General features: G+C 62.9%; 110 protein-coding genes and 6 tRNA genes (2 of these 116 running past the window's edge). 87 read left to right on the forward strand and 29 right to left on the reverse strand.

All coding sequences use genetic code 11. From position 1 onward, the window contains the following. From GL4_RS09765 to GL4_RS09780, 4 genes are all read left to right on the forward strand, one after another. Positions 1–1,201: the 3' portion of a homoserine dehydrogenase gene (locus tag GL4_RS09765; RefSeq protein ID WP_045367016.1), read on the forward strand. It extends 131 nt beyond the left edge of the window; 1,201 of the gene's 1,332 nt are visible here — the last part of the coding sequence; its start codon lies beyond the left edge, outside the window; it ends in the stop codon at positions 1,199–1,201. Positions 1,202–1,254: 53 nt separating this feature from the next. After that, positions 1,255–2,244 carry a class II fructose-bisphosphatase gene (glpX, locus tag GL4_RS09770; protein WP_045367018.1) on the forward strand — a complete coding sequence of 330 codons (990 nt, stop codon included), beginning with the start codon at positions 1,255–1,257 and terminating at the stop codon, positions 2,242–2,244. A gap of 73 nt (positions 2,245–2,317) precedes the next feature. Beyond that, a complete protein-coding gene (recJ, locus tag GL4_RS09775) occupies positions 2,318–4,159 on the forward strand; it encodes a single-stranded-DNA-specific exonuclease RecJ (RefSeq protein WP_342016308.1) in 1,842 nt (613 codons plus the stop codon). A gap of 89 nt (positions 4,160–4,248) precedes the next feature. Continuing rightward, positions 4,249–4,323, forward strand: a tRNA-Glu gene (locus tag GL4_RS09780). Between the two features lie 43 nt (positions 4,324–4,366). On the opposite strand, the gene GL4_RS09785 is transcribed toward GL4_RS09780, so the two are convergent. Beyond that, on the reverse strand, positions 4,367–4,786 hold the full coding sequence (locus GL4_RS09785) for a VOC family protein (protein ID WP_045367019.1): 420 nt from the start codon (positions 4,784–4,786) through the stop codon (positions 4,367–4,369). A 470-nt stretch (positions 4,787–5,256) separates the two neighbouring features. Here GL4_RS09785 and GL4_RS09790 point away from each other — a divergent pair, with 470 nt between their 5' ends. The 5 genes from GL4_RS09790 to GL4_RS09810 all read left to right on the forward strand — a co-directional run bounded on the left by GL4_RS09790 (position 5,257) and on the right by GL4_RS09810 (position 7,967). Further along, the gene (locus GL4_RS09790) at positions 5,257–5,844 is read left to right on the forward strand and encodes a cold-shock protein (RefSeq protein ID WP_082025603.1); all 588 of its coding nucleotides are present in this window, start codon (positions 5,257–5,259) and stop codon (positions 5,842–5,844) included. Positions 5,845–5,945: 101 nt separating this feature from the next. Then, the gene (locus GL4_RS09795) at positions 5,946–6,344 is read left to right on the forward strand and encodes a DUF192 domain-containing protein (RefSeq protein ID WP_244462601.1); all 399 of its coding nucleotides are present in this window, start codon (positions 5,946–5,948) and stop codon (positions 6,342–6,344) included. A 132-nt stretch (positions 6,345–6,476) separates the two neighbouring features. Further along, a tRNA-Pro gene (locus GL4_RS09800) sits at positions 6,477–6,553 on the forward strand. Positions 6,554–6,675: 122 nt separating this feature from the next. Next, a complete protein-coding gene (locus tag GL4_RS16765; RefSeq protein WP_052464343.1) occupies positions 6,676–7,524 on the forward strand; it encodes a hypothetical protein in 849 nt (282 codons plus the stop codon). Between the two features lie 20 nt (positions 7,525–7,544). Further along, positions 7,545–7,967 carry a ProQ/FINO family protein gene (locus GL4_RS09810; protein WP_172653332.1) on the forward strand — a complete coding sequence of 141 codons (423 nt, stop codon included), beginning with the start codon at positions 7,545–7,547 and terminating at the stop codon, positions 7,965–7,967. On the opposite strand, the gene GL4_RS09815 is transcribed toward GL4_RS09810, so the two are convergent. Continuing rightward, on the reverse strand, positions 7,957–9,030 hold the full coding sequence (locus GL4_RS09815; RefSeq protein ID WP_197539036.1) for a hypothetical protein: 1,074 nt from the start codon (positions 9,028–9,030) through the stop codon (positions 7,957–7,959). The two genes, GL4_RS09810 and GL4_RS09815, sit on opposite strands and share 11 nt — an antisense overlap. Positions 9,031–9,109: 79 nt before the next feature. On the opposite strand from GL4_RS09815, the gene GL4_RS17525 reads away from it, so the two are divergent. The 12 genes from GL4_RS17525 (at position 9,110) to GL4_RS09875 (ending at position 17,996) form a co-directional block, all read left to right on the forward strand. Beyond that, positions 9,110–9,277 (forward strand): hypothetical protein, encoded by a 168-nt coding sequence (locus GL4_RS17525; RefSeq protein ID WP_156137507.1) that lies wholly within the window; start codon positions 9,110–9,112, stop codon positions 9,275–9,277. Between the two features lie 8 nt (positions 9,278–9,285). Then, positions 9,286–9,720, forward strand: coding sequence for a hypothetical protein (locus tag GL4_RS09825; protein ID WP_045369903.1), 435 nt, complete (start codon positions 9,286–9,288; stop codon positions 9,718–9,720). A gap of 38 nt (positions 9,721–9,758) precedes the next feature. Beyond that, a complete protein-coding gene (locus tag GL4_RS09830; protein WP_172653333.1) occupies positions 9,759–9,977 on the forward strand; it encodes a hypothetical protein in 219 nt (72 codons plus the stop codon). Then, positions 9,958–11,745: a phage terminase large subunit family protein gene (locus tag GL4_RS09835; RefSeq protein WP_045367027.1), complete on the forward strand. Its 1,788-nt coding sequence runs from the start codon at positions 9,958–9,960 to the stop codon at positions 11,743–11,745. The genes GL4_RS09830 and GL4_RS09835 overlap by 20 nt, the downstream gene beginning before the upstream one ends. 114 nt (positions 11,746–11,859) lie before the next feature. After that, positions 11,860–12,519 carry a hypothetical protein gene (locus tag GL4_RS09840; protein ID WP_045367028.1) on the forward strand — a complete coding sequence of 220 codons (660 nt, stop codon included), beginning with the start codon at positions 11,860–11,862 and terminating at the stop codon, positions 12,517–12,519. Further along, a complete protein-coding gene (locus tag GL4_RS09845; protein WP_045367029.1) occupies positions 12,516–12,776 on the forward strand; it encodes a hypothetical protein in 261 nt (86 codons plus the stop codon). Before GL4_RS09840 ends, GL4_RS09845 begins: the two co-directional genes overlap by 4 nt. Then, positions 12,773–14,140 (forward strand): phage portal protein, encoded by a 1,368-nt coding sequence (locus tag GL4_RS09850; protein WP_052464346.1) that lies wholly within the window; start codon positions 12,773–12,775, stop codon positions 14,138–14,140. The genes GL4_RS09845 and GL4_RS09850 overlap by 4 nt, the downstream gene beginning before the upstream one ends. Before the next feature lie 2 nt (positions 14,141–14,142). Continuing rightward, positions 14,143–15,906, forward strand: a complete 1,764-nt coding sequence (locus tag GL4_RS09855; RefSeq protein WP_045367031.1) for a prohead protease/major capsid protein fusion protein — start codon at positions 14,143–14,145, stop codon at positions 15,904–15,906. Between the two features lie 3 nt (positions 15,907–15,909). Then, positions 15,910–16,158: a phage head-tail joining protein gene (locus GL4_RS09860; RefSeq protein ID WP_045367035.1), complete on the forward strand. Its 249-nt coding sequence runs from the start codon at positions 15,910–15,912 to the stop codon at positions 16,156–16,158. A 1-nt stretch (position 16,159) separates the two neighbouring features. Beyond that, positions 16,160–16,504 carry a DUF2190 family protein gene (locus GL4_RS09865; RefSeq protein WP_045367038.1) on the forward strand — a complete coding sequence of 115 codons (345 nt, stop codon included), beginning with the start codon at positions 16,160–16,162 and terminating at the stop codon, positions 16,502–16,504. Positions 16,505–16,773: 269 nt separating this feature from the next. Then, on the forward strand, positions 16,774–17,010 hold the full coding sequence (locus GL4_RS18230) for a hypothetical protein (RefSeq protein WP_425283194.1): 237 nt from the start codon (positions 16,774–16,776) through the stop codon (positions 17,008–17,010). Beyond that, entirely contained in the window at positions 16,896–17,996 is a 1,101-nt protein-coding gene (locus GL4_RS09875; protein ID WP_045367044.1) for a tyrosine-type recombinase/integrase, read from the forward strand. Before GL4_RS18230 ends, GL4_RS09875 begins: the two co-directional genes overlap by 115 nt. A gap of 287 nt (positions 17,997–18,283) precedes the next feature. Here GL4_RS09875 and cysD read toward each other — a convergent pair whose 3' ends face one another. The 3 genes from cysD to GL4_RS09890 are packed head-to-tail and all read right to left on the reverse strand — an operon-like array spanning position 18,284 to position 23,372. After that, positions 18,284–19,186 (reverse strand): sulfate adenylyltransferase subunit CysD, encoded by a 903-nt coding sequence (cysD, locus tag GL4_RS09880; protein WP_045367046.1) that lies wholly within the window; start codon positions 19,184–19,186, stop codon positions 18,284–18,286. Next, positions 19,183–21,738, reverse strand: coding sequence for a YbcC family protein (locus GL4_RS09885; protein ID WP_052464348.1), 2,556 nt, complete (start codon positions 21,736–21,738; stop codon positions 19,183–19,185). Before GL4_RS09885 ends, cysD begins: the two co-directional genes overlap by 4 nt. Continuing rightward, complete coding sequence (locus GL4_RS09890; protein WP_045367048.1) at positions 21,735–23,372, reverse strand: NADH-quinone oxidoreductase subunit L; 1,638 nt, start codon at positions 23,370–23,372, stop codon at positions 21,735–21,737. Before GL4_RS09890 ends, GL4_RS09885 begins: the two co-directional genes overlap by 4 nt. 104 nt (positions 23,373–23,476) lie before the next feature. Between GL4_RS09890 and GL4_RS09895 the strand changes: the two genes are divergently transcribed. From GL4_RS09895 to GL4_RS09915, 5 genes are all read left to right on the forward strand, one after another. After that, positions 23,477–24,355, forward strand: a complete 879-nt coding sequence (locus GL4_RS09895; RefSeq protein ID WP_045367051.1) for a LysR family transcriptional regulator — start codon at positions 23,477–23,479, stop codon at positions 24,353–24,355. A 298-nt stretch (positions 24,356–24,653) separates the two neighbouring features. After that, positions 24,654–24,959 carry an ETC complex I subunit gene (locus tag GL4_RS09900; RefSeq protein ID WP_045367054.1) on the forward strand — a complete coding sequence of 102 codons (306 nt, stop codon included), beginning with the start codon at positions 24,654–24,656 and terminating at the stop codon, positions 24,957–24,959. Between the two features lie 37 nt (positions 24,960–24,996). Continuing rightward, a tRNA-Arg gene (locus GL4_RS09905) sits at positions 24,997–25,073 on the forward strand. Positions 25,074–25,182: 109 nt separating this feature from the next. Continuing rightward, on the forward strand, positions 25,183–25,677 hold the full coding sequence (locus GL4_RS09910) for a hypothetical protein (RefSeq protein ID WP_045367056.1): 495 nt from the start codon (positions 25,183–25,185) through the stop codon (positions 25,675–25,677). 99 nt (positions 25,678–25,776) lie between these two features. Further along, positions 25,777–26,028, forward strand: a complete 252-nt coding sequence (locus GL4_RS09915; RefSeq protein WP_208430882.1) for a hypothetical protein — start codon at positions 25,777–25,779, stop codon at positions 26,026–26,028. Positions 26,029–26,056: 28 nt separating this feature from the next. Here GL4_RS09915 and GL4_RS09920 read toward each other — a convergent pair whose 3' ends face one another. Next, complete coding sequence (locus GL4_RS09920; RefSeq protein ID WP_045369906.1) at positions 26,057–27,400, reverse strand: NAD(P)/FAD-dependent oxidoreductase; 1,344 nt, start codon at positions 27,398–27,400, stop codon at positions 26,057–26,059. Between the two features lie 226 nt (positions 27,401–27,626). Then, entirely contained in the window at positions 27,627–28,187 is a 561-nt protein-coding gene (locus tag GL4_RS09925) for a helix-turn-helix domain-containing protein (RefSeq protein ID WP_244462602.1), read from the reverse strand. A gap of 410 nt (positions 28,188–28,597) precedes the next feature. Here GL4_RS09925 and GL4_RS09930 point away from each other — a divergent pair, with 410 nt between their 5' ends. The 6 genes from GL4_RS09930 to GL4_RS09955 all read left to right on the forward strand — a co-directional run bounded on the left by GL4_RS09930 (position 28,598) and on the right by GL4_RS09955 (position 34,045). After that, entirely contained in the window at positions 28,598–30,346 is a 1,749-nt protein-coding gene (locus GL4_RS09930) for a trimethylamine N-oxide permease (RefSeq protein WP_045369907.1), read from the forward strand. A 95-nt stretch (positions 30,347–30,441) separates the two neighbouring features. Further along, positions 30,442–30,855 (forward strand): universal stress protein, encoded by a 414-nt coding sequence (locus GL4_RS09935; protein ID WP_045369908.1) that lies wholly within the window; start codon positions 30,442–30,444, stop codon positions 30,853–30,855. A gap of 50 nt (positions 30,856–30,905) precedes the next feature. After that, positions 30,906–31,289 (forward strand): Rid family hydrolase, encoded by a 384-nt coding sequence (locus GL4_RS09940; protein ID WP_045367064.1) that lies wholly within the window; start codon positions 30,906–30,908, stop codon positions 31,287–31,289. A 118-nt stretch (positions 31,290–31,407) separates the two neighbouring features. Beyond that, positions 31,408–32,394 carry an SMP-30/gluconolactonase/LRE family protein gene (locus tag GL4_RS09945; RefSeq protein ID WP_156137513.1) on the forward strand — a complete coding sequence of 329 codons (987 nt, stop codon included), beginning with the start codon at positions 31,408–31,410 and terminating at the stop codon, positions 32,392–32,394. 120 nt (positions 32,395–32,514) lie between these two features. After that, positions 32,515–33,573: a sodium:calcium antiporter gene (locus GL4_RS09950; protein WP_052464356.1), complete on the forward strand. Its 1,059-nt coding sequence runs from the start codon at positions 32,515–32,517 to the stop codon at positions 33,571–33,573. 130 nt (positions 33,574–33,703) lie between these two features. Continuing rightward, on the forward strand, positions 33,704–34,045 hold the full coding sequence (locus GL4_RS09955) for an acyl-CoA thioesterase (protein ID WP_425283195.1): 342 nt from the start codon (positions 33,704–33,706) through the stop codon (positions 34,043–34,045). A gap of 24 nt (positions 34,046–34,069) precedes the next feature. Here GL4_RS09955 and GL4_RS09960 read toward each other — a convergent pair whose 3' ends face one another. Genes GL4_RS09960 through GL4_RS09975 form a run of 4 tightly spaced genes read right to left on the reverse strand, consistent with a single transcriptional unit; the run spans position 34,070 to position 38,007 of the window. Further along, a complete protein-coding gene (locus tag GL4_RS09960; protein ID WP_425283196.1) occupies positions 34,070–34,855 on the reverse strand; it encodes an SDR family NAD(P)-dependent oxidoreductase in 786 nt (261 codons plus the stop codon). A gap of 38 nt (positions 34,856–34,893) precedes the next feature. After that, positions 34,894–36,066: a cystathionine beta-lyase gene (metC, locus tag GL4_RS09965; protein ID WP_045367073.1), complete on the reverse strand. Its 1,173-nt coding sequence runs from the start codon at positions 36,064–36,066 to the stop codon at positions 34,894–34,896. Positions 36,067–36,099: 33 nt separating this feature from the next. After that, the gene (sseA, locus tag GL4_RS09970) at positions 36,100–36,948 is read right to left on the reverse strand and encodes a 3-mercaptopyruvate sulfurtransferase (RefSeq protein WP_045367075.1); all 849 of its coding nucleotides are present in this window, start codon (positions 36,946–36,948) and stop codon (positions 36,100–36,102) included. Between the two features lie 24 nt (positions 36,949–36,972). Next, entirely contained in the window at positions 36,973–38,007 is a 1,035-nt protein-coding gene (locus tag GL4_RS09975) for a cysteine synthase A (protein WP_045367076.1), read from the reverse strand. Between the two features lie 274 nt (positions 38,008–38,281). On the opposite strand from GL4_RS09975, the gene GL4_RS09980 reads away from it, so the two are divergent. The 44 genes from GL4_RS09980 (at position 38,282) to GL4_RS10195 (ending at position 85,540) form a co-directional block, all read left to right on the forward strand. Further along, positions 38,282–38,366 (forward strand) — tRNA-Leu (locus tag GL4_RS09980). An 88-nt stretch (positions 38,367–38,454) separates the two neighbouring features. After that, positions 38,455–39,861, forward strand: coding sequence for a trigger factor (gene tig, locus GL4_RS09985; RefSeq protein ID WP_045369914.1), 1,407 nt, complete (start codon positions 38,455–38,457; stop codon positions 39,859–39,861). A 151-nt stretch (positions 39,862–40,012) separates the two neighbouring features. Then, a complete protein-coding gene (gene clpP, locus GL4_RS09990; protein WP_045367077.1) occupies positions 40,013–40,663 on the forward strand; it encodes an ATP-dependent Clp endopeptidase proteolytic subunit ClpP in 651 nt (216 codons plus the stop codon). Between the two features lie 318 nt (positions 40,664–40,981). Then, the gene (clpX, locus tag GL4_RS09995; RefSeq protein WP_045367080.1) at positions 40,982–42,247 is read left to right on the forward strand and encodes an ATP-dependent Clp protease ATP-binding subunit ClpX; all 1,266 of its coding nucleotides are present in this window, start codon (positions 40,982–40,984) and stop codon (positions 42,245–42,247) included. A 287-nt stretch (positions 42,248–42,534) separates the two neighbouring features. Beyond that, entirely contained in the window at positions 42,535–44,964 is a 2,430-nt protein-coding gene (lon, locus tag GL4_RS10000; protein ID WP_045369916.1) for an endopeptidase La, read from the forward strand. A 205-nt stretch (positions 44,965–45,169) separates the two neighbouring features. Further along, positions 45,170–45,445 carry an HU family DNA-binding protein gene (locus tag GL4_RS10005; protein WP_045367083.1) on the forward strand — a complete coding sequence of 92 codons (276 nt, stop codon included), beginning with the start codon at positions 45,170–45,172 and terminating at the stop codon, positions 45,443–45,445. Between the two features lie 200 nt (positions 45,446–45,645). Next, a tRNA-Val gene (locus tag GL4_RS10010) sits at positions 45,646–45,721 on the forward strand. Positions 45,722–45,921: 200 nt separating this feature from the next. Continuing rightward, positions 45,922–45,998, forward strand: a tRNA-Asp gene (locus GL4_RS10015). A gap of 51 nt (positions 45,999–46,049) precedes the next feature. Then, positions 46,050–46,415 carry an NADH-quinone oxidoreductase subunit A gene (locus GL4_RS10020; RefSeq protein ID WP_045367085.1) on the forward strand — a complete coding sequence of 122 codons (366 nt, stop codon included), beginning with the start codon at positions 46,050–46,052 and terminating at the stop codon, positions 46,413–46,415. Beyond that, on the forward strand, positions 46,406–46,963 hold the full coding sequence (locus tag GL4_RS10025) for a NuoB/complex I 20 kDa subunit family protein (RefSeq protein ID WP_425283172.1): 558 nt from the start codon (positions 46,406–46,408) through the stop codon (positions 46,961–46,963). The genes GL4_RS10020 and GL4_RS10025 overlap by 10 nt, the downstream gene beginning before the upstream one ends. Positions 46,964–46,987: 24 nt before the next feature. Next, a complete protein-coding gene (locus tag GL4_RS10030) occupies positions 46,988–47,614 on the forward strand; it encodes an NADH-quinone oxidoreductase subunit C (RefSeq protein WP_045367088.1) in 627 nt (208 codons plus the stop codon). Continuing rightward, complete coding sequence (locus GL4_RS10035; RefSeq protein WP_045367091.1) at positions 47,611–48,060, forward strand: thioesterase family protein; 450 nt, start codon at positions 47,611–47,613, stop codon at positions 48,058–48,060. Before GL4_RS10030 ends, GL4_RS10035 begins: the two co-directional genes overlap by 4 nt. Next, the gene (locus GL4_RS10040; protein WP_082025606.1) at positions 48,060–49,328 is read left to right on the forward strand and encodes an NADH-quinone oxidoreductase subunit D; all 1,269 of its coding nucleotides are present in this window, start codon (positions 48,060–48,062) and stop codon (positions 49,326–49,328) included. The genes GL4_RS10035 and GL4_RS10040 overlap by 1 nt, the downstream gene beginning before the upstream one ends. Before the next feature lie 118 nt (positions 49,329–49,446). Then, positions 49,447–50,127, forward strand: a complete 681-nt coding sequence (nuoE, locus tag GL4_RS10045; protein WP_045367096.1) for an NADH-quinone oxidoreductase subunit NuoE — start codon at positions 49,447–49,449, stop codon at positions 50,125–50,127. Then, complete coding sequence (gene nuoF, locus GL4_RS10050; RefSeq protein WP_045367098.1) at positions 50,127–51,425, forward strand: NADH-quinone oxidoreductase subunit NuoF; 1,299 nt, start codon at positions 50,127–50,129, stop codon at positions 51,423–51,425. The genes nuoE and nuoF overlap by 1 nt, the downstream gene beginning before the upstream one ends. A gap of 7 nt (positions 51,426–51,432) precedes the next feature. Further along, complete coding sequence (gene nuoG / locus GL4_RS10055) at positions 51,433–53,538, forward strand: NADH-quinone oxidoreductase subunit NuoG (RefSeq protein WP_045367100.1); 2,106 nt, start codon at positions 51,433–51,435, stop codon at positions 53,536–53,538. Continuing rightward, positions 53,531–54,553: an NADH-quinone oxidoreductase subunit NuoH gene (gene nuoH / locus GL4_RS10060; protein WP_045367103.1), complete on the forward strand. Its 1,023-nt coding sequence runs from the start codon at positions 53,531–53,533 to the stop codon at positions 54,551–54,553. Before nuoG ends, nuoH begins: the two co-directional genes overlap by 8 nt. A gap of 12 nt (positions 54,554–54,565) precedes the next feature. Next, positions 54,566–55,057, forward strand: a complete 492-nt coding sequence (gene nuoI / locus GL4_RS10065; RefSeq protein WP_045367106.1) for an NADH-quinone oxidoreductase subunit NuoI — start codon at positions 54,566–54,568, stop codon at positions 55,055–55,057. A 133-nt stretch (positions 55,058–55,190) separates the two neighbouring features. Further along, entirely contained in the window at positions 55,191–55,799 is a 609-nt protein-coding gene (locus tag GL4_RS10070) for an NADH-quinone oxidoreductase subunit J (protein ID WP_045367109.1), read from the forward strand. Next, positions 55,796–56,104, forward strand: coding sequence for an NADH-quinone oxidoreductase subunit NuoK (gene nuoK / locus GL4_RS10075; protein ID WP_045367113.1), 309 nt, complete (start codon positions 55,796–55,798; stop codon positions 56,102–56,104). Before GL4_RS10070 ends, nuoK begins: the two co-directional genes overlap by 4 nt. 11 nt (positions 56,105–56,115) lie before the next feature. Continuing rightward, the gene (nuoL, locus tag GL4_RS10080; protein ID WP_045367115.1) at positions 56,116–58,041 is read left to right on the forward strand and encodes an NADH-quinone oxidoreductase subunit L; all 1,926 of its coding nucleotides are present in this window, start codon (positions 56,116–56,118) and stop codon (positions 58,039–58,041) included. Beyond that, complete coding sequence (locus GL4_RS10085) at positions 58,038–59,552, forward strand: NADH-quinone oxidoreductase subunit M (protein WP_045367118.1); 1,515 nt, start codon at positions 58,038–58,040, stop codon at positions 59,550–59,552. The genes nuoL and GL4_RS10085 overlap by 4 nt, the downstream gene beginning before the upstream one ends. Positions 59,553–59,563: 11 nt before the next feature. Continuing rightward, a complete protein-coding gene (nuoN, locus tag GL4_RS10090) occupies positions 59,564–60,997 on the forward strand; it encodes an NADH-quinone oxidoreductase subunit NuoN (RefSeq protein WP_045367121.1) in 1,434 nt (477 codons plus the stop codon). 74 nt (positions 60,998–61,071) lie between these two features. Beyond that, a complete protein-coding gene (locus tag GL4_RS10095; RefSeq protein ID WP_045367124.1) occupies positions 61,072–61,845 on the forward strand; it encodes a biotin--[acetyl-CoA-carboxylase] ligase in 774 nt (257 codons plus the stop codon). 4 nt (positions 61,846–61,849) lie between these two features. Then, a complete protein-coding gene (locus GL4_RS10100; protein ID WP_045367127.1) occupies positions 61,850–63,538 on the forward strand; it encodes a ribonuclease J in 1,689 nt (562 codons plus the stop codon). An 83-nt stretch (positions 63,539–63,621) separates the two neighbouring features. Continuing rightward, on the forward strand, positions 63,622–64,026 hold the full coding sequence (mce, locus tag GL4_RS10105) for a methylmalonyl-CoA epimerase (protein ID WP_045367130.1): 405 nt from the start codon (positions 63,622–63,624) through the stop codon (positions 64,024–64,026). A gap of 3 nt (positions 64,027–64,029) precedes the next feature. Further along, positions 64,030–64,326, forward strand: a complete 297-nt coding sequence (locus tag GL4_RS10110; protein WP_045367133.1) for a DUF1467 family protein — start codon at positions 64,030–64,032, stop codon at positions 64,324–64,326. Between the two features lie 724 nt (positions 64,327–65,050). Next, positions 65,051–66,400: a proline--tRNA ligase gene (proS, locus tag GL4_RS10115; RefSeq protein ID WP_045367136.1), complete on the forward strand. Its 1,350-nt coding sequence runs from the start codon at positions 65,051–65,053 to the stop codon at positions 66,398–66,400. After that, positions 66,397–67,698 carry a lipoprotein-releasing ABC transporter permease subunit gene (locus GL4_RS10120; RefSeq protein ID WP_045367139.1) on the forward strand — a complete coding sequence of 434 codons (1,302 nt, stop codon included), beginning with the start codon at positions 66,397–66,399 and terminating at the stop codon, positions 67,696–67,698. The genes proS and GL4_RS10120 overlap by 4 nt, the downstream gene beginning before the upstream one ends. 17 nt (positions 67,699–67,715) lie before the next feature. Further along, positions 67,716–68,426 (forward strand): ABC transporter ATP-binding protein, encoded by a 711-nt coding sequence (locus GL4_RS10125; RefSeq protein ID WP_045369922.1) that lies wholly within the window; start codon positions 67,716–67,718, stop codon positions 68,424–68,426. A gap of 81 nt (positions 68,427–68,507) precedes the next feature. Further along, entirely contained in the window at positions 68,508–71,969 is a 3,462-nt protein-coding gene (gene dnaE, locus GL4_RS10130) for a DNA polymerase III subunit alpha (protein ID WP_045367142.1), read from the forward strand. Between the two features lie 211 nt (positions 71,970–72,180). Next, positions 72,181–72,996, forward strand: coding sequence for a 30S ribosomal protein S2 (gene rpsB, locus GL4_RS10135; protein ID WP_045367144.1), 816 nt, complete (start codon positions 72,181–72,183; stop codon positions 72,994–72,996). 46 nt (positions 72,997–73,042) lie between these two features. Further along, complete coding sequence (gene tsf, locus GL4_RS10140; RefSeq protein WP_045367147.1) at positions 73,043–73,969, forward strand: translation elongation factor Ts; 927 nt, start codon at positions 73,043–73,045, stop codon at positions 73,967–73,969. Positions 73,970–74,088: 119 nt separating this feature from the next. Continuing rightward, the gene (gene pyrH, locus GL4_RS10145) at positions 74,089–74,823 is read left to right on the forward strand and encodes a UMP kinase (protein WP_045367150.1); all 735 of its coding nucleotides are present in this window, start codon (positions 74,089–74,091) and stop codon (positions 74,821–74,823) included. An 84-nt stretch (positions 74,824–74,907) separates the two neighbouring features. Further along, positions 74,908–75,465 (forward strand): ribosome recycling factor, encoded by a 558-nt coding sequence (gene frr / locus GL4_RS10150; protein ID WP_045367153.1) that lies wholly within the window; start codon positions 74,908–74,910, stop codon positions 75,463–75,465. A gap of 118 nt (positions 75,466–75,583) precedes the next feature. Continuing rightward, the gene (locus GL4_RS10155; RefSeq protein ID WP_082025790.1) at positions 75,584–76,270 is read left to right on the forward strand and encodes an isoprenyl transferase; all 687 of its coding nucleotides are present in this window, start codon (positions 75,584–75,586) and stop codon (positions 76,268–76,270) included. Next, positions 76,267–77,136: a phosphatidate cytidylyltransferase gene (locus tag GL4_RS10160; protein WP_052464358.1), complete on the forward strand. Its 870-nt coding sequence runs from the start codon at positions 76,267–76,269 to the stop codon at positions 77,134–77,136. The genes GL4_RS10155 and GL4_RS10160 overlap by 4 nt, the downstream gene beginning before the upstream one ends. A 79-nt stretch (positions 77,137–77,215) precedes the next feature. Beyond that, entirely contained in the window at positions 77,216–78,382 is a 1,167-nt protein-coding gene (gene dxr / locus GL4_RS10165; RefSeq protein WP_342016309.1) for a 1-deoxy-D-xylulose-5-phosphate reductoisomerase, read from the forward strand. A gap of 105 nt (positions 78,383–78,487) precedes the next feature. After that, positions 78,488–79,630 carry an RIP metalloprotease RseP gene (gene rseP, locus GL4_RS10170; protein WP_045367161.1) on the forward strand — a complete coding sequence of 381 codons (1,143 nt, stop codon included), beginning with the start codon at positions 78,488–78,490 and terminating at the stop codon, positions 79,628–79,630. Positions 79,631–79,814: 184 nt separating this feature from the next. Next, entirely contained in the window at positions 79,815–82,196 is a 2,382-nt protein-coding gene (gene bamA, locus GL4_RS10175) for an outer membrane protein assembly factor BamA (protein WP_045369925.1), read from the forward strand. A gap of 68 nt (positions 82,197–82,264) precedes the next feature. Further along, a complete protein-coding gene (gene lpxD, locus GL4_RS10180) occupies positions 82,265–83,338 on the forward strand; it encodes a UDP-3-O-(3-hydroxymyristoyl)glucosamine N-acyltransferase (protein ID WP_045367164.1) in 1,074 nt (357 codons plus the stop codon). A 28-nt stretch (positions 83,339–83,366) separates the two neighbouring features. After that, a complete protein-coding gene (fabZ, locus tag GL4_RS10185) occupies positions 83,367–83,846 on the forward strand; it encodes a 3-hydroxyacyl-ACP dehydratase FabZ (RefSeq protein WP_045369927.1) in 480 nt (159 codons plus the stop codon). Positions 83,847–83,853: 7 nt separating this feature from the next. Further along, positions 83,854–84,660: an acyl-ACP--UDP-N-acetylglucosamine O-acyltransferase gene (gene lpxA / locus GL4_RS10190; RefSeq protein WP_045367168.1), complete on the forward strand. Its 807-nt coding sequence runs from the start codon at positions 83,854–83,856 to the stop codon at positions 84,658–84,660. Beyond that, entirely contained in the window at positions 84,638–85,540 is a 903-nt protein-coding gene (locus tag GL4_RS10195; RefSeq protein ID WP_045367171.1) for an LpxI family protein, read from the forward strand. The genes lpxA and GL4_RS10195 overlap by 23 nt, the downstream gene beginning before the upstream one ends. Before the next feature lie 3 nt (positions 85,541–85,543). Here the strand turns inward: GL4_RS10195 and gltA are convergent, their stop codons facing one another. Both gltA and gltX read right to left on the reverse strand, forming a co-directional pair. Then, on the reverse strand, positions 85,544–86,860 hold the full coding sequence (gene gltA / locus GL4_RS10200; RefSeq protein WP_045367174.1) for a citrate synthase: 1,317 nt from the start codon (positions 86,858–86,860) through the stop codon (positions 85,544–85,546). Positions 86,861–87,012: 152 nt separating this feature from the next. After that, on the reverse strand, positions 87,013–88,449 hold the full coding sequence (gene gltX / locus GL4_RS10205; RefSeq protein ID WP_045367177.1) for a glutamate--tRNA ligase: 1,437 nt from the start codon (positions 88,447–88,449) through the stop codon (positions 87,013–87,015). A gap of 107 nt (positions 88,450–88,556) precedes the next feature. On the opposite strand from gltX, the gene GL4_RS10210 reads away from it, so the two are divergent. Then, a complete protein-coding gene (locus GL4_RS10210; protein ID WP_052464360.1) occupies positions 88,557–90,755 on the forward strand; it encodes a ComEC/Rec2 family competence protein in 2,199 nt (732 codons plus the stop codon). A 33-nt stretch (positions 90,756–90,788) separates the two neighbouring features. Here GL4_RS10210 and lexA read toward each other — a convergent pair whose 3' ends face one another. The 9 genes from lexA to GL4_RS10255 form a co-directional block, all read right to left on the reverse strand. Then, on the reverse strand, positions 90,789–91,493 hold the full coding sequence (lexA, locus tag GL4_RS10215) for a transcriptional repressor LexA (protein ID WP_045367185.1): 705 nt from the start codon (positions 91,491–91,493) through the stop codon (positions 90,789–90,791). Positions 91,494–91,698: 205 nt separating this feature from the next. Beyond that, positions 91,699–92,898: a molybdopterin molybdotransferase MoeA gene (locus GL4_RS10220; protein ID WP_045367187.1), complete on the reverse strand. Its 1,200-nt coding sequence runs from the start codon at positions 92,896–92,898 to the stop codon at positions 91,699–91,701. 3 nt (positions 92,899–92,901) lie between these two features. Continuing rightward, the gene (gene moaC, locus GL4_RS10225) at positions 92,902–93,393 is read right to left on the reverse strand and encodes a cyclic pyranopterin monophosphate synthase MoaC (RefSeq protein ID WP_045367189.1); all 492 of its coding nucleotides are present in this window, start codon (positions 93,391–93,393) and stop codon (positions 92,902–92,904) included. Beyond that, positions 93,390–94,208: an indole-3-glycerol phosphate synthase TrpC gene (trpC, locus tag GL4_RS10230; RefSeq protein WP_045367192.1), complete on the reverse strand. Its 819-nt coding sequence runs from the start codon at positions 94,206–94,208 to the stop codon at positions 93,390–93,392. The genes moaC and trpC overlap by 4 nt, the downstream gene beginning before the upstream one ends. A gap of 9 nt (positions 94,209–94,217) precedes the next feature. Next, positions 94,218–95,216: an anthranilate phosphoribosyltransferase gene (gene trpD / locus GL4_RS10235; RefSeq protein WP_045369929.1), complete on the reverse strand. Its 999-nt coding sequence runs from the start codon at positions 95,214–95,216 to the stop codon at positions 94,218–94,220. Between the two features lie 52 nt (positions 95,217–95,268). Next, a complete protein-coding gene (locus GL4_RS10240) occupies positions 95,269–95,889 on the reverse strand; it encodes an anthranilate synthase component II (protein ID WP_045367194.1) in 621 nt (206 codons plus the stop codon). Positions 95,890–95,937: 48 nt separating this feature from the next. After that, positions 95,938–96,468 carry a SixA phosphatase family protein gene (locus GL4_RS10245; RefSeq protein WP_045367196.1) on the reverse strand — a complete coding sequence of 177 codons (531 nt, stop codon included), beginning with the start codon at positions 96,466–96,468 and terminating at the stop codon, positions 95,938–95,940. Between the two features lie 22 nt (positions 96,469–96,490). Then, positions 96,491–98,056 carry an anthranilate synthase component I gene (gene trpE, locus GL4_RS10250; protein ID WP_082025609.1) on the reverse strand — a complete coding sequence of 522 codons (1,566 nt, stop codon included), beginning with the start codon at positions 98,054–98,056 and terminating at the stop codon, positions 96,491–96,493. Further along, positions 98,053–99,954, reverse strand: coding sequence for a SurA N-terminal domain-containing protein (locus tag GL4_RS10255; RefSeq protein ID WP_082025610.1), 1,902 nt, complete (start codon positions 99,952–99,954; stop codon positions 98,053–98,055). The genes trpE and GL4_RS10255 overlap by 4 nt, the downstream gene beginning before the upstream one ends. Positions 99,955–100,162: 208 nt before the next feature. Here GL4_RS10255 and tpiA point away from each other — a divergent pair, with 208 nt between their 5' ends. The 6 genes from tpiA to kdsA all read left to right on the forward strand — a co-directional run bounded on the left by tpiA (position 100,163) and on the right by kdsA (position 105,092). Further along, positions 100,163–100,894 carry a triose-phosphate isomerase gene (gene tpiA, locus GL4_RS10260; RefSeq protein WP_045369930.1) on the forward strand — a complete coding sequence of 244 codons (732 nt, stop codon included), beginning with the start codon at positions 100,163–100,165 and terminating at the stop codon, positions 100,892–100,894. A 120-nt stretch (positions 100,895–101,014) separates the two neighbouring features. After that, positions 101,015–101,581 carry a hypothetical protein gene (locus GL4_RS10265; RefSeq protein ID WP_156137515.1) on the forward strand — a complete coding sequence of 189 codons (567 nt, stop codon included), beginning with the start codon at positions 101,015–101,017 and terminating at the stop codon, positions 101,579–101,581. Positions 101,582–101,624: 43 nt separating this feature from the next. Next, positions 101,625–101,999 carry a preprotein translocase subunit SecG gene (gene secG, locus GL4_RS10270; RefSeq protein WP_045367206.1) on the forward strand — a complete coding sequence of 125 codons (375 nt, stop codon included), beginning with the start codon at positions 101,625–101,627 and terminating at the stop codon, positions 101,997–101,999. A gap of 99 nt (positions 102,000–102,098) precedes the next feature. Beyond that, entirely contained in the window at positions 102,099–103,727 is a 1,629-nt protein-coding gene (locus GL4_RS10275; protein ID WP_045367209.1) for a CTP synthase, read from the forward strand. 15 nt (positions 103,728–103,742) lie between these two features. Then, a complete protein-coding gene (locus GL4_RS10280; RefSeq protein ID WP_045367212.1) occupies positions 103,743–104,168 on the forward strand; it encodes a GFA family protein in 426 nt (141 codons plus the stop codon). A 72-nt stretch (positions 104,169–104,240) separates the two neighbouring features. Continuing rightward, a complete protein-coding gene (kdsA, locus tag GL4_RS10285) occupies positions 104,241–105,092 on the forward strand; it encodes a 3-deoxy-8-phosphooctulonate synthase (RefSeq protein WP_045369932.1) in 852 nt (283 codons plus the stop codon). Between the two features lie 24 nt (positions 105,093–105,116). On the opposite strand, the gene GL4_RS10290 is transcribed toward kdsA, so the two are convergent. The 6 genes from GL4_RS10290 to GL4_RS10315 form a co-directional block, all read right to left on the reverse strand. Beyond that, the gene (locus tag GL4_RS10290) at positions 105,117–106,097 is read right to left on the reverse strand and encodes a DUF1835 domain-containing protein (protein WP_045367214.1); all 981 of its coding nucleotides are present in this window, start codon (positions 106,095–106,097) and stop codon (positions 105,117–105,119) included. 22 nt (positions 106,098–106,119) lie between these two features. Further along, positions 106,120–106,602, reverse strand: coding sequence for a preQ(1) synthase (queF, locus tag GL4_RS10295; RefSeq protein ID WP_045369933.1), 483 nt, complete (start codon positions 106,600–106,602; stop codon positions 106,120–106,122). Positions 106,603–106,653: 51 nt separating this feature from the next. Then, positions 106,654–107,034, reverse strand: coding sequence for a 6-pyruvoyl trahydropterin synthase family protein (locus GL4_RS10300; protein WP_045367216.1), 381 nt, complete (start codon positions 107,032–107,034; stop codon positions 106,654–106,656). Positions 107,035–107,103: 69 nt separating this feature from the next. Beyond that, positions 107,104–107,739: a 7-carboxy-7-deazaguanine synthase gene (gene queE, locus GL4_RS10305; protein WP_045367218.1), complete on the reverse strand. Its 636-nt coding sequence runs from the start codon at positions 107,737–107,739 to the stop codon at positions 107,104–107,106. 148 nt (positions 107,740–107,887) lie between these two features. Continuing rightward, positions 107,888–108,805, reverse strand: coding sequence for a hypothetical protein (locus GL4_RS16770; RefSeq protein ID WP_052464362.1), 918 nt, complete (start codon positions 108,803–108,805; stop codon positions 107,888–107,890). Between the two features lie 127 nt (positions 108,806–108,932). Continuing rightward, positions 108,933–109,835, reverse strand: coding sequence for an AraC family transcriptional regulator (locus GL4_RS10315; protein WP_045367220.1), 903 nt, complete (start codon positions 109,833–109,835; stop codon positions 108,933–108,935). A gap of 221 nt (positions 109,836–110,056) precedes the next feature. Here GL4_RS10315 and GL4_RS10320 point away from each other — a divergent pair, with 221 nt between their 5' ends. Then, positions 110,057–110,791, forward strand: a complete 735-nt coding sequence (locus tag GL4_RS10320; protein ID WP_045367223.1) for an SDR family oxidoreductase — start codon at positions 110,057–110,059, stop codon at positions 110,789–110,791. Between the two features lie 17 nt (positions 110,792–110,808). Here GL4_RS10320 and queC read toward each other — a convergent pair whose 3' ends face one another. Next, positions 110,809–111,537: a 7-cyano-7-deazaguanine synthase QueC gene (queC, locus tag GL4_RS10325; RefSeq protein ID WP_045367226.1), complete on the reverse strand. Its 729-nt coding sequence runs from the start codon at positions 111,535–111,537 to the stop codon at positions 110,809–110,811. Between the two features lie 129 nt (positions 111,538–111,666). On the opposite strand from queC, the gene eno reads away from it, so the two are divergent. From eno to pdhA, 3 genes are all read left to right on the forward strand, one after another. Beyond that, positions 111,667–112,941 carry a phosphopyruvate hydratase gene (gene eno / locus GL4_RS10330; protein WP_045367229.1) on the forward strand — a complete coding sequence of 425 codons (1,275 nt, stop codon included), beginning with the start codon at positions 111,667–111,669 and terminating at the stop codon, positions 112,939–112,941. A 73-nt stretch (positions 112,942–113,014) separates the two neighbouring features. Further along, the gene (locus GL4_RS10335) at positions 113,015–113,338 is read left to right on the forward strand and encodes an FtsB family cell division protein (RefSeq protein ID WP_045367232.1); all 324 of its coding nucleotides are present in this window, start codon (positions 113,015–113,017) and stop codon (positions 113,336–113,338) included. A 122-nt stretch (positions 113,339–113,460) separates the two neighbouring features. Further along, positions 113,461–114,051, forward strand: partial view of a pyruvate dehydrogenase (acetyl-transferring) E1 component subunit alpha gene (gene pdhA / locus GL4_RS10340; protein WP_425283197.1) — the 5' portion only. Its footprint extends 459 nt past the window's final position; 591 of the gene's 1,050 nt are visible here — the first part of the coding sequence; the start codon lies at positions 113,461–113,463; the stop codon falls past the right edge of the window.

Here is a 114,051-nt window from a genome sequence, read left to right on the forward strand (position 1 = left end):
GGCGCGGAACAAGCGCAAGAAGCGCGGGGCCGACGTGTCCAAGATGCGCTTCGTCTCCGATCCTGTCGCTCTGGCAAATGACCCCGAGATCGATGTCTTCGTCGAGCTGATCGGCGGCGAAGACGGACCTGCCAAAGCGGCTGTCGAGGCCGCGTTACAGGCAGGCAAGCATGTGGTCACCGCCAACAAGGCACTGCTGGCCCATCATGGACCGGCGCTTGCCGCGCTCGCGGAGAAGAACGGTGTCGCCCTGAACTTCGAAGGCGCCGTGGCCGGCGGCATCCCCGTCGTCAAGGCGATACGCGAGGGCCTGCAAGGCAACGACATTACCCGGGTGTTCGGCATCCTCAACGGCACCTGCAACTACATCCTCACAAAGATGGAGCGGGAAGGCCGCGACTTCGCCGATGTCCTGAAAGAGGCGCAGGAACAGGGTTACGCGGAAGCCGATCCCACCTTCGACGTCGGCGGCTTCGACACCGCCCATAAACTCTCTCTGCTCACGAGCCTCGCGTTCGGCACGAAGACCCGGTTCGACGCTGTTTACGTGGAGGGCATCGAAACGATCACCCCGACCGACATCGAGGCGGCGACCGACCTTGGCTATCGCATCAAGTTGCTGGGCGTTGCGCTCAGAACCGATAGCGGCATCGAGCAGCGCGTGCATCCGACCATGGTGCCCAAGGACACGGCCATCGCGAATGTCGACGGTGTATCCAATTGCGTTGCGATCGATGGCGACTTCGTCGGCGACGTGATGCTGATCGGGCCCGGCGCCGGCGGCGGCCCGACGGCATCGGCGGTCATGAGCGACATCATCGATATCGCCCGCGGTATCGTTCTGCGGCCCTTTGGCGTCAAGGCCACGAACCTCAAGGCCTACAAGAAGGCGGCCATGCGCGCGCATGAGGGCGGCTATTACATTCGCCTCTCGGTCTACGACCGGACGGGCGCCTTCGCCGCCATCGCCCAACGCATGGCGATGCAGGACATTTCCCTCGAGAGCATCGTTCAGCGCCGTCCGAGCAGCGAACGCCCCGGCGAGGGGCGGACGCCCCGGAAGAAGGGCGAGCCGCAGGCCAGTATCGTCATGGTCACCCATGAGACAACGGAGGCCGCCGTTCGAAAGGCGCTCGCTGCCATCCAAAAGGACGGCCATGTCGATTCGAAGCCACAAATGATCCGAATCGAGAAGCTTTGACGGCGATGGCGCCGGCGTAAGATGGCGCGCGTTGAAGCGAGGGAGGTTTTGACGTGTCAAAGGCTGTTGAGAAGGCAGAACTCGACCGCGCCTTGGCGCTCGATATCGTTCGGGTGACCGAAGCGACCGCCGTCGCTGCGGCGCAATGGCTCGGGCGCGGGGACGAGGCATCCGCTGACGAAGCGGCCGCGGCCACCATGCATCGCGAGCTCGCCCGATTGCCCTTCAACGGCGTCGTCGTCGTCGGTGAGGGCGAAGAAGGCGATTGCCCGGTGTTGTACATGGGGGAGCGGATCGGCGAAGGCTCGCCCTCGGGAGCCACTCTGGACGTAGCCGTCGATCCGATCGAGGGATCGACCCTCTGCGCCAAGGCGCTCCCCAACGCCATGTCGGTACTGGTGGTGGCCGAGCGCGGCAGCCTGCTCAAGGTTCCGCCCATCTACATGGAGAAGGTCGCGATAGGACCGGGCTATCCGGAGGGGATCGTCAGCGTCACCGCGACGCCGTCGGAGAATCTCAATGCATTGGCTGAGGCAAAGGGCGTGCGGGTCCAGGATCTGACCGTGTGCGTGCTTGACCGGCCGCGACACGGCACTCTCATCGAAGACATCCGCTCGGCCGGCGCGGCGCTTAGGCTCATCGGTGACGGCGATATCGCCGGCGTGATCCATGTCACCGATCCCTTGCAGACGGGCATCGACATGTATCTCGGAATCGGCGGTGCGCCCGAGGGTGTGCTGGCCGCCGCCGCGTTGACTTGCCTTGGCGGGCAGATGGAAGGGCGCCTTGTGGCACTCAACAAGGAGCATCGCGCCTGGGCCAAGCTGGCCGGCATCACCAACCTGTCCAAGACCTACGCCTTGAAGGACATGGTCTCGGGCGACCTCAGCTTCGCCGCGACGGGCATCACGGACGGGTCGATGATGGCGGGCGTTCACCGTTCCCGGACGGCGATCGCCACGGAGAGCTTGGTCATGCGCGCCTCCACGCGCACGAGGCGCTGGATCAGAACCGAACACGCCGACCCGAAGAAATTCGCCTGATCCGGGCGCCGGGTGCGAATCGGCTACTCTGCGGGCCGAACCAAATCCGAACCAGCTACTCGCAGACCCGACCGTGACCGCAGCCTTGAAACGCCAAGACGACACAGCCGCCACCCCGCAGACGTCGGCCATGCTGGGCGTGGAGCGGTCGGCGCGGGGCCAGCGTTGGGTGGAACGGCTCGACCCGGCCCGCGCATCCACCGCGACGGCCATCTCACAGTCGCACGCTCTCCCCGACCTGCTCGGGAGAGTGCTCGCCGCGCGCGGCGCCGACGTCCAAACAGCCGAACGCTTCCTCGATCCGTCCCTCAAGACCCTGATGCCGGACCCGGCCGGCCTCCAGGACATGACAAAGGCCGCCGAGCGCATGGCCGAGGCGATCTCCCATGGCGAGACCGTCGGCATCTTCGGCGACTACGACGTGGACGGCGCCTCCTGTGTGGCGCTGATCGAACGCTTCCTGAGGGCGCACGGGCAGAGCTGCCTCACCTACATCCCGGATCGACTCACAGAAGGCTATGGCCCATCGCCTGAGGCTCTTTGCGGGCTCGTGGAAGAGGGCGCCCGGCTGATCCTTACCGTGGATTGCGGGACGGCAGGGGACGCGGCCATCGCCGCCGCCAACGCGGCCGGTGCCGAGGTCATCGTGCTGGACCATCACCAGGCCGGAGAGGCGCTGCCGGATGCCTTCGCCGTTGTGAATCCGAACCGGCAGGACGATCTATCGGGGCAGGGGCATCTGGCGGCCGCGGGCGTCGTGTTCCTGTTCCTTGTCGCAACGATGGGCGCTCTGCGCCGCGTGGGGGCTTATGAGAAGTGCCTGGCGCCCGACCTGCTCGGGCTGCTCGACCTCGTGGCGCTGGCCACGGTCTGCGATGTGGTGCCGTTCAAGGACGCCAACCGCGCCTTCATCGCAAAGGGGCTGCAGGTTTTGAGGTTACGGCACAATGCCGGACTGCGGGCGCTTGCCGACGAGGCCCGGCTCACCGAAGCGCCTTCCACCTACAGCCTTGGCTTTGTACTCGGTCCACGGATCAATGCCGGTGGCCGTGTGGGCGCCTCTGGTCTTGGCGCGCGCCTTCTCGCCACCGAAGACGAGAGTGAGGCCGGCGCGATCGCGGCACGGCTGGAGACTCTCAACGCCCAGCGCAAGGCAATCGAACAGGGCATGCTGGAAGGGGCCATCGCCATGGCCGAGCAGTCCCTGGACAAGTGCCCGGACGCACCGCTCCTGTTTCTCGGTGATGCCGATTGGCACAAGGGCCTCGTCGGTCTCGTCGCCGGACGCCTCACCGAACGCTTCATGCGCCCGTCCTTTGTCATGACTCTCGACGGCAACGGCATCGCGACCGGCTCCGCCCGCTCGATCCCGTCCGTCGATCTCGGCGAAGTGGTGCGCGACGCGGTAGAGGAGGGGCTCTTCCTCAAAGGCGGCGGGCACACGATGGCTGCCGGCTTTACGCTCGATTGGAAGAAGCGGGAGAAGGCGGCGGCGTTTCTCACGGAGCGCCTCTCGGCCTCCGTCGCGCGCTCGTCGGCAAGCCGCACGCTCGGGCTCGATGGTGCACTCTCGGCCGGCGGCGTCACACCGGAGCTGCTCGATCTTCTCGAGCGTGCCGGACCTTACGGACCAGGTCATCCCAGGCCGCGCTTCGCGTTCCCGGCACACCGGGTTACATGGTTGCGTAGCTTGAACGGGGGGCATGTCCGCTGCACGCTGCAGGCCGCCGATGGCGGGCGCATAGACGCCGTCGCGTTCCGGGTCGAAGGCTCGCCGCTGGGCGACATGCTGGGCGGTTCGGAAGGCCGACAACTCCACGTAGCGGGCCACCTGCGCCGGTCGGTCTGGCAGGGGCGGGAACGCATCGAGCTGATGATCGAAGATGCCGCGGAAACGCAAGATTCTCGGCCATAGGGGCTTGCCCAGGCAGGGTACGGCGTCTTAAACAAGCGGACTTGCGAGACGCCGCGAAGCTATCTATATCAGCGGGCTCGGCCCGGTACGCTCCCTTCGTCTAATGGTTAGGACGCCAGGTTTTCAACCTGGAAACAGGGGTTCAATTCCCCTAGGGAGTGCCACTCTCGCCCCTTGCCGCGGCGGCCGGCAGGGCGCCTCTCTCCGCTACCACTTTCCCGTATTCGGCATCGATGCCCAGGGCTCCTGCTCGGGCAAACGTTCGCCCTTCTGCAGGAGCTCGATCGAGATATTGTCGGGCGAGCGGATGAAGGCCATCCAGCCATCGCGCGGCGGACGGTTGATCGTCACGCCTGCTTTCATGAGCCGGTCGCAGGTCTCGTAGATGTTGTCCACCTCGTAGGCGAGGTGGCCGAAATTGCGTCCTTCGCCGTACTCTTCAGGGTCCCAATTGTAGGTGAGCTCGAGCTCGTTATCTTCGTCGCCCGGCGCGGCGAGGTAAATGAGCGTGAAGCGGCCTTGTTCGCTTTCCATGCGCCGAGTCTCTTTGAGCCCGAGCTTGTTGCAGTAGAAGTCGAGCGACTCGTCGACATCGGCGACACGAACCATGGTGTGGAGATACTTCATCGGCTACGTCCTCCCGAGGGTTCCAACAGTCGTTGGGCTGGCTTTGGGGGCGACCCTAAAGCGCCGAACGGCATGATGGCAAGATGACGAATCTCCCTTCAAACATGGGCTGAATGAAATTTTTATTTCAGATGTTGCAGCGGGCCCACAGCTGCCGGTCCCATATGACAGAACGCCGAATTTCATCGGTGCCAGAAATGTTTGAGTGGACTTCATCGAGATTTCGCGTCGTCGGCGGCCATGGAGCGTCCTGCGCGCGACGGCCAACGGATTCGCTTACCGATCAGATGCTTGCCGATGCACGTGTCTCACAATGGTGCGTTCGCACCCGCACTGTGGAGAAGCACGCAGGAGAAGCAAAAATAATCTGGCTGTTGAAACAGCCGATGTTATCCTCGGAGACACGCACAGTTTGATTCGTATTTTGCGGCATCGAGTCGACACTACTTAGTACAGCGGGGGAATGCGGCATGGCGGCGAAGGCATCGCCACTTCAGGAGGAGCTTATCCATCGTACCGAAGAGGCCGCCATCGACGACGCCACCGTCGATGTGTTCGAGGTCTCCGGATCGATCAAGTGGTTCGATGCATCGAAAGGGTACGGCTTCATCGTCCCCGACGACGACCTTCCCGATGTTTTGCTGCACGTCACCTGCCTGCGCCGCGACGGCCACCAGACCGCCTATGAGGGCGCGCGGGTCGTCTGCGAAGTCCTCCGCCGTCCGAAGGGTCTGCAAGCTTTCCGCATCCTCGAGATGGACGACACGACCGCCGTCCACCCGTCCCAGTTGCCCCAGCGCACACACGTCGTGGTTGTTCCGGAAAGCGACTGGGAACGGGTTATGGTTAAGTGGTTCAATCGTATCCGCGGCTTTGGCTTCCTGACACGGGGGCCCTCGACGCTGGACATTTTCGTGCACATGGAGACCCTGCGGCGGTGCGGCTTTACAGAACTTCGTCCTGGACAATCGCTTCTCGTCCGCTTCGGCAGGGGTCCCAAGGGTCTCATGGCAGCCGAGATCAAACCGGACGGCGCCAACGGGCCGGCCTCGCACTAATCCCCAATCCTAGTCCGCTGCGGCTCCTGTCAGCTTGGCTCGCCGCCGCGCTCGTCCTTGCGCCGTTTACGCCGGCAACGGCCGAAGACACCGCTTCGCTGGTGCTGAAGACGGACAGCGGCGATCACACCTATAGCGTCGAGGTAGCCGACAGCCCCGGCGAGAAGGCGCGCGGGCTGATGTTTCGGCGCTCGCTCCCGCAGGACCACGGCATGATCTTCCTCTACGATCCGCCGCGGCGCGCAACCATGTGGATGCAGAATACGTACATTCCACTCGATATGATCTTCATCACCGAGCAGGGGACGGTCCTGCGGATCGAGGCCAATACGGAGCCGTTCTCGACGGACGTCATCGACGCGGGCGGCGATGCCGAGGCGGTCCTGGAGCTCAATGCCGGCGAGGCCGCCCGGATCGGGCTCAAGCCGGGCGACCAGGTGATCTTCCCGGGGCTCGGTTCGGAACCGGCCCGGGAGATGGAAAAGTCAGGCACCTGGTGAGAGGGTCTTAACGTCGCGGGACTAGCCTCCCGCAGCGGTTCTCAGTATGAAAGAGCCGTCTGAACGTTCGTTGTGTTGAGACGTCTTGCCTGCGCCGGATTTGGCTGTCATGTCCGTGCCGCGTGGTCGTATCGGGGCATAGCGCAGTCTGGTAGCGCACCTGCTTTGGGAGCAGGGGGTCGCAGGTTCAAATCCTGCTGCCCCGACCACTCTACCCCTTAAAAATAAGGCATTTCCGACGGTCGCCGATTTCCCTTCCGCAGTGAAAAGCGGAACGAAACGGCACCATCCGGCACGATGCGGGACAAAAGTCCCCGGAAAAGTCCCCGGAGTGATTGGTCCGCGTTCCCCGCGCGTTCCCGTCTGCGAAGACCCGCGCGCCGCCGATCCCGCAAGCAAGGCGAGGCACGCCGAGGTCGCGCGCCGCTATGCGTGGGACCGCCGCGACAAGGCCCGCGACCGCGAGCCGTGGTCGCCCGCAAAACAGCTTTCCGCTGATCTCGCGACCGTCTACAGCGACCATTGGGGCGAGCTGGACAACGACCGCGAGGGACGCGGCCTGTTCGCGATCCTACTGCACACACTGGCACAGCGGCCCGCGTTCGAGCGGTTGGCAGCGGACGCACGCGACACGTTCGCGCCGTGGCTTTCCGATGACGACTTCGAGCGCATGTCCGCCGAAGCAATACGGCTCAAGCGCAGATGGAAGCCGGACACGCTGGCACAGCGCATTGGCCTCACCTATGCCGACCAGCAACGGCTAGGCGTTCACCGCTACATCGGCGCCGTGGACGTTCCGAAAGCAGAGCGCGACCGGCTTAGAGCGGAGCGCCGGAACGCGAACCGACTGGATCGGCGGCGGGCCGCTGGCGTGAAACCGCGTGCCGAGTACGAGGCGAACAGCCTGAGCCGAGCGGAGCCGTGGAAGGCCGAAGGCATCAGCAAGGCGACTTGGTATCGCCGCCGCAAAGCCGAGCGAGACAAGTCTGGCACCATTACAAAGAAGAACACTCCTATCGGTGCCAGACCTGTCTCACCGCCGAAGCAAGCCGCTCGTCCGCTTGCGATCCGCGCCGGAATGAGGCTTGGACCTCCGCCCGTCACAGCCGCCGGTCCGCCATTCTGCCTCACCCCCTTGCATGCGTTCCGCGATCAGATTGCGGCCATTCCTTCCCGATGAACACGACAGGAGCCCACACGATGAACCAGCACGACTTTCGATCCGAAATGCTCGACAAGCTGCGCACAATCACCGGCAGTGATGACGTGCCGCGCGTGTTCACGATCTCGGAGCATCCCCGCGCGCTCAAGGTCGGCGTGCGGCACGAGCTGATCGCGCTCTATCCGCATGCGAAGGCGTGGCGGCTGAACAGATGGCTTTGCGCATGGTGCGGTCGCACCGCGTATCACCGGGCCGTCGCCATTGGTGGCATTCGCTTCGATCTGGACGGCAAGCCTGCTGGCCGGATCACCGAAGCCGAGCGCATCTATGCGCGCGAGATCATGGCACGTCGGCGCAAGCCAAATGCGAAGACGGTCGGCAAGAATGGTCGGCCAATCCTGCACCTTGCAAGCCGAATGGCGCAAAAGCGACGAAGAAGCACTCCAGGGGCTATTTGCTGAACAGGTCCGGTGCTTCAGGCATTGGGGCGAGAACCATGTCCGTCTGCGTTGAGCCTTTCAACGTCTGAAGGCCGACTTGAGTATCATTCGTTGCTAGTAGCTCTGGCTGGCTAAAAACGCCTATGGCTTCGACTACTTCGAGCACGGGGAATTCTCGCCGCTCAGCAAGTATTTTGGCTACCTCTCTATCCACGGGCCGTGGGAGCATTATTTCCTTGGGAACCTTGGCGTCCGCATCAATGAAAGCCTGCACGATGCGCCATGCTTCATAGAATACCTGCATAAAGTCTTCGTCGTGGTGCAGCGGACAGACAACGAGATTTTTGTTCTCATCGAGCTTCACCTTGTCACTACGCCCCTGTCTCGTAGGGACAATTCCAATGCGAAGTCCTGCCGCACCTTCCAATTGGGCCGGATTGATTTTCACGGTGGTGGCGGCCCACCGATCCGTGTCGGAAAAGCCAAGGAACAAATCTGCCTTCCAAAGGCCTCGTATCGAGTAGGGGAGTGCAGGTCGTGTATTTCGATTGCGAAAGGCTCCAGCGATACCATTGAGGTGTTTTCTCAGTTTCAGCGGCTGGCCTTTTGTGCCGTAAAGCAGGCGAGAGTCGTCCGTGAGCAATTCTTCGGCGGTATCTATCAATTGCTGCGTTCCGGTTTTCTCCAAGCCGAACAGAATGGAGTGAAGATCCGTGCCAGGAACCTTGCACAGCTTCGCCGCGTCGCTGATGCGCTCTAAGACCCTGGCGTCACCATTGCGGATCGCATCGTGCACGGCATATTCGAAACAGATCCCGCAATCGCCGTCACCAGCTCTATAAAGGCGGGCTAGTAGCTCCAAAGTCACCTTGTCGTAACCGCCCACCGTTTGAACGAGATCGCGTCTCAGAGCATAGAGGACGCCGGTCAATATCGGGCGAGCTACGGCGGTCAGCGCGGCAACCTCATCGGCAACCGGGTTAAGCTGTCGCTCCTGTTGTACTCTCATGGCCGGATCGATCCTCGTTGTGACGTTGAAGGCGACTATTGCTTTTATGAGGGTCCTTAGCGCGATGTCCAGCAAGCGGCGCCGCAGCGGCGCAAAAAGTCTCGTTTTTCAGATTGTCAGAGATGGGGTTAAGGTGCCTGTGGGGAGAAGCACTATGTTCAGCCAGCACAGCGCGTGGGCGACCGGCATCTATGTCGTGGGCATGGTCGGTGGCCTACTTATGCTTTTCAAGGGCGACCCAACATTGAGCCTTGGTGCGCTGTGCGCCGCGCTGACGTTTGGCGATCTTCGGATTGATTGGAAACGGGCGCGAACGCACTAGAATTGACCATGACCGAGATCACGACAGGCAACCTTGCCAAGCTATTCGGCACGACTTCGAAGACCATCGCGGACCTAGCGAAGCGCGGTATTCTCGTGAGCGCTGGCAAGCGCGGTCGCTGGCAGCTAGAGCCGTCCGTTGGCGGCTATGTGCGGCACCTGCGCGAAACGGCGGCTGGCCGTGGATCAGATGCCGGTGCCGATGCGCGTGCCCGTCTTGGCGCGGCACAGGCGCAGCTTGCGGAGGCGAAGGCGAAGCAGCTATCGGGCGAGCTGGTCGAGGCCGCCGAGGTCGAGGCGAAGTGGTCGGCGACTTGTCGGGCGATCCGGTCGCGCGTCCTGGCCGTCGCGGAACGGATGCGCGATCTACCGGCACGGCAGCACGTCAAGCTAACGCGCGAGCTGCGCGACGCGCTAACGGACTTGAGCGAACGGAGAGGGTGACGGATGTGAGCAAGCCAAGCGAAGCGCAATCTGAGGCAATGCGCGGACTGATCGACTGGTGCCAGGAAAGCCGCGATACGATGAAGCGTTTGCTTCAGCAGATGAAGGACGGCCAAATAAAATTTGGCGAGGTTCGCGACGGCCGCCGCGTTGACACGACCCCAGAAGACATTGCGGACTTGGAGCGGAAGATTGCAACGCTCGATGAGAGCCTGCCAAAATGGCGCACCCAGCTCGATGGCCGCAAAGCTCGATAAAGCCCTTGCCGTCGCGGTTGAGTATTTGAGACCGCCGCCGCTCGTTCCTCTTTCGACATGGCTCGAAGACAACGTGCGGCTTCCGTATGGCCTATCGGCGGAAGGCGGGCCGCTGTGCTTGTGGCCGACGCAACGGGGCATTGCGGACGCGCTGACCGATCCGGCACTCGAACGCGTTACGCTTATCAAGGCGGCGCGGTGCGGCTTCACGAGCCTTCTGACGGGCCTGATCGGGCACCATTGCCGCAACGATCCCGCCGCCGTGCTTTGCGTGCTGCCGACCGAAAGCGATTGCCGCGACTATATCGCGGCGGACATCGAGCCGATCTTCGAGGCGTCGCCGTCATTGCGTGGCGTCCTAGGCGAGCCGGGCAAAGGCGAAGCCGGTCGCAATCTCATAACGCATCGCATGTTCGAGGGCGGCTCGCTCAAGATCGTCGCGGCGAAGGCACCCCGCAACCTTCGGCGCCATACGGCGCGCATCTTGCTCGTGGACGAGGCCGACGCGTGCGAGATCGGCGCGGAAGGCAACCCGATTGCGCTCGCCGAGAAGCGCACCCTGTCATTCGCTAACCGCAAGATCATCGTGGGCAGCACCCCGTTGGACGCGGACACGAGCCACGTCTTGCGGCTGTGGGCGCAATCCGATCAGCGCGTCTTCGAGCTGCCGTGTCCCCACTGTGGCGATCCCTTCGAGCTACTGTGGAACCATATCGAGTGGCCGGACGGGAAACCCGCCGAGGCGTGCGCCGTCTGCCCCTCGTGCGGCGGCGTCATTGAGGAAGGACAGAAGCGCGACATGGTTGAGGCCGGAGCGTGGCGGATCACCCGGCCCGACGTGAAGGGACATGCGGGCTTCCGCCTCAATGCGCTTGTGTCGCTACTGCCCAACGCATCATGGGCGAAGCTCGCCGCCGAATACTTGACCGCGAAAGACGATGCGGAGGAGCTGCGCGTCTTCGTGAACACCGTGCTTGCGGAGCCGTGGCGCGAGGCCGTGGACGACGTTGACGACGCGGACCTTGCAAGCTGCGCGGTGCCGATCAGCCTCGAAGCGATCCCCGAAGACGTGCTCGCGATCACATGCGGCGTGGACGTGCAAGATGATCGGCTAGAGGTCTCGACCTTCGGCTGGTCGAAAGACGGCGTTCCCTTCGTGCTCGACCACCGTGCGCTCTACGGTGCGCCCGACAGCAACGAAGCATGGCTCGATCTTGACGAGCACCTAAAGGATCGCTGGCGTCACCCGCGCGGCGGATGGCTCAAGATCGACGCGACTTGCGTGGACGCGGGCAGCGGCTCGCATTACGACGTGGTGACGCGCTTCTGTCAGGCCCGCACGTCGCGACGTGTCTTCGCGATCAAGGGTGCATCCGGCTTCGGTCGGCCAGCGATCAGCCGGAGCCGCGCAAAGCGGGGCCTTCTGTTCATCATCGGCGTGGACGGCATCAAGACCAATATTCTCGGCAGGCTCGCCAAGCCCGGCGCGATCCGCTTCTCCGATCAGCTAGAGCCGATCTACTTCGAGCAGCTTTGCAGCGAGCGCCGCGTGACGCGCATGTCGCGGGGCAAGCCCGTGGTCCGGCTCGAAGCAATCCCTGGGCGTGAGAACCACACCCTCGACAGTGCCGTCTACGCATTCGCCGCCAAGGCCGCGTTGACGATCAACCTCGACGCTCGCGAGGCTGAGCTATCAACGACAATCCCGCCGTCGCCCAAGCGGCCCGCCGTGCATCGGTCAGCCTTCATGGAACGCGGACGCGTCTAGCCGTCGGACTTATCCACAGCTTTTTGCGGCTTCCTGCCGTTAGGTGGAAAATATTTTCCACCTAACCAAATGCATTGATTTGCCTTTTTCACTGTTGCTCTACAGTATCGAAATATGAGCAAGGTCACGAACAGAACATGGCGCGCCCTGGATGCCTGCGAGGTGGCGGGCGTGGAGCTAGGCACCTTCAGCGCATGGCGGATGCGCCTTGGCTTCCTGAATGGAGACAGGCGCGGCAAGGCGTCCCGTTTTTCGATGCTCGACGTGGCCGTGACTGTGCTGATGGCCACGCTCACGCGGCGCGGCTACAACGCGCGGGACGCCGCTGGAATGGCCGAGCATCACCGGCCCACGCTACAGAAGGCACTCACCGATCTTGTCGAGCTTGGACGCATCCGGCATCGGCCCCGCCTGACGCTCGAACAAGACGCGAAGGGCGGGCTGGAACACATTGCTCCCGTGACGTTCGATCTTGCGGCTTTGGCGGAATGGGTAGTCGCGAAGCTGGCCGTGCCGATCTCCACCAAGAGGCCAACGAAGGCCGAGGCCAAGGCGATGCTCGCCTACATCGCAAGCAACGACTTCGCGGAGAAGCTCGCCGCGCTCAAGGTCGAAATCGACAAGCGCACCCCGCGCACATGGACCTGGGCGGACGTGGAGGACGCGACGGGCTTGCCGGAATGGTTCGCCCTATGGGCGCTCGATAGTCCGCGCACGGACGCGTTTCGCATGATCGAACGCGTGCGCGATGACATGCCGGAGGTCCACGCATGAACACGCCGACCCTCGATGCTTGCCCGCTTACGCCGCAACAGATGCTCGATGCGCTCGCCGAGGCCGTCGAGACCATTGCCGACGACGGCAGCGCCGACGCGCTCGCCGAGGCGATCCGCAACAAGGCACCCGGCTCGACGCTATTCGTTGACTGCGCCGAACAGCTTGGCGTCCCCCGTGACGCCCTGATCGGAGTGTTTTGCGCCGTGGTTTTCGAGCGGCATGGCGTCCGCTTCGAAGAAAGGGTTGTGCATTGAGACTGCCCCGCTTCGACCGCTTCCTGCGCCGCCTTGGCATTGGCGCCCGCTCTTTCGAGAGTGCCGGCGGCGGCTCGCGCTGGCCGCTCACGGCATCAATGCCAGCACCGGCCCGTGCTGCGCTTTCCGCTGTGCCGCTGACCCGGTCGCGTGCGAATTATCTGCAAGCAAACACCGGCATCGGCGAGAACATCGTCGCGACATGGGCAAACAGTCTGATCGGCGACGGCCCGACGGTGCGCAGCGGACACCCCAGCGCGGCTATGCGCGATGCGCTCGAAGACGAATGGCTTCAAGCCTACGACGAAATCGGCCTTGCTGGCGACGACCTCACGAGCGTTTTGTCCCTTGCCGCTCGTTCTCTTGTCGGCGCTGGCGAGGCCGTGCTTCGTTTCGTGACGACCGAGGCGGGCGAGGTCCGCGTTCAGGTGCTACAGCCCGAACAGCTAGACGCATCGGTCAACCGTGATCTCGACGGCGGCGGCTCGATTGTCGCGGGCGTGGAATTTGATCGCACCGGGCGGATCGTCGCCTATCACATTCGTCCGAGCCCCGACCATGCGTTGACGGTCCCCGGAGCGCAGCGCATCCCCGCCGATGATATTTGCCACCTATTCGAACGCCGCTGGCCGGGACAGGTGCGCGGGATTTCATGGCTCGCGCCCGTGGCAACCCGCATTGTGGAGCTAGACGCGCTCGAAGACGCGGGGCTTGTGAAGGCCAAAACGTCCGCGCTCATGTGCGGCTTTATCCGTTCGCTCGACGGCACGGGCACCGTCGCCGCCGATCTTGCCGCCGTTCAGCCGATGGAACCCGGCGCGCTGACCGAGCTGCCGGTCGGAACGGACGTGAGCTTTACGCCGACCAGCGACATGCAGGGCCTCGACGCGTTCACGAAGCACATGGTTCGCAGTATCGCGGCGGGCGTGGGCTTGCCCTATGCGCTTTTGAGCGGAGACTACAGCGACAGCAATTACTCGTCTTCGCGGCTCGCAATGCAATCCTACATTCGCCGCGTGAAGGCGGTCCGCGCTTCGATCCTCGTGTCCGGCTTCCTTCGTCCGCTGTGGCAGCGCGTTGTCACGCTCGCGATCCTATCGGGCCGCATCAATGCGTCGGGCTTCGTGCGCGAACCGCGCCCGTTGCTGTCTTCCGAATTTCTGTTTCCCGATTTCCCGCACATCGCCCCGCTGGACGAGACGAAAGCCGACGCGCTCGCCGTTCAGATGGGCTTCCGCTCGCGGCAAGAGATCATCGCAGCACGCGGTCGCGATCCGGTCGAGGTAGACGCCGAGATCGCCGCCGATAGCTTCACGCCAAGCAACGCCACCAACATCGTTCCCCTAAGCAATGAGGCAGCTTGACCATGAATGAACACCCCCGACTTTTGATCCGCGAGCACGCAGCGCAGCTTGTCCGCCGTGACGCGACGCCACGGCCTTCGACGTGGAACCCCGAGGCGCGCACGATCACATGCGTTGTGGCGACGCCGACGCCCGTTCGCCGACAGGACCAGCGCGGCGCCTTCGATGAAATCCTCGACGTTCGCGGTGCGGACATCGCGGCCTTCGAAGGCGCGCACGTCCTGAACGGTCACGCCCAGGGCGGCGTGGAAGGCGTGATCGGCACCGTCGAGCGTGCATGGATCGAAGGCGATCAGCTACTCGCCGAGGTCCGTTTCAGCGCGCGGCCCGAGGTCGAGGGCATTGTCGGCGACATTGCGCAAGGCATCATTCGCGGCGTGTCCGTTGGCTATGAGGTCGAGACCTGGGCCGACGGCGAACGCGACGGCACGCGGACGCGGACGGCAACCAAGTGGAAACCCCGCGAGCTTTCCTTCGTGACCGTGCCCGCCGATCCCAACGCGCGCACCCGATCCCATGAAAGCGGACGCGCAAACATCAACCGTTCGATCCGTGAGCTTGGCACCCGGTGCGGCGTATCCCGCGAGACCGTGGACGCGCTGATCGACCGCGAGGCCACTATCGAAGAAGCGAGAACCGAAATGCTCAATCACATGACGGCGCGAAGCCGCGTCGAGATCAGGACCGGACAGCACACGCTGGACGATCCGCAAGTCCGAACCCGCGCAATGGGCGAAGCGCTCTATGTGCGCAGCAACCCGCGCGCGACACCATCCGGTCCGGCGCGTGAATACGTCGGCATGAGCGTTGCCGACATGGCCCGCGAGACCCTTCGCCGCTCCGGCATCGCTGTGATGGGCCTTGGCGCCCCGGCGCTGATCGAACGCGCGCTGCACAGCACCAGCGACTTTTCGCTGATCCTCGGCGACACCGTCGGACGGTCGCTGAGGGATGGCTACGAGGCCGCAGAGGGCGGCATCCGCACCGTGGCCCGCGAGACCACGGCAAGCGACTTCCGCGCTAAGAGCCGCCTTGTGCTCGATGGCGCGGGCATCGGGCTCGACAAGGTCAACGAGGCTGGCGAATTCAAGTCCGGCACGATGGCCGAGGCAGCGGAAAGCTACGCTCTAAGCACCTATGGGCGCATCTTCGGCCTTTCGCGACAGGCCCTCGTCAACGATGACGTGGGAGCCTTCACAGATCTTCCGCGCCGTCTTGGACAGGCCGCTGCTGCCTTCGAGGCGGACCAGCTCGTCGCCTTGCTGGAACAGAACAGCGGCCTTGGCCCGACCATGTCGGACACCAATCCGCTATTCGATGCGGCGCACGGCAACGTGCAGACCACGGGCGCAGCACCGGGCGAAACCACCTTGTCGGCCGGACGCCTTGCGATGCGGGCGCAGACGGGGCCGGGAGGCGCACTGATCGCCGTAACGCCGCGCTACCTGATCGTGCCCGCCGCGCTCGAAACGGCATCGGAGAAGCTTCTGGCGACGATCACGCCGACCAAGACTGATGACGTGGCCCCGTTCAGCAATCTGACACTGATCGTGGAGCCGCGGCTATCGTCCGCGACCGGCTGGTATTTGGTCGCCGATCCGGCACAGGTGGACGGCCTCGAATACGCCTATCTGGCGTCCGAACCCGGCCCGCAAATCTCGACGCAGACCGGCTTCCGCGTGGATGGCGTCGAGGTCAAAGTCCGGCTCGATTACGGATGCGGCTTCGTGGATTGGCGCGGCTGGTACTTCAACGACGGAGCCTAACCGATGACCGCGCCGTCGCTCACCGATCTTGGCCTCGACCCTCAGGCGATGCTCAAAGCGCTCTACAAGGCGCGGGCGAGCGGTGCGCTTGAGGTCGAGTATCAGGACGCGGGAGTGCAGCGGCGCGTCCGCTACCGCAGCGACAGTGATCTCGCCGCTGCCATTGCGGCGCTCGAAGGCAAGCTCGCGGCGGACGCGGGCGGATCGAGCGTCAACATTGTGAATATCCGATCTTCGAAAGGATGGACGTGAAATGAAGAATTACCTGCAACCCGGTGACACGATCACCGCAACGTCGCCGACCGGAGGGCTTTCTTCTGGCGAGGGCGCCGTGGTCGGCGCGATCTTCGGCGTGGCCGCATTCGACGCCGCGCAGGGCGATGAGGTCGAGCTGGCAACGCGCGGCGTCTTCGAGCTGCCCAAGAGTGCGGGCGTCATCGCCGAGGGTGCGCGAGTATGGTGGGACGACAGCGGCAAGACCGTCGAGAACGCGTCCGACACGGGTCTATTCCCGATCGGCACTTGCGTCGGCGGCGCGGCGGACGCGGCGGCGACGTGCAAGGTGCGCTTGGATGGCGTTGCGACGGTAGCGGCGTAGGCAAAGAAAAAGCCGCCCCTCAGATGCACGGAAGGCGGCTTTCATAGAAACCGGAGATAGGGCCAAGGGGCCCTTCGAACATGAAACAGTCTAAAGAACACACCCCCCGAACACAAGGCCCGCGCGGACATCACGAGCTTGTCGCGCTGCCGCTTATCGTCGGGCCGAAGCGCGACGCGAAGCCGCGCAGCAAAGGGCCAGACGATCTTCGAACCTTCGACGAAGCCCGCGCACGTCTTGGCATGTCGCCGAAGACGCTCCGCGCTCACATGCGCGACGGCTCGATCCGCTACATCACGATAGGGCAAGGCACGAAGCGACAGACCTACCGCTTCGCCCCCGCCGATCTCGCCGACTTCATCGAAAAGCAAGCGCAACAGGAGGCAGCACCATGTCCGTCTACAAAGACCCGCGCACGCCGTACTACGTCTACGAATTTCAATTCAAAGGTGATCGCTATCGCGGATCGACTGAGAAGCGGAGCAAGCGCGAAGCGCAAGCCGTAGAGCGCGCCGTCAAGGAACGCGCTCGCGCCGAACACCGGGCGGGCAACATGCGCGCCTCAGACCTCACGCTCGCCGATGCGTGCGCGCGCTACATCTTAGAGGTCGGCGCAGAGGACCAAGAGGTCGAGCGCCAGCTTGCGCGCGTGCTGGCCTTCCTAGGGTCCGGCAAACGCATCCTCGACGTGACCGACGACGATATGGCGAAGCTGGTCGCATGGCGGCGCGGGCATCGCCGTTGGGATCGTGACGACATGCCGCTCGTGAGCGCGGCCACGGTCAACCGCACAACGGTCGAGCTGCTGCGCCGCGTCTTCGGGAGGGCGCGCGAGCATTGGGGCGTCCGCTTCCCGAACGAGCCCAAGTGGGGCAAACACAAGCTGCAAGAGCCGCCAGAGCGCGCAAGGGAGCTTCACGCGAGCGAACGCGAAGCAATGGAGCTTGCCGTCCGTTCCGATGGCTATGGCGACGCCGTGGCCTTCGCCTTGGCGACCGGCTTCCGGCTCAATGAGGTCGCGACCCTCAAATGGTCCGAGGTCAATTGGCACTCGCGCAAGATCACGAAACGAGGGAAGGGCGGTAAGACGATCACGACAGCGATCACAGCGGAGGTCGAAGCGATCCTGGCCCCGCTGGTCGGGCATCACCCCGAGGCCGTATTCACCTATAAGGCCAAGAGAACCCGCGAGGGCCGCGTCCGAGGCCAGCGCTACCCGCTCACGCGCGAGGGCCTAAAGACGGCGTGGCGCCGGGCAAGGTCGCGTGCGGGCGTGTCCGATCTCCGCTTCCACGATCTCCGGCACGATCTCGGAACGCGGGTGCAGCGTGCATCGGGCAACCTCAAGATCACGCAGCGGGTGCTCAATCATTCCGACATCCGCTCGACGCTCCGCTACATCAACGTCCGCGACGACGAAGTGACCGAAGCGCTTGAAGCTGCACAAAGTCCCCGGACAAGTCCCCGGAAACCTATGAAAAGCGCGAGCTAACCCATTGGAAACCGCCGCAATGCGAGCTATAGATCACGAGCTTTGGGAGCAGGGGGTCGCAAGTTCGAATCTTGCTGCCCCGACCACTTTACCGATGAAACCAACGAATTTCGCGAAGGGCCTGCCGGGCGTGGGACGCGACCGTCGGCGGTGACATTCCTGGCCGAAGCGGTGGCGACGGAGCGGCCAAGCAGGGCGCATGTGACGTCTCCTTGGAAGAGGCGAAGCCGCGGCGGTCTTGCCCGGAGAAAGACGACCTCCGACCTACGCACCACCTGCCACAACGATCAGAAGTAGCCTTCGCGCTTCTTCTCCTCGAGCGACTGACCCGCATCGCCATCGCCGAGACGGCCCTGTCTTTCGGAAACCTTTGCAGATCGCGTCTCGGCCAGAACACTGGCGATGTCGGACGCATCGGATTCAATGGCGCCGGTCACCGGCCAACATCCCAAGGTTCGGAATCGCACGGTCTTCTCGACCACCTCGTCGTCCGGCTCAAACCGCATCCGCCGATGCTCGTCCACGACGATATACGTGCCTTTGCGCGCAATGACCGGGCGCGGCGCCGCGAAATAGAGCGGGGCGAGGGGAATGTCGCGGGCGAGCGCATAGGCGAGCACGTCGCTCTCGGTCCAGTTGGACAACGGAAACACCCGCGCTGTCTGGCCTTGGGCGCAGCGCGCATTGTAGAGCTGCCAAAGCTCGGCGCGCTGTTGGCGGGGATCCCAGGCGTGTTGCGAGCTCCGGAAGGACACGACACGTTCTTTCGCCCGCGACCGGTCCTCGTCGCGACGCGCACCGCCGAAGATGATGTCGAAGCGACCCTCGTCGAGGGCGGCCTTGAGGGGCTCGGTCCGCATCGTCGCGGTGTAGTAGTCGCCGTGCTCGAAGGGATTGATCCCGTCCGCCCGGCCGCGCTCGTTGGCGTGCACGATGAGGCGAAACCCGTTGTCGTTCGCAAACGCATCCCGAAAGGCGATCAGGTCCCGAAATTCCCATGTGGAATCGATGTGAAGCAGCGGGAAGGGCGGCTTGCTCGGATAGAAGGCGCGGAGTGCGATATGCGCTAGCACGGTCGAGTCCTTCCCAGCAGAGAAGAGCATCACGGGACTGCGCGCCTGGGCCGTTGCCTCGCGTACGATATGGACCGCTTCGGCTTCCAATTGGGCGAGATGGCCGGTCAAACTCATTCGAGCCTCTCCCAGGTCAACTCGCCCGCATAACGGTGCGAAACGCGGCCCTTGTCATCGAGTGCAAACAGGTGGAGCCATCGGTTGTCGGTCAGGAGCCGGACACCGTCATGCTTGGCGATGACGGCATTCATTGCCTCGATCGGCGCCTCGATGAAGACGTTCAGGCGCCGTGGCTCGTGGACGAAGCGCGAACCGTCGTGAACCGATTGCCACGGCAGGCCCGTCTTCAGATCGCCCGCGTTCCCTTCGAGTACCCCGAGCGTTCCCACCACGTTGTGGATGACCTTGTTCCCGCTGCCGAAGGCCTCGTTGTTCACGGTGGACCCGTAATACTGAAGGTTGATCCAACTCGCGACCACCATGGGCGCGGTCATGATGAGTTCCAGGGTCTTGAAGTCGTCGTCCTTGTGCCAATCGTAGCTATGCAGGAACGCCCGCCCGCCGAGGTCGATGCCATGCGTGCGCCCACGGGGAGCCACGATGAAGGCTGCATTGCCCGCAAGGCCCCATTCGGGTCGGACTTGCGACCAATCACGGCTGAGACCCAACACCGCGGCGTCGACATTCTGCGCGTCCTGAACGCCAAGCATGGCCGCCCGTTCACGCCGCGCGATCGATGACGCCATGGCGAGTCGGGTCTTCAGGACGGCGATCCCTTCGTGATGGGACTCCGGCGCCTTGTCGTCGTCGAACAGCGTGACGTCGTCGGTCGTGGTGTTGTGCAGTGCGCCGATGAACCACGTGTCGTCGGGGATGGAGATTCCACGCTCGCGCAACGCGTCCCGCACGTCTGGATCGTTGAGAATAGCCGCCGCCACGCGGGCGTTGGCCTCACCGGTGTGCCCGCCGCAGGCGCCGCAATCGAGGCTCGTCGCATGCGGGTTGTTCACCGTTGTGCTGCCATGGCCGGCAAGCAGCACGATCCGAGCAAAATTATCGGTGAGCGACATGGCGCGCAGCACGGCTTCAGCCATGTCGACACGCTGCTCGGCGTCGAAACCGGTTTGCCGACCGCCAACGACGCGGGGTTCCAGCCGCGGCCGCAAGCGCTCCACAACGGCCTTGTCCAGCCCGTCGAGATTGGGATGCGGCACAGGCCGCGTCAGCCGTGCGCTGTCGCCGAAGATCTTGGCGGCGAACAGGAGGCCTGCTGTCTCGACATAGGTAAAGGAGGACACGGCCGAAACCTTGAAGGCCTTCCATGCCTTGGCAGCCCGGCGGCGCATGAGCCGCAAACCGAGGATCTCGGTCTCTTCCTCCTCTGTGGCGCCCGACACCTCCTCGCAAACCACGAAGGCCGGCTTCAGCAGCACGGGGCAATGCGCGGCACCTTTGGACTGGCCGATCTGCACGTATTCGATCGGGAAGCCGAAGAAGCCTGCGAAACCGATCGTGTCGGCCCCGGGGACCGCAATCTCGAGCGCACGGCGATAGACTTCCGAACGCACATCGATGCAGAAGGCCGCCTGCAGCGGTTTGCGGCCCGCCTCCGTCGCGCTGCCGTGCGCCGCCGCTTTAGCCTCAAAGTCCATGCGCAGTGCACGCTGAAACGCGATCTCATATGCATCCTGCATGATGAGGTCGACGGTCAGCCCAGCATCGTCCCCGAGCCGTTCGTCGCGGGGGCTTTCCGCTGCCTCCGCCATGGCCATAGCCCAGGCGTCCCGGAAAGGCTTGTCCGTGCGCTCCAGGTAGATGGCGTAGCCCCACACCACGCGCACTGCGAGGAGTTCGAGAAGCGTATTGTCTTCCTCACCGTACAGCGCCTTGTCCCAAGCCAGATAGCGCGCATAAGCGGCCCAGCCGCGGATGTCGAACAGCGCCCGGAAGAGGTAGTCCTCGACCGCGCGGTTGGGGACGCCGAGCTCCGCGATGACGAGGGCGATCGCCTCGACGGGGTCTTCTGGTAGCGAGGCGATATTCTTCCGGAAATCCCGAATGCCCATCATCTCCGGATTGAGGTCGTAGCGCACGGAGGCGCGCCAAGCCTTGTAGAGATTGCCGTTCCTGCTTGGCAGCTGCCAGTTCGCTTGACCTTCGTCGAAATACGCCGCGCACCACTTCGAGATCTCGTCGACCATGAAGGCGGTGCGCGAGGCTTGCCGGTCGCCGGCGGCGAGTTCGTCGAGGATCTCGGCCAACGTCGCGACAGGTGCGCGCGGCGCGGCATCGTCGGATTTTTTCTCAACGATCTCCTTCAGCGCTTCGACGCCTTCCGGCACCTTCCAGGCACTCGGCGCCGTCGACAGCGCCTCGGCAAGGTCCCTGTCGGTGATCCGGCCTTCGGCGAGCGCCTGGCGATAGAAGCCCCGCGGCATCAGCATATCGGTGCGGGCAACGCGGCGGAGACGGGCGCAGGTCAGCGCGAAAGGTTCGTCGCAGAAGCCCATGAAGGGGTTGACCGCGACGAAGCTCTTGAGCGGCCACAGCGGTGCAATCCGCGAGCAGGCGCGCTCGATTTTCTCGCGAAGAGCACCGTCTGTGTCTAAGGCCTCGTCATCAACGATGGGCGCATCGAGATGGGTCTCGCTGACGGTTTGCACGCTCATGATGCACCTCCGGTGTCGAAGTTGGTTTGCGCGTAAGAGGGCCGGCCCACCTTTGGTGCCGGGGAGGGCCAGAAGCGGATGACAAGCCGGTTCGCCAGCGTGTTGACGTAGAGGCCGTTGGCGAGGTGCGTGTAGAGCGCCTGCCAACGGGGCTCCCTCAACCGGTTCGGCATGAGTGTCTGCAAAATCATCACCGCCCCGAAGGAGAGTATGACCAGCGCCACGATCAACAGATCGAGCGGACCGCGCAGAGACTCGGTAGGGGGCAAGGAGCCGGCCATGAGATGCGCCGTGGTCCATTGCAGCCCGAAATAGGCAAGCCCCACCAGCACGGCGACCGCGAGCGTACGGCCGACAACGTAAAGATTGATCGGCTCGTCCAAGGCGTTCGAAACAAGGTGCGTCAAACCGAGGAGCACCACGGCGCCCGTCGCGAACACTCCCGGCTGCTCCAGAAGCCCGGCGCCGAATATTGCGCTGACGGCGAGGGCGATTGCGAGCAGCATGGTTATGGCGATGGCCAAACGCGCGGGATGAGGATGGGCAACTGGGCCGGGGATCCACGACGCGCGCGCCAATTCGACGACGCTGCCCGAGGTCAGGAAGGCGTGGGCCTTATAGAGCGAGTGGCCAATCAGGTGTAGCAGGGCAGCCGAGAAGGCGCCAAGACCGCACTGAAGCATCATGAAGCCCATCTGGCCGATGGTGGAATACGCAAGGGAGACCTTGATCGAGGTCTGCGTCAGCATCACCGCCGAGCCGAACAACGCCGTGAAGCCGCCGACGATCGCCATGGTTTCGAGAGCCGGCGTCGACAAGGAAATGATGTCCGAGAATCGGAGAATGAGGAAGCCGCCGGCGTTGATGATGCCGGCGTGCAGAAGCGCCGACACGGGCGTCGGCGTTTCCATCACCTCGAGGAGCCAGCCGTGCAGCGGAAACTGCGCGGATTTGAGCAGAGCGGCGACCACGAGCAGCAGCGAAATCGCATGAACCGCCCCAGGGACCTGTCCGCCCTCGGTCAAGGTCTCCGTGCCGTTGAACAGCGCCTTGTATTCGAGGCTGCCGAACAAGCCGTAGAGCAGAACCATCGCAACGATCAGGCAGATGTCGCCGATGCGGCTGGCGATGAACTTCTTACGCGCAGCCAAGATCGCTGCCGGACGCTCACTGTAGAAGACGAGGAGACGGTGCAGACTGACACTGGTCAAAACCCAGGACAGTGCGAAAAGCAGCATGTTGCCGGAGATGATCACCGTCAGGATCGACGCAAGGGTCAGACAGAGCCAGCGAAGGAAGCGCGCGTGCCCGGGATCGCCCGCCAGATAGTTCCGGCTGTAAATCACCACCACCAGGCCGATGAATGCGACCAGGCAGAAGAGCGATGTGCTCAACGCATCGACGTAGAGGCTGAAACCGATGCCGCCGGCGCCGATCAGGGGGGTGCTTATAGAGCCCTTAACGATGACCGCGATGGTTGTCAGGCCCGCGGCGGCGACCGTAACCGCCCCTGCACCCACAGCCCATCGGCCAACGGCGCCGGGGCGCAGATCGGCCGCGTTCCGTGCCCAGATACCGACGAGCGCCAGGGCGGCGGGGCCGAGCGCGGCGAGCCAAAACAGCGATGAAGTCATGGGTCGATCCCTCCATTCGTCCGACCCGATCCAATTAGTGCGCCGCTACAGATATTAAAAATAGAAAGATTGCATGATTTCATTCGCCAAAATAGAATAAGGCTATGCGGTCCCTGAACCTTCACCATCTGCGTTACTTCTGGGCCATCGCGCACGAAGGAAGCCTGACGCGCGCGGCCGCCAAGTTGCACTTGTCGCAATCGGCCTTATCGACCCAGCTCAAAAAACTGGAGGAACAGGTCGGTCATCCGCTGTTCGAGCGACTGGGAAAGCGCCTGATACTGACCGAAGCGGGGCGGATTGCCCTCGACTACGCCGATACGATCTTTCAAGCCGGCGAAGAGCTGTTGAGCACGCTCCAGGGCCGTCCGAGCGACAGCCAACAAGTGCTGCGCGTGGGCGCGATCACGACCTTGTCCCGCAACTTCCAGATCGAATTTCTCGGTCCGCTTGTTGGCCGCACCGATGTTGAGTTGATCATTCGCTCCGGCACGATGCGGGAACTCCTCAGCGAGCTCGAGTCGCTCACCATCGATGTGGTGTTGACGAATTCCGACCGGCAGCTCGACGCGAGCACGACCCTGGTCAGCCGGCTCTTGAGGACACAGCCCGTCAGCCTTGTGGGGGGCCCGCGTCTCAAGAAAAAGCGCTTCCGCTACCCCGACGATTTGCGGACCGTGCCGATTCTCCTACCCAGCGTCGAAAGCGAAATCCGTGTTGCGTTCGACCGCGAACTCACGCGGCACGGCATCGAGCCCATCGTGCTTGCGGAAGTGGACGACATGGCAATGCTCCGCCTCCTGGCCAGGGAGAGCGATGGCGTGACCCTCGTGCCGCCAATCGTCGTCAAAGACGAACTGGCGGCAGGCATCCTGGTCGAACATTGTCGCATCCCGAATGCGAGCGAGCACTTCTATGCCATCACGCAGCGCAGACGCTTCCCGAATCCATTGCTTCTCGAAGTTCTGTCTCTGGAGACATGAGCTTACAGCGACCCTCGCGCGCCGTGGCGCGGTGACCGGTGTCGGGCCTCAAGCCGTCTTCCGGTTCGACCCGACCTATCAGGGCCAATCGCTGCTCGAGCTCTAATCACACGAAACGTTGGAAGGCCGGCCGATCGGTTCACCTTGGACCAAGTTGGCCTAGGCCATTGGAAATTGTTGCGATGCAAGATATAGAAAACGAGCTTCGGGAGCAGGGGATCGCCCGTTCGAATCCCGCTGCTCCGGCCACTTGCTGGTCTGGTGCATTGGACCTAAGTCCGCTCGAGGGGAACACTTGATGACGGCCCGAATTTACAAACCCGCTCAGAACGTCATGCAGCAGGGCAGGGCGGCGACCAGAGACTGGGTCCTGGAATACCTGCCGGACGAGCCGCGTGTCATCGAACCCTTGATGGGCTGGACGAGCTCGTCGGACACGAAGCGGCAGATCAGGCTGACCTTCTCGACCAAGGAAGAAGCAATCGCCTATGCGAAGGAAAACGGCATCGCCTACCGCCTGGAAGAGCCGCCGGCCACGAAGATCAGGCCGAAATCCTACGCCGAGAACTTCAAATACGGCCGCCCGGACAGCTGGACACACTAAAATCGCAGGCGAGTCGCGCTATACTTCGCGCGCGTGTGGTCCCGTAGCTCAACCGGATAGAGCACCTGCCTTCTAAGCAGGGGGTTGCAGGTTCGAGTCCTGCCGGGATCACCATCCTTACCAAATCGCTCTCGATGGTTTTCGTCAGACCTGGTCAGTATGGGGCATAGGCGGCATACTTCCGCTGGAAGCTTCAGAGCGTAGGCATGGAGGGAGCGCGCGGATGATCCGGTCGATGGTAGTGGCGGCATGCCTCATGCTCCTCGCGGCACCGCCAAGTCAGGCGCAAACCCAGCCTGGCATGACCGCCGACGGTTTTCATCTCAAACTGCATGAGACACTAACCGCCTCGGACATGGCCGTCCTCCATAGTCACTGCGATGATGAGGACAACGTCGCAAAATGCTGGTTCACCTTTATCATCGCCGACGAGTCCCTGCAGGGCATCGCGGCAGCGCCCGACTACCAGCGGCCCGTGCATACCGTCAGGCTGGCTCTGGCCAACAAAGAAGATGCTGGGAATTTTGCGCGCGGCGCACTGATGCTGATGCAAGTTCTCGAACCGGACCTAACGCGAGACGAACGAGTTGACCTCATCGCCACTCTGCTGTCGCGCTACTCGAAGGACGTGACTCCGAACACAGTGTCTAGCTCCGGCTTCGACTATGAGATGGTGACGGTCGGCGATGTGGACGTGTTTGAGGCCCGCCGGAAATAGGGCATAGGAGGGCGCAGACTGCGCATCTTGATCTTCATAGCGGTGATGCTTCTGGCGCCAGACGCTGATGCGGCCTGTTCAATCGTGCCGAGCAAAATCGTGAACTGCGACAGCTACTCCCGTGATGTGCGGTACGAGCGCGACGAGCGCCTCTACAACCAAGCGGACCTCTGCAGAGCCACGAGAGAGAAAATGGGATTTTGGCGCGGATCGGAGATTCACGTTGTCCATCGTGACGTGAAGGCGCTGTTTTTCGAGGTCTTGGACAATGACGAAATTGTCGTTGCAAGGGGAACCTACAACATCGAAAAGAACGAACTCACCGGCTGGCTTCCCGTCGCCACGGAGTAGGCCACACGCAACATTTTCTCCTCGCCGGCTATTTCTCCATGGCGTCGCGGAAGCGGTACCAACGCTCGACAAAGGGCACGGCCAGTTGCGCCACATCGCGTACGGGGAAGGCGGGGAACGCGAGATCATCGAACGCGGTCTTGCCGTCCGGATCGTCCGTCATCTGCAATGCGATCTTGTGCCCGAAATAGGTCGCCCGGGACACGCCGGTACCGCAATACCCGGCCGCGAAATGGATCCCTTCGCGGCTGCGCCCGAGGTGGGGAAGCTCGTCGTAGGTGTAGCCGATCGTGCCGTCCCAAACATGGGATACGCCCACGTGTCCGAGGTCCGGAAACACGGTGAGCAGATCCTCCGCCAGGTGACTGTAAGCCTTGAGGCCGCCGAACCGCGCGGCGCGCCCGCCCCAAACGAGCCGGTCCTGATCGGGCGCCGCCCGGAAGTAGTAGAACACCCGGTTGGTGTTGCCGTAGACGCGGCCGCCCGGCATGAGTTGCTCGATCTTGCCCGGTTGCAGTTGCTCCGTCGCGATCAGACCGGACCGGATGCTGACGATGCGGCGCCGCAGGTGCCCGAACAGGCTGTCGGTGTAGCCGTTTGTGGCGACGAGGACCTGGCTGCAATCGATCATGCCCACTTCGGTGGCAACCCGAAATCCAGCACCCTCTCGGTTGATGGCCTTGGCGCCGGCCAGGCCCACAATGGCGCCGCCGCGCATCGCGACGCGCGCCATCAGCCCCGCGTGATAGAGGCCCGGATGCAAGGACGCATCCTGGGGCAGCACAGACCCGCCAAAGAATCGGTCCGTCCGAATTTCGGTATACTGCTCCGATCGCGGCACCATGAAACTCTCGACGCCCGCGACACGTTTGAGGTCTTCCATGTCGCGCGCCATGGCTTCGTAGTGGGCGGGGCGCATGGCGCCGCGGAAGCGGCCGCAGCGCCGGAAGTGGCAATCGATCTTCTCGCGCGCGATCAACTCCTCGATATAGTCGAGCATGTGCGTCCCCTCGCGGAGCAGCGCGACCGCTTTGGCCTCGCCCCGGAGAGCAATCAGAGTCTTCACGCGGAATTTCTGATTGCCGCTGCCGATCTGGCCGCCGTTGCGCGTGCTCGCGCCGAAGCCCGGCACGCCCTTATCGAGGACAACGACGCTGCGCCCCTTGTCGAGCAGGGTCAGCGCCGCCGACAGGCCCGTGAAGCCGGATCCAATGATCACCACGTCGGCTTTACTGGGCAGGGCGGGGCGGTCGGTCTTCTGGCGCGGCGCAGCGGCCCACCAATAGGGCTCGTGAACAGGCGGCGCGCCGGTGCCGAGACGTCCGGCCGCGAGATCGGCAAGAGTGAGAGTGTGCGGTGCTGTTTCCGTCATCGTTTCGCAGGCAACCCTGTTGGACATACGGGGCCCTTGTTCGCGCCCCCCGACATTTACCCATATGAATATATTTTGCATCTAATGCAAGCCCGCAGCGGGTGATGAACCTGCGACATGTCTATTGTCGTCATCCCAAAGCAACGATGCCGTCGCTTGGTGGAGGTACTCGCCCATAGGCCTTCATCGGCAGCGGGCCCAGTCGCTGCCGGCCTGGAACTGCCAGCTATTCGTCGTAAACGATGACGGCGATGAACTTCACATAGTCGGCCAGCATCCGTTCGGGGCCGTGCACGACGTTTCCCGCAAATGTCAGCGTGTCGCCGGGCTCCAGAAGATAGATCTTGTCGCCAAAACGGTACTCCAGCTTGCCCTCCAGCATGAAGATGAACTCAGTCCCCGGATGCGAGAAGCGCGGCCATGCCTCGCTCTGCTTGTTCATCTCCACGAGAAACGGCTCGAAGGTCTTCCGAGGCCCCCGGTTGTAGGACAGAAGCGCGTACCTGTAGCCGTACTGGGTTCCGACTCTGACGACTTCCATCTGTTCGTCGGTCTTGAGCAGCTGCGCTTCGCCGGTCTTCTGGTCCACCTCCTGGAAGAGATTGGCCATGCCTATGCCGAGCGCGGAGCAAATCCGTTCCAGTGAATCGAGGCTGGCGGACGCCATGCCGTTCTCGATACGGCTCAACATTGCACTGGAGATTCCACACCCCTGGCCCAACGACGCGAGCGTGACATTGGCCGCCATGCGCTGCTGCCGGATTACCTCGCCAATGCGTGTCTCCAACGGGGCAGTGGCCGTATCGGTTCTCGCTTTAGGAACCTCATGCGTCGCGGCGCGCGCTTTCCGGGAAGGTTTTCTGCCAGCTGATCTTTTAGCAGACGTACCAGTCGCTGTGCTGGCCGATTTGGATTTGGCCGTCTTCTTCGAGGCCGCCTTGCGCCGTTTCGTTGCTGCCATGTCTTCCAATCCGAAGAGGTCACCCATGCGATGCGCTTACAGGTGGCAGACTAGCACGCTTTCGCCCGGAGGCGTTGTTCACGGCGCATGCAGTCTGATCGATTTTTTGCGTTTTGCATATAGTGCAAAAGTACTACATTTGCTGCAATGCAAGTATTTTGCATGCGGTGCAATTTATGGCACTCTTTGCGCATCGGCCCCAGTAGAGGGTCATGTTCCTGGGGAGGAATGCAAAGATGTCATCAATCGACTGTGCGGAGGCGGCAGATGCCAAATCCGATGAAACTGGCGGACTTCAGCGCGCCATCGACTGGAAGGGCGCTTTTTGGATTGCAAGCGGGGTCCCCGCACTTGTTCTCATTTCGATCGGGGGAATTGGCGCGACGGCGGGCAAACTCGCGTTTCTCGTTTGGACCATTTCCGTCCTGATCGGCTTTTCTCAATCCTATAGCTACGCCGAAATTGCCGGCCTGTTCAAAAACAAGTCGGGGGGCGCCGCGGTCTATGGTGCCGCTGCTTGGCTGCGGTACAGCAAGCTGATCGCGCCGCTTTCGGTTTGGTGCAACTGGTACGCCTGGACACCGGTGCTGTCGCTCGGCTGTGCCGTCGCCGCCGGATACATTCTGAACGCGATCGCGCCAATTCCCGTCTTTACCGCCGAGTCGCCTCAGGTCGCCGTCTGGTTGAGCGATGTCGCGAACGCCGCTGCCATTGCCGGTCAGTCTGCGGATCAAGCCACTGCGACGGCCATTGCCGCACTCACGGAGGCGGGCACGCCGGCATTGCGTACGATGACGCTCGCGAGCTTCTCATTCTTAGGGCTGGCCCAGATCGAAATCGGGCCAACGTTCTTCATTGGCGCGATTCTCATGCTGGCAGCGTTTGCGATCCAGCACCGCGGCATTCTTGGAACTGCCCGCGTGCAAATGTGGATCGGGCTCCTAGTCGTTATCCCCATGCTTATCGTGGGCATCGTGCCGTTCCTCAATGGGGGTGTCGACTACGCCAATTACACGCCGCTGACGCCGCCGAATGGTGAGTGGAACATCGGCGGCTGGACACTGTTCCTCGGGGCGCTGTTCATTGCCGGCTGGTCGACCTACGCCTTCGAGACGGCTGTCTGCTACACGCGCGAGTTCAAGAATCCCGCCACCGATACGAAGAAGGCCATCGTCTACGCGGGTCTCCTTTGCGTCGTCATCTACACGCTCGTTGCGGCAACCTTCCAAGGCTATCTCGGTGTCGAAGGCATGACGGAACCGGGGATCGTGGAGGGCACCGGCGTCGCGGCGGCCATGGGCGACATGGTCGGTTCGGGATCGAAGTTCGTCACGCATCTTCTCGAGATGATGATGATCCTGGCTCTCATGCTCGCCATCATGATGGCGATGGCAGGATCGTCACGGACCCTCTATCAGGGCGGCGTTGACGGCTGGCTCCCGAAGTATCTGTCTCACACCAACGAACACGGCGCACCGACCCGCGCCATGTGGACGGATCTCATTTTCAATCTGGGGCTTCTGACATTCGCGGCCTCCGATGCAACGGCCTACTACCTCATCCTGTCGATCTCGAATGTCGGCTACATGCTCTTCATCTTTCTGAACCTGCAGGCGACCTGGATTCACCGCATCGACAGCCCCAATGCGCCGCGGCCGTACCGGGCACCGAATTGGCTCATCGCCGTCAATGCCGGCCTTGGCTTTTTCAATCTCTTCCTGATGGGCGTGGGGGCGAAGGTGTGGGGCAATCCGAACGCCCTTTGGTACGGGCTGCTGTTCGGGGCGCTCATTATCCCCGTGTTCCTGTACCGGCACTACGTCCAGGACAAGGGACGTTTCCCGGACCACATGCTGATCGATCTCGATCTCAAGAGTCAGGATCTCGGTGAGCGGAAGGCGGGCTTCTTGCCCTATCTCGCTCTCCTTGCCGGAGCACTCATCGTTCTCTTCGGCAACTACTACTTCCAGCTCCCTCCCTCCTAGGGGCTGCTGCCCGCTTGCGCCGATTGTCGGCGTGAGCGGGCCTTTTTCTTCCGAGGGAAATTGCTGAATCGAGATCATCCACAAGAGGCATGACAATGACGAACAAGATTCTTTGCGCGGTCGACGGATCGGAACATTCCATGCGTGCCGTCACCAAAGCCGCCGAACTGTCACAAACCAGCGATGCGGAGATCATTCTGATCCTGGTCGATCAGGTTTTCTTCGAACCGCGGATGGCTCCGGTCCATGCGCTTGGCGAAGAAAAAGCTGAGAGCATCCTCAATGCCGCCGCCGAGGCGGCGCGCAAGGCAGGAGCCGTGACTGTATCGACGGTCGTGGTCACAAGCCGCGATGTCGGGCGCGCGATTCTGAACTACGCCGAAGAGCACCACATCGACCACATCGTGGTCGGAACCGGCGAGAAGAGTGCGGGGACGCGTCTGGTCCTGGGGTCAGTGTCCCACGATCTCGTCGCGCGGGCTCACTGCACCGTCACTGTCGCGCGCTAGAACGCGCATCGCAGCTCCGACGTCACGTCCATAAAGGAAGCAAAAGTCAGATGAGCAAGAGCAAACGCCTCAACGTATCCTCCGGCGGCGCGTATGAATCCGTTTTCGGCTATAGCCGCGCCGTACGGCTGGCTGACGACATCCATGTGTCGGGGACCTGTGCTCCCGCCGATTACGAACACAGTGATGCCTATACGCAGGCGAAAGCCGTGTTCGATATCATCGAGAGGGCTCTCAAAGAGGCTGGTGCTACTACAGAGGATGTTGTCCGTACCGTCGTGTATCTTCGGGATATCGACGATGCGGAGGGAGTCGCAAAGGCTCACCTCGAGCGGTTCGACAAGGTGCGCCCGGCAAGCACCCTCATTCAGGTGACGTCGATGCTGCGCCCCTGGCAACGGGTCGAGATTGAGGCGTACGCCAAGCTGACCTGAAAACTTGCCGCCAAGTGTTGGGCTTGGGCACTCACCGCCTGTTCATTTGCCTGCGGATTCCCACTGCCGTAGTGTTTGCGGCGATCTGCTAGCAGTCGCGGTATGGGAGTCTTGTTTGATGTCCACCAGGGAACCGAGAAAACGCGCGGCCGGGCTCATGTTCTGGCGACAGAAGGTTACGGAGCCCAACAAGCGCAGCCGGACGGCGAGGGCAGCCCGGTCGCTCCTCCACGCCGTTGCGTGTCTCTCGATGCTGCTGGCATGCGTGCAAACGGCGGTCGCCGAAGCCCCGACGCTCGCTTGGGAAGCCAAGGGCCTGGCACAACCGGAATCGGTCCTCCACGATCCTGTGACGGATGTCCTGTTCGTGACCAACATCAACGGTCCCGTCATGGCCAAGGACGGCAACGGCTTCATTTCCCGCATCAAGCCGGACGGCACGATCCTCGAGCGGGACTGGGCCAAAGGCTTCAACTCGCCCACCGGCATGGGCCTGCATGACCGGACGCTGTACGTGGCCGACGTCGACACGCTGGTAGCGGTCGGCGCTGCTTCGGGAAGCATCAAGCAGACGTACAAGGCCGACGGTGCGATCTTCCTCAATGACGTGGTCGTCGCAGACGACGGGACCGTCTATGTCTCCGACACGCCGATGAACACGATCTGGCGGCTCAAGGACGGGGTGTTCGAGCCCTGGCTGACGGACGACGCGCTCAACGGGCCCAACGGCCTCCTGCTGGAAGACGGCAAGCTGATCATCGCTTCGCTAGGACGGCTCAAGAGCGTGGGCCAGAAACAGGAAACCGCCGGCCTCTACGCAATCGACATCGAGGACAAGTCCGTCACCCCGCTCGGAAAATCCATCGGAAACCTCGACGGCATCGACGAACTCAAGGCCGGAACCTACCTCGTCAGCGATTGGGCGGATGGCGCGCTCTATAAGGTCGATGTCAAGGGGAAGACGGCCAAGGCCGATCAGCTTCTCGATCTCAACCAGGGCAGCGCCGATCTTATCTTTTTGGCGGATAAGCAGCTCATTCTCATTCCGATGATGTTGGACAACACTTTGGCTGCCTATAAGCTCGGCGGCGCAAAGCCAAACTAGGCCTCACGGACCCAAGAGCCAGACCACAGCAATCGGAATTCAACGCCGACCAGATGAGCCGGGGCAGGGGTCCGTGAGCCGGTCCCGGCCGGATATCCAAGCAACGCCGAGAACAACCGCTTGATCCTCGCCCTTGCGCAGCTGCCGATACCCCTCACGTTCGCGGTCTTCATCGCCGCGGCGATCGGTGTCTGGCTCGCGGGCACGCGATTGGCCATCTACGCCGATGCCATCGCCGCCCGCAAAAGGATCGGCCAGGCCTTCATGGGCCTCATCTTCGTCGCGGCCGCCACGTCGCTTCCCGAACTCGTAACGACACTGTACGGCGCCTATGCGGGAGAAGCCCAACTCGTTCTCGGCAACATGTTCGGCGGCATCACCATGCAGACGGCGATCCTCGCCGTGGTGGATTTGCTGTTCGTTACCTATGCCCTGACGTCTTACCCGAGCGGCCCGACATCGGCCCTCGAGGCGACGCTCCTGATCGCGCTTCTGGCAATGCTCCTCGGTCTGCACGCGGTCGGTGAGTTGGCGCTGCCGTTCGGCGTTGGCCTCGGGACGGTTCTGCTCGGGCTCGCCTATGTGGGGATCGTAATGATGCTGCGCCACTATGACGGCGTACAGTCCTGGATCCCCGTCGAGAGTATCGACGCCGCGCTGCCGCACATCGCTCAAGAACAGAACGGCACCGACGCATTCGAAGGGAAGGGCACGGCCGGCCTGATTGTCGGCTTCGCCTTGATGGGGGCGGCGATCCTCATGTGCGGTCTCGCACTCATCGCTACGTCCGCCGCCATCGCCGAGCAGACCGGTCTCGGATCGAGCTTCATCGGCATGACGCTGCTTGCCACGGCGACGTCGCTCCCGGAGGTAAGTACGACGATCTCGGCGGTGCGGATCGGCGCCTACAGCATGGCGATCTCGAATATCTTCGGCAGCAATCTTCTGATGGTGGCCATGGTCCTGCCGGCCGACCTCGTCTATCGCGGGGCGCCCATTCTCGGCGCCATCGACAAGGGCACGGCGTTCGCGATCATCTCGGGCATTCTCGTCACATCGATCTACCTCGCTGGCCTGATCATCCGATCACGGCGCACGTTCCTAAAGATGGGCATCGACTCGGCCTTGGTACTGTTGATCTACGTGATTACCTTGGCCGTGTTCTATCACTTCAGCTGACGCCCCATGCCGGGCGTTCCAACCGGACCGATGAAACGCCTGGATAGAAGGGCCTATGAGCGATCCGAAGACCGGCACAACACAGCACGAAGCGCCACCGACGCGAGTTCCGGCGGTGCGGACAATCGCCATGCCTGCCGACACCAATCCGGCGGGCGATATATTTGGTGGCTGGCTGATGGCTCAGATGGATCTCGCGGCGGGGAACGTTGCGGCGCGGCGGGCGCGCGGCCGGTGTGCGACCGTCGCGGTCGATGCGGTCACCTTTGTCTCGCCCGTCCAAGTCGGCGACGAAGTGAGTCTCTATGCCGAGCTCGTCCACACCGGTCGCAGCTCGATGAAGATCAGGGTCGAGGCCTGGCGGCGACCCCGCCATAGCGAGGAGAACCAAAAGGTCACGGAGGCGATCTTCACCTTCGTTGCGCTCGGCGAGGACGGGAAGTCACGGCCGTTGCCGGAACCCGCCGGATAGCGCCGCGATTCTCGATCACTCGAGCTAGACGATGCTCCGCACGACGCCACCGTCGGCCCTGAGGGACGCGCCGGTCACAGCGGAGGCCCCTTCGCCGCAGAGAAACACCACGAGATTGGCGACCTCCTCCGATTCAGCGAAGCGGCCGATCAGCGAGGAGGGACGCATGGTCTTCACGAAGTCGCGCTCGAACGCCTCCTTGTCCACCTGCTGATCCTCGGCCAGCTTCTCGACGAACTCCACCACGCCCTCCGAGCGCGTCGGGCCGGGAAGCACGGCATTCGACGTGACGCCGGTGCCCGCAACGCTCTCGGCGATGCCGCGGGACAGCGCAAGCTGCGCCGTTTTGGTGAGACCGTAGTGCACCATCTCCGCGGGGATCTGGACGCCGGACTCGCTGGAGATGAATATGATCCGGCCCCATCCGCGCTCGACCATGCCGGGCACGAGAGCGCGGCTGAGCCGGACACCGCTCATGACGTTGACGTCGAAGATTTCCTGCCAAGCCGCGTCGGAGATATCCACGAAGGGAACCGGTTCGAAGATGCCGACATTGTTGACGAGAATGTCGACATCGCCGGCCTCGCTGATGAGCTCGTCCGCGCCGGCCGCCGTACCGAGATCGGCGGCGATGCCGATGGCGGACCCGCCGGTCTCCTTCGCGATGGCCTCGGCAGCCTCGCGCACGCGGTCCTTGTTGCGCCCGTTGACGATCACCGTGGCGCCTTCGCGCGCAAGGCCCTTGGCGATGGCGTAGCCGATGCCCGCGGTCGACCCCGTCACGAGCGCGCGCTTGCCCTCGAGTTTCAAATCCATGATTGCCTCGACCGTAGTTGTCTGTTGCGCCGTTAGGCGGATGCGAGCCGGGCAAAGCCTGCGTCGAGATCCGCTTTGAGATCTTCGATGTCCTCAAGACCCACATGGAGACGCAAAGCCGGGCCTTCCACCTGCCATGTGGTCGCAGTGCGGTAGGCGGTGGGGTCGAAGGGAAGGATCAGGCTTTCGTATCCGCCCCAGGAATATCCCATGCCGAAGAGATCGAGCCCGTCGACCATCGCGGCAAGAGCTTTGTGCGAGACTGGCTTGAGCGCGATGGCGAAGAGACCCGACGATCCGAGAAAATCCCGTTTCCACAGCGCGTGACCGGGATGGTCGGGCCGGGCAGGGTGGATCACCCTCTCGACCTCGGGGCGTTGCGCGAGCCAATCCGCAAGCGCGAGAGCCGACTCCTGATGGCGCTGAAGACGCACCTGCATGGTCCGCAACCCACGCAAGCCCAGATACACATCCTCAGGCCCCGGGCACAGACCCAAAATGTCGTGCGTCTTTGCCACGGGCCCAGCCGCGGACTCAGCTGTCGTGATCACGCCCAGCATCGCATCGGCGTGGCCGACGATATATTTCGTGGCGGCGTGCACGACCACGTCCACCCCGTGATCGAACGGCCGAAAGAAGAGCGGCGTCGCCCAGGTGTTATCCATGATCACCTCGGCGCCCGCCGCGTGGGCGGCCTCGGCGATCGCGGGAATGTCCTGCACTTCGAAGGTTTGCGAGCCGGGAGACTCCGTAAAGACAAGTTGCGTCCGCTCGGTCAGGAGCTCCGCGATCCCCCCGCCGATCACCGGATCGTAATACGTCGTGGTGACGCCAAGCCGCTTCAGGACTGTGTCGCAGAAGCGGCGCGTCGGCCGGTAGACGCTGTCCGACACAAGAATGTGGTCGCCGCTGGACACGAAACTCTGAATGGCCGTCGCGATCGCCGACAAACCCGACGGGGTCAGGAGCGTCGCGTGTCCGCCCTCCAGTTCAGCAAGTGCGTCTTGAAGCGCACGCACCGTGGGCGTGCCCAGCCGACCGTAGCTGTATTCCTGATCGTCGGCGAGGAGCGTGTCGAGCGTGGGATACAGGACCGTCGAGCCGCGATAGATCGGCGTGTTGACGAATCCGTGGAACCGAGCCGGATCACGGCCCGCATGCGACAACCGCGTCGCATGCTTGCCGGGCTTCTTCGTCTTGCTCATGCAGACCTCTTAGCGCGACGAGCCGAAGGCCATTTAGCCTGTCTCGATCGGCAGACGGTCGTCGGCGCCCCATTCGGCCCAAGAACCGTCATAGACCGACGTCCGCAGGTACCCGGCTTCTCCGAGCGCCAAGGCAAGCACGCACGCGGTGATGCCCGAACCGCACGTCGTCACCACGGGCTTGTGGTGGTCCAGACCCGCCGATGCAAAGACCTCCTTCAACTCCGGAACGGACTTGAAGGTGCCGTCGTCGTTCAGCACCTGCTTGTAGGGAACGTTGATCGCGCCCGGCATGTGGCCCGCCCGTAAACCAAGGCGAGGCTCCGGGGCGTTGCCGGCGAAGCGTTCCGCCGAACGGGCATCCACGATGGCGGACGACTTTTCATGGACCGCCTTCTTCATGTCATCCACGTCGCGCACCAGATCGAGATTGCGGCGGGCAGTGAAGTGGCGGGGCGTCCGCGGCGTCGGCTCGCCCATCATGAGCGGGCGGCCCTCGGCCTTCCATTTCAGGAGGCCACCGTTCAGCACACTGACATCCTGCGCGCCCATGACCCTGAACATCCACCAGACACGCGGCGCGCTGAATGTGCCTTGCCGGTCATACACGACCACACGCTGCCCGTCGCCAATGCCCATCTTGCGCATCCGGGACGAGAACTTCTCCGGCGGCGGCAGCATGTGCCCCGTCTTCGCCTTGTCGTCCGCAATGTCGTCGATGTCGAAAAACACCGCGCCGGGAATATGTTCGGCGAGGTAGTCCTCGCGCGCGTTGTTGGCTTCGGCCGGCAAATACCAGGTCGCGTCGATGACGACGATATCCGGCGCCTCCAATTCGCGCTCAAGCTCGTCGGTCTCAATCAGCCATGTCTTCGGCGTCATAAAGTTCCGGTCTCCAATCCTCGTCTAGACAAACACGCTCGGTGCCGACGGTCCCGGCTCGGCGAGCCAGGCGGGCACCGGAAGTTCCTTTTCGCGCAGGAAGTCCGGGTTGAACAACCTGCTTTGATACCGGGTGCCGTAATCGCAGAGCACCGTGACGATGGTGTGGCCCGGACCAAGCTCCTTGGCAAGGCGAATAGCGCCGGCAACATTGATGCCGCTGGATCCGCCGAGGCAAAGGCCTTCCTCGCTCAGAAGTCCAAACACCACGTCGAGGGCCTCCGAGTCCGGAATCTGGAACGCTTCATCGATCGTCGCGCCTTCCAGGTTGGCCGTGATGCGCCCCTGGCCGATTCCCTCGGTGATTGAGCTGCCTTCCGCCTTGAGCTCTCCGTGCTTGTAGTAATTGTAAAGCGCAGCGCCCATCGGATCGGCGATCCCTATCGTGATGTCGGGGTTGTGCGCCTTCAGTCCCATGGAAACCCCGGCGAGGGTCCCGCCGGTGCCGACCGCGCAGATGAAGCCGTCGACGTTTCCGTCCGTGTCGCGCCAAATCTCTTGCGCGGTCGTTTCGATATGGCCCTGCCGGTTCGCTACGTTGTCGAACTGGTTTGCCCAGATCGCGCCGTTGGGCTCGGTCTTGGCGAGCGCCTCAGCGAGCCGGCCGGAGTATTTCACGTAGTTGTTGTCGTTCCGGTAGGGGACCGCAGGCACCTCGATCAGCTGAGCGCCTGCCAGACGCAGCATGTCCTTCTTCTCGTCCGACTGGGTCTCCGGGATGACGATGACGGTTTTGAGCCCGAGCGCATTGCCCACAAGCGTGAGGCCGATGCCCGTATTACCGGCCGTCCCTTCGACCACCGTTCCGCCGGGCTTGAGCTTTCCGGCATTCAACGCGTCGCGAATGATGAAAAGCGCCGCGCGGTCCTTGACCGATTGGCCCGGATTCATGAACTCGGCCTTGCCGAGAATGGTGCAGCCCGTTTCTTCGGACGCGCGTTTGAGCTTGATGAGCGGCGTGTTGCCGATCGCCTCGAGAATGCCGTTGCGGTAGGTCACGGAAGAGCCTTTGGGGGAATTCAGTCTATTCCGCAACCTAATGAGCGCCGGTGCCTGCCGCAAGTCGCGGAAATCCCATGAATCCGGAGCCGTCTGGCATCCCGTTCCATGTGATCGCCGCACGGGAGCATGGACGGACCACGCAGGGCCCCACGACCGGCTGCGGACTCGCTTGACTAGGGCCACTTTGGGGCCTAGCAGCCGGGGAGGGCCCTGTGTATATAGGGCCGCGAATGGGACTCGCGCGCGTTTATCCGCCGCAACTGTCCCTTTAGCGGGCGTGGTGGAATTGGTAGACACGCCAGATTTAGGTTCTGGTGGCTTTGGCCGTGGGGGTTCAAGTCCCTCCGCCCGCACCAACCAACGCGTTGCCTCAACAACTTCGTTGGACAGCATGACACGAAAGATGGCGCTGCCTTGGCGCCGCAGGAATGGTGGATTGACGGTATGAACGTCACGGAGACGAATGCAGAGGGCCTGCGCCGCGAACTGAAAGTCGTGGTCGGAGCCGACGAACTCGAGGAGAAGCTCTCCTCGCGCCTTGAGGAACTGAAGTCCAAGGCTCGTATCAAGGGCTTCCGCCCCGGCCATGTGCCGAAAGAGCACTTGCGGAAGGTCTATGGCCGCTCGGTCATGGCCGAAGTCGTACAGCAGGCCGTTCAGGAGACGAGCCAGAAGGCGATTTCGGAGCGGGAAGAGCGCCCGGCGTTCCAGCCGCAGGTCAAGCTCCCCGAGGACGAGGCGGAGATCAATCAGATATTCGACGGCAAGGGCGACCTGGCCTATACGATGACGTTCGAGGTCCTGCCGACGGTCGAGATCATGGATCTCGGCACGATTGCGCTCGAGCGGCCCACCGCGCCGGTCTCGGACAAGGAGATCGACGAGGCGATCGACCGCATCATTGCGACCAACCCGACTTTCACGCCGAAGGACGGCCCGGCCAAGAAGGGCGATCGCGTCACGATCGACTTCGTGGGCAAGCTCAACGGCGAGGCGTTCGACGGCGGCACGGCGACAGACGCCCCGATCACGCTCGGCGCCGGCGGCTTCATCCCCGGCTTCGAGGAGGGCCTGGAAGGCGTTTCGACGGGCGAAGAGAAAGTCGTCGAAGCGACGTTCCCGGAAGCGTATGGCGAGCCAAAGCTTGCCGGAAAGACCGTGCAGTTCGAAGTGAAGGTCAAGGAAGTGGCCGCCCCGCAGGCGCCGACCCTCGACGATGAGTTCGCCAAGAGCCTCGGCGCGGAGTCCGTCTCGCAGATGCGCGAGACCGTGAAAGGGCGTCTGGAGTTCGACCGCAACATGGCCTCCCGCCTCAAGGTGAAGCGGGCGCTGCTGGACGCACTCAACGAGGGGCACAGCTTCGAGTTGCCGCCGACCCTGGTCGAGAACGAGTTCAAGGCCATTTGGGATCAGGTGCTCCACGATCAGGAGCATTCCAAGAAGACCTTCGAGGACGAGGGCACCACCGAGGAGAAGGCCAAGGAAGAATATCAGGACATCGCCGCGCGGCGCGTCCGGCTCGGCCTCCTGCTGTCGGAGATCGGATCGCGCAACGAGATCACCGTTTCGGACGACGAGGTCAACAAGGCGCTCATCGAGCGCATTCGTCAGTTCCCCGGACAGGAGCGGCAAGTCTATGATTTCTACCGCAATACGCCGGAGGCTCTGGCCGAACTGCGGGCCCCGATCTTCGAAGACAAGGTCGTGGACTACATTCTGGAGCTGGCCAAGGTGACCGACAAGAACGTGAGCCTAGAGGAACTCTACAAGGACCTCGACGATGGTCAGGGCCACGATCATGACCATGACCACAATCATGATCACGACCACCATCACGACCATGACCACTAGCCGACCCGGATAGCCTAATTTCGGCCTTAAGGAAGAGGCGCCCAGCCTCTTCCGTTTCGGCCTCCGAGCACATATTTTGGGATTCTCTGTAAAGGACGAATCAGGGACCGTGACCTATTCCGTCCGATAGCCCCCGACAAACAGGACATTCATGCAAAATCCGGTCGATACATACATGAGCACGCTCGTCCCCATGGTGGTCGAGCAGACCAATCGCGGCGAGCGCGCCTACGACATCTACTCGCGCCTGCTCAAAGAGCGGATCATCTTCGTCACGGGCGTGATCGAGGACCACATGGCCTCGCTCATTACGGCGCAGCTTCTCTTCTTGGAGGCCGAAAACCCCAAGAAGGAGATTTCGATGTACATCAACTCGCCGGGCGGCGTGGTGACGTCGGGGATGGCGATTTACGACACGATGCAGTTCATCCGTCCGCCGGTCTCGACGCTGTGCATCGGTCAGGCCGCGTCCATGGGATCGCTGCTGCTCTGCGCCGGCGAGAAGGGCATGCGCTATGCCGTACCGAACGCACGCGTCATGCTGCATCAGCCCTCAGGTGGCTTCCAGGGCCAAGCGAGCGATATCGAACGGCATGCCGAGGACATCATCAAGCTCAAGCGCCGGCTGAACGAGATCTATGTCCACCACACCGGCCAGGACTACGCCACGATCGAACAAACGCTCGATCGCGATTTCTTCTTTACGGCTGAGGAAGCCAAGAAGTTCGGGCTCATCGACGAGGTCGTCAGCAAGCGTCAAGGCGACGCACCATCTGACGAAGAGCCGGCACCGGCATCCTAGATTTGGGCGAGAAAAGACCTTGAGCCTACTGTGGCCAATGGGCGGCTTTGCCGCCCTAAGCCTTGGCTGTGCGGTATAGTTCGTGGCACCATTGCGATTCTAGGCACGCCAATTGAGTGTCTAGAACGTAGGCCACAGCGACGACTTGCGGATTAATCAATCCTTGATCAGTGCCACCCCAACATGGTCAGATTGTGTAACTTCGACGTCGTCTTTCGAGAGGTCATCGAGGCTTTGCGGGGGCAGGCAACGGCTATTTCGGTGCGTTCGGAGCGCCGCACGCACGCAACAGCAACGAAGAAAATTGGATATTAAGGAATGAGCAAGGTGAGCGGAACGGATTCCAAAAATACCCTCTACTGCTCTTTCTGCGGTAAGAGCCAGCATGAGGTCCGCAAGCTGATCGCGGGGCCGACCGTGTTCATCTGCGATGAATGCGTCGAGCTTTGCATGGACATTATTCGCGAGGAGAACAAGAGCTCCCTCGTGAAGTCTCGCGACGGCGTTCCGACGCCCCAGGAAATCTGTCAGGTCCTCGACGATTACGTCATCGGTCAGGATTACGCTAAACGCGTGCTCTCCGTTGCCGTCCACAACCACTACAAGCGGTTGAATCATTCCGGAAAGAACTCCGACGTTGAACTGGCAAAGTCGAACATCCTACTGATCGGCCCAACCGGCTGCGGCAAGACGCTGCTGGCCCAGACGCTCGCGCGCATTCTCGACGTGCCCTTCACCATGGCTGACGCGACCACGCTCACTGAAGCGGGCTATGTCGGTGAGGATGTCGAGAACATCATTCTGAAGCTGCTCCAGGCGGCTGACTACAACGTCGAACGAGCCCAGCGCGGCATCGTCTATATCGACGAGGTCGACAAGATCAGCCGGAAGTCCGACAACCCGTCGATCACGCGGGACGTGTCGGGCGAGGGCGTACAGCAGGCCCTTCTGAAGATCATGGAAGGCACGGTCGCATCCGTTCCGCCACAAGGCGGCCGGAAGCATCCGCAGCAGGAATTCCTCCAGGTCGACACGACGAACATCCTGTTCGTCTGCGGCGGCGCGTTCGCAGGTTTGGAGAAGATCATTTCCGCGCGCGGTCGGTCCACGTCGATCGGCTTCGGCGCCAAGGTCGAGATGGTCGACGAGCGGCGCACCGGAGACATCCTGCGCGGCATCGAGCCGGAAGATCTGTTGCGGTTCGGGCTCATTCCGGAGTTCATCGGCCGTGTGCCCGTGATCGCGACGCTCGACGATCTCGATGAGAACGCTCTGATCCGGATCCTGACGGAACCGAAGAACGCGCTCGTGCGCCAGTATCAGCGGTTGTTCGAGATGGAGGACGTCCAGCTTTCGTTCGCCGACGAAGCCTTGCTGGCGATCGCCAAGAAGGCCATCGAACGGAAGACCGGCGCCCGCGGACTCCGGTCGATCATGGAAGGCATTCTTCTCGACACCATGTTTGAACTGCCCAGCATGCGCGGGGTGGAGGAAGTGGTGATCAGCGCCGAGGTGGTTGACGGCAAGGCCAGGCCGCTGCGGATCTATTCCGAGCGGCAAGACGAGGTCGGAACCAGCGCCTGATCTTTTTCCACATGATTGTCGGCTTGAAGGCCTCAGCGAATCCCACTCTGATTGTGGCAGATTGCACGCCGTCTCGGTGCCGGTACGGCCCTTGACGGCAGGTCCGCCGACAGCCACTTTCCGGAGTAGGCGAGCTAAAATGACGCAGTGCTCCCTTGGCAGTCGCAGGGCGCATATACTTAAGGAAGCGGCTTGAACCGAATTGGGGGGTGACGGGACCGGTTTCGCGACGTGTTTTTGGGCCAGAGAAGCTGGCCGGCCATAGCAAGGAAGGCGACGGAAATAATATGACTGACACAAACCCGTCCGTAAGCATGGAAGGCGGCCCGGAGCTTTATCCGGTGCTCCCACTTCGCGACATTGTGGTCTTCCCCTACATGATCGTGCCGCTCTTCGTCGGCCGCGAGAAATCCATCGCCGCGCTTGAAGAAGTGATGCGGACCGACAAGCAGATCCTGCTGGTCGCCCAGAAGAATGCGTCCGATGACGAGCCCACGGCAGACGGTATCTACGAGATGGGTACGCTCGCCTCGGTGCTGCAGCTCCTGAAGCTGCCCGACGGCACCGTGAAGGTGCTGGTCGAAGGCTCGCGCCGCGCCATCATCAAGAACTACACCGACAACGAGAACTATTTCGAAGCCGAGATCGAGCCTGTCGAGGAGCAGACCGGCGAGGACAACGAGATCGAGGCGCTCGCACGCTCGGTCGTGTCTCAGTTCGAAAGCTATGTGAAGCTCAACAAGAAGATCTCGCCCGAAGTGCTCGGCACGACGAGCCACATCGAGGACTACTCGAAGCTCTCAGATACGATCGCCTCGCACCTCGCCATCAAGATCGGCGAGAAGCAGCAGATCCTCGAGATCACCTCCGTCTCCGAGCGGCTGGAGCGTGTGTTCACGCTGATGGAAAGCGAGATTTCCGTCCTCCAGGTCGAGCGGAAGATCAGGAGCCGCGTGAAGCGTCAGATGGAGAAGACGCAGCGCGAGTACTACCTGAACGAACAGATGAAGGCGATCCAGAAGGAGCTCGGCGACAGCGAAGAGGGCCGGGACGATCTGGCCGAGCTCGAGCAGAAGATCGAGAAGACCAAGCTGACCCGCGAAGCCCGCGAAAAGGCCATGGGCGAGCTGAAGAAGCTGCGCCAGATGAGCCCGATGTCCGCCGAGGCCACGGTCGTCCGCAACTATCTCGACTGGCTTCTTTCGATCCCGTGGGGCTCGAAGGGCAAGGTCAAGCGCGACCTGGACGATGCGCAGAAAGTCCTGGACCACGACCATTACGGTCTTGAGAAAGTCAAGGACCGCATAGTCGAGTATCTGGCCGTGCAGAACCGGACCAACATGCTCAAAGGACCGATCCTGTGCCTCGTCGGGCCGCCCGGCGTCGGCAAGACCTCGCTCGGCAAGTCGATCGCCAAGTCGACGGGCCGCGAGTTCGTGCGCATGAGCCTTGGCGGCGTGCGGGACGAGGCGGAGATCCGCGGTCACCGCCGGACCTATATCGGCTCGATGCCCGGCAAGGTCATCCAGTCCATGCGGAAGGCCAAGAAGGTCAATCCGCTGTTCCTCTTGGACGAGATCGATAAGATGGGCGCCGACTTCCGCGGCGACCCGGCCTCGGCGCTGCTCGAAGTGCTGGATCCCGAGCAGAACAACACGTTCAACGACCACTATCTCGAGGTGGACTACGACCTGTCGAACGTCATGTTCGTCACGACCGCGAATACGCTGAACATCCCGCCGGCCCTGATGGACCGCATGGAGATCATCCGTATCGCCGGTTACACCGAGGACGAGAAGGTCGAGATCGCACGGCGCCACCTGATCCCCGAGCAGATCAAGAACCACGGTCTCGAGACCGAGGAGTTCAAGCTCGCGGACGACGCCTTGCAGGAACTCATCCGCCGCTACACGCGCGAAGCCGGCGTCCGCAGCCTTGAGCGCGAGCTAGCGAAACTGGCTCGGAAGGCGGTGAAGGAGCTTCTGACCACCGACCACAAGACTGTGACGGTGACGAAGGACAACCTCGCCGACTATCTCGGCGTGCCGAAATACCGCTACGGCGAGGCCGAACTGGAAGACCAGGTCGGCGTCGTCACGGGCCTCGCCTGGACCGAGGTCGGCGGCGAGATCCTGACGGTCGAAGGCGTCATGATGCCGGGCAAGGGCAAGATGACGGTCACCGGCAATTTGCGCGATGTCATGAAAGAATCGATTCAGGCGGCGAACGCCTATGTGCGCTCCCGGGCTGTCGATTTCGGTATCGAGCCACCGCTGTTCGAACGGCGGGATATCCACGTGCACGTTCCGGAAGGCGCGACCCCCAAGGACGGGCCGTCCGCGGGCGTGGCCATGGCCACCGCGATCATCTCGCTGATGACCGGGATTCCGGTCCGGCGTGACGTGGCGATGACCGGCGAAATCACCCTGCGCGGCCGGGTGTTGCCCATTGGCGGCCTCAAGGAGAAGATGCTCGCCGCCTTGCGCGCCGGGATTAAGACCGTGATTATCCCTGAGGAAAACGTCAAGGATCTCGCGGAGATACCGGATAAGCTTAAGAATCAACTTGAGATTATGCCGGTCTCGCGCGTCGATGAGGTCTTGAAAATCGCCTTCACCCGAACGCCTCAGCCCATCGTCTGGGAAGAGGAAGGCGAGGGGACTTCGCAGGTCGTTCCCAACAAGGACGACACCGGCACGGGCCTCACCGCGCACTGATCCCAACAGCGCCTCAATCCCATCGCCGTTAAAACGCCCCATTCGTCTGGTTCGGCGTTATGCACCGATTCGGCTAAGAATGTTGATTTTCCGCGCTTTTTGCGCGACTCATACACGACTTGTTTGTGAATCGACGCGTACCCCTAGAGGGCCCAAGGGTTCATAACAAGCGCCCCACAACGGGGCCGAGCGAAAGGATAACATCGTGAACAAAGCAGAGCTTGTCGCCCAAGTGGCGAAGGAATCCGATTTGTCGAAGGATGCTGCCGAGAAGGCCGTCGACGCGACGTTCAAGAATATCGAGAAGGCTTTGAGCGGTGGCGACACGGTGCGCATTGTCGGCTTTGGTAATTTCCAGGTCGCGCAGCGCAAGGCCTCGGTTGGCCGCAACCCACGCACAGGCGCTGAAGTTCAGATCCCGGCCTCCCGTGTTCCGAAGTTCCGTGCCGGTAAGGCTCTGAAGGAAGCGGTCAACGGCTAAGCAGCCGGCTGACCCTTCAGCGACTTCTAGGCGAAGCCTCGCGAAAGCGGGGCTTCGTCTTTTCTGTTTTGGGTTCCGTTGCCGTGCGGACGGGGCGGGCGAACCGGAAGCCATCCTGGCAGGAGAACTCTGGGGAGGAGAGCTCTTGGCAGGACTGACGACTTGGTCTAACGCTTCGAACCGGAGGCACCCGGCCTGGCGGGCGGTTAGCTCAGTTGGTAGAGCGCCACGTTTACACCGTGGATGTCGGCAGTTCGAGCCTGTCACCGCCCACCATTCATGCACGCGATCCGGGTGCGTCGTGACCGGAGGCAACGGCCGAAAGACGCCCTGTCTCCGAACTTTTATCCGGCGGGGATAAACGAGCGGCATCTCGCCGCAATTCGTCCTCCGCTCTTTACCCAGCTTGCCTTGACACCCAAAATCCAAGGCCGTACATGCTGGGGATCGCCTCCGGCCGTGGTTACGGCCCGGTAGGGGGTGTAGCTCAGTTGGTTAGAGCGCCGGCCTGTCACGCCGGAGGCCGCGGGTTCGAGTCCCGTCACTCCCGCCACTTTGGCCCGTCGACGCGCAGTAGACGTTGGAAAAAGGCTTAGAACGAGCCATGGGCCAGTTGCTTCTCGATTATCTTCCACTCGTCATCTTCATCGCGATCGCGTTTGTCATCTGCACTGTGCTGCTGGTGATTCCGAACGTCATAGCGGTTCGCAATCCCGACCCCGAGAAGAACTCGGCTTACGAGTGCGGTTTCGACGCCTTCGACGATTCGCGCATGAAGTTCGACGTGCGCTTCTATCTCGTGTCGCTGCTCTTCATCATCTTCGATCTCGAAGTGGCCTTCCTGTTCCCGTGGGCCGTCGCCTTCGACGGACTCCCGGCCTTGGGCTTCTGGGCCATGATCGTCTTCCTCGGCGTGCTCACCGTCGGGTTTGTCTATGAGTGGCGGAAAGGCGCGCTCGAATGGAATTGATGCCGAAAGTCACGTTCGAAACCGAAGGGAAGGGCGGCGGCCTCATCACCGCCGGCGCGACGTCGTTCGGCACCTTCTCCGACGAACTCGCCGACAAGGGCTTTCTTCTCACGACCGCAGACGATCTCATCAACTGGTCCCGCACCGGTTCGCTGATGTGGATGACCTTCGGGCTCGCCTGCTGCGCGGTCGAAATGATGCAGGCCTCCATGCCGCGGTACGACCTCGAGCGCTTCGGCTTCGCCCCGCGCGGCAGCCCGCGTCAGTCCGACGTCATGATCGTCGCCGGCACGCTCTGCAACAAGATGGCGCCCGCTCTACGCAAGGTCTACGACCAGATGCCCGAGCCCCGCTACGTCATCTCCATGGGCTCCTGCGCCAATGGCGGGGGCTACTACCATTATTCCTATTCCGTTGTCCGCGGCTGCGATCGCATCGTGCCCGTGGACATCTACGTTCCCGGTTGCCCGCCGACGGCCGAAGCCTTGGTCTACGGCGTGCTCCTCCTTCAAAAGAAAATACGGCGGACAGGGACGATCACCCGCTAAACCGCCCAGGTCCTCGGGGGCTTGATGGACGACGAACTGAACAAACTGGGCAGCGACCTCTCGGGGAAGCTAGGGCCGATGCTTGTCGGGTTCACCGTGGCCCACGGCGAGTTGACGCTGGAAGTGGCGCGCGACTGCGTTCGCGATGTCATGACGCTGCTACGCGATGACCAGGCCTACCGTTTCGGCTCTCTGATCGACGTTTGCGGGGTCGACTATCCCGAGCGCGACGAGCGTTTCGACATCGTCTACCACCTCCTCAGCCCCTGGCAGAATTTGCGCATCCGCGTGAAGGTCAGGACCGATGCGGAGACGCCGGTCCCGAGCATCGTAGGTATCTTTCCGGCAGCCAACTGGTTCGAGCGCGAGGCGTTCGATCTTTACGGAGTCGTCTTTGAAGGGCACCCGGACCTGCGCCGCATTCTCACGGACTACGGCTTCGAGGGTCACCCGCTGCGGAAAGACTTTCCGCTCACCGGGTTCGTGGAGCTGCGCTACGACGACGAGAAGAAGCGCGTCGTGTACGAACCCGTGCAGCTCATGCAGGACTATCGCGACTTCGACTATCTCAGCCCCTGGGAGGCCATGGAGACGGCGATCCCCGGCGACGAAAAAGCCAGCGTCGTCGAGGAAGGGGAGGACAAGTCGTGAAAGACACGCTGACCCCCGGCCTGAAGCACAGATTCTCCTACACAGTGCCCGCGACGAAGACGGTCCCGCATCTCTACGAGGAATCGCCGGAGCTCCAGGCCATGCCTGAAGTCTTCGCGACGGCCTTCATGGTCGGCCTGATGGAATGGACCTGCGTACAGCTTCTCGCGCCGCACATGGACGAAGGCGAGGGCAGCGTCGGTGTCCATGTTGATGTGTCTCATGTATCCGCGACGCCACCGGGACTAACCGTGACCGTCGAGGCCGAATGCATTGAAGTCAAAGGTCCGCGCGCAAAGTTCCGCGTGGCCGCACATGACGGGGTCGACGAGATCGGCGCAGGCATTCACGACCGCTTCATCGTGGCCTGGAACCGCTTCGAACGGGGGCTCGCACCGAAGCGTGCCATGGTCGCCGACCAGCCACTTGAGGAGACGCCCGCGTAATGGCCGAAAGCGACGCCGATACCCACACGGAAATCGTCCCCGATTTCGATCACAAGCCCGTCGGCGGCAATCCGGACGCCGGCATCCCGCAGGACGGCGACCGGACCTTCACGATCAATTTCGGCCCGCAGCATCCGGCGGCCCATGGCGTACTGCGCCTTGTTCTCGAACTGGACGGCGAGGTGGTGGAGCGCGTGGATCCGCATATCGGCCTGCTCCATCGCGGTACCGAGAAGCTGATCGAACACAAGACCTACCTGCAGGCGCTGCCGTATTTCGACCGGCTCGACTACGTCGCCCCGATGAATCAGGAGCATGCCTTTTCGCTCGCCGTCGAGAAGCTGCTCGGCCTGACCGTACCCAAGCGGGGTCAACTTATCCGCGTGCTCTATTCAGAGATCGGCAGGCTCTTGTCGCATCTGCTCAACATCACCACGCAAGCGCTTGACGTGGGCGCGCTCACTCCGCCGCTTTGGGGCTTCGAGGAGCGCGAAAAGCTGATGGTGTTTTATGAGCGCGCCAGCGGCAGCCGCATGCATGCGGCCTATGTGCGTCCCGGCGGTGTGCACCAAGACCTGCCGCCGGAACTCGTAGATGACATCTACGCGTTCTGCGATCCGTTCCTCAAAGTCTGCGACGACATCGAGGGGCTGCTGACGGACAACCGTATCTTCAAGCAGCGCAACGTCGACATCGGCGCCATCAGCCAGGAGGACGCCTGGGCTTGGGGCATGAGCGGCGTGATGATCCGCAGCACCGGCGCGGCCTGGGACCTGCGCAAGAGCCAGCCCTACGAGTGCTACGACGAGCTGGAGTTCGACATTCCCATCGGAAAGAACGGCGACTGCTACGACCGCTATCTCATCCGCATGGAGGAAATGCGCCAAGCCACCCACCTGATGAAGCAGTGCTGCGAGCTTCTGACGGAAACGCCGGGCCCGGTGACGGTGGACAATCACAAGATGGTCCCGCCCACACGCGCGCAGATGAAGGGGTCGATGGAGGCCCTGATCCATCACTTCAAGCTCTACACCGAGGGCTATCACGTGCCGCCCGGCGAGGCCTATGCCGCCGTTGAGGCGCCGAAAGGCGAATTCGGAGTCTATCTCGTCTCCGACGGCACCAACAAACCGTATCGCTGCAAGATCAGAGCGCCCAGTTTCGTGCATTTGTCGGCGCTCGAGTTCCTGACGCGGGGACATATGCTGGCCGATGTCTCGGCCGTTCTGGGGTCGATCGATGTTGTCTTTGGAGAGTGCGACCGATGACACATTGTGCAGTTGCGAAATGCGCCTAGATCGGCAAGACTCTGGGGGCTGGGGGAAGTCAACTCGAGGCGGAGTCTGCTGGTTCGGCAAGGCACCGCATCCAACCAAGTAAGCTGAGATGAGCGTCCGACGCCTTGCTGTGGAACAGCCCGAAGGCTTTGTCTTCACGCCCGAAAATCTCGAATGGGCACAGGCTGTTATCAAAAAATATCCGGAGGGGCGTCAGGCTTCAGCGGTGATTTCGCTTCTCTGGCGCGCCCAGGAGCAGAATGGCGGCTGGGTGTCGGAGCCGGCCCTGCGCTACATCGCCGAGATGCTGGATATGGCCTATATCCGCGTCTACGAAGTCGTCACCTTCTACACGATGTTCAATCTGCAGCCCGTGGGCCGCTACTACCTGCAGGTCTGCGGCACGACCCCATGCATGCTGAGTGGTGCGCAGGACCTCACGGAGGCCTGCCGCAAGCATATCGGCCCCAAGGACACGGTCAGCGATGACGGCATGTTCTCCTGGACCGAGGTGGAGTGCCTCGGCGCCTGCGTGAACGCGCCGATGGTGCAGATCAACAAGTACTACTACGAGGACCTGACGCCGGAATCGCTCGGCGACATCATCGAGCGGCTCCGCAAGGGCGAGGACGTCCCGCCCGGGCCTCAGGACGGCCGCCAAGGCTGCGCACCCAAGAGCGGTCCCAATACGCTCATCGACGCCGCGATCTATGGCTCCGACGACTCCGGTCCGGAGCCGGGCTATGCGGGCACGTCCGATCCCAAGTCGAAGATGCCGGGGCCGTACTAATGCTTCAGGACAAGGACCGCATCTTCAAGAACCTCTACGGGCTGCATAGCTGGCAGCTGCCGGCGGCCCGTGCGCGCGGCGCCTGGGACGGCACCAAGGACATGATCGCCCGTGGCCATGACGCAGTGATCGAAGAGGTCAAGGCGTCGGGCCTGCGCGGACGCGGCGGGGCGGGTTTCCCTACGGGCCTCAAATGGTCCTTCATGCCGAAGGACGATCCGCGCCCGAGCTATCTCGCCGTCAACGCCGACGAGTCCGAGCCCGGCACCTGCAAGGACCGTGAGATCATGCGGCACGATCCGCATCTTCTCATCGAAGGGGCCATGATCGCGTCGTTCGCCATGCGTGCGCACGTTGCCTATATCTACATTCGCGGAGAGTTCATCGCCGAGCGTGAGATTCTCGAAGCCGCCATTGCCGAAGCCTACGAGGCCAAGCTCGTCGGGAAGAACAACGTCAACGGCTGGGATTTCGACATCTATGTCCATCACGGGGCAGGGGCCTATATCTGCGGCGAGGAAACAGCGCTGCTGGAGAGCCTCGAAGGCAAGAAGGGCCAGCCGCGCCTCAAGCCGCCGTTCCCGGCTAATTGCGGCCTCTACGGCGCACCCACAACCGTCAACAATGTCGAGACCATCGCCTCGGTGCCGGACATCATGCGGCGCGGCGCGACCTGGTTCGCCGCACTCGGCAAGCCCAACAACACCGGCACGAAGCTGTACTGCATCTCCGGTCACGTCAACGAACCCTGCACCGTCGAAGAAGAGATGGGCATTTCGTTGCGTGAGCTCATCGAGAAATATGCAGGCGGCGTGCGCGGCGGCTGGGACAACCTTCTTGCCATCATCCCGGGTGGCTCCTCCGTACCCTGCCTAACGGCGGAGGAGTCCAGCGACGTCACCATGGACTTCGATGCCCTGAAGGCACTTGGCTCGGGCCTCGGCACCGCTGGCATCATCGTCATGGACAAGTCCACGGACATCATCCGCGCGATCGCCCGGCTGTCGTATTTCTACAAGCACGAATCCTGCGGGCAGTGCACGCCCTGCCGCGAAGGCACGGGCTGGATGTGGCGCGTGCTGGAGCGCATGGCCGAGGGCAATGCGCAGAAGCGCGAGATCGACATGCTGTTCGAAGTCACGAAGCAGGTCGAGGGCCACACGATCTGCGCGCTCGGCGATGCCGCAGCATGGCCGATCCAGGGTCTCATCAAGAATTTCCGCCACGTTATCGAAGAACGCATCGATGCACGGGCGACCGAGCCGTTGTCACCGTCCGTACCGGAAGCGGCGGAGTAGGAACGTCATGCCGAAACTCATCATCGACGGTATCGAGCACGACGTCCCGGACGGCATCACGCTGATCCAGGCCTGCGGTCTCGTCGGCGTCGAGATTCCGCGCTTCTGTTTCCACGAGCGCCTGTCGATCGCCGGCAATTGCCGCATGTGTCTCGTTGAGGTCGTGGGCATGCCGAAGCCCGTGGCCTCCTGCGCCATGTCGGTCAACGATCTGCGCCCCGGCCGCGACGGCACGCCGCCGACGATCAACACGAAGTCGGAAGTCACGCGCCGTGCTCAGGAAGGCACGATGGAGTTTCTGCTGGTCAACCATCCGCTGGACTGCCCGATCTGCGATCAGGGCGGGGAGTGCGATCTGCAGGATCAGGCCATGGCGTATGGCTTCGACGAAGGCCGCTTCAAGGACAACAAGCGCGCCGTCGACGACAAATATCTCGGCCCGCTCATCAAGACCTCGATGACCCGCTGCATCCACTGCACGCGCTGCGTCCGTTTCATGACGGAAGTTGCCGGCGTTCCGGAGCTCGGGCTGATCGGCCGTGGCGAAGACGCGGAGATTACGACCTATCTCGAGCACGGCCTGCACTCGAACCTGTCTGCGAATGTCGTGGATCTGTGCCCGGTCGGCGCATTGACCTCGAAGCCCTATGCGTTTCAGGCGCGGCCCTGGGAACTCACCAAGACGCCCTCCATCGACGTGATGGACGCGGTGGGGTCCTCGATCCGCGTCGACTCGCGCGGCAAGGAGGTCCTGCGTATCCTGCCGCGGATCAACGATGCGGTGAACGAGGAGTGGATCTCCGACAAGGCGCGACATGTTTGGGATGGGCTGCGCACGCAGAGACTGGATCGGCCTTACCTGCGCAAAGACGGCAAGCTCGCACCGTGCACCTGGGACGAGGCGTTCGCCGCGATCGCCGACCGCATCAAGTCCTCCAGCGGCGCAAGGTTCGGCGCGGTAGCGGGCAACCTAGCCGCGGCGGAAGAGATGTTCGCCCTCAAGACATTGGCCGACCAGATCGGCTCGCCCAATATCGACTGCCGCCAGGCCGGCGCGAAATTTAATCCCGCGCTCGGACGCGCGACCTACCTGTTCAATACCACCATCGAAGGCATCGAGGACGCGGACGCTATCCTACTTGTCGGCTGCGATCCGCGCGTGGAAGCGCCAGTACTCAACGCGCGCATCCGCAAGCGCTGGAAGCAGCTGGAAGGCAAGCTGCCCGTCGGCCTCATCGGCACGGATGTCGACCTGACCTATCCGTATCAGCGCCTCGGCGCCGGTCCCGATACGCTGATGGATATCGCGGACGGCAAGCACGAGTTCGCGCAAGTCCTCAAGGACGCCGAAAAGCCCATGGTGATCTTGGGAGAGGCGGCCTTCGCACGGCCCGATGGCTACGAGATTCTCGCAATGGGCGCGAAGATCGTGACCGAGTCGGGCGCCATCGCCGAGGGTTGGAACGGCTTCAACGTCCTGCACACGGCAGCAGCCCGGGTTGCGGGGCTCGATCTCGGCTTCGTGCCCGGGGACAAGGGGCTCGGCACCGCCGGTATTATCGCGGCCGCCGGCAAGGGGGACCTGGACGTTCTCTACTTGCTGGGCGCCGACGAAATCGACATGTCGGCTCTCGGCAACACCTTCGTGATCTATCAGGGCAGCCACGGCGACAAGGGCGCCCACCGCGCCGACGTGATTCTGCCGGGCGCCGCCTATACGGAGAAAGAGGGCACCTACGCCAACACGGAAGGGCGCGTGCAGATGACGGCCCGCGCGATCTTCCCGCCAGGCGATGCGCGCGAGGACTGGACAATTCTCAAGGCCTTGTCCACCGCACTCGGCAAGCCGCTTCCGTTCGAAACGCTGCAGGAGCTCCGCAGCAAGATGTACGCGGCCGCGCCCCAGCTGGCGCAGCTGGACGTGCTCGAAAAGGCCGACTCCGGTCCCATCGTCAAATTTGCCAGCCATTCGGCCAAGCCAAACAGCGAGCCGTTCGGTCTCTCGATGGAGGACTACTACCTGTCCAATCCAATTGCCCGGGCCTCCGCCATCATGGCGAGCCTCAGCGCGATGCGTGCGGACGCCGAGAAAGCGACGGGCACCGATGGCTGAGCTCTGGACCAGCTACGGGTGGCCCACCACCCTGATCGTCCTGCACAGCGTCGCCATGATGGTCGTGCTGCTGGTGTTCATCGCCTTCGTGCTGTTGGCCGACCGGAAGATCTGGGCCGCGGTGCAGATGCGGCGCGGGCCCAATGTCGTGGGTCCGTTCGGCCTGTGGCAATCCTTTGCCGACCTCCTGAAGTTCTGTTTCAAGGAGTTCATCGTCCCTGCAGGCTCGAACAAGGGACTGTTTATCGTCGCGCCCATCATCACGGCGGGGCTGGCGATTTCCGCCTGGGCCGTGATCCCGGTGGCCGAGGGCTGGGCCGTGGCCGACATCAATGTCGGCATCCTCTACGTCTTCGCGATTTCGAGCCTGGAAGTGTACGGCGTCATCATCGCCGGCTGGGCCTCCAACTCGAAATACGCGTTTCTGTCGGCGCTCCGCTCCGCCGCGCAGATGGTCTCCTACGAGGTCTCCATCGGCTTCGTGATCATCACCGTGCTTCTGTGCGCGGGCTCGCTGAACCTGACCGACATCGTTCTCGCGCAGGATCGCGGCCTTGGCCTGTTCGGCTGGTACTGGCTGCCGCTGTTCCCGATGTTCGTGATCTTCTTCATCTCGCTGTTGGCCGAGACGAACCGCCCGCCCTTCGACCTGCTCGAGGCGGAATCCGAACTCGTGGCGGGCTACATGGTCGAGTACGGATCGACCCCGTATATGCTGTTCATGCTCGGCGAGTACGTCGCCATCATTCTGCTGTGCAGCCTCGGCACCGTCCTCTTTCTCGGCGGATGGCTGCCGCCGGTCGCCATTCCGCCGTTCACCTGGATCCCGGGCGTCATCTGGTTTGTCCTGAAAGTCTGCGCCCTGTTCTTCCTGGTCTCCATGGTGAAGGCCTTCGTACCGCGCTACCGCTACGATCAGCTGATGCGGCTGGGCTGGAAGGTCTTCCTTCCGATCTCGCTCGCCGCCGTCGTTATCGTTGCGGTGGTCTTGCGGGTCTGGCAGCACGGTATCTAAGGGAGAAGACGCGTGACACGGTTCGCTCAAGCTGCCAAATCGCTCCTGCTCCTGGAGTTCGTTTCGGCCTTTTGGCTCGCGATGAAGTACTTCGTCGCGCCGAAGGCGACGCTGAACTACCCCTACGAGAAGGGCCCGCTGAGCCCGCGTTTCCGCGGCCAGCACGCCTTGCGCCGCTATCCCAACGGGGAAGAGCGCTGCATCGCCTGCAAACTCTGCGAGGCGATTTGCCCGGCACAGGCCATCACGATTGAAGCCGGGCCACGCCGCAACGACGGCACGCGACGCACCACGCGCTACGACATCGACATGGTGAAATGCATCTATTGCGGCTTCTGCCAAGAAGCCTGCCCGGTGGAGGCCATCGTCGAAGGTCCGAATTTCGAATTCGCGACGGAAACGCGCGAAGAATTGTACTACGACAAGGCGCGCCTGCTCTCCAACGGCGACCGTTGGGAGCGCGAGATCGCCAAGAACATCGAACTCGACTCGGCCTATCGCTAGGCGAGTCGCAGGAACAGGCTGGCCGCAAGGCCAGACATTGGGGTTACGTTTTGGGGGCTGAGTTTTTGAATAGGAACGTCGAACGCGCGGGATCGCTTTCGGACAGTTTCTCCATCATGGGAGAGACCGTACGATGCTAAGCGCGCTGTTCTTCTATCTTTTCGCATTCGTTCTCATCGCCTCGGCCCTCATGGTCGTGTCGACGAAGAATCCCGTGCACGCCGTGCTGTTCCTAATCCTCGCCTTCTTCAACGCGGCCGGGCTGTTCATCCTGCTCGGGGCCGAGTTCCTCGCGATGATCCTCGTGGTCGTCTACGTCGGCGCAGTCATGGTGCTGTTCCTGTTCGTGGTGATGATGCTCGACGTCAGCTTCGCCGAGCTGCGGTCGGGCTTCCTGAAGGTTATGCCCATCGGCCTGCTCGTCGGTTTCATCTTCCTGTTCGAGCTGATCTTCGTCGTTGGTGCTTGGGTCACGGCGCCGGCGCTCGTGAGCGAAGCCCCCATGCCGCCGCCGTCCGAAGTGACCAACACGCGGGCGCTGGGCGAGTTGCTCTACACCGACTACGTCTACCTGTTCCAAGCTGCCGGTCTCATCCTGCTCGTCGCCATGATCGGCGCGATCGCCCTGACGCTGCACCACCGGCGCGACGTCAAGCGTCAGAATGTTGCCGACCAGGTCGCGCGCAACCCGAAGACGGCGATTGAAGTCGTCAAAGTAGAATCGGGGAGGGGCCTGCAATGACCGTCGGTCTGTCGCACTATCTCACCCTGGCCGCCGTGCTCTTCACCATCGGCGTGTTCGGCATCTTTTTGAACCGCAAGAACGTCATCGTCATTCTGATGTCGATCGAACTCATTCTGCTTTCGGTGAACGTCAATCTCGTCTCGTTTTCCTCGTTCCACGGCGATCTCGTCGGCCAGGTCTTCGCCCTGATCGTCTTGACCGTCGCGGCTGCGGAAGCGGCCATCGGGCTCGCCATCGTCGTCGTGTATTTCCGTAATCGCGGCACGATCGACGTGGCCGACATCGATAACCTGAAAGGCTGAGGGCGGCAGGCATGTATCACGCAATCCTCTTCCTTCCCCTGATCGGCGCGCTGTTTGCCGGGCTGTTCGGCCGCCTTGTCGGGTACCGAGCCTGCGAGATCGTCACGATCTCGCTGATGTTTGTGGCGGCGTTCCTGTCTTGGATCGCTTTCTACCAGGTCGCCATCCAGGGCGAAGACGTGCGCATCGCGCTGATCGGGTTCATGCACTCCGGCGCCTTCGAGACCTATTGGTCGATCCGGGTCGACACGCTCACGGCCGTGATGCTGGTCGTGGTCAACACCGTGTCATCGGTCGTGCACCTCTATTCCGTTGGCTACATGGACGAGGACCCGCACAAGGAGCGCTTCTTCGCCTACCTGTCCTTGTTCACCTTTGCCATGCTGGCGCTCGTGACTTCGGACGATCTCGTTCAGCTCTTCTTTGGCTGGGAAGGCGTCGGCCTCGCGTCCTACCTCCTGATCGGCTTCTGGTACAAGAAGCCCTCCGCTAATGCCGCCGCCATCAAGGCCTTCGTCGTCAACCGCGTCGGCGATTTCGGCTTCCTGCTCGGCATCTTCGCGATCTTCTATGTGTTCGGCGCCGTCCAATACGACACGATCTTCGCGGCGGCGCCCGACCAGGTCGGCAAGACCATCACCTTCCTGTCGTGGGAGGTCCCGGCACTCGAGTTGATGTGCTTCCTGCTCTTCATGGGCGCCATGGGCAAGTCGGCCCAGTTCCTGCTCCACACCTGGTTGCCGGACGCCATGGAGGGCCCGACACCGGTCTCTGCGCTGATTCATGCCGCGACGATGGTGACGGCGGGCGTGTTCATGGTGGCGCGCATGTCGCCGCTGTTCGATCTCGCCCCGTACGCGCTCGCCTTCGTGGCGTTCATCGGCGCGACGAGCGCCTTCTTCGCCGCGACCGCCGCCGTGGTGCAGACCGACATCAAGCGCGTGATCGCCTACTCCACCTGTTCGCAGCTCGGTTACATGTTCGCCGCCGAAGGGGTCGGGGCGTATGGCGCGGGCATCTTCCACCTCTTCACCCACGCCTGCTTCAAGGCGCTGCTATTCCTGTGCGCCGGCGCCGTCATCCATACTCTGGCCGACAATCAAGACATGCGCCGCATGGGCGGCTTGCGGAAGATCATCCCCTTCACCTGGGCGATGATGCTGATCGGATCGCTGGCGCTGACTGCGTTCCCGCTGACGTCCGGCTTCGTCTCGAAGGACTTCATCATCGAGACGACCTGGTTCGATCATACGGCCGTCGGCCAATACACCTATTGGATGGTGCTGATCGCCGCCTTCCTGACCTCGCTCTACACCTGGCGGCTGATGTTCATGACCTTCGAGGGCAATTTCCGCGGTCCGAAGGACGTCAAGGCACACGCACACGAACCGCCCTGGACCATGGGCGTACCGCTGATGGTGCTGGCGGCCGGCGCGCTATTCGCCGGGCTCGGCTTCCGCCACCTCTTCATCGGCGCAGACCAGGCGAGCTTCTGGCGCGACAGCATCGTGCTGCCTCATGGCGGTCATCACGACGTGCCGTTCTGGCTGGTTCTGTCGCCGACGATCGCCATGACGCTCGGCTTCCTAATCGCTTGGTACTGCTACATGTGGCGGCCGCTGGTCCCCTTCGGCCTGCTCAAGCGCTTCCCGGCAACGAACCAGTTCTTCTTCCATGCCTGGTACTTCGACGCGCTCTATGACCGCATCTTCGTCCGCCCGGCCAAATGGCTCGGCAATTTCCTTTGGAAGGTGGGCGACGGCAAGATCATCGACGGGATCGGGCCGAACGGCGTTGCCGCTCGCGTGCTGGACATCACGAGAGGCGTCGTGAAGCTCCAGACCGGATACATCTACCACTACGCGTTCATTATGCTGATCGGCGTCGCGCTTCTGATCACCTATTTCATCGTGATGGGAGGCGCGCTGAAGCCATGAGCTATGGATGGCCCATTCTCTCAACGGTGACGTTCCTGCCGCTGGTCGGTGCGCTGCTGATTTTCGCGCTGCGCGGCAATGACGACAGCACCGCCCGCAACGCGCGCTACATCGCGTTGTGGACGACGCTGATCACCTTCGCCATCTCGCTGCTGCTGTGGGTCGACTTCGATCCGACCACGGCCAAGTTCCAATTTGTCGAGGAACGCGCCTGGCTCGGACCGATCCGGTTCCACATGGGTATCGACGGCATTTCGATGCTGTTCGTGATCCTCACGACGTTCCTGATGCCGCTCACGGTCCTGTCGACCTACGGCGCCATCAAGACGCGGGTGCGCGAATTCATGATCGCGTTCCTGATCCTCGAGACGCTGATGCTCGGCGTCTTCTGCTCCCTCGATCTGGTGATGTTCTACCTGTTCTTCGAGGGCGGGCTCATTCCGATGTTCCTCATCATCGGCATCTGGGGCGGATCGAACCGCGTCTATGCGAGCTTCAAGTTCTTCCTCTACACCCTGGCGGGCTCGCTGCTGATGCTGATCGCGATCCTCGCCATGTATTGGCAGGCGGGGACCACGAATATCCCGGAGCTCCTCCAGCACGATTTCCCGCCGCAGATGCAGACTTGGTTGTGGCTCGCGTTCTTCGCATCGTTCGCGGTAAAGCTGCCCATGTGGCCGGTGCATACCTGGCTGCCGGACGCGCACGTGCAGGCGCCGACCGCGGGCTCCGTCGTGCTGGCGGGCATCCTCTTGAAGCTCGGCGGATACGGGTTCCTGCGCTTCTCCATTCCGATGTTCCCGCTCGCATCGGCCGACTTCGCGCCGCTCATCTATGCGCTGTCGGTGATCGCGGTGATTTACACCTCGCTCGTCGCGCTGGCGCAGGAGGACATGAAGAAGCTCATCGCCTATTCGTCCATCGCCCATATGGCCTTCGTGACGATCGGCATTTTCACGCTCACCATGCAGGGCCTGCAGGGCGGCATCTTTCTCATGCTGTCCCACGGGCTAGTCTCGGCCGGCCTATTCCTCTGCGTCGGCGTCGTCTACGACCGCATGCACACCCATGAGATTTCCGTGTTCGGCGGCCTCGTGAACCGCATGCCGCTCTATGCTGTGGTGTTCATGATCTTCACCATGGCCAATGTGGGGCTCCCGGGCACGTCCGGCTTTGTGGGCGAATTCCTGACTCTTCTGGGCGCCTTCCAGGTCAACACCTGGGTTACGGCGCTCGCGGCAACGGGTGTCATCCTGTCTGCCTGTTATGCGCTTTGGCTCTATCGACGGGTTATCTTCGGCGAGATCACCAATCCGGCATTGAAGCTGATCCAGGATCTGTCCTGGCGCGAAGTCGCCGTCATGGCGCCGCTGATTCTTCTCACCATCTATTTCGGGTTTCATCCCAATCCCGTTCTCGACGTTACGGCGACGTCCGTCGAGGCCCTGATGGCCGACTTCAAAGCGAACCTGGCCGCCGCCGAGCAGGCGCGGCTGGCGCTGGTGCCGTGAGGGAGGGTGCCATGACCGAACAGATCAATCTTCTCCCGCTCCTTCCCGAACTCACCCTCGCGATCGGCGCCATGGCGCTGCTCATGGTCGGCGTCGGTGGCCGCGACCACGAACGCGGCGAACTTGTTCTGTGGCTCTCGGTGGCGGTGCTGTTCCTCGCCGGCATCTTCGTCGCCATGGGCGAAGGCACAGTCACCGTTTTCGGAAACAGCTTCATCGTCGATCCGTTCGCGCGCATGCTCAAGCTGCTCGCCCTGATTGGCGCGGGCGTCGCGCTGATCATGTCGCGGGATTTCTGGCGAGACGAAGGTGGCCTGAAGTTCGAGTACCCGGTCCTGTTGCTGCTCGCGACGACCGGCATGCTGATGATGATCTCCGCGAACGATCTCATCGCGCTCTATGTGGGTCTCGAATTGCAGAGCCTCGCGCTCTACGTGGTCGCCGCCTTCAAGCGGGATTCGACCCGCTCGTCCGAAGCCGGCATGAAGTACTTCGTCCTCGGGGCGTTGTCCTCGGGCATGCTGCTCTACGGCGCCTCGCTGATCTACGGCTTTACCGGCTCCACGGTCTTTTCCGACATCGCGAGCGCGGCCCAACCCTCCGGCGCCAATCTCGGCCTTATCTTCGGCCTGGTGTTTCTGCTGACCGGCTTCGCCTTCAAGATCTCTGCGGTGCCATTCCACATGTGGACGCCCGACGTTTACGAAGGCGCACCGACACCCGTTACGGCCTTCTTCGCCGCCGCCCCGAAGATCGCCGCCATGGCCTTGTTCATTCGGGTTGTGGTTTCGGCTTTCCCGGCCATTACCGATCAATGGCAGCAGATCGTGATTTTCCTGTCGCTCGCCTCGATGGGGCTCGGCGCGTTCGCCGCGATCGGCCAGCACAACATCAAGCGCCTGATGGCCTACAGCTCCATCGGACATATGGGCTTCGCGCTCGTCGGACTTGCGGCCGGCACGGAGCAGGGCGTCCAGGGCGTGATCATCTATATGGCGATCTATCTCGTCATGACGCTCGGCACCTTCGCCGTCATCCTGTCGCTGCGCCGCGACGGCGAGATGGTCGAGGAGATCGATCAGCTCGCAGGTCTCTCCCGTACAAGCCCGCTCATGGCGCTTGCGCTCGCGGTCCTGTTGTTCTCACTGGCCGGCATTCCGCCGCTCGCCGGCTTCTTCGCCAAGTTCTACGTGTTCCTCGCGGCCGTCGAGGCGGGCCTCTACGCCCTTGCCATCATCGGCGTCCTGCTCAGTGTCGTGGGCGCTTTCTATTACTTGCGCATCGTGAAGCTCATGTATTTCGACGAGCCCGTGAAGGGTTTCGAGCCAATGCCGCGTCCCTTGGCTATCGTGCTGGGCGTCGCGGGTGTTTTGATCATGCTCTTCTTCGCTTTTCCGTCGCCGCTTGTCGCGGCGGCCGGAACTGCTGCAAAATCTCTTTTTTGAATTCAGCAGTGCTCTGACGAAACGGGGCGCGCTCGTCCCGCCACTATTTGTTGAACCCCTAGCCGCATTACCGAATGAACCAATTCGCGCGCACAACACCCAAGCTTCCCGCAGGCTACCGCCTGGTCCAGCTCGACACGGTCGATTCGACCAACGACGAAGCCAAGCGCCGCGCGGACATGGGGGAGCCGGGGCCCTTGTGGATCTGGTCGGCGCGCCAATCCATGGGGCGAGGACGGGCAGGGCGGCAATGGACCTCGCAAGTCGGCAACCTCTTCGCCAGCCTGCTGGTGCGCCTCAACTGTCCGCTCCAGACCGCAAGCCAGCTTGCCCTCGTGGCCGGTATCATCACTTACGAGACAATCTCGAAACTGATCGCCTATGAAGGCCGCTCCAAGCTGCTCATCAAATGGCCCAACGACGTGCTGCTGGACGAAGAAAAGATCGCCGGCATGCTGCTCGAGAATCTGGGCACGCCGGGCGACCGGCGCTCGGCGGTCGTGATCGGCACCGGCATCAATCTGGCGAGCCATCCCGAGGGACTGCCGCAGCCCGCCGTGAGCCTCGATGCCTACGGTATGAGCGTCGCACCGGCCAAGGCGCTGGAGGTGCTCGCGGCGACGACCCACGAATGGCTGCAACGGTGGGATGAGGGGGCTACCTTCCCGTCGATTCGCCGCGCCTGGCTGGACCGCGCGGGTCCCACGGGACGAAAGCTCGTCGTGCAGATCGGCAGTGAGCGGATCGAAGGCACTTATGACGGCCTCGATTTGGAAGGCGCCCTCAAGCTCAAGACCGAAGGCGGCAAGCGCACCATCGCGGCCGGCGACGTCTTCTTCACGTCCTGACGCCATGGCTGCAAAGGACTCAAGAAACAAGAACCGCCTCGTCTTCGTCCCGCTCGGCGGCGTGGGCGAGATCGGCATGAACCTGTACCTTTACGGGTACGGTCAGAAAAACGCCTATACCTGGCTCATCGTCGACATGGGCGTGACATTCGGCGGCGAATACGAGCCGGGCATCGACGTCATCCTGCCGGACATTCGCTTCCTTGAAGAGGAACGGCACAATATCGCAGGGCTGGTGCTGACCCATGCCCACGAGGACCATTACGGCGCCATCCCCGATCTTTGGCCCTTGATCGGGCGGGTTCCGATCTATGCCACGCCCTTCACGGCCGCAATGCTGCGCGGAAAGCTCGGCGAGGCGCGTATGGACGACGACGACCTGCCGCTCGAGATTGTGCCCTTGGGCGCACGGCGCCAGATCGGTCCGTTCGATGTCGAACTCATCTCGATGTCCCATTCGATTCCGGAACCCACGGCGCTGGCGATCCGCACGCCGCTCGGAACGGCGCTCCACACGGGTGACTGGAAGCTCGACGAGACGCCGCTGACCAGTGCGCCGACGGACGAAAACCGTCTGCGCGAGATCGGCCGCGACGGAGTCGATGCGCTGATCTGCGATTCCACCAACGCCATACGTGAAGGCATCTCGCCTTCGGAGGCGGAGGTCGCCGAAAACCTGATCACGCTGATCAAGAAGGCGCCGGCTTGCGTCGCCGTCACGACCTTCGCCTCCAATGTCGCCCGGCTCGGCTCGGTGGCGAAGGCCGCTCAGGCCGCGGGCCGCGAACTCGTCGTCGTGGGCCGCGCCATGTACCGGGTGATCGAAGCGGCCCAAGCGACCGGCTATCTCGACCCGGAATTGCGCTTTCATCAAGAAACTGCCTTCCGACAATTCCCGGCCGACAAGGTCGTGGCCCTATGCACGGGAAGCCAAGGCGAGCCGCGCGCGGCGCTGGCGCGCATCGCGGCAGGCGAACACCCGCATGTCTCGCTCAAGAAGGGCGACTGGGTGATCTTCTCCTCGCGGACAATTCCCGGAAACGAGAAATCCGTCGGACGCATCCAGAATGCTCTGTCCGACAACGCCATCGAGATTCTCACCGACCAGGATGCGCTGGTGCACGTGTCCGGCCATCCGCGCCGCGGGGAATTGGAGCAGCTGTATTCTTGGCTGAAGCCGCACATCGCCGTGCCGATGCACGGTGAGGGACGGCATCTGGAAGCGCACGCAGAACTGGCAGAGGACCTCGGTGTCCCGGAGGTCGTCCGGGCCCGCAATGGCACGTTGGTACAGCTTCTGCCGAAGCCTGCTGGGATCGTCGACGACGTGCCCGTGGGGCGGCTCTATCGCGACGGCGCTATCTTGACGTCGTCCGATGAGGGCCAGGTCCGGGACCGCCGCAAGCTCAGCTATGCCGGTATCGCCGCCGTATCCCTTGTCTTGACCACGAAAGGCGGACTGGTCGCCGACCCCGAGGTGACGCTGACGGGGCTGCCCGAGGAGGACAATTACGGCGTTCCGCTCGAGGAAATCGCGCGCGACGCCGCAATCGGAACGGTCGAGAGCATTCCGCGCCCGCGCCGCAAAGACCCGCAACTTGTCTCCGAAGCGGTGCGCCGCGCCGTGCGGGCGGCCCTGGGGCAAGCCTGGGGCAAGAAGCCTATCTGTACCGTGTTGACGACCGTGCTCTAACCGCCGCAAAAAGAGGCCTTGAGCGCCTCAATAGCCGTTTAGACTGAGGTCGAGATCCCTTTTCGAAGCTGGAGCAGAGATACATGATTGGCCGTTTGAACCATGTCGCCATTGTCGTTCCGGACCTGACAGCCGCGACCGCCGTCTATCGCGACACGCTCGGTGCGACGGTCTCTCCGGAGGAAGATCAGCCGGAGCATGGTGTGCGAACGGTTTTCATCGAGTTGCCGAACACCAAGGTCGAGCTCCTGGGCGTCCTTGGCGACAACTCGCCGATCGCGGCCTTTCTGGAGCGCAACCCGAGCGGCGGCATCCATCACATCTGCTACGAGGTGCCGGATATCATGGAAGCGCGCGACCAGCTCACCAAGGAGGGCGCACGCGTCCTGGGCGACGGCGAACCGAAGATCGGCGCTCACGGCAAGCCCGTTCTGTTCCTGCATCCCAAGGATTTCTGCGGGACCTTGGTCGAACTCGAAGAGGCCTAGGCCATGAGTCTCGCCTTCGGCGTCGCCATCTACTTCGTGATCTGGTGGGTTCTGCTCTTCGCTGTTCTGCCTTGGGGCGTGCGCACGTCGGAAGAAGCGGGCGAAGCAAGCAATCCGGGTTTCGCCGACAGCGCACCGCACAGGCCGAGGCTGCTGCTGAAAATCGTCGCGACGACGATCGTTTCCGGCATCGTCTTCGCGTTCATCTACGCGATCATGGTGCATCACATCATCAGGCTCGACGACATCCCGTTCTTCCCCCGCTACGAGCGGGTTCAGGAAGCGCCTCACGCCAATTGAGCTGTGAATGAAAGTCCGGCACGCGGATCGCGCATAAAAAAAAGCAAGGCCCCTAAGGACCTTGCTCTTTTAGTGTTTACTCCTTTTCTCCACCGCCGGGACAGCTCTCGAAGAGCGGGGCGGCGAAGCGGCTGCGCTTGTCCATCGGGTAGACGCGCGCCAGGAGTCTTTCCTCCCAAGACTTGGACCCTGATAGTCTTCGACACTAAGTGGTCTTTGACACTGTCCAATCTCTAAACGCTTCACGTCACAACCTACGGGGGCCGAGCGCTCTTGCGTTGTGGGCGGACCCTAGCTTGGCCGCGCCAAATTGTCACCATCATTGTGACTGGTCGCCGCAGATTTAGCCAAAAAAGTCGATCACCCTATTTGCTAACCTGAATGAATTCGACTTTGTGACTGCTCAAATCGGAAAAACTGCCTGATTGAGTGGCAGACGCCGACACTGACTAAAATCAGGGCGCGCTTTCCGCGTCGTTTCGACGATCTTCGCCGAGTTCAACCCCCGGCCACCGCGGGTTGAAAAGTCATTCGAAGAATCGCCGGGGCAATCCGATAAACGTTGCGCGGCTCGATTGCCTCCTCGATTGCCTCTTTGGGCGAACTTGGCTATTAGCCGCATCCAGGGTGCGTCATGGTGCCATCGCCGCCGCTTGCAGCCCCGAGATCATACGCGGCCGGCCATCCATGGGCTCGGCCACACCAACGCCTTCAGAGCTTCACGATGCGCCTCAGCCGTTTCTTTCTGCCCATCCTACGTGACGACCCCAAAGAGGCGGAGATCGTCTCGCATCGGCTCATGCTCCGTGCGGGCATGATCCGCCAGTCGAGCGCCGGCATCTATACCTGGCTGCCTCTGGGATACCGGGTGCTGAGCAAGATCGAGCAGATCGTGCGCGAGGAGCAGGACCGGGCAGGGGCGCTCGAACTCCTGATGCCGACGATCCAATCCGCCGATCTGTGGCGCGAGAGCGGACGCTACGACGACTACGGCAAGGAGATGCTGCGCATCCAGGACCGGCACGAGCGCGACATGCTCTACGGTCCCACCAACGAGGAGCTGATCACGGCGATCTTCCGCGACGGCGTGAAGTCCTACAAGGACCTGCCGCGCATCCTCTATCACATCCAATGGAAGTTCCGGGATGAGATCAGACCGCGGTTCGGCGTTATGCGCGGTCGCGAATTCCTGATGAAGGATTCCTACTCCTTCGATCTCACCCAGGACGACGCCCGCAAATCCTATAACAGGATGTTCGTCTCGTACCTGCGGACCTTCGCCCGCATGGGATTGAAGTCTATCCCCATGGCTGCGGAGACGGGCCCGATCGGCGGCGATCTCTCGCACGAATTCATCATTCTCGCCGAGACCGGCGAAAGCGAAGTCTATTGCCACAAGGACTATCTCGCGATGGAGCCGCCTGGCGACGACCTCGACTACGAAGGTGACCTCGCGCCGCTCGTACGTGATTGGACGGGCCGATACGCGGCCACGTCGGAGATGCATGACGCCGCACGCTTCGAGGCTGACGTCGCCGAAGCCGATCGCGTCACCGCACGCGGCATCGAAGTCGGCCACATCTTCTTTTTCGGGACGAAATACTCCGAAGCGATGGGTGCGAAGGTGCAGGGCCCCGAAGGAGACCTCATCACCGTCGAAATGGGCTCTTACGGCATCGGCGTGTCGCGCCTCGTCGGCGCGATCATCGAAGCTTCCCATGACGAGGCCGGAATCATCTGGCCGCAATCCGTGGCGCCATTCGACATCGGGCTGATCAATCTGAAGGCCGGTGATGCAGACACGGATTTAGCCTGCGAAGACTTCTACACACGGCTGCAAAATGCCGGCTTCGACGTGCTATACGACGACCGCGATGACCGCGCCGGCGCGAAATTCGCCGCCATGGACCTGATCGGTCTGCCCTGGCAGTTGATCGTCGGGCCAAAGAGCCTGAAGGCCGGCGAAGTCGAGTTGAAGGAACGCGCGACCGGCACCCGCCATAGTCTCACCTTCGACTCGGCGTTGACTATGCTGAGCGACGCAATAGCAGGCCGCACCAAGGAAGGCGCATGAGCGCGAGCGAAACCGTAGCCGGACACGTCGAAAGCCCCGCGGCACCGACCACGCGCCCCTTCGCCCCGTTCGAATGGCTGGTGGCGCTGCGCTACCTCCGGGCGCGCCGCAAGGAAGGCTTCATCTCCGTCATCGCCGGCTTCTCCTTCATAGGCATCATGCTCGGCGTGGCGACGCTGATTATCGTCATGGCGGTCATGAACGGCTTCCGGCAGGAGTTGTTCGACAAGATGCTTGGGCTGAACGGCCATGTGGTCGTGCACAGCGTCGGGCAGTTCAAGGACTATGACGCGGTCTCGGAGCGCATTGCGAACGTGCCCGACGTGAAGCACGCGCTTCCGCTCGTCGAAGGTCAAGTGCTCGCCTCGACGCCGCTCGGCTCCACAGGCGCGCTGGTGCGGGGCTTGCGCGAGAAAGATCTCAAGAGCCTCAAGGCGATTTCTAAAAACGTTCATTTCGGCACGCTCGACGGCTTCGACAAGAATCCAGGCATCGCTATCGGCAGCCGCATGGCGAACACGCTCAACGTAAAGGTCGGGGACAGCGTCTCGATACTGACACCGCGCGGCGCCTCCACGCCGCTCGGCACGGCGCCACGCATCAAACGCTATCCCGTCGTGGCGATCTTCGAGATCGGCATGTCCGAATACGATGCGAGCATCATGTTCATGCCGCTGAACGAGGCGCAGATCTATTTCAATCAGCCTGACTCTGTGACGGTTCTCGAAGTGGTGCTGAAGTCCCCGGACGAAGTGGCTGAACTCGCGCCGAAGATCCTCGAGGCCGGCGGACCGTCGATCTATGTCACCGACTGGCGCCAGCGCAACGCGACGTTCTTTTCCGCGCTGCAGGTCGAACGCAATGTGATGTTCTTGATCCTGACACTGATCGTTCTGGTGGCGGCGCTGAACATCATTTCGGGCCTGAAGATGCTCGTGAAGGACAAGGCGCGCGACATCGCGATCCTTCGGACCATGGGCGCCACGCGAGGCTCCGTGATGCGCATCTTTCTGATTGCCGGCGCCACGATCGGCGTCACCGGGACGCTGGCCGGACTTGCTCTCGGCGTGCTCGTGTGCGTGAACATCGACCACATCCGCTGGTTCGTTTCCTGGCTCACGGACACCGAACTGTTCCCCGCCGAACTCTATTACCTGTCGGAACTGCCGGCGGAGATGGATTCGGGAGAAACGGCTTCCGTCGTGATCATGGCGCTGACACTGTCCGTTCTGGCTTCCGTCTATCCGGCTTGGCGCGCCTCCCGGCTCGATCCGGTCGAAGCGCTGCGCTACGAGTAGGGGGCCCCGTGGACGCAATCGAAAGAACACCCGCGCTACAGCTCGTCGATCTAGAGCGGGGCTTCACGCAAGGCGACCGCCGCATCGATGTCCTGAAGCTGGCGAACGCGAGCTTCTATCCGGGTGAGACTGTGGCGCTGCTCGGCCCCTCGGGCGCCGGCAAATCGACCCTGCTGCATATCGCGGGCCTGCTCGAAAAGCCGGACGCAGGCAGCGTGATCATCAACGGCCGCGACTGCGTCACGTTGGGAGACAACGAGCGCACGCGTATCCGGCGGATGGAGGTGGGCTTCATCTACCAGTTCCATCATCTGTTGCCCGAGTTCTCGGCGCTGGAGAATGTGATGCTGCCGCAGCTCGTCCTCGGCCGCTCCAAGCACGACGCCGAGGCCCGGGCCAAGGCGCTTTTGGACCCGCTCGGCCTCAAGGACCGATGGACCCACAGGCCGGCAGAGCTCTCCGGCGGAGAGCAGCAGCGCGTCGCCATCGCGCGCGCCGTGGCAAACCAGCCCAAGGTCCTTCTGGCCGACGAGCCGACAGGCAATCTCGATCCGCACACCGCCGACAGGGTCTTCGACCAGATGATGCACCTGGTTCGGGACGAGGGTGTCGCGGCCGTAATCGCCACCCACAATCTCGAGCTGGCGGCCCGCATGGATCGGGTCCTGCGCCTGACCGACGGATTGCTTGTGGAGGAAGAGGTCGCCGTCGTGGAAGCGGTCGGGTAGGCGCCTTGCCATCCGGGCCCAAGGGTCCACAATTCCGTCTGGAAGCCGTTGAGTCTCTGACCACCCCAAAGACGGAACATCATGAGCGACCAGCAACCCTTCGTGCACCTGCACGTGCATTCCGCCTATTCCTTGCTGGAAGGCGCGCTCAAGATTCCGAAGCTCGTCGAACTGGCCAAGGCCGACGCGGCGCCGGCCCTGGCGCTCACCGATTCCAACAATTTGTTCGGCGCACTCGAATTCTCCGAAGCGGTCTCGGGCGCCGGCATTCAGCCCATTATCGGCTGCACGCTGAACCTCACCTTCGAGAAGCCCGGCAAGAAGGGAGGGGCCCCGGAGCTGGTCAACCAGACCCCCGACGGCCGCATCGCGCTCCTGGCCAAGGACGAGACCGGCTACGCCAACCTGATGGAGCTGACGAGCCGCGCCTACTTCACGGCAGCCGAGACAGGGGACGCCTTCGTCACCATCGATGAACTGGCGGGGCATTCACGCGGTTTGATCGCGCTCAGCGGCGGCCCGGAGGGCCTCATCGACACGGCCTTCGCGGATGGGAACGCGGAGCTTGCCCGTGCCCGCGTCGAGGCGCTCCATTCGATCTTTGGAGACTGCTTCTACATCGAGCTCCAACGCCATGGTCTGGCTCAGGAAAGGGCCGTCGAGCCCCACCTGGTGCAACTGGCCTATGAACGCTCGATCCCGCTTGTGGCGACCAATGAGCCGTTCTTTGCCACCTCGGACGATTTCGAGGCCCATGACGCGCTGATCTGTATAGCGCAAGGAAGCTACGTGGCCGTGGACGACCGCCGCCGCCTCAGCCCCGAACACTACTTCAAGTCCGCGGACGAAATGCGGGCCCTGTTCGCGGACCTGCCCGAGGCCATTGAAAACACGGTCGAGATCGCCCGGCGTTGCGCCTATCGCCCGCAGAAACGCAGCCCGATCCTGCCGGCGTTTCTTTCCGGCGGCGAGGCAAGCGCGGCCCTTGCGGAGACCGAAGCCGAGGAGCTGAAAAGGCAGGCGGAAGACGGCCTTGCCGCGCGCATCGCACAGCACGGAACAGCCCCGGGCGCGGACGAAGCGGCCTATCGCGAGCGGCTCGCCTTCGAACTCGAGATCATCACCCGCATGAACTATCAGGGCTACTTCCTGATCGTTTCGGACTTCATCAAATGGACCAAGGGGCAGGGCATCCCGGTAGGCCCGGGGCGCGGGTCCGGCGCGGGTTCGCTCGTCGCATATGCGCTGACAATCACCGATCTCGACCCCATCCGCTTCGGGCTCCTGTTCGAGCGCTTCCTGAACCCGGAACGCGTGTCCATGCCCGACTTCGATATCGACTTCTGCCAGGACCGCCGCGACGAGGTCATCGCCTATGTGCGCGACCGCTACGGGGCCGACCGGGTCGCGCAGATCATCACCTTCGGTAAGCTCCAGGCCCGCGCCGTGCTGCGCGATGTGGGCCGCGTGCTGCAGATGCCGTACGGGCAGGTCGACCGGCTCTGCAAGCTCGTCCCTATGAACCCGGCGAACCCGGTCACGTTGCCTCAAGCCATCGCCGGCGAACCGCGCTTGCAGGAGGAGCGCGACAAGGAGCCGATCGTCGCCAAACTGCTCGACATCGGCCAGCGGCTCGAGGGCCTCTACCGGCACGCTTCGACCCACGCGGCGGGCGTCGTGATCGCGGATCGGAACCTGACCGAACTCGTGCCGCTCTATCGTGACGCGCGCGCCCAACTCCCGGCCACCCAGTTCAACATGAAATGGGCCGAAGCAGCCGGGCTGGTGAAGTTCGACTTCCTCGGGCTCAAGACGCTGACCGTCATCGACATGACGCGGCGGCTGATTGGCCGCGACGGGCCCGATATCGATCCGGCGGAGATCCCACTCGACGACACCAGGACCTACGAGTTGATCCAGCGGGCGGAGACGGTGGGCGTGTTCCAGCTGGAAAGCCAGGGCATGCGCGACGCCTTGCGCAAGCTGAAGCCCGACCGGTTCGAAGACATCATCGCCATGGTCGCGCTCTACCGGCCAGGCCCGATGGACAATATCGAGACCTTCGTGAACCGGAAGCACGGCAAGGAGGAGATCGAGACACTCCATCCCATGATCGAGCCCATCCTGGCGGAGACCTACGGCGTCATCATCTACCAGGAGCAGGTGATGCAGATCGCACAGGTTCTGTCCGGCTACTCCCTCGGAGAGGCCGATCTGCTGCGCCGGGCCATGGGCAAGAAGATCAAGGCCGAGATGGACAAGCAGCGGAAGCGCTTTGTCGACGGCGCGGTCGCGAACGGCGTGGAGAAGGGCCGGGCGGAATACATATTTGAACTGGTGGCGAAGTTCGCCGGCTACGGCTTCAACAAGTCACACGCGGCGGCCTATGCGCTGATCGCCTACCAGACCGCCTATCTCAAGGCGAACTACCCGACCGAATTCGTTGCGGCATCCATGACGCTGGACATGGGCAACGCCGACAAGCTCAACAGCTTCGCGCAAGAGGCGCGGCGGCTCGGCATCAAGCTCGAGCAGCCGTCGGTGAACCACTCCGAAGTCGGCTTCATCCCCAATGGCAAGGCGATCCGCTACTCCCTTGCGGCGCTTAAGAATGTCGGCCAACCTGCTGTCGAGTCCATCGTGGCGGAGCGGAACGCCAACGGCCTGTTCGGCGACATCTCCGACTTCGCACGCCGCTTGAACCCGCGCCACGTAAACAAGCGCGCCTTGGAGACACTCGCGACTGCCGGCGCTTTCGACGAGCTCGGTATCGACCGGGCCACGGCGCTCGAGAACGTGGACCGGATGATCCTCGCCGGGAACAGCGCCCAGGAAGCTCGTACCGGCGGCCAGAACGATCTGTTCTTCTCCGGCGGCAATCAGACCCCGCCGCCGATCGAGCTGCGCAAGGCGGATCCCTGGCTCCCGACGGACCGGCTTGCCAAAGAGTTCGAGGCCGTGGGCTTCTTCCTGACCGGGCACCCGCTCGACGAATACAGCGAAGTTCTCAAGTCTCTTGGCGTGGAGACCTGGACCGAATTTGCGGCAAAGGCGCAGACGAAGCGGGTCGTGGGCAGGCTCGCCGGGACGGTTCTCTCCTCGCGCGAACGCAAAGGCAAGACCGGTAACCCCTATGCGTTCGTTGCTTTTTCCGACGCCACCGGGCAGTTCGAGGCCGTGATCTTCTCAGAAGCGTTGATTGCCGGCCGTCCGCTCCTCGAGGCAGGATCGGTGGTTCTCCTCGACGTGGAAGCCGAAGCGGACGGAGAAAACGTGCGCGTCCGGGTTCAGGGGCTGTCGTCCCTGGACAACACCGCCGAAGAGCGCTCCTCGGGCATGGAAGTCACTGTCGACGATCCCCGAGCCCTCTCGCTGCTTGCTGCGCAGATAGGCGCCGAGGGCGGGCAAGGGCGGCTTCGCCTCCGGCTCCTCATCGACGGCAAGGAGGTCGAGTTCGATCTGCCGCAAGGGATCGATTCCACCCCCCGCCAGCGCAGCGCGCTCAAGCTCTTGGAGGGGGTCCTGGACGTCAGCGCGATCTAGGGACGGCCGAAGCTCGACGAGCCCTTGATTTGGAGCCGTTTCCAGGCTTGCAAAGCATCGGCGTGACCCCTATAAGGCGCACCATCTCACACGCGGGGACAAAGCGTCACATTGGTTTTCTATAACCAGTGCGCTCGCTCCGGTGACCGGTTTTCGATCGGTCTCTCAACGCCCCGCGGCGGAAAAACCGGAAAAAGGAGTCTGCAGTCCCATGGCACTGCCCGATCTATCTATGCGCCAGCTCTTGGAAGCTGGGGTTCACTTCGGCCACCAGACACATCGCTGGAACCCGAAAATGGCGCCGTTCATCTACGGCTCCCGCAACAATATCCACATTATCGACCTGACCCAGACGGTGCCGCTGCTGCACCAGGCTCTGGTCGCCGTCTCCGACGTGGTCGCCAAGGGCGGACGCGTGCTCTTCGTGGGCACCAAGCGCCAGGCCGCCGAGGCGATTGCGGAAGGTGCGCGCTCGTCGGCACAGTACTTCATCAATCACCGTTGGCTCGGCGGTACGCTGACGAACTGGCGCACCATCTCGCACTCCATCAAGCGCCTGAAGGCCCTGGAAGAGCTGCTCGAGGGTGAGCACCGCGGCCTCACCAAGAAAGAGCTTTTGCAGCTGACCCGCGAGCGCGACAAGCTTGAGATCTCGCTGGGCGGCATCAAAGACATGGGTGCGCCGCCGGACCTCATTTTCGTGATCGACACCAACAAGGAGTCCATCGCGATCGCCGAGGCCCGCAAGCTGAACATCCCGGTCGTCGCGATCGTCGATTCCAACTGCGACCCGGACGGCATCAACTATCCCATTCCCGGCAACGACGACGCCGGGCGCGCGATCACGCTGTATTGCGACCTGATTGCCCGTGCCGCCATTGACGGTATCGAGCGCGGCCAAGGGTCGGTCGGCGTTGATCTGGGCGAAGCCGAGGAGCCAATGGCCGAACCGGCCATCGAGGATGCCCCGGCAACGGAAGCAGCACCGGCCGAAGCCGGCGAAGCTGAATCCACGGCGAACGCGTAATCGAAAAGCCGGGCCCTTTCGGCCCGGAACAAGTGAAGAGGAACTGATGGCGACGATCACTGCGGCCATGGTCAAGGAGCTCCGCGAGAAGACCGGCGCGGGAATGATGGATTGTAAGTCGGCCCTGAACGAGAACGACGGCGACATGGAAGCCGCCGTCGATTGGCTTCGTGCGAAAGGCCTCGCCAAGGCGGCGAAGAAGGCCGGTCGTGTCGCCGCGGAAGGCCTGATCGGTATCGCGGAGACCGACACCGAGGCAGCCCTCGTGGAAGTCAATTCCGAGACCGACTTCGTGGCCCGGAACCCGACCTTCCAGGACATGGTCACCGCCATCTCCAACGCCGCCATCAACGCCAAGGGCGACATCGAGAAGCTCGGCGCGGAAGCCTACAAGGGCGGCAGCTCTGTTGCCGAAACGCTGAAAGAGATGGTCGGCTCCATCGGCGAGAACATGACCCTCCGCCGGACGGCTTATCTCGACGCGGGCAAGGGCGTGGTCGCGAGCTACATGCACAACCAGGCCGCTCCTGGGCTCGGCAAGATCGGCGTGATCGTTGCGCTGGAATCCACCGGCGATGTGGATGCCGTGAAGGGCTTCGGCAAGCAGGTCGCCATGCACATCGCGGCGACGAACCCGCAGGCCATCGACACGGACAGCCTGGACCAGGAGCTGGTCGAGCGCGAGCGTACCGTCCTGACCGAGCAGGCCAAGGAGTCCGGTAAGCCGGACAACGTCATCGAGAAGATGGTCGAGGGTCGCTTGCGGAAGTTCTATGAGGAAGTGGTCCTGCTCAAGCAGCCCTTCGTGCATGACCCGGACAACACGGTCGCCAAGGCCATGGAGGCCGCCGGCAAGGATGCAGGCGCCCCCATCAAGATCGTCGGGTTCTACCGGTATGCCTTGGGCGAGGGCATCGAAAAGGAAGAAGGCGACTTCGCCGCCGAGGTTGCCGCCGCTGCCTCGGGCGCATAGGGTTCAGGCGGCGGCTCGGTATCGAGTCGCCGCCGATCCAAGCCTGGGTGGGCCGGGGCCTTTTCACCCGGCCCGTTTTTGGGATAATCCCGCCATATTGCCGCCGGAGCCATGCGTTGATGGACACACCGTCTGCCGCGAAGTCGCGCTACAGGCGCGTACTCGTCAAACTCTCCGGGGAAGCGCTCGCCGGCGATAAGGGCTTCGGCATCGACCTCGATGTCATCGATCCGATCGCGAAAGACATCGCCGCGGCAGCGGCGATCGGCGTCGAGATCTGCGTCGTCGTGGGTGGCGGCAATATCTTCCGCGGCATGATGGCGGCCGAGGGCGGCATCGATCGCGCTCGGGCCGACTACATGGGCATGCTGGCGACGGTGATGAACGCGCTCGCCCTTCAGACCGCCATCGAACGGGCAGGGCAGACGGCCCGCGTCCTTTCCGCGATCCCGATGCCGACAGTCTGCGAGCCCTATATCCGGGACAAGGCGCTCGATCATCTGAGCAAGGGGCGCGTCCTGGTCTTCGCGGGCGGGACCGGCAATCCGTTCTTCACGACCGATACGGCGGCCGCTTTGCGCGCCGCGGAGATGGAATGCGAAGCTCTTTACAAGGCCACGCAGGTCGACGGCGTCTACAGCGCCGACCCCAAGAAGGTGCCTGATGCAAAGCGTTATGAACGCCTGAGCTACGCCGAAGTCCTCAAGCAGGATCTGAGGATCATGGACGGGGCCGCAATCGCCCTTGCCCGAGACAACCGGATTCCGATAATTGTGTTCTCGATCAAGAACCAAGGCAGCTTGGCTCTTGAACTCCAAGGGCAAGGGGCCTCGACGATCATCGACGGCGGTTAGGCCGTCCAACAAATTCGGAAACGCCAACACAACGCGCCAGGGCCGGCTCGGAATGCCGGAACGATGGCTGCTAGGGATGACAAGATGTCTGACTTTGACTTGGATGAAATCGAACGGCGGATGCGCGGCGCGCTGAGCTCTCTAAAGCACGAGTTCAGCGGACTGCGCACGGGCCGCGCCAGCGCCAGCCTATTGGATCCCGTCATGGTGTCGGCCTACGGAAACCCGATGCCGCTGAACCAGGTGGCAACCGTCAACGTTCCCGAAGCACGGATGATTACCGTGCAGGTCTGGGACAAGGGGCAGGTGCCGGCGGTTGAAAAAGCGATCCGCGAGTCCGATTTGGGGCTGAACCCGGTCGTCGAAGGCCAGCTCCTGCGGCTGCCGATCCCCGAGCTCAACGAAGAGCGCCGCCAGGAACTGGCGAAGGTCGCTCACAAATATGCGGAGCAGGGCCGGATCGCCGTGCGCAATGTGCGCCGCGACGGCATGGAGCATCTGAAGAAGGCCGAGAAGGACGGTGACATGGGCAAGGACGAGCACCATGCGCTGGCCAACAAGGTTCAGGACTTGACCGACAAGGTCATCAAGGAAATCGACGAGGCGCTCGCCACGAAGGAAGCGGAGATCATGCAGGTCTGATTAGGACCCGTATGCGGAAGCTCGGTGGCCGGTTTCGGAGAAGCACGCTGTGACGCTCGTAGTGGACAACAAATGGGGCAGTGAGACCCAGCCGGGCCCGCGCCATGTCGCCATCATCATGGACGGCAATGGCCGCTGGGCCGCCGAGCGGCGCCTGCCGCGCGTCGAAGGCCACCGGCGCGGCGTCGAGGCCGTGCGCCGGGCGGTCGAGGCAGCGGGCGATCTCGGCATCACGCATCTCACCCTGTTCAGCTTCTCCTCGGAGAATTGGTCGCGGCCCGCCGAGGAGATCAAAGACCTCTTCGGGCTCTTGCGGCGCTTCATCCGCCGCGACCTCGCCGACCTCCACAAGAATGGCGTGCGCATCCGCATCATCGGATCACGTACCAATCTCGACGCCGATATTCAGCGCATGCTGGATGACGCGGTGGAACTGACGAAAGAGAACACGGCGCTCAATCTCACGATCGCGTTCAACTACGGCTCGCGCAATGAGATCACGCGGGCGGCAACCCGCTTCGCCGAAGACGTCAAGGCGGGCGTGCTGGCACCCGGGGACATGACCGAGCAGCTCTTCGGGTCCTATCTCGATACCGATGGTCTGCCCGATCCGGACCTTCTCATTCGCACATCCGGAGAACTGCGCCTTTCGAACTTCCTGCTCTGGCAATTGGCCTATGCGGAGTTCGTGTTCGTCGACACCTATTGGCCCGACTTCAACAAGACCCATTTCGAAGACGCGATCGCCGAGTTTCAGCGGCGGAACCGCCGCTTCGGCGGCCGCACCGTGAGATCGACGGCGTGACGTCTCCGCCGCCTTCCCAAGGCAACTCCTCGCAGTCTCAGAGCAAAGCCTTGCCGGAACTGTGGCGCAGGATCGGGTCCGCCGTGTTCTTGGCTGCGCTGACGCTCGCCGCGCTCGTCCTCAGCCCCTGGACCTTTCTCGTTCTGGTCATCGCATCGGCCATGGTCCTGACCTGGGAGTGGGGCTCGGCAACGCGGGCCACGGGCGGCGACGCCACCTCGATCATCCATATCGCTTGCGCAACCGCCGTCGTCATTTTTGTCGCGGTCCATAGGTACGAGTATGCAGCGATCATCTTTGCCGCCGCGATGTTGACGCTCCTCATTTCCGGCTACCAGAAGAAGACGCCGAAGGAAGCAAAACTCGACGCGGGCGGCTTGGCCTATGTCGTGCTGCCCGCCGCCGCCCTTATTTGGCTGCGCAGCGACCCGAACCACGGGCTGGCGGCCGTTCTGTTCGTCCTCGTCGTCAGTTGGACCACGGACACGGCCTCGTATGTCGGCGGCCGCGCATTCGGCGGTCCGAAATTCGCGCCGACGATCTCGCCGAAAAAGACCTGGAGCGGCTTCATTATTGGCACCGCAACGCCCATGCTGATCGGCGTGCTCTTCGCGTACTATCTCGGCAACACCTCTCCGGTGGCCCTGGCGCTGGTGGCATTAGTGCTTGCCTTCGCCTGCCAGATGGGTGACTTGCTTGAGAGTGCCGTGAAACGGAGCCTGGGCATCAAGGATATGAGCCAGCTTATTCCGGGCCATGGCGGCTTCTTCGACCGGATCGACAGCCTACTGATGGCGGCGGTCGTGGCAGCGTTGATTGGCCTGCGGAATCCTGAATTTCCGGCTGCCGGGCTCTTGATATGGTGAGGGGCGTACCCTGTTTCCCGTAAGAGAAAACGCTGACTCCGAGCCCCGTTCGAGCGCCAAACAGCCCAAACGGATCAGCGTGCTCGGCGCCACCGGATCGATCGGCGAAAGCACGCTCGATCTCGTCGGGCGCAATCCCGACGACTATGATGTCATTGCGCTGACCGGCAACAAGAACGTCGCTCGGCTGGCCGAGCTTGCCGTGCAGCACGGCGCGAAGCTGGCCGTGACGGCGGATGCGGGAAGCTACAAGGACCTCTTGCTGGCTTTGGCGGGCACGGACATCGAAGTGGCCGCAGGCCCGAAGGCGCTGCTCGATGCCGCATCACGTCCCGCGGATTGGATCATGGCCGCCATCGTCGGCGTCGCGGGGCTTCGGCCGACCTTGCGTGCCGTGAAGCAGGGAACGGCCGTCGCGCTCGCCAACAAGGAGTGTCTCGTCTCCGGCGGCGAGATCTTCATGCGCGAGGTTGCCCGGCACGGCGCGACGCTCTTGCCCGTGGACTCCGAGCACTCCGCGGCGCGCCAAGCCATGACCGGCACCGAACCCGACAAGATCGAATCCGTCTGCCTCACCGCCTCGGGCGGTCCCTTCCGGACCTGGAGCGTCGAGCAGATGGCGGAGGCCGGCCCCGAACAGGCCCTGAAACATCCGAACTGGTCGATGGGCGCAAAAGTCACGATCGATTCCGCGTCCCTCATGAACAAGGGGCTGGAACTCATCGAAGCGCATCATCTTTTCGCGCTGCCGCCCGAAAAGCTGTGCATCCTCGTGCATCCCCAGTCCATCGTGCACTGCCTCGTGCAAATGACCGATGGCGCGGTGCTGGCTCAACTGAGCTGCCCGGATATGCGCACACCGATCGCCTATAGCCTGGCCTGGCCCGAGCGCATGCACGTACCCAACGAGCGCATCGACTTGGCGACGCTCGGCTCCCTCACGTTTGAAGCCCCGGACCCCGAACGATTCCCGGCCTTGCGCCTGGCCAAGGAGGTTCTGGAAACCGGCGGCAGCGCGGGCGCCGTGCTGAACGCGGCCAATGAAGTCGCCGTTGCGGCCTTCCTCGAGAAGCGGTTAGGGTTCCTCGGAATCGCCGGGCTGGTGGAGACCACGCTGGTCGACTGCGCCGACCTGATCGCGCTCGCTCCGGAAACCGCCGAGGACGTGTACGAGATCGACGAAGAGGCGCGCCGCCGGGCGAGGGACCGGCTGCCCCGTTGGGCGGGTGCAGACGCGGGGGACTGAAGGACGCAGCGGAGCAGGCCGCGCCCGGCACGACGGACGTGCCGGAATAGGCATGCACGTACTGAACTGACTAAGAAGGGCCCAATTCTCTAGGTAACCGGACTTATGGATATTTTCACATCGCTCGCCGGCTTCGGCGGGAGCTTTCTCAGCTATCTCATTCCGTTCCTGTTCATTCTGACCGTGGTGGTCTTTGTCCACGAGATGGGGCACTTCCTCGTGGCTCGCTGGTGCGGCGTGGGAATCAAGGCGTTTTCCATCGGTTTCGGCCCCGAGATCTTCGGGTTCAACGACAAACACGGGACCCGCTGGCGCGTCGCCTGGATCCCCCTCGGGGGCTACGTGAAATTCATCGACGACGAGAACGCCGCAAGCGCCGGCCAGAAGTCCCTCGAGTCGGTGCCGGAGGCAGACCGGGAAAAGACCTTTCAGGGAAAAACTCTGGGTCAGCGCGCCGCCATCGTCGCCGCGGGCCCGATTGCGAATTTCATCTTCGCGATTCTGATTTTCACGGCCGTTTTCAGCATCTTCGGCGAACGGATCACCGCGCCGAAGGTTGACGCGGTCGCCCCGGACAGTGCCGCGGAGCGGGCCGGTTTCCAGCCGGGCGACGTCATCACGAGCATCGACGGCAGCAAAATCGCGAACTTTACCGATATGCAGCGGATCGTGGCCACCAGCCCTGACCGGGAACTGCATTTCGCTGTCGAACGGGACGGCAAAACCGTCGATTTGACGGCGATTCCGGAACGGAAGGAAATCACCGACCGCTTTGGAAACACGTTCAAAATCGGCCTTTTGGGTATTCAGCGCAGCGCCTCGCCGGACGACTGGACGTGGCAGCGCCATGACCCGGCCACAGCGTTCGTGATGGGCGTCAAAGAATGCTACTTTGTCGTGTCCCGGTCCCTCGGGTACCTCTATGACGTGATCAAAGGCCGTGAAGACGCGGATCAGCTCGGCGGTCCGCTGAGAATTGCTCAAGTATCTGGGCAGGTTGCCACCGCAGGCTTTCTTGCGCTCCTCAACCTCGCTGCCATCATCTCGGTTAGTATTGGCCTCATCAATCTATTCCCAATACCTATGCTCGATGGTGGCCATCTGCTGTTTTACGGAATCGAAGCTGTGAGGGGGAAGCCGTTAAGCGAAACCACTCAAGAAATCGGTTTTCGCATTGGCCTTGCGTTCGTCCTCATGCTAATGATTTTTGCGACCTGGAACGATCTGATTCATTTGAAGTTTCTGTGATGGTGGAATTGGCGGGCAGGGGATAAAAAGAACCGCTCGATTTCACCTGAAAAGAGACGGATCGTATCTAAAATCGGCCACAAACAGATGGCCAGCTTGGTCCATAGGCCCAAAGCCTATGGGGGGTTTGGGTTAACGGGGGATTACACCAGAAATGGTGCGGTGGACGTTGGAAAGAGGACTCATGGCAGTCCTCCTAGTGTTGTGTAGCGTCCCGCTCTCGCTGGGTATCAGCGCGAGCTTTGGCGACCTCACAGCCGCTGCCCAAAACGCCACCATCAGCTCCGTCGTCGTTCAAGGCAATCAGCGCGTCGAAGCCGAGACGATCCGCTCTTACCTCACGTTTTCCGCCGGCGACCCCTACGACCCCGGCGAGATCAACCAATCCCTTAAGACCCTATTCGCCACCGGCCTTTTCAAGGACGTTCGCATTAAGCGGCAGTACTCCACGGTCGTCGTTGTCGTCGTCGAAAATCCCGTCGTCGCGCGCGTGCGCTTCGAAGGCAACAAGGACGTCGAGAGCGACGTGCTGAGTTCGGAAGTTCAGGTGAAGCCGCGGTCGGTCTATACGCAAGCCCGCGTTCAGGCCGACGAGCAGCGAATCCGCGATGTCCTCGCACGTCAGGGCCATTACGACGCTCAAGTCAGCGCCCAGGTCATTCCGCTCGGTGGCAACCGTGTAGAAGTGGTCTACCAGATCGGCGAAGGCGTTAAGACCAAGGTCAAGGCCATCAAGTTCGTCGGCAACGAGGCCTTCAGCGCCTCTCAGCTCCGGTTTGTGGTGACCACGAAACGGACGAGCTGGCTCAGCTTCCTCAAGAACGACAACATCTACGATCCGGACCGGCTTGCGCTCGATCGCGAACTGCTGCGCCAATTCTATTTGAAGAACGGCTATGCGGATGTCCGCATCCTTTCCTCGAATGCCGATATCCTGCCGGGTGAGGGTGGCGGCGGTTGGCTGAACCGGAACGAGGGCGGCTTCGTCATCACGTTCGAGATCTATGAAGGCCCGCGCTACGACTTCGGCTATATCGATATCGAGAGCGCCTTGCCGTCGTTGGACGTCAACGCCCTTAGCGGCGCGCTCCTGACGAAGCCCGGCAAACGCTACAACGTCGAAAAGGTCGAGAAGACCGTCGAAGCCTTGACCGTCAAGGTGTCCGAACAGGGCTATGCCTTCGGTCAGGTCCGGCCGCGTTTCGATCGCGATCCGACCACGCAGACGATCAACATCACTTACGTGATCGACGAAGGTCCGCGGGTCTACATCGAACGGATCAACATCGTCGGCAACTACCGCACCGAGGATCAGGTTATCCGGCGGCAGTTCCGTCTGGCAGAAGGCGATGCTTATAACCGTCTGCTGATCGAGGCCGCGCGCAAACGTTTGCGCTCGCTCGGGTTCTTCAAGACGGTCGATATTCAGACGTCTCCGGGCAGCGCGCCGGATCGCGTCGTCATCGATGTTGTCGTCGTCGAACAGCCGACGGGTGAGTTCTCGTTCGGTGTCGGTTACTCCACGACGGAAGGCGTCATCGGCGACGTGAGCGTCACCGAGCGCAACCTGATGGGCCGCGGTCAGTATGTCCGCTTGGGTCTCTCGGGCAGCCTTGAGCGCTTCCAGGTGGACTTCAGCTTCACCGAGCCGGCCTTCCTCGGCCGGAACATCGCGGCCGGTTTCGACCTGTTCCACAAGGAAGTCGACCTGACCAACGTGGCCTCGTTCAAGCAGCGCGATACCGGTGGCAACCTGCGTATCGGCTTCCCCGTTGCCAACAACACCCAGCTCGGCTTGCGCTACCGGCTCCAGCGCGAGGAAATCTACGACGCCACACGAGATGCCTCGCTTGCGATCAAGCAGGCCGCGGAAGAGGGCGCGGTTATCGTCTCGAGCCTGGGCTATACGCTGGCTTACGACACTCGGAACCTGCCGCAATCGCCGACCAGCGGTATCTTCGCGTCGATTTCGCAGGATTTCGCGGGCGTCGGCGGCGACGTCCAGTACAACCGCTTCATCCTGGACACCCGCGGCTATTACCCGATCACCAACAAGATTACGCTTGTGGGCCGGGTCCAGGGTGGCGTCATCGAGCCTTGGGGTGGCGAGGATCTGCGTCTGACCGACCTGTTCTTCAAGGGCGGCGAGACGATCCGCGGCTTCGACCGCGCCGGTTACGGCCCGCGTGACGCCTGCCGCAACCCGACGACCGGAAAGCGCGTCCCGGACTGCAGCCAGGACTCCTTGGGTGGCAAGTATTTCTGGGCTACGACGGCCGAGGTACGCTTCCCGCTGCCGCTCATTCCTGAGAACCTCGGCATGCAGGGCGCCGTCTTCGTCGACGCGGGCTCTCTCTGGGGTCCGGGGGAGGCGGCCATCCAAGCGGTCGATATCGACGAAGGCAGCTACATCGAGGACACCGCGGATATTCGCCTCTCGACCGGTGTCAGCCTGATCTGGCAGTCTCCGCTTGGTCCGCTCCGCGCCGACCTCGCCGAGGCCCTGTTGAAGGCCGACTTCGACAGAACCGAGCTCTTCCGCTTCGGTGCCTCGACCGCTTTCTAAAGATTGCCGCTATCCGATGCGGAGTGCTGTTGTCGCGACCGCTTGAGCGCGGCCCGCTAGGAGACCCAATGGAACATCCGGGATTTTTCAAACGCGCCGGTCCGTTCGCTTTGGGGCGCGTTGCGGAGACCGTCGGGGCAGAACTCGGCCCGGACACGGACCCCGACCTTGAGATCGTCGACGTCTTGCCGCTCGACGATGCGGGCGAGGGGCACCTGTCCTTCGTAGACAATCCCAAATATCTGCCGGCGCTGGAGACGACGAAAGCAACCGCATGCATCGTCGCCCCGAAATTCGTCCGCAAAGTGCCGTCCGGCACCGCTGCGCTGACGATGCGCGAACCCTATCGCGGTTTCGCTAAAGCGATCGCCTTGTTCTACCCGGAATCGCTCCGCCCGAAGACGGCGGGACCCGCCATGGACGGCGTGGCGGCCCTCGGTGTTCATCCGTCTGTGGTGATGGAGCCCGATGTGACGATCGAACCCGGCGCCGTCATAGGGCCCGAAGCCCATATCGGACGGGGCACGACGATCGCCGCCGGCGCCGTCATCGGCTACCGGGTCCATATCGGCCGGAACAGCTATATCGGGCCCAACGCCTCGGTGACCCACGCCCTGATCGGAAACAACGTCGTCATCCATTCAGGCGTCGCAATCGGCCAGGACGGATTCGGCTTTGCGATGGGACGGGAGGGCCATATGAAGGTGCCTCAGATCGGCCGCGTCGTGATTCAGGACGATGTGGAGATCGGGGCCAATTCGACCGTCGATCGCGGGGCCCTGCGGGATACGATTATCGGAGAAGGCACGAAAATTGATAATCTCGTCCAAATCGGGCACAACGTCATCGTCGGTAGGCATTGCATTATTGTGTCGCAAACGGGTATTTCGGGCAGTTCCGAGCTTGGCGATTTCGTGGCTCTGGGCGGGCAGGTCGGCGTCGTTGGCCATCTGAAGATTGGCGCCGGAGCACAGATCGCTGGGAGCAGCAACGTACGGGGCGATGTTCCTGCCGGAGCACGCTGGGGCGGCACACCGGCCAAACCGGTCCGGCTATGGTTCCGGGAGCTGACTCTTTTGCGGCAGCTTGCCGAACGTAAGGATGTAAAGATTGACCAAGGAGAAGGCGGGGACGGCGCGTAGCCAGCCCGCATCGAAGGAGCCGGTCCGAATGAACGAGAGCGGAGAAATTCAGAGGCCCGATCGGGTTGAAGCTGCCGATATCATGAAGCTTCTGCCCCATCGCTACCCCTTCCTGCTTGTCGACCGCATTGTCGACATGGATGGGGATCGCTCTGCGACCGGCATCAAGAACGTGACGGCGAATGAGCCCTATTTCCAAGGGCATTTTCCCGGCAACCCGGTTATGCCCGGGGTTCTCTTGATCGAAGGCATGGCCCAAACGGCAGGCGCGCTGTGCATGCGGTTCCTCGACGAATTCGAGGAGCCGCCGCTCGTGTACTTCATGGCCATCGACAAGGCGCGTTTCCGCCGCCCGGTGATCCCTGGGGACACCGTCCATTACCATGTGGAGAAGATGCGCAGCCGCGGCAAAGTCTGGCGCTTCAAGGCGCGTGCCCTAGTAGATGGCAATCTGGTGGCCGAGGCGGAAGTCAGCGCAGTGATCGTCGATACGATCGAGGCAGAGTAAACGTTCCATGTCCAATATTCATGCGACCGCGCAGGTCGATCCGGGTGCGAAGCTTGGGTCGAATGTCGAGATCGGGCCGTTTTGCGTGGTCGGTCCCCATGTCGAGATCGGCGACGATGCAGTCATCCGCTCCCACGTCGTGATCGACGGACGCACTAGGATCGGAGCAGGCTGCAAGATCTTCCCGTTCGTATCGGTCGGACTTGAGCCGCAGGACGTCAAATACAAGGACGATCCGAGTACGGTTACGATCGGCGAGAACACGGTGCTGCGCGAGCATGTGACCGTACACAGAGGAACATCGACGGGGCATATGGCGACCCGTGTCGGGTCGAACTGCTTCTTGATGATCGGCGCGCATGTCGCTCATGACTGCCAGATCGGAGACAATGTCACCTTGGTGAACAGCGTCGCGCTCGGCGGCCATGTGTCCGTCGGAGACGGCGCGATCATCGGCGGGCTTTCGGCCGTGCACCAGTTCGTGCGGATCGGCGCCTATTCGTTCGTCGGCGGCATGTCGGGCGTGGCCGCGGATTTGATTCCCTACGGCATGGCGCTGGGCAACCGGGCCAACCTCAACGGCCTGAACATTGTCGGTCTCAAGCGCCGCGGTTTCCCGCGCGAGCAGATCCATGAGGTGCGCAAAGCCTATCGCATGCTATTCTCGAGCGAAGGCACCATGAAAGAGCAGCTTGAGGACGTGGAAGCGATGTTTTCCACGAACGAACTCGCGCGTCAGATCATCGACTTCATCAAGAGCGATACGGATCGCCAATTCTGCATCCCTAGCAATGTCGCATCGCCGAGCCGCTGATAGCGAGCCGTCTGACGCGGTCAAGGTCGCGAAGATCGAAGGGCCGCTAGGCATCATAGCCGGGCGCGGGTCGTTGCCCGCGTTCATCGCGGACGCCGCCAGCGCCGACAATGTCCCGGTCCACATTGTGGCCATCCGGGGCGAGGCGGACCGAGATATCGAGCGCTTTCCGCACACCTGGATCAAATGGGGCGAGGTCGGGAAGGTGTTCACGGCTCTCGACAAGAACGGCTGCAACGATCTCGTCATTATCGGCGGAGTAAGCCGTCCGGACTTCAAGAACGTCAGGATCGACCTCGGTGCCCTTAAGGCGCTGCCGTTTCTCCTCAGCCTCAGCAAGGGCGGCGACGATCATATCCTGTCCCGGATCGTGCGCTTCTTCGAACAGAAGGGCTACCGTGTTCATGGCGCCGGCGACGTTCTGCCCGAACTCCTGGTGCCCGAGGGAACGCTGACCCGGCGATCGCCCTCGGCGGGCGATGAAGCGGATATGGCGCTCGCCTTCGAGGTCGTCCGTACACTGGGCAAGCTCGACATCGGCCAGGCCGCGGTCGTCTCGAACGGATACGTCTTGGCTGTCGAAGCGGCAGAAGGCACCGACGCGATGCTGGAGCGCTGCGCGGCGATCAAACAGGAAGGCCGAAGTCACGGGACCGGGACGGGCGTCCTCGTAAAGGCGCCGAAGCCCGGCCAAGAAGAGCGCGTCGACATGCCCACCATCGGCCCGGAGACCATGCTGAAGGCGGCGGAGGCGGGGCTCTCCGGCGTTGCCGTCGCGGCGCAGCACGTGCTGATCGCCGACTACAATCGGACCATCCAGATCGCCAACGAACGGAAGCTCTTCCTCTACGGTGCCCCCTGGGGCGAGACGGAAGCGTAACCGCTAGCGCTTGTCCATGGGCACGAAGGGACGCTCCGTGGCGCCGGTGTAGAGCTGCCGGGGACGGCCGATCCGCTGAGACGGATCCTCGACCATTTCCTTCCACTGCGCGATCCAACCGACAGTCCGCGCAAGCGCGAACAGCACCGTGAACATTTCAGTCGGGAAGCCGAGCGCCTTCAGTGTGATACCCGAATAGAAGTCGATATTCGGGTAGAGCTTCTTCTCGATGAAGTACTCGTCCGAAAGGGCGATCTTCTCGAGTTCCATGGCCACTTTGAGGATGGGGTCGTCCTGCAGCCCCACGGCGCCGAGAACTTCGTGGCAGGTCTTCTGCATGATCTTGGCGCGGGGGTCGTAGTTCTTGTAGACCCGGTGCCCAAAGCCCATCAGGCGGAACGGGTCGTCCTTGTCCTTCGCGCGCTTGACGTATTCGGGAATGCGGTCGACCGACCCGATCTCTTCCAACATCATGAGCGCCGCCTCGTTTGCGCCGCCATGGGCCGGGCCCCACAGACAAGCGATACCGGCGGAAATGCAGGCAAAGGGGTTGGCGCCGGACGAGCCGGCAAGTCGGACCGTCGAGGTGGAGGCGTTCTGCTCGTGATCGGCATGCAGGATGAAGATCCGGCGCATGGCCCGGGTCAGGATCGGATCGACCTGATACTCCTCGCACGGGACGGCGAAGCACATCCGCATGAAGTTGGCCGAGTAGTCCAGATCGTTCTTCGGATAGATGAAGGGCTGACCCACGGAATATTTGTAGGCCATGGCCGCGATGGTCGGCATCTTCGCGATCATGCGGATGCTGGCCATCTCGCGCTGCCACGGATCCCGGATGTCGATGGAGTCGTGATAGAAGGCCGACAGCGCGCCCACGATACCAACCATGATCGCCATCGGATGCGCATCGCGGCGAAAGCCGGAGAAGAAGCGGTTCATCTGCTCATGGAGCATTGTGTGCCGCGTGATGCGGATCGTGAAGGCGTCGTACTGCTCCTTGGTCGGAAGCTCGCCGTAGAGCAGGAGATAGGCCGTTTCCAGGAAGGTCGTATTTTCCGCAAGCTGATCGATCGGATAGCCTCGATACAGCAAGACGCCCTTGTCGCCATCGATATACGTGATCTTGGATTCGCAACTCGCCGTTGAGGTAAAACCGGGATCGTAGGTGAAGCACCCCGTTCGGCCGTAGAGCGACGTGATGTCGATGACATCCGGTCCCATCGTACCGGAGCGGACCGGCATCACATGCTCCCCACCGCGGAGCGTGACGGTCGCTTCGTCCACGTCGTTCGAGCCAAGCTCTTCTGCGATACTCATCTCAAAACCTCCTGGACATAAGCGGGGTGGCGGGCAAAACGCTCAACCGGATTCACAAGAATACGACGCCCCCAAAGTTCACCGCATCGTTTTGCGTTGCCGCATTTTCGCGTTGATTTTACTGCAGCGCAACACGAGTTACTGCATAAATATTACGCACTTTGGACTGCGCGCGTTTGATCGGCAATCCGCCCCAAAGCCTCTTCGCGCCCAAGGACCTCGAGCACATCAAAGATACCGGGCGATGTCGTTCGGCCGGTCAGGGCCGCACGGAGCGGCTGCGCCACCTTACCAAGCTTCCGATCGGTTCGCTCGGCAAACGCTCGCACGCCGGCTTCGATTCCCGCCACCGACCAAGGATCGACCGCCTCCAGATCCGGCAGCAACTCGGCCAAGGTCTCGCGGCCGCCGTCTTCGAGGAGCTTGGCCGCCTTCTCGTCGGGCTCGATAGGACGCTTGGCGAAGAGATAGTCCGCGCTCTCCAAGAGATCGATCAGGGTCTTGGCCCGCTCCTTCAAGCCCGGCATGGCGCGCTCGATCTTGTCCCAGCCATCGTCGCCGATGCGTGCGAGGAGCGCATCGCCGTCCGCAAGGTGCGGCACGAGCGCCTTCAAATGGCTCACGATCTCTGCGTCCGGCATGGCCCGCAGGTAGTGGCCGTTGAGGCTTTCGAGCTTGGTGAAGTCGAATCGTGCCGGCGAGCGGCCGATGGCCTCGAGATTGAACCAGGAAATCATCTCGTCGGTGGAGATGACCTCCGCGTCGCCATGGCTCCAGCCGAGCCGGACCAAATAGTTCCGCAAGGCGACGGGCAAATAGCCCATTTCGCGGTAGGCCTCGACCCCGAGCGCGCCATGCCGCTTCGACAGCTTCGCCCCGTCCGGCCCGTGAATCAGCGGCACATGGGCATAGATCGGTGTCTTCCAGCCAAGCGCCTCGAAGAGCTGGGTCTGGCGCGCGGCATTGGTGAGGTGGTCGTCGCCGCGGACAACGTGGGTAATGCCCATATCGTGATCATCGACCACCACCGACAGCATGTAGGTCGGCGTGCCGTCGCTGCGTAGGAGCACGAAGTCGTCCAGGTCCTTGTTGGCGAAGGTCACGCGGCCCTGGACGCGGTCCTCGATGACGGTCTCGCCGTCGCGTGGCGCCTTGAACCGGATCGCCGGCGCAACACCTTCCGGCGCCAGGGCCGGGTCCTTGTCGCGCCACCTCCCGTCGTAGCCCGGCGTACCGCCCTCGGCGCGCGCCTTCTCGCGCATGGCCTGCAGCTCCTCCGGGCTCGCATAGCAGCGATAGGCCTTGCCTTCCGCCAGGAGCTGCTCTGCGGCCTCACGGTGACGCGGCGCGCGCGAAAACTGATAGACCGGCTCGCCGTCCCACTCGAGCTCCAGCCAGCGCAGCCCGTCCAGAATGGCCTCGATGGCCGCATCCGTGGACCGGGCCCGATCCGTGTCCTCGATTCGAAGCAGCATCTTGCCGCCATGCGCCTTGGCGAAGAGCCAATTGAACAAGGCGGTACGCGCGCCGCCAATATGCAGGAAGCCCGTCGGGGACGGCGCAAATCGCGTGATAACGGTCTCGGTCATCGGTGAGGTCTTGACCCGGAAAAAGTGGTTGAGATGAAGAAGGAAAGCGTCCGCGCGAGGGTGTAGCATACGGGAAGCACGCGGGTAAGGGCAGGCTGGGGGGAGCCATGCCGGGGACGGACGACAGACAGGATGACGACGGGCGCGGCTGGCCCCCGGACGCGTCCACGCGTCCCCCAGGACTGCTGCCACGCCTGGCGCGGTCCCTCACGGATGCTCTGGAGGCCGAGACCGACCGCTGGATCCTGTGGTTGCCTGTCTTCTTCGCGGGCGGCATAGCGCTCTATTTCGCCCTACCCACGGAGCCGCAGGCCCGCCTAGCTGTCGCATTCGTTCTTGGCGCGCTGGGCATATTCATTTTCGTCCGTGTATCGCCCGCCGGCGCCGCCTTGGGGCTAGCGCTAATGGCGCTCTCTATGGGTTTTGGGGCCGCCAAACTACGAACGGAACTTGTCCGCGCACCGGTTCTCCAGGCCGAACTGCGGCACGTGTCCGTGCAAGGCTACGTGGAGACTTTCGAACGACGCAGCGACGCGCGCGACCGGCTGACGATACGCGTAGTCTCGATCGGCTCGCTGACCCGCGCGGAGGCTCCGGAGCGCGTGCGCGTGACCATCTCCGGCAAGGACACGGCTGTCGCTCCCGGAGAGGCGGTGTCCTTACGCGCGACCCTGAACCCGCCACCGGAGCCTGTCGCCCCCGGCGACTTCGATTTCGGCCGGCGGGCGTGGTTCCAGCAGCTGGGCGGCATCGGATATGCCACGGGCCGGGTCAGCCATCTCGACGGCGCTCCGGAACCGCCATTGAGCTTGCGCCTGTGGGCCGGGGTCGACCGGCTTCGTGATGCTGTCGGTGCGCGCATCCGCGCCGCGCTGCCCGGTGAGGACGGCGCGATTGCCGTGGCCCTGATCACCGGGGAGCGGGGCGGCATTCCGAAACACGTGACCGAGGCCATGCGAGACGCGGGGCTCGCCCATGTCCTAGCCATTTCCGGCCTGCACATGGTGATCATGGCGGGCAGTGTGTTCTGGCTCGTGCGGGCGTTGCTCGCCGCTGTGCCGGCTCTGGCACTGCGGTATCCCATCAAGAAATGGGCGGCAGCAACTGCGCTCCTGGCCGCCACGTTCTATTTGGTTCTGTCCGGAGCGGCTGTCCCGACGGTTCGCGCCTATTTGATGATGAGCATCGTCATGGTCGCGATCCTGCTCGACCGGCCTGCCATTACCATGCGCAACGTCGCCCTGGCGGCACTCGCCATTCTCACCTTCTCGCCCGAATCCATGTTCGACCCGAGCTTCCAGATGTCCTTCGCGGCAGTCATCGGCCTTGTGGCCGCCTACGAGGCGCTTTCGGCCCGTGAGCGGCTGTCTACCGTCGAGACCAGCGCCCTGTGGCGCCGCCTGCGCTGGACTGCCGCGCTCGTGATGGGGGCAGGGCTAACGACGTTGATCGCCGGTACGGCCGTGGCGCCCTTTGCGGTTTATCACTTCCATCGCATGACCCATTTCGGGATCGCCGCGAACATGATCGTGGCGCCGCTTATCAGCCTACTGATCATGCCGATGGCGCTCCTCTCCTTGATCGCCATGCCGTTTGGTCTCGAAGCCTGGCCGCTGCAGGCCATGGGATATGGAATCGAACTCATGGTGGGCACGGCGGCGTGGGTGGCGTCCTGGCCCGGCGCCGTGACTGTCCTGCCGGATTTGTCGGGCTGGTCGCTCGCGCTCATCGCGCTTGGCGGACTGTGGCTGTGTCTATGGCGAACGCGACTGCGGGCACTCGGCCTCGTGATCGCCGGGCTGGGACTGGCGCTGGCGCCCCCGGGCAACCGGCCGGACGTGCTGATCGAGCGCGACGGCAAGACCGCCGCCATCCGCGGGGAGGGTGGGCTCATCTTCCCGTCGGCAACGGCGGCGAGTTACAGCGTCGAGAAATGGCTCTTGGCCGACGGCGACGACACCGATCCGAAGGTGCTGCCGCCAACAACGCCGTTTCGCTGCGATCCGATCGGCTGCGTGGGCAAGGTCAACGGAAAGACGGTTGCGTTGATTCGGGAATCCGGCGCCATCGCCGAAGACTGCCGCAGGGCCGATATCGTGATCGCGCCTTTCAAGCTCGGCAAGGCCTGCAAAGCCCCGCGCGTCATCGTGGACCGGGCGGCGCTGTCGGCCCAAGGCGCGCACGCGCTCTATATCGAAGGATTGTCCATTCGGACGGAGACCGTGGCGGATCACCGCGGAAGACGCCCCTGGTCGCGGCACGCGAGGTCTCCTGCCACCGATCTGCGCAAAGCTTCGGAACGGTAGCTGGGCCCGAAGGGCAGGAACTCAGTAGCGGCGCTAGTACCGGCGGATAAGGCCCACGAGCCGCCCTTGGACCCGCACACGGTCCGGCCCGAAGATACGGGTCTCGTATGCGGGATTGGCGGCCTCCAGCGCGATCGAGTCGCCGCGTCGGCGCAAGCGCTTCAGCGTGGCTTCTTCCTCGTCCACGAGAGCCACGACGATATCGCCATTATTGGCATCGTCGCACTTGCGGATCAGGATCGTATCGCCCTCGAGAATGCCGGCTTCGATCATCGAGTCGCCCTTCACCTCGAGCGCGTAATGCTCGCCCTTGGCCAGAAGCTCCGGCGGCACCTCGATCGTATCCAGCTTGGTCTGAATGGCCTCGGCCGGCACACCTGCGGCTATCCGGCCCATGATCGGCAGCGCGATGGTCTGCCCTTCGGAGACCGGATGCGCGGCCGGTGACGCGGCACGCCCAAGACTGCCTTCGATCACACTCGGTGAGAAACCGCGCCCGCGTGCGGCCACGCTCTGCGGCACCGATTCGGGAAGCTTGATGATTTCCATGGCGCGTGCCCGGTGGGGCAGACGGCGGACGAACCCGCGTTCTTCCAGTGCCGTGATGAGGCGATGAATGCCGGACTTCGACCGAAGATCCAGAGCTTCCTTCATCTCATCGAACGAAGGCGGAACGCCTGACTCCTTCAACCGCTCATGAATGAACATGAGAAGCTCTTTTTGCTTCGGTGTGAGCATCTGGCCCCCTATTTGAGCGGCTCGAACGCGAGCGCCAACCAAACTAGCTTCGGCCACTCTCGGATATGGCCTCGCCCGTATCGTACAAATCGTGAACAGTATAGATGTTCTATTTGTGTTCCGCAAGCGGTACCCGACACACATCGGCCCGAGCGGCGCTTTTGGACGCCTTTTGTTCGTTTGATTCGGGTTGCCGGGGGGTTAACTAGTCCGGAAACGGAAGGATAGAGACCTTTCCGCCCTCGGGGACGGCAGGGGACGAGGCGGGCTGCACGATGAGGCAGTCCGCGCGGGCCAGGGCTCCCATCAGGGACGAATCCTGGGAGGGAAGCGGGCGAACGGTGCGCGTACCGTCGCCTGCAAAGGCCGAAATGGCCCGATGATAGGCTTGCCGCGGACCACCCTTGGCAAGTGGGGCGGCCAGAATCGCCTCTTGTAGGGAATCCTTCCGGCTGTCGCCGAGAAGCGCCCGCAACATTGGCCGCAGGAAGACGAGACCGCAGACCATCCCCGAGACCGGGTTCCCCGGAAGACCGAGCACACGTGCCTGGCCGAGCCGTCCAGCAAACAGCGGCTTTCCAGGCCGCATGGCCACTTTGGCAAAGTCGAGCTCCATCCCTACGTTGGCCAGCGCGCCCGCGACCAAATCGCGATCGCCGACCGAGGCCCCGCCGATCGTCACGAGGATATCCGCATCGGCGCCGCGCGTGATCGCATCCGCAAGCGCCCGCGCCTCGTCGGGCGCAATCCCAAGATCGACAGGCACGCCGCCCAGCGACTCAACGAGAGCAGTGATGCCGTAACTGACGGACGCCACGATCTCGTCGGGACCAGGCATGCTCCCAGGCGGCACGATCTCGTCGCCGGTCGAGAGGATCGCGACACGCGGCTTCCTGCGAACCGGCAGTTCCGCATGGTTCATCGCCGCAGCCAGTATGAGCGCGCGGGCGCCAAGTCTCGTTCCCGCCGTCAGCAGCACGTCGCCTTCCATGAAATCCTGACCGCGGGGGCGGATGTGCCGACCGGCCTCGACCTCCTTGATCAGCACGCTGTCTCCGAGCGCCTCGGTGTCTTCCTGGATCACCACTGTGTCGGCTCCGTCGGGCACCGGCGCGCCCGTGAAGATCCGGACCGCCTGGCCGGGCTCGAGGATGCCGTCGAAGCGCGCGCCGGCAGCAGACGTCCCCACCAGGGCAAGCGTCGCGGGCAGGGCGCGAACGTCGGCAACACGGACCGCATAGCCGTCCATGGCCGAAGAATCGAAAGGGGGTTGGGTGAGCGTCGCGCTCAAATCTTCCGCAAGCACCCGGCCTGCGCCATGCGCAACCGGAACGCGTTCAACGCCGAGCGCGGTCAATCCCCGAAGGGCCCGTTCAAGCGCGTCCTCGACGGAGATGAGAGCCATCGCTTAAGGCGCGCGGAACGTGCCGGAGCGGCCACCCGTCTTCTCGATCAGGCGGATGCCCGAGAAGCTCATGGCCCGGTCCACGGCCTTGCACATATCGTAGAGCGTGAGGCAGGCGACCGTGACGGCAGTCAACGCCTCCATCTCGACGCCGGTCTTGCCGTCGACCTTCGTCGTCGCCTCGACGCGCAGGCACGCATTCTCACGGTCCGGTGTAAAATCGACCGTGACCTTCGACAGCGCCAAGGGGTGGCACAGGGGAATAAGGTCCGAGGTTTTCTTTGCACCCATGATGCCGGCGATACGCGCCGTCGCCAGCACATCGCCCTTGGGCGCCGTCCCGTCCAGGATCATGTCGAGCGTCGCCGGCGCCATAGTGACGAAACCTTCGGCGGTGGCGGTGCGCGAGGTGACAGCCTTCTCCGACACGTCGACCATGTGGGCCTCGCCGCGCGCGTTGAGATGCGACAGCGGGCTCTTCAAGGGGCTGTTCATTGCGCCGCCTCGGTAGCGGTTTCCTCGCCCGTCAGGAGCGCGCGGGTCGCGGCAGCCACATCGGGCTTCCGCATTAGGCTCTCGCCCACCAGAAACGTCCGGACGTCGGTACGTGCGAGCCGCTCAAGATCTGCGTGATGGAAAATGCCGCTCTCTGAGACGACGATACGGTCGCCGGTCACGCGCGGCGCGAGCCGTTCGGTGGTCTCGAGGGTCGTGTCGAAGGTCTTGAGGTCGCGGTTGTTAATGCCGATAAGCTCGGTCTTGAGCTTCAGGGCGCGCTCGAGCTCCGCCTCGTCATGCACCTCGGCCAGCACATCCATGCCGAGGTCGCGCGCAGCGTCCTCGAGGTCATGGGCCACGGCATCGTCAAGCGCGGCCATGATGATCAGGATACAGTCCGCCCCGAGAACGCGCGCTTCGAGCACTTGGTACGGATCGACCATGAAGTCCTTGCGCAACGCGGGCAGGGAACAGGCCGCGCGGGCCATGGTCAGATACTCCGGGTTGCCCTGGAACGAGGGACCGTCCGTCAGCACAGACAGACATGCCGCGCCGCCGGCCTTGTATGCGACGGCTAGCGTCGGCGGATCGAAATCGGCCCGGATCAGACCTTTCGACGGGCTGGCTTTCTTGATTTCGGCGATAAGCCCGAAGTCTCCCGACGCGATCCGCGCCTTCAGCGCGCGAGCGAAACCTCGGGGCTTGTCGGCGGGATCGAGCTGCGCACGCAAGTCGGCCTCGGAGTGCGTATTCTTCGCAGCCGCAACCTCTTCGCGCTTGTAGGCCAGGATTTTGTCGAGGACCGTCGCCATGGGAAATCCCTATCCGTCCACCTTAGCATTGGTGCGCTCGACAAGCCCCTCCAAAACTTTGAAGGCTTTGCCGCTGTCGATGGACTCGGCGGCAAGCGCGACCCCGTCGCGTAACGTGTTGGCCTTCCCGGCGACCAGCAGCGCGGCTGCGGCATTCATCAGAACGATATCCCTGATCGGCCCCGGATTGCCCTGGAGCACGGACCGGATATGCGCCGCGTTCTCTTCGGCGTCGCCGCCGACGATATCCTCGGGCTTCGCGTCCGGGAGGCCCGCATTACGCGGCGAAATCCGGAACGTGGAGACTTGGCCCCGGTCGAGGAGGGCCACCTCGGTGATATTCGTGGTGGTGACCTCGTCGAGACCGTCCAGCCCGTGCACCACCCAAGCGCGCTCGACGCCGAGGCGCCCGAGGACGCGAGCGATCGGCTCCACATATTTGCCGTCGAACACGCCCACGACCTGATATTTCGTCGACGCCGGGTTGGCCAAGGGGCCGAGCAGATTGAAGATCGTCCGTACCCCGAGTTCGCGCCGCACCTTGGCCACATGGCGCATGGCGGCGTGATGGGCCGGGGCGTACATGAAGCCCAAGCCACACTCGGCGATGCAAGCCTCGATGATCTCGGGCGGGCAGTCGACATTGACGCCCAGGGCGGCGAGCACGTCGGCCGAACCCGAGCGCGAGGAAATCGACTTGTTGCCGTGTTTGGCCACGGGCACACCGGCGCCTGCCACGACGAACGCGGCGCAGGTCGAGATGTTGTGGGTTCCCTTGGCGTCGCCGCCCGTGCCGCAGGTGTCGATCGCGTCCGCGGGCGCTTTGACCGACAAGGCCTTCGCGCGGAGCACGCCGGCGGCGCCGGTGATTTCGGCGACAGTCTCTCCGCGAACATGCATGCCCATCAGCAGAGCCCCGATCTGCGCGTCGGTGCCTTCGCCGGACATGATGGCCTCGAACGTCATCGCGGACGCGTTCTGCGACAGCGTCTCGCCTTGGGCGACGATCTTGAGTGCCTCCCGTACGACTTCGGACTCCGCTTGAGGAGCGGGCGGGGGGCTAGAGGACACCGGCCGTATCTTTCGCCGGGAGACCGCGGCTGTTCCGCTCAACGCGGGCAAGGTCCAGGAAGTTCGCGAGCAATTGATGGCCGTACTCGGAGGCGATGCTCTCGGGATGGAACTGAACGCCGTGCACGGGATAGCTCTTATGCTGCATGCCCATGATGATGCCGTCGGCCGTCTCTGCCGTCACTTCCAGTTCGTCCGGCAGCGTGTCCCGGTCGACGACGAGCGAGTGATACCGGGTTGCGGAGAAGTCCTGCGGCAGCCCGGCGAAGATGCCTTTGCCCGTGTGGCGCACCTTCGACAGCTTGCCATGCATCAGATAGGGCGCACGCACGACCTTCCCGCCATAGACCTGGCCGATGGTCTGATGGCCGAGACACACGCCGAGGATCGGCACGTCGGGCCCGGCACGGCGGACAAGCTCGAGGCAAATGCCGGCGCGGTCCGGATCGCACGGCCCGGGCGACAGCACGATCGCCTCCGGCCCCTCCGCGAGAACTTCGTCGACCGTCACCTTGTCATTCCGATAGACCTGGGTTTCCGCACCCAATTCCCCAAGGAAATGAACGAGGTTGTAGGTAAAGCTGTCGTAGTTATCGATCAGGGTCAGCATGGGTTCAGTTATGCCTTGCGCCAATGTGCCGTCAAGACCGGCAAGCTGTTAGGAGGCGGCGTCTCCCCGTATGTCTCGTGGAGCCAGGAACAGGGACAGGCTGCCGCTCCCCACGTCGACGCTGGACCACAAGCCGGCCGTGAAGTTGATCACCGCCAGTCCGCCCGTGGGATATTTCTCGGCCAAACGGTCCCGTAGCTCCTTCGGCCCAGCCCCGATCAATCCGAGGGCCAAGGCCTGGATCTCGGGATTGTGCCCGACCAGCAAGACGCTTCGCGCGCCCGGTTGCAGGTTGCGCAGCATGTCGAGCAGCTGGTCCGGGCTCGCATGATACAGGGCATCGTCGTAAACCACCTCTGGCTCGATCTTGAGTTCCGGCAACACGAGCGCGAGCGTGTCCACCGTGCGCTGGGCCGACGAGCACAGGATCAGCTCCGGATCGATCCCCCGTTTGGACATGGCCCGCCCCATTACCGGCGCATCGCCCATCCCGCGCGCATTCAGCGGCCGTTCCCGGTCGGGAAGCGCAGGATTCTTCCAGCTCGATTTCGCGTGGCGCAGGAGGCTGAGGGTGAGCATGGTCGAAACCTCCTGGACTCTCTTATTGGCCGCGCTTGACCCGGGCGGCAAACCGGACGGCCTCGTCCGCGGCCTTGAACAGAGCACCGGCCTTGTTGACGCATTCGGTCTGCTCGTTCTCCGGAACGGAGTCTGCCACGATACCAGCACCGGCCTGTACATACATGACACCGTCTTTCACGACGGAGGTCCGCAACACGATGCAGCTGTCCATTTCGCCGTCGGCGGAGAAATAACCGACGCAGCCCGCATAGATGCCCCGCGCAGTCTCCTCCAACTCGTCGATGATCTCCATGGCTCGGACTTTCGGCGCACCGGAGACCGTACCGGCGGGGAAGCCCGCCATCAGCGCATCGACGGCATCGTATTTCGGCGAGAGCTTCCCGGCGACGTTCGAGACGATGTGCATGACCTGGCTGTAGTACTCCAGGAAGAAGCTGTCGGTAACCTCAACGCTGCCGACTTCGGCAACGCGGCCGACATCGTTGCGTCCGAGGTCGAGCAGCATGAGATGCTCCGCACATTCCTTCGCATCGGCCAGGAGGTCTTTCGCCAGCGCCTGATCCTCTTCCGGCGTGCTGCCGCGCGGTCGTGTTCCGGCGATGGGACGAATGGTGACGTCGCCCTTCCGTACACGCACTAAAATCTCGGGGCTGGACCCGACCACGGCGAACCCGCCGAAGTTCAGGTAATACAGATAAGGCGACGGGTTCACCCGCCGCAGCGCCCGATAGAGCGAAAACGGCGGCAACTCGAACGGCGCCTCGAAACGCTGGCTAAGGACGACCTGGAAAATATCGCCGGCGGAGATGTACTCCTTCGCCCGCGCGACCTTCGCCATATAGGCATCGGGCGGCGTCAAGGCGCGCGGCGCCGGATGGGGCATGTCGTCGGCAAGTTCGGGCTTGTGGGGCAGGGGCTGATCGAGCCGCTCGAGAATAACGTTCAAACGTTCTCCCGCGCGCGCATAAGCCGCCTTCGCGCTGACGCCCGGCGCAGGCCGGACCGGCGTAACGACGCAAAGCTCGTCCTTCACGCTGTCGAAGATCACGATCAGCGTGGGGCGCACGAGGATGCTGTCAGGCAGGCCGAGATCGTCGGCGGGCCCATCCGGCAGATTCTCGATCAGCCGCACCGTGTTGTAGCCCATGAAGCCGAAGATGCCGGCTGCCATGGGCGGCAGCGCATCGGGCAGGGCGATCTTCGACTCCGCCAACAAAGTCCGGAGGCTCTCGAGCGCCGGCTGCTGGATGGGCGCGAAGGCGTCCGGATCCGATTGCGGGCTCCGATTGACTTCGGCCTTGTTGCCTTGCGCCCGCCAAATCAAGTCCGGCTCGCAGCCGATGATGGAATAGCGGCCGCGATTGGACCCACCCTCGACGGACTCGAAGAGAAAGCTGTTCGGCCGCTCATCGGCGATCTTGAGCATGGCCGAGACCGGCGTTTCCAGATCGGCGACAAGCCGCGTCCACACCACTTGCGGAACGCCCTCTTCGTAAAGGCGCGCAAATGCCGCGTAGTTCGGCTCCATCGGAGCCGAACCGACATCGGGCAGGGGCGGGCTCACCGAAGCTGGCGCCGAACTCATGGCGCCTCGCCGGTACCCGTCAACCGTGCCAGAGCCTGGCGGTTGATCTTCACGCCGTAGGTCTGCTCAAGCTCGCTGAAATATTCCGCGATGATGTCCTCGCTGTAGAGCAGCCCGATCCGTGCGCCGAGCTGCTTAAGCGCACGGGGATCGACCTCGGGTGGCTCGACGATGTCGTCCACCTGGAACACAATACGGCCCTCGTCGACACCGGACGCAGCTGAACCGTAGCCGCCCTTCGGCAGCGTGAAGGCCTGCTGCACGGCGGGCGGAAGGACATTGACCGTGATGTCATCACGCTTCAGCGCCGAAGTCGGCAGCACTTCCTGACCGAGATCGGAGGCGACACCTTCGAGCGTCTTCGAACCGCTATTCAGCTGACTGATCAGCTTGTCCGTGTAGGTCTTGACCTGATTGCGCGTGGCTTCCGCGCGCCAGCCCTTTTCGACTTCGCTGCGAACCTCGTCGAAGGGCTGCAGCGTCTCCGGCGTGATCCCCAAGACCTCGTACCACACCACACCTTCGTCGCGGGCATCGATCGGGTCGTTCTCGATTCCGGCATCGGTCGCGAAGACTCCGTTCAAGAGCTCCTTCTGCGCCGGCGCCTCGAGTTGCGTGCCGTCAGGCTTGGCGCCCGTCCGATCGACCTGGTCTACGACCACGTAGTCAAGCTTGAGCTTGCCCGCCGTCTCCTCGAGCGTTGCGCCGGAGGCCAGTTCGTCCTCGACTTTGTCATGCATGTCGAAGATCGCACCGGAGGCACGCTCCTTGACGAGGTCCTTCTCGATGCCGTCCTTCGCCTCTTCGAAAGTCGGGATCTTGCCCGGGGTGATTTCCGTCACCCGGAGCAGCACCACACCGCCGAGCTTGCCTGTAACAGGCTTGCTGACCTCGTCCTTCTCGAGCTTGAAGGCTTCCTCCGCGACGACGGAATCGGCGAGATCCTTTTTCGCCACGGTTCCGAGGTCGATGTCGGATTCGCTGAGGCCCAGTTCCTTCGCTGCCTCGACGAAGTCCGTTCCGGCCGCGATCTTAGCGGCAACTTTCTCAGCCTCTTCCTTGCTCGGCAGCGCGATCTGCTGCACATGCCGGGTTTCAGCCTTACCGAGCGTGTCCTTCTTGGTTTCGTACATCGCCTTGACGTCGGCCTCGGTGATGTTCAGCTCATCCCGCACAGTCTCCGGCGTGACGGCAATGAGACCGACCTTCCGGTATTCCGGCTTGGTGAAGGCCGCCTTGTGATTGTCGTAGTACGCTTTCAGGTCCTCTTCCGTCGGATCGCCGGGCGCTTCGGCCGCGGACTTCGGAACAAGCACATATTTCAGAATGCGGCGCTCTTCGTTGAAGCGGTTCAACGCATCGATGACGGCTTTGGGGCTGCTCGCGACTTCGCCGACTGTCACCAGCAACTGCCGTCGCAGCGTCTGCTCGCGCAGCGTCTGCAGATAGGCGCCTTCGCTCAGGCCGATATTGCGCAAGGCGGACTGAAAGGCGAGGGGGCTGAAATTGCCTGCCCCATCCTGGAAGGACGGATCCTTCATAATCTGCTCGAGCAGCGCCTCGTCGCTGATGCTGAGGCCGAGATGGCTCGCATGCGTGTCGACAGCCGCGCCACCCACCAGCCGTTCCAGCACGCGCTGATCGAGACCCGCCGCGCGCGCCTCTTGCAAACTGAGGGCACGGCCCGCGTCTTGGCTCATGGTGCGCAAGACGTCCTGCTGAGCGCGCTGATAGTCCTGAGGTGAGATCTCGGTATCGCCAACCTCGATAAGAGTCTGCTGGCCATAACCGGTGAAGATATCGGCGATACCCCAGATGGCGAAGCTCACCACCAACAGGGCTACGAGAATCAAACCGAACGTTCGTGCTGCGCCTTTGCGCAAAGTAGCGAGTGCCACGCCTCGAAAACCTTCTTATTCATGAATTGCCAAATGCGCATCAGCGTCCGATGGTATGGCCGCTTGGCGCGGCGCGCATCATAGGTAGACAGCGCGGGTGCGGCAACACGCACGAGCAAAGGAAAATCGCGCTATTTCGATAAGGTAACTGCGCGAGTTGGGGGGAAGAGTGACTGCAATCAGGCCGCTTGTCGCCGGCAATTGGAAGATGAACGGGCTGAGCGGCTCGCTGTCCGAGCTTGCGGCGCTACGGAAACGCGTCGACGCGGCGCCCGTTCCGCAAGCCGACGCCATGATGTGCCCGCCGGCGACACTCCTCACCGGGGCCCGGGATGTGCTGGAAGGCTCCTCGATCCTGCTCGGTGCGCAAGACTGCCATTCGCTGCCCTCCGGTGCCCACACAGGCGATATTTCGGCTGAAATGCTGGCCGACGCCGGGGCGACGGCCGTGATCGTCGGTCACTCCGAGCGCCGGATCGATCACGGCGAAACGGACGCGCTGGTTCACGCCAAGGCGCTCGCCGCCTACCGGGCCGGGTTGACCGCCATCATCTGCGTTGGTGAGACCGAGGCCCAGTACCGGGACGGAAAGACGCTCGATGTTCTGCGCAGCCAGCTCGAAGGCTCGGTGCCGGAAGGGGCGCGCGCCGTGAATACGGTCGTGGCCTACGAGCCCGTTTGGGCCATCGGCACCGGGCTGACGCCCACGCCGCCCGAGGTGGCACAGGTCCACGGCCTCATTCGCTCCGTTCTGGGCCAGAGGCTGGGCGATTCGGAAGCGGGCGCCACGAGGATTCTGTATGGCGGGTCCGTGAAACCCGCCAATGCTGCCGAGCTCCTATTCGTCCCCGACGTGAACGGCGCCCTGGTTGGCGGGGCCAGCCTGAAGGCTGACGATTTTTACGAGATTCTCGCGGTTTACGCGGGATTACCAGGCTGATCAGTCCCCGGAAAAGCTTGGGTCGGCGCTTGCAAATCGGCTAGGGTTCTGCATTCTGCCAAGATGGAGACGGCAGGGGGCCAAGATTTGCTTGGGAAGCCGATGACGAAGCTGCATCCAATGGCAGTCGTACTGCTCGTTGCCGGCTTCGTTGCGCCGTACGGCACCGCACACGCCGAGATGCTGGAACCAGAAGAGTGCGAGGCGCTCAAATCTCAGCACAAGTCACTCCTGACAGCGACGGTCCAGTCCGCCCTGACAAGGGGACCCGACTGGGTCAAGGAGAACCTCCACGACCAGGAAAAGATCGAGCAGGTCCGCGAGTATCTGTCCGTTGAGGAAAAGCTCGCTTTCCGCTGCCGCACGGACGGCGTCCGGATTCCAAAGCCCATGCCGCCGCCGCTCCCCGACCGCAAACCTGACGTTCCGACCTTCGTCGTGGCCGGCGTCGACGCCACATCGCTCATGCCGCTGCGCAACCCCTCGAGAGAGGTAAGCGACGCCATCGCGTCAGTCCTTAGCGAAGGAGAGGGAGAGGGCGACATCGACGAAGGTGTGGATGAGGCGTCCAGGGAGGCCGCGCCCACAAATAGCGGCATTGCCAACACCGCCGGCGGCGTCGATGCCGCCGGGGCGGCCCTCGCAAAAGACGAGGCGGCCATAAGGCAGGGGCTAGCCAAGCCCTAGCGGATTCGGATAAGACAGCGCCTTCGAATAACAAGGCGACACTATGAGCACCGTACTTCTTCTGATCCATGTGATGATCGCGATGGCCCTCGTGGGCGTCATCCTGCTGCAACGCTCCGAGGGCGGTGCGCTGGGAATTGGCGGCGGCGGTGGCGGCGGTGGCGCAGGATTCATGACCGGCCGCAGCGCCGGCGATGCTCTCACGCGGGCCACAGCCATCTTGGCGGCCTGTTTTTTCGCCACGAGCCTGACTTTGTCGATCCTGGCGAGCCACAACTCGGCCTCCGGTCCCTCGATCGTACCGACGAGTGGCGGCGAGGGCGGTCTGGCACCGCTTGCGGTCCCCGGCGAGAGCGAACCGGCTGCGCCCGCCGCACCGGTGGCACCCTCTGGCCCGCAGGTTCCGCAATCGAACTGATTGCTGCCCAAGTTTCTCACAGGAAATACTGCGCCATGAGGTCACTCACGCCAGGTTTGGGCTGCGCATGAGCAAAGACTCGGTGTAGTGTCGAGGCCCATGGCGCGGTACGTTTTCATTACCGGCGGCGTGGTTTCCTCACTCGGCAAGGGGCTCGCTTCGGCAGCGCTAGGAGCGCTTTTACAGGCGCGCGGCTATCGCGTGCGCCTCTGCAAGCTCGACCCCTATTTGAACGTCGATCCAGGGACCATGAGCCCCTATCAGCACGGCGAAGTTTTCGTCACCGATGACGGTGCGGAGACGGACCTGGATCTCGGCCATTACGAGCGCTTCACCGGCCGGCCGGCGCGGCAAGCCGACAACATCACCACCGGGCGCATCTACCAGGAAATCATCGCCAAGGAACGCCGGGGCGATTATTTGGGCGCCACCGTCCAGGTCATTCCGCACGTCACCGACGCCATTAAGAACTTCGTCGTAACGGGCAACGAGGACGTGGATTTCGTCCTCTGCGAGATTGGTGGCACGGTGGGCGATATTGAGGGCCTGCCGTTCTTCGAAGCCATTCGCCAGCTCGGCAACGAGTTGCCGCGCGGGACCAGCGCCTTCGTCCATCTCACGCTCCTACCCTTCATTCCGAGCGCCGGAGAGCTCAAGACCAAGCCCACGCAGCACTCCGTCAAGGAACTGCGCTCCATCGGTATCCAGCCGGACATCCTGCTTTGCCGCGCCGACCGCCCCTTGCCACCGGAAGAGCGGCGCAAGATCGCGCTGTTCTGTAACGTTCGCCCGGAAGCCGTGGTCCAGGCCCTGGACGTTTCGAGCATCTACGACGTGCCGCTGGCCTATCACTACGAAGGCTTGGACAGCGAACTCTTGGCCGCCTTCGGCATCGCCGACGCACCGGCGCCGAACCTGTCCATGTGGACCGACATCTCCTCGACCATCGCCGAGCCCGACGGCGAGGTGACGATCGCGATCGTCGGCAAATACACGGGGCTCAAGGATGCCTACAAGTCTCTTAGCGAGGCGCTAACCCATGGCGGCATCGCCAACAAGGTGAAGGTCAATCTCGACTGGATCGAGTCGGAGATATTCGAGAGCCAGGACACGGCAGCGTATCTCGAGAACGTCAACGGCATTCTCGTGCCGGGCGGATTCGGCGAACGCGGCGCCGAAGGCAAAATCCTGGCGGCACGCTACGCACGGCAGCGAAAGTTTCCGTATTTCGGAATCTGTTTCGGCATGCAGATGGCCGTGCTCGAAGTTGCCCGCCATCTAGCAGGGATCGAGACTGCCAGCTCGACCGAGTTCGGACCGACCGACGAACCGCTGATCGGCCTCATGACGGAGTGGATGAAGGGCGACGAGCTGGAGCGCCGCGAACAGAATGGCGATCTCGGCGGTACGATGCGGCTGGGCGCCTATGACGCCACGCTCGCGGCCGGCAGCAAGGTCGCCGGCATTTACGGGACGACAGAAATCTCCGAACGCCACCGCCACCGTTACGAAGTGAATATGCGCTACCGCGAGCAGCTCGAGAATGCGGGCCTGCGTTTCTCCGGTCTTTCACCGGACGGCCTCTTGCCGGAAATCGTCGAGATCCCCGACCATCCCTGGTTTATCGGCGTCCAGTTCCACCCGGAACTGAAGTCGCGGCCGTTCGATCCGCATCCGCTCTTCAAGTCGTTCATTGCGGCCGCCGTCGAACAGAGCCGGCTGGTCTAACCGACGGAGGGTCGCGTGGCGGAAAAGCATCTCAAAGGCTCCTGCGCCTGCGGCCAGGTTCAGGTGGAGACAAGAGGCGAGCCCTACCGGGTCGGCGTGTGTCACTGCCTTACATGCCGCAAAGCCCATGGCGCGCCGTTCAACTTCTACGCCGTGTTTCCGCCCGAAGCGGTCACCGTGTCGGGGGAGGTGATCACCTTTGCGAGCACTGAAAAGGTCCGCCGCTATTCCTGCAAGAATTGCGGCGCACCGATCTACTCGACCTATTTCCGCAAGGACGAGTTCTACGTGCACCCTGGCTCGTTCGACGAGATCGGGGCTTTCACGCCCACCTACGAACTCTGGACCAAACGCCGGGAGTCCTGGCTCCCGGCCTTTCCGACCTGTGTAAGCCAGTACCCCGAAAGCCGGCAACAGTGGACGCGGCGCGAGCCGGAATAGCGCGCTCAGGCGTCTCACCAAACACCTTCCAGCAGTTGACGCGCGGGTCTATCAGAGCCCATGAAAGGCCGCATGAACGAAGCATTGAAACCTACGCCCGCAGACGCCGTCACCGTTGGCAACGTCACCTTCGGCAACGCACTCCCGCTCGCACTCATGGCGGGCCCCTGTGCGCTCGAGAGCCGGGCGCACGCGCTCGAGACCGCCACGGCGCTCAAGGAAATCGCGGACCGGCTCGAAATTGGGCTCGTCTACAAGTCGTCCTTCGACAAGGCGAACCGGACAAGCCTATCCAGCGCCCGAGGGCTCGGCCTAGAGGAAGCGCTTCCCATCTTCGCGGAGGTCCGCGAGACGACAGGGCTGCCGGTCGTGACGGATGTGCATGAGCCCGACCAATGTGCCGCCGCGGCCGAAGCCGTGGATGTACTTCAGATCCCGGCGTTTCTCTGCCGCCAAACGGATCTTCTGATCGCCGCGGCGAAGACCGGCAAGGCGGTCAACGTCAAGAAGGGGCAGTTCCTCGCGCCCTGGGACATGCGCCACGTGGTGGCCAAGGTCGTCGGCGCCGGCAACCCCAACGTTCTCGTCACCGAGCGCGGCGTCTCGTTCGGCTACAACACGCTTGTGTCCGACATGCGTGCGCTGCCCATCCTTGCGGAGACCGGCGCACCGGTCATTTTCGATGCGACCCATTCGGTGCAGCAGCCGGGCGGGCAAGGCGGCACCAGCGGCGGGGAGCGGCGCTTCGTCCCCGTTTTAGCGCGCGCGGCCGTGGCCGTCGGCGTTGCCGGTGTTTTCATCGAGACCCATCAGGATCCCGACGCAGCGCCTTCGGACGGTCCCAACATGGTGCCGCTGCGCGAACTCGAGGGGCTGCTGGAAGAGCTCTTGTCCTTCGACCGCCTGGCGAAGGCGCGGCGCTAAAGCATTGGAGCACCGTGCGCAAGCCTAGAGCGGCGCGATCAGGTGTTCGGTTTCCGGGTCCCAGCGCCAAAGTCTTGCATTGGTGAGATGCGTGCCACCCCACCAACGGTCGATCGGTTGGTGCTCGGCCCAATCGGCCCGCCCTTCGACCACGTCCTTGCCGAGGGTGGTGAGGGCCGGCTGGCTCTTCACATAGGCTTCCATGCGCGCTTTGTCCTCGGCCTGGAACGGCGCACCGTCCAGCCCCGCGATCAGCGGCGCGGCGCCGAGCGCGAGCCCATCGAGCAGACGCCAGAAACTCCAGTCGCCCATGAACTCGGCGTCTTCCATCTTCTGCACCGCGCCGAACAAGGCGACTGAGGTGAGGGCGGACCCGGCGTTCAAACAGGCAAGAACCAGCCGCTCCGTCCGCGTCACGCCATCCGGCCCCGGAAGTTCCTCCAGCATGCGTGCGACGCCACCCCGGAGAAACGGCAACGCCGAGAGGTCCTCCCTCAAAAGATGCGCCCAGGCTTCCGGCGTTGGTTGGCGAAAGGCCGCCCATGCCCTGACCGCCAGATCGAGCTGCGCGTCCGTTACGGGCCGCGCCAGAGCGGCTTCCTCGACGATCGCGTCCGGCTCTTGGCGCGTAATGTAGTCGTCTGTCTGCACCAAGAGCAGCGTCTCGGCTTCCCGCGGATGATCGGCGAACCAATCGAGCACCTGCAGGAGCTGAAGCTGATCGTAAAGATCATGCTCGAACCAGAGAATAACCCTATCGAAATTGGCGCTGATGCTCAGCCCCCGATAGCGCGCCTCGAAGTCGTTTTCGAGAACGCTTGGGTCCGCGGCCCCAGCGTCCGCCAGAAACGCGACCCGCGCGGCGCTCAGCTCCTCCCGCGTTTCCGTGAGGGGTACGGGCCCTTCATGGAGCACGTCGCGCCACGGCAGGACCTCCGTGCCCTGCAGGGTCCGCCGCAACAATTCGCCGGCGGAATCGCCGTTGGTGATGATGAGATCGACCATGAGTTCGGAGCCTTCGGTGCGATTAGCCGCGTCCGCGATAGGGCGCGACGCCCTGGTCGGGAATCCAAATGCCCTCAGGCGGGGTCCCGTATTGCCAGAATACGTCGATGGGGATGCCGCCCCGCGGGAACCAGTAACCACCGATCCGCAGCCAAGACGGCTCGAGCAGGTCGGCAATGGCCTTGCCGATCCTCAGCGTGCTGTCTTCGTGGAAGGCGGCCGTGTTGCGGAAACTGCCAAGGTAGAGCTTGAACGATTTCGATTCGACCAGCCAGGCGCCGGGCGCGTAGTCCAGGACAAAATGGGCGAAATCAGGTTGGCCGGTGACGGGACACAGGCACGTAAACTCCGGCGCGGTGAACCGCGCCACGTAAGGCGTGTCCGGATGAGGGTTCGGGACCCGCTCCAGGATTGCGTCATCGGGTGACGCTGGCAGCGGCGCAGCCTTGCCGAGCTGCAGCAGGCCTTCGGCCTTACCGGACGCCTTCTTCACGGCCTCGGCCATTTTATTAGCCGGGCTCTTTGCGACCTTCTTGGAGGGGCGCTTGGCCATCCGCTACTCGGCTGCCAGCCGCATGGGCGGCCCGTGATAAACGCAGCCCTCGTGGCAGGAGTCGCGCGCCACGACGACCTCCACAAGCCCCGGAAGGCGGTTGTGCAGCCGGTCCCAGAGCCACATAGCGATCCGCTCCAAAGTCGGCGCGGCCAAGCCCTCGATCTCGTTCAGCATACGATGATCGAGCGCATCCTTCGCATCCTGGACCGCCGCTTCCAGCTCACCGAAATGAATGATGATGCCGGTCTCTTCGTCGGGCTGACCGTCCACGGTGATGCGCGCACGGAAAGAGTGCCCATGCACCCGGGCATTGGGATGGCCGGGTGGGGCCGACGGCAGGAAATGCGCCGCCTCGAAGAAGAACTCTTTATAAATTCGCATTCGCGCTGTTTAGGGGATTTTTGCGCGGTCGACCAGAGGCCGTACGCCACAGCGTCAACACACGCCGCCCTAGGGCAATCCTAGGATTTTATGGGTTTGTAGGCTCAAACGCCAATGTGGATGTCTGAGGCAGTAGTCGACCGCGGCTTCCAGATTCGACGCCCCGCCCGACTGGTCGTCGAGAGGCTGCAACAGGAAATGCGTGAAGGAGAGACCAAGCATGTCCTCCGGCTTTATCTCCGGCTGCGGATAGACAAGCTTTAACTCATCGCCCGATCGCTGCCGGATCGGAGCCCCTGCCTTCGGGCTGACGCAGATCCAATCGATATCGTCCAGGACGGGAAGGGTCCCGTTCGTCTCGATGGCGGTCTCGAAACCGGCTTCGTGGAATGCGTCGATCAAGGGCACATCGACCTGCAGCATCGGCTCGCCGCCGGTCAGGACCACAAACTCGGGGGCCCCTGAGTTGCCTTTCCAGGCTGCCCGGCACGCTTGGACCAGGTCCTCCGCCGTTTCGAACCGGCCGCCGCCGGGCCCGTCGGTCCCAACGAATTCGGTATCGCAGAAACGGCAAACGGCGTCTTCGCGGTCTTTTTCACGCCCGGACCAAAGATTGCAGCCGGCAAAACGGCAGAAAACGGCCGGTCTACCGGCCTGCACGCCTTCGCCCTGCAGCGTGTAGAAGATTTCCTTGACCGCATACATGGGCGGGTAAGTGGGCGCAAATCGCCGTCGAGACAAGCCCCATGTACAACGGGCCATTGAAAATCGCCCAGGCACTAATCTTGCGCTGCTTGCCAACGGCCTGGTTGAGCGCAAATGCCTGGGCGATTGTTTGCCTAATAGCGAAGACCTACTCGGCCTTCGTTTCTCCGGTCGGCGGCGAGTACTTGCCAGGAATGACCTTCTCGGGCGGGTTGGTGCCAGGAGGATTGATCGACCGGATGAAGGAGACGATCTGCCAGAGGTGGTCGGACGTCTTGATGACGTGACCCATTTCCGGCATCGGCGCCTTCACCGTTCCATACTGGTAACGGGTCCATCCACGCTTCTGCAGTTCTGCGGATCCAAGTGCGATCAGGCGGAACAGCACGTCGTCGGTGTTGCCCCAGAACCAGACGCCTTGGCTGAGGGCAGGGCAGAAACCGCCGCCACCGCCACCGCCGTGGCACTCGTTGCAGCCCGGCAGGCGGAACTGCTTCACGAGATAGTCCGGATTGTCCTTGTGCTCCTCGGCGAGCTCTTTCCAATCATATGGGTTGTGAAGCTCGCCCGGCGGCGTCTTGTCGATGAGTTCAAAGGGGGGCGTCGTGTCGCCCTTCTTGCAGCACTTGTCCTCTTCGGCGACTTCCTCGGCGGCTTCCGACTGTGCAGCCTCTTCCTCGTCGGCGATCGGCTGCTCCGTCACGGCTTGCTCCGCAGCATCCTGAGCCGCTTCTTCGGCAGCATCGACTGGATCGGTTGGTGGTTGTTCTGCCGGTTCCGATGCGGCGTCGCCGTCGGCCTCGCCAGCGTCGGCCTGGGCTACGCGCATGGACTGATCCGCCATTGCGGCGGCGGGCTCCGCTTTGGCCGCGCTCGGAGGTACGTCGTCCCCGGCGCCATCGGCCGGTGCTGATGCTTCGGAGCGTTCGACCTGCTCAGCCACGGCTGCAAAAGCCATGTTGTCCTTGAACGGCTCGCTGGTCACGAGAGCCGCCCCTACGATAAACGCACCGGCCAAGAACAGGCCAAGCGCGCTCACCCATCTCGGGCGTTTGGGCTGGTTCATATTTTTCCTCTGATTACCTAGAAATTCTCACGCACCAGGACGGTGCGCGGTCCCCAACCTATAGCACAGGATTTCCATAGACGAGGGGACAGCGACGGTCCCCGTTCGCCGGCGCCGCGGCGAGGAATCAGGCCGAAACGAACCCGCCTGGGACCTCTTTCAGGCGGGCGATATCGCGCTGCGGGGGCAGGCCGAACAGGCGGCGATACTCACGGCTGAACTGCGAGGGGCTCGAATAACCGACGCTATGGCTCGCGGCCGCGGCATCGCACAGGCCTTGGAGCATCAGCCGCCGCGCTTCCTGGAGCCGCATCTGCTTCTGATATTGCAGCGGGCTCATGGCTGTCACGGCCTTGAAGTGACTGTGGAGAGCCGACGCGCTCATCCGGGCCAAGCCAGCCAAATCCTCTACCCGGAACGGCTCGCGATAATTGCGCTTGATGTAATCGATTGCGCGGCCGACCTGCTGCAGCCGGGTGTCGCCCAGCGCAATCTCACGAAGCTTCGCCGCCTGATCGCCTTGCAGCAACCGGAATAGCAACTCGCGTTCGAACAGCGGCGCCAAGATCGGAATGTCTGGAGGTGTTTCGAGCAGGCGAAGGAGGCGGACTGCCGCATCCGTCAACTCAGGTGTGACCTTGCTGAGACCAAGCGCCGGGGCAGGCTCCCCACTGTCCGGACCGGGACGCGTATCGAGCAGCAGCATGCCGAGCGTCGCAATGTCCAGATCGAACTTGACGCAAAGATAGGGTTCCGCGTCGGACGCTTCGGTGATCTGGCCGACCACGGGGACACCGACCGAAATCACGAGATACTTGTTTTGGTCGTAGACATAGACGGCGTCGCCCAGAATGGCCTGCTTGCTTCCCTGAGCAATGATGCAGACCGCAGGCTCGTAGACCGCATGCAAGGGCAACGTGGGACGCGAGCACCGGATTAGGGACAGCCGGGGGACGGCCGTTTCGTGGATACCGTCCGTCTTGGCGAATCGGTCAATGAGGCTGGCGAGTTGCGACGGGTGCGCGCTCATGAGAACTCTCTCGGAAGGCCTTTGTTGCCAGGTAAATCTGGACCAATTGATGCGCCGGGAGTAGGGCGCGCGCAAGAATGCCGCAGCCGAAAGAACCGAATTTTGGAGAATTAGGCAATACTGCGAGAGCTTTGGTCTACCGCAGATCGGGGTCCGGACACCACGTTTCGCCTCAGACGAGGCGGATCTCTGCCGCCGCAAGAGGAAAGGAACCTGAGACCATGTCGAACATCGAAGGAAAAGTCGTCGCCATCACCGGTGCGAGCAGCGGGATCGGCGAATCCGCGGCCAGACATCTGGCCAAGAAGGGCGCGCGCGTCGTCCTGGGCGCACGGCGCACTGACAAGCTCGAGAAGATTGTCAAAGAAATCCGCGCAGAGGGCGGCACGGCGGAGTTCCGGCCGCTCGACGTGACCAGCCGCGAGAGCGTCGATGACTTCGTGCAATTCGCCGAAAAGACGTTCGGCAAGCTGGACGTCGTCGTCAACAACGCCGGGCTCATGCCTCTGTCGCCCCTGGAGGCACTCAAAGTGGACGAATGGGACCGGATGGTCGACGTCAATATCAAGGGCGTGCTCTACGGCATCGCCGCAGGTCTGCCGATCATGAAGCGCCAAGGCCACGGACAATTCATCAACATCTCGTCCGTCGCGGGCCACAAGGTCTTCCCTTCTGGCGCCGTCTATTGCGGGACGAAGTTTGCCGTGAATGCCATTTCCGAAGGTTTGCGCGCGGAGAACGCAGACATCCGCGTGACCGTGGTCTCACCCGGCGCGACGGAGTCCGAGCTTGCGGACACCATTACCCATGGTGAGACGAGAGCAATGATCGACCAGCTCCGCGAGCTTGCCATTCCGGCTCAGGCGATCGCGGATGCGATCGGCTTTGCCATCGAGCAACCTGACAACGTCGACGTGAACGAAATCATCGTTCGCCCCACGGCGCAGCCGCTCTAGCCGGACTCTCGGCAGCCCTATCCGGCCTGCGCCATCTCGCGCCATTCACGGTAGCCCTTGGCGCGCAGATCGCAGGCCGGGCATGTCCCGCAGCCAAAGCCCCAATCGTGCTTCGTGGCGCGGTCGCCCTTGTAGCAGGTGTGGGTCTCCTCCCGGATGAGATCGACAAACGCGCTACCGCCGAGCGTGTCCGCAAGCGCCCAGGTCTCAGCCTTCGACAGCCACATCAGCGGTGTTTCGATGGAAAAGGGGATCTCCGTGCCCAAGCGGATCGCCGTCTGAAGGGCCTTCAGTGTTTCGTCCCGGCAATCCGGATAGCCGGAATAGTCCGTTTCGCACATGCCGCCGACCAGCACATTCAGACCCCGACGATAGCCGAGTGCCGCCGCGTAGATGAAGAACACAAGGTTTCGCCCCGGAACGAAGGTCGACGGCAGGCCGGACTCCGTCATGACGATCTCGGCGCCGGACGTCAGCGCCGTATCGCCGATGGCGCCAAAGCTGGAGATATCGATCATGTGATCCGGGCCGAGCCGCGCACCCCAGTCGGGAAAGCCCTCGGCGATGGCCGCGCGCACGCGGCTTCGGCACTCGAGTTCCACCCCGTGGCGCTGGCCGTAGTTGAAGCCGACCGTCTCGACGCGGGCGTAGCGGTCCAGAGCTTGACCCAGACAGGTCGTGGAATCCTGTCCGCCGGAGAACAGGACCAGCGCGCCGGCCGGTTCGTCTGCGGGGGGTGATGCCATGGACAATTGTCTCCCAGTTAAGCCCGAGCCGTGCGGACGTCCCTCCGGGACATATACGCCTTCCCGTTCTCGTCCGCCTAGGCTATGACGGCCTCAAAACATCACAGAGTTACTTGGGGGGACACCCACATGGCAGCCATCGCCACTATCGTCGGCAGGGAAATCCTTGATAGCCGCGGCAACCCGACCGTTGAGGTCGATGTTGTTCTGGAGGACGGTCATCACGGCCGGGCCGCCGTGCCGTCCGGCGCATCGACCGGCGCCCACGAAGCCCATGAGCTGCGCGACGGCGGGTCCCGCTATGGCGGCAAGGGCGTCCTGAAGGCCGTCGAGGCGGTCAACGGCGAAATCCGTAAGGCGCTGGACGGCTTCGACGCGGAAGACCAGCGCGGTCTCGATCAGCTCTTGCGCGACCTCGACGGGACCGAGAACAAGAGCCGGCTCGGCGCCAATGCCATTCTCGGCGTTTCCCTGGCGGCCGCGAAGGCCGCGGCGAACGCCAACGACAAGCCGCTCTACGCCTTCTTGGGCGGGGAAGACGCGACGCTTCTGCCCGTGCCGATGATGAACATCGTCAATGGCGGCATGCACGCGGACAATCCCATCGACTTTCAGGAATTCATGATCGTCCCCGTCGGCGCGCCCAGCATCGCCGAGTCCGTCCGCATGGGTGCCGAGGTGTTCCACACGCTGAAGAAGGGCCTTCACGACGCGGGCTTCGGCACCGCCGTGGGCGACGAGGGCGGCTTCGCGCCCAATATCGAATCCACGCGCGCCGCGCTCGACTTCGTCATGAAGGCGATCGAAACCGCCGGCTACCATCCGGGCAAGGACATGTACCTCGCCCTCGATGTGGCGGCGACCGAGTTCTTCAAGGACGGGCAATACGTGCTGGCGGGCGAGAACCGCACGCTCTCGTCCGGGGAGATGGCGGCCTATCTCGCCGACCTTGTCTCCAACTATCCGATCTTCTCCATCGAGGACGGCATGTCGGAGGACGATTGGGACGGCTGGCGCACGCTGACCGAAGCGATTGGCGACCGCGTCCAACTCGTGGGCGACGATCTATTCGTGACGAACGTGACGCGCCTCAAAGAGGGGATCGACAAACACATCGCCAACGCCATCCTCATCAAGGTCAACCAGATCGGCACGCTGTCCGAGACGCTGGACGCAGTGAATATGGCGCACGATGCGAACTACAATGCCGTCATGTCGCACCGGTCCGGCGAAACCGAGGACGCGACGATCGCCGATCTCGCCGTCGCCACCAATTGCGGGCAAATCAAGACGGGGTCGCTCGCCCGTTCCGACCGGGTCGCCAAGTACAACCAGCTCATCCGCATCGAGGAAGAACTCGGCCCCAAGGCACGTTATGCCGGGACCTCGATCCTGAAAGCGTGAAATCCTCCGCGGCGGTAACCGCGTCTTAACGGCCGCGCAACGATCTTTGTGATTCGCTGCGTGGGGAGGAACGATGCGGTTCAGGGCGTTCATATTCCCGCTTCTGGCTTTGGGGGCGGGCGGCTATTTCGGCTACCATCTGCAAAATGGCGATCATGGGCTGGCGGCGAAGACCGACCTGCAGCGCCGTGCTGCCGTCTTGGAAGGAGAGCTCGAAGGGCTGCGCGAGGTCCGGCTGCGGATCGAGCGGGACGTAGCACTTTTGGAGCCCGACAGTCTCGATCCCGACATGCTGGATGAGCGGGCGCGGGCCATTCTGAACCTGGCCCACCCGAGCGACCTCGTCATGATGAACCGGCGGCCGCCCGATCCCACGGGCCCGCTGATCAAGCGCTGAAATCCCCGCTGCGCCGGGCTTTATGCGGCAGTCCGTGTCTTTGGGCTGACTTTCGAGTCGTGCTAACTTCGACGGCGAACACCGTGTGAGTCGCAAGGAGGCCCGGATTGACCAGCCCAAGCCTGACGCCTGGAGCGGCCAATTTCTGGATGGACCAGAAGCCCTCCGAGAGCTCTGACGAGCCCACACCTCCGGCCGGACCCGGTCTCACCTCCGAAGAGTACATCAGCGCCTACCGCAAGATGCTTCTCGTCCGCCGGTTCGAAGAGAAGGCCGGGCAGCTCTACGGCATGGGCTATATCGGCGGCTTTTGTCATCTCTATATCGGCCAGGAAGCCGTGGTCACCGGCATGATGATGGCCAAGCGCGACGGCGACCAGGTCATCACGTCCTATCGCGACCACGGCCACATGCTGGCCACCGGCATGGACCCCAAAGGCGTCATGGCCGAACTCACGGGACGTCGGAGCGGCTACTCCAAAGGCAAGGGCGGCTCGATGCACATGTTCTCCGTGGAGAAGGGCTTCTACGGCGGACACGGCATCGTCGGCACGCCGGCGCCGCTCGGCTCGGGTATCGCCTTCGCCAACAAATATCGCCGCAACGACAATGTGTGCCTGACCTTTTTCGGCGAGGGCGCCGCCAACCAGGGCCAGGTCTACGAGAGCTTCAACATGGCCTCGTTGTGGAAGCTCCCTGTGCTCTACATCATC

The organism is Methyloceanibacter caenitepidi, from assembly GCF_000828475.1.
Taxonomy (GTDB): Bacteria; Pseudomonadota; Alphaproteobacteria; order Rhizobiales; family Methyloligellaceae; genus Methyloceanibacter; species Methyloceanibacter caenitepidi.

What these genes read in the sequence shown, in the direction of transcription:
- proS (WP_045367136.1), top strand. Translation starts at nt 65,051, where the DNA reads ATGCGCCTCAGCCGTTTCTTTCTGCCCATCCTACGTGACGACCCCAAA.
- GL4_RS09860 (WP_045367035.1), top strand. Translation starts at nt 15,910, where the DNA reads ATGACCGCGCCGTCGCTCACCGATCTTGGCCTCGACCCTCAGGCGATG.
- GL4_RS09945 (WP_156137513.1), top strand. Translation starts at nt 31,408, where the DNA reads ATGTCCACCAGGGAACCGAGAAAACGCGCGGCCGGGCTCATGTTCTGG.
- GL4_RS09910 (WP_045367056.1), top strand. Translation starts at nt 25,183, where the DNA reads ATGATCCGGTCGATGGTAGTGGCGGCATGCCTCATGCTCCTCGCGGCA.
- rseP (WP_045367161.1), top strand. Translation starts at nt 78,488, where the DNA reads ATGGATATTTTCACATCGCTCGCCGGCTTCGGCGGGAGCTTTCTCAGC.
- GL4_RS10100 (WP_045367127.1), top strand. Translation starts at nt 61,850, where the DNA reads ATGGCTGCAAAGGACTCAAGAAACAAGAACCGCCTCGTCTTCGTCCCG.
- GL4_RS09875 (WP_045367044.1), top strand. Translation starts at nt 16,896, where the DNA reads ATGTCCGTCTACAAAGACCCGCGCACGCCGTACTACGTCTACGAATTT.
- GL4_RS10335 (WP_045367232.1), top strand. Translation starts at nt 113,015, where the DNA reads ATGCGGTTCAGGGCGTTCATATTCCCGCTTCTGGCTTTGGGGGCGGGC.
- nuoK (WP_045367113.1), top strand. Translation starts at nt 55,796, where the DNA reads ATGACCGTCGGTCTGTCGCACTATCTCACCCTGGCCGCCGTGCTCTTC.
- queC (WP_045367226.1), bottom strand. Translation starts at nt 111,537, where the DNA reads ATGGCATCACCCCCCGCAGACGAACCGGCCGGCGCGCTGGTCCTGTTC.
- dnaE (WP_045367142.1), top strand. Translation starts at nt 68,508, where the DNA reads ATGAGCGACCAGCAACCCTTCGTGCACCTGCACGTGCATTCCGCCTAT.
- metC (WP_045367073.1), bottom strand. Translation starts at nt 36,066, where the DNA reads ATGAGCAAGACGAAGAAGCCCGGCAAGCATGCGACGCGGTTGTCGCAT.
- GL4_RS09920 (WP_045369906.1), bottom strand. Translation starts at nt 27,400, where the DNA reads ATGACGGAAACAGCACCGCACACTCTCACTCTTGCCGATCTCGCGGCC.
- GL4_RS09935 (WP_045369908.1), top strand. Translation starts at nt 30,442, where the DNA reads ATGACGAACAAGATTCTTTGCGCGGTCGACGGATCGGAACATTCCATG.
- nuoE (WP_045367096.1), top strand. Translation starts at nt 49,447, where the DNA reads ATGAGCGTCCGACGCCTTGCTGTGGAACAGCCCGAAGGCTTTGTCTTC.
- GL4_RS09845 (WP_045367029.1), top strand. Translation starts at nt 12,516, where the DNA reads ATGAACACGCCGACCCTCGATGCTTGCCCGCTTACGCCGCAACAGATG.
- GL4_RS09810 (WP_172653332.1), top strand. Translation starts at nt 7,545, where the DNA reads ATGAACCAGCACGACTTTCGATCCGAAATGCTCGACAAGCTGCGCACA.
- GL4_RS09895 (WP_045367051.1), top strand. Translation starts at nt 23,477, where the DNA reads ATGCGGTCCCTGAACCTTCACCATCTGCGTTACTTCTGGGCCATCGCG.
- pyrH (WP_045367150.1), top strand. Translation starts at nt 74,089, where the DNA reads ATGGACACACCGTCTGCCGCGAAGTCGCGCTACAGGCGCGTACTCGTC.
- moaC (WP_045367189.1), bottom strand. Translation starts at nt 93,393, where the DNA reads ATGAACAGCCCCTTGAAGAGCCCGCTGTCGCATCTCAACGCGCGCGGC.
- sseA (WP_045367075.1), bottom strand. Translation starts at nt 36,948, where the DNA reads ATGACGCCGAAGACATGGCTGATTGAGACCGACGAGCTTGAGCGCGAA.
- queE (WP_045367218.1), bottom strand. Translation starts at nt 107,739, where the DNA reads ATGTATGCGGTCAAGGAAATCTTCTACACGCTGCAGGGCGAAGGCGTG.
- gltX (WP_045367177.1), bottom strand. Translation starts at nt 88,449, where the DNA reads ATGACCGAGACCGTTATCACGCGATTTGCGCCGTCCCCGACGGGCTTC.
- tig (WP_045369914.1), top strand. Translation starts at nt 38,455, where the DNA reads ATGAACGTCACGGAGACGAATGCAGAGGGCCTGCGCCGCGAACTGAAA.
- GL4_RS10320 (WP_045367223.1), top strand. Translation starts at nt 110,057, where the DNA reads ATGTCGAACATCGAAGGAAAAGTCGTCGCCATCACCGGTGCGAGCAGC.
- GL4_RS10070 (WP_045367109.1), top strand. Translation starts at nt 55,191, where the DNA reads ATGCTAAGCGCGCTGTTCTTCTATCTTTTCGCATTCGTTCTCATCGCC.
- GL4_RS10110 (WP_045367133.1), top strand. Translation starts at nt 64,030, where the DNA reads ATGAGTCTCGCCTTCGGCGTCGCCATCTACTTCGTGATCTGGTGGGTT.
- GL4_RS10220 (WP_045367187.1), bottom strand. Translation starts at nt 92,898, where the DNA reads ATGGCTCTCATCTCCGTCGAGGACGCGCTTGAACGGGCCCTTCGGGGA.
- GL4_RS09890 (WP_045367048.1), bottom strand. Translation starts at nt 23,372, where the DNA reads ATGACTTCATCGCTGTTTTGGCTCGCCGCGCTCGGCCCCGCCGCCCTG.
- GL4_RS10040 (WP_082025606.1), top strand. Translation starts at nt 48,060, where the DNA reads ATGGCCGAAAGCGACGCCGATACCCACACGGAAATCGTCCCCGATTTC.
- GL4_RS10315 (WP_045367220.1), bottom strand. Translation starts at nt 109,835, where the DNA reads ATGAGCGCGCACCCGTCGCAACTCGCCAGCCTCATTGACCGATTCGCC.
- rpsB (WP_045367144.1), top strand. Translation starts at nt 72,181, where the DNA reads ATGGCACTGCCCGATCTATCTATGCGCCAGCTCTTGGAAGCTGGGGTT.
- GL4_RS16770 (WP_052464362.1), bottom strand. Translation starts at nt 108,805, where the DNA reads ATGAACCAGCCCAAACGCCCGAGATGGGTGAGCGCGCTTGGCCTGTTC.
- GL4_RS10085 (WP_045367118.1), top strand. Translation starts at nt 58,038, where the DNA reads ATGAGCTATGGATGGCCCATTCTCTCAACGGTGACGTTCCTGCCGCTG.
- GL4_RS09785 (WP_045367019.1), bottom strand. Translation starts at nt 4,786, where the DNA reads ATGAAGTATCTCCACACCATGGTTCGTGTCGCCGATGTCGACGAGTCG.
- GL4_RS09940 (WP_045367064.1), top strand. Translation starts at nt 30,906, where the DNA reads ATGAGCAAGAGCAAACGCCTCAACGTATCCTCCGGCGGCGCGTATGAA.
- eno (WP_045367229.1), top strand. Translation starts at nt 111,667, where the DNA reads ATGGCAGCCATCGCCACTATCGTCGGCAGGGAAATCCTTGATAGCCGC.
- lon (WP_045369916.1), top strand. Translation starts at nt 42,535, where the DNA reads ATGACTGACACAAACCCGTCCGTAAGCATGGAAGGCGGCCCGGAGCTT.
- GL4_RS10265 (WP_156137515.1), top strand. Translation starts at nt 101,015, where the DNA reads ATGGCAGTCGTACTGCTCGTTGCCGGCTTCGTTGCGCCGTACGGCACC.
- nuoH (WP_045367103.1), top strand. Translation starts at nt 53,531, where the DNA reads ATGGCTGAGCTCTGGACCAGCTACGGGTGGCCCACCACCCTGATCGTC.
- nuoN (WP_045367121.1), top strand. Translation starts at nt 59,564, where the DNA reads ATGACCGAACAGATCAATCTTCTCCCGCTCCTTCCCGAACTCACCCTC.
- GL4_RS10240 (WP_045367194.1), bottom strand. Translation starts at nt 95,889, where the DNA reads ATGCTGACCCTGATCGATAACTACGACAGCTTTACCTACAACCTCGTT.
- GL4_RS09855 (WP_045367031.1), top strand. Translation starts at nt 14,143, where the DNA reads ATGAATGAACACCCCCGACTTTTGATCCGCGAGCACGCAGCGCAGCTT.
- GL4_RS09865 (WP_045367038.1), top strand. Translation starts at nt 16,160, where the DNA reads ATGAAGAATTACCTGCAACCCGGTGACACGATCACCGCAACGTCGCCG.
- kdsA (WP_045369932.1), top strand. Translation starts at nt 104,241, where the DNA reads ATGAACGAAGCATTGAAACCTACGCCCGCAGACGCCGTCACCGTTGGC.
- nuoL (WP_045367115.1), top strand. Translation starts at nt 56,116, where the DNA reads ATGTATCACGCAATCCTCTTCCTTCCCCTGATCGGCGCGCTGTTTGCC.
- GL4_RS09885 (WP_052464348.1), bottom strand. Translation starts at nt 21,738, where the DNA reads ATGAGCGTGCAAACCGTCAGCGAGACCCATCTCGATGCGCCCATCGTT.
- secG (WP_045367206.1), top strand. Translation starts at nt 101,625, where the DNA reads ATGAGCACCGTACTTCTTCTGATCCATGTGATGATCGCGATGGCCCTC.
- GL4_RS10020 (WP_045367085.1), top strand. Translation starts at nt 46,050, where the DNA reads ATGGGCCAGTTGCTTCTCGATTATCTTCCACTCGTCATCTTCATCGCG.
- trpE (WP_082025609.1), bottom strand. Translation starts at nt 98,056, where the DNA reads ATGAGTTCGGCGCCAGCTTCGGTGAGCCCGCCCCTGCCCGATGTCGGT.
- GL4_RS09930 (WP_045369907.1), top strand. Translation starts at nt 28,598, where the DNA reads ATGTCATCAATCGACTGTGCGGAGGCGGCAGATGCCAAATCCGATGAA.
- bamA (WP_045369925.1), top strand. Translation starts at nt 79,815, where the DNA reads ATGGCAGTCCTCCTAGTGTTGTGTAGCGTCCCGCTCTCGCTGGGTATC.
- clpP (WP_045367077.1), top strand. Translation starts at nt 40,013, where the DNA reads ATGCAAAATCCGGTCGATACATACATGAGCACGCTCGTCCCCATGGTG.
- lpxA (WP_045367168.1), top strand. Translation starts at nt 83,854, where the DNA reads ATGTCCAATATTCATGCGACCGCGCAGGTCGATCCGGGTGCGAAGCTT.
- GL4_RS10095 (WP_045367124.1), top strand. Translation starts at nt 61,072, where the DNA reads ATGAACCAATTCGCGCGCACAACACCCAAGCTTCCCGCAGGCTACCGC.
- GL4_RS09840 (WP_045367028.1), top strand. Translation starts at nt 11,860, where the DNA reads ATGAGCAAGGTCACGAACAGAACATGGCGCGCCCTGGATGCCTGCGAG.
- GL4_RS10155 (WP_082025790.1), top strand. Translation starts at nt 75,584, where the DNA reads ATGGACGGCAATGGCCGCTGGGCCGCCGAGCGGCGCCTGCCGCGCGTC.
- GL4_RS10275 (WP_045367209.1), top strand. Translation starts at nt 102,099, where the DNA reads ATGGCGCGGTACGTTTTCATTACCGGCGGCGTGGTTTCCTCACTCGGC.
- GL4_RS10300 (WP_045367216.1), bottom strand. Translation starts at nt 107,034, where the DNA reads ATGCGAATTTATAAAGAGTTCTTCTTCGAGGCGGCGCATTTCCTGCCG.
- GL4_RS09835 (WP_045367027.1), top strand. Translation starts at nt 9,958, where the DNA reads ATGGCCGCAAAGCTCGATAAAGCCCTTGCCGTCGCGGTTGAGTATTTG.
- GL4_RS09830 (WP_172653333.1), top strand. Translation starts at nt 9,759, where the DNA reads ATGCGCGGACTGATCGACTGGTGCCAGGAAAGCCGCGATACGATGAAG.
- clpX (WP_045367080.1), top strand. Translation starts at nt 40,982, where the DNA reads ATGAGCAAGGTGAGCGGAACGGATTCCAAAAATACCCTCTACTGCTCT.
- tsf (WP_045367147.1), top strand. Translation starts at nt 73,043, where the DNA reads ATGGCGACGATCACTGCGGCCATGGTCAAGGAGCTCCGCGAGAAGACC.
- GL4_RS09900 (WP_045367054.1), top strand. Translation starts at nt 24,654, where the DNA reads ATGACGGCCCGAATTTACAAACCCGCTCAGAACGTCATGCAGCAGGGC.
- fabZ (WP_045369927.1), top strand. Translation starts at nt 83,367, where the DNA reads ATGAACGAGAGCGGAGAAATTCAGAGGCCCGATCGGGTTGAAGCTGCC.
- GL4_RS10290 (WP_045367214.1), bottom strand. Translation starts at nt 106,097, where the DNA reads ATGGTCGATCTCATCATCACCAACGGCGATTCCGCCGGCGAATTGTTG.
- lexA (WP_045367185.1), bottom strand. Translation starts at nt 91,493, where the DNA reads ATGCTCACACCGAAGCAAAAAGAGCTTCTCATGTTCATTCATGAGCGG.
- GL4_RS10120 (WP_045367139.1), top strand. Translation starts at nt 66,397, where the DNA reads ATGAGCGCGAGCGAAACCGTAGCCGGACACGTCGAAAGCCCCGCGGCA.
- cysD (WP_045367046.1), bottom strand. Translation starts at nt 19,186, where the DNA reads ATGAGTTTGACCGGCCATCTCGCCCAATTGGAAGCCGAAGCGGTCCAT.
- GL4_RS10025 (WP_425283172.1), top strand. Translation starts at nt 46,406, where the DNA reads ATGGAATTGATGCCGAAAGTCACGTTCGAAACCGAAGGGAAGGGCGGC.
- lpxD (WP_045367164.1), top strand. Translation starts at nt 82,265, where the DNA reads ATGGAACATCCGGGATTTTTCAAACGCGCCGGTCCGTTCGCTTTGGGG.
- GL4_RS09825 (WP_045369903.1), top strand. Translation starts at nt 9,286, where the DNA reads ATGACCGAGATCACGACAGGCAACCTTGCCAAGCTATTCGGCACGACT.
- trpC (WP_045367192.1), bottom strand. Translation starts at nt 94,208, where the DNA reads ATGGCGACGGTCCTCGACAAAATCCTGGCCTACAAGCGCGAAGAGGTT.
- GL4_RS10030 (WP_045367088.1), top strand. Translation starts at nt 46,988, where the DNA reads ATGGACGACGAACTGAACAAACTGGGCAGCGACCTCTCGGGGAAGCTA.
- gltA (WP_045367174.1), bottom strand. Translation starts at nt 86,860, where the DNA reads ATGAGTATCGCAGAAGAGCTTGGCTCGAACGACGTGGACGAAGCGACC.
- queF (WP_045369933.1), bottom strand. Translation starts at nt 106,602, where the DNA reads ATGGCCGAGGCCGTGAAGAAGGCGTCCGGTAAGGCCGAAGGCCTGCTG.
- nuoG (WP_045367100.1), top strand. Translation starts at nt 51,433, where the DNA reads ATGCCGAAACTCATCATCGACGGTATCGAGCACGACGTCCCGGACGGC.
- mce (WP_045367130.1), top strand. Translation starts at nt 63,622, where the DNA reads ATGATTGGCCGTTTGAACCATGTCGCCATTGTCGTTCCGGACCTGACA.
- GL4_RS17525 (WP_156137507.1), top strand. Translation starts at nt 9,110, where the DNA reads ATGTTCAGCCAGCACAGCGCGTGGGCGACCGGCATCTATGTCGTGGGC.
- GL4_RS09955 (WP_425283195.1), top strand. Translation starts at nt 33,704, where the DNA reads ATGCCTGCCGACACCAATCCGGCGGGCGATATATTTGGTGGCTGGCTG.
- tpiA (WP_045369930.1), top strand. Translation starts at nt 100,163, where the DNA reads ATGAACGGGCTGAGCGGCTCGCTGTCCGAGCTTGCGGCGCTACGGAAA.
- frr (WP_045367153.1), top strand. Translation starts at nt 74,908, where the DNA reads ATGTCTGACTTTGACTTGGATGAAATCGAACGGCGGATGCGCGGCGCG.
- GL4_RS10195 (WP_045367171.1), top strand. Translation starts at nt 84,638, where the DNA reads ATGTCGCATCGCCGAGCCGCTGATAGCGAGCCGTCTGACGCGGTCAAG.
- GL4_RS18230 (WP_425283194.1), top strand. Translation starts at nt 16,774, where the DNA reads ATGCGCGACGGCTCGATCCGCTACATCACGATAGGGCAAGGCACGAAG.
- nuoF (WP_045367098.1), top strand. Translation starts at nt 50,127, where the DNA reads ATGCTTCAGGACAAGGACCGCATCTTCAAGAACCTCTACGGGCTGCAT.
- GL4_RS10245 (WP_045367196.1), bottom strand. Translation starts at nt 96,468, where the DNA reads ATGCTCACCCTCAGCCTCCTGCGCCACGCGAAATCGAGCTGGAAGAAT.
- GL4_RS09790 (WP_082025603.1), top strand. Translation starts at nt 5,257, where the DNA reads ATGGCGGCGAAGGCATCGCCACTTCAGGAGGAGCTTATCCATCGTACC.
- GL4_RS10210 (WP_052464360.1), top strand. Translation starts at nt 88,557, where the DNA reads ATGCCGGGGACGGACGACAGACAGGATGACGACGGGCGCGGCTGGCCC.